Here is a 115,343-nt window from a genome sequence, read left to right as displayed (position 1 = left end):
AATAACCCGCAGGCTTGAAATTTTAAGGTAGCATTGTATAGAGAATTTTCTCAAATAGAGATTTTTGAATCAAGAATTTGGAGTATTAACGCTTACTTAATTTTGCTGTAAGATTTGAAACATAGTAATGCTCTAACATTGTATAGCACCGATAGCGATCAAACCCGATAATCTAGGCAACCATGACAACAAAATTGGCCACTTGTTTGGAAGGGGAACTGGTTTCTTTATTAAGAGCTGGTCATGAACCTGCGCTGGCGGAATTGTTCCGGCGGTTCGAAGCCAGGCTGTATGCCTATGCGCTTAAATTTACCCGCCAGCAGGAGCTTGCCGAAGAGATTCTGCAGGACGTGTTTGTGAGCCTGTGGGAGTATCGTGCCGAAATTGACACTTCTTTGCCACTCGGCGCTCTATTATATAGAATGACGCGCAATAAGATTCTGAACGTCCTGCGCCAGGAAACGCGGCTGGCCCGACAGCGCAAGACCTATAGCTTTTCCATGGAAGTTAGCCGTGACCTGACAGAAGAGCGCGTGGTGCTGAACGATTACCATCGCATCATGGACAAAGCTATTGAAAACTTGCCGACGCAACGCCGTTCGATCTTTAAAATGAATCACCTGGACGGCATGAGCTATGACGAGATTGCCGAAACGCTGGGTATTTCTCGCAACACAGTACGCAACCAAATGATTAAATCGATGAAGTATGTGCGCGATTTCCTAAGCGCCAACGTCGATCTGAATATCAATATGATTGTTGTGCTTCATTTGTTAACATACTTAGCATAAACATAATGTAGCGGCCAATAGTCCTCAGGTACCTTGCGTGGTGTAATATGAATGTACATGCAAGAACCTGTGAAATTACCGACAGCCATTCAAGATCTACTGGAAAAGTATCTGGCCGGCGCCTGTTCGCCGGAAGAGGTACGGCAGGCTCGTAAACACATGGCGGACCCGGCACTCGAGCAAGCCCTTGATACATTCATGCAGGCGAAGTGGGCGGAGCTTCCGGAGGGCATTTCCGACGATCTCAGCGTGCTCTCGAAAGAGCGTTACAGCCGGATACAACGGCGCATTGGCGTGCGAAAGGCAATACCGTTCTCCTGGTATTACGCCGCTGCCAGTGTAGTCTTGATGTTGCTCGCCGGTGCGGCGTATGTGTTCCGCCACGATGTGCTGGACATCATCGATCCCATTGAAACCATTACGTATACCACGGCCCCCGGCCAACAGCTCTCGGTGCGCTTGCCAGACGGCAGCCGGGTATGGATGAATACGGCTTCACGCCTGAGCTTTCCTGAAAAATTCCGCGGCGATACGCGTAATATATATTTGAGCGGCGAGGCCTTCTTTGAAGTGACGCACGACGAGCGTAAGCCCTTCTTTGTGCACGTCGACAATTTTTATACGCGGGTGCTGGGTACTTCTTTTAATGTCAAGGCGTATCCGCATGCGGATGAGCCGATCTATGTCACGGTCGCGACAGGTAAGGTGGCCGTGGGCATATCGGATTCGCTGGAGCATGACCGCGAGCTGACGCGATTAACGCCTAATCACCGGGTGTGGTACGACCGTGTGGACCATACCGTGTGCGGCGACTCCATTGCCGTGGGGCAGGTGTCGGCGTGGCGTGAGGGGCGCCTGGTCTTCCGGCAAGCGACTTTGATAGAAATGGTTTTAACATTAGAACGCTGGTATGGGGTCTCGATCACGGTGCAGCCACCGACAACGAGTGCCACATGTTCTTTTACCGCAGATTACTACGCCGGGATCTCGTTGCGCGATGTGCTGGAGGCCTTACAGATTACCGGTAAGATCACCTATACCCTGGACGGTAGTAAAGTAGTAATTCACACACAGAGCAGCTGCCGCTAGCGGTCGGCCGACGCTGCTCCAGGATTTTAGTCGTTCGAAAAATAGTGACGCTACCCGGCATTTCGGTGTGGCCTGAGATTCGTTTGCCTTCACCGGCGCGGCACTGTCGTCTTTAACTGTGTATAAAAAGCCTGTCGAATAATTATATATGATGCTATTTTCTACAAAGACCTCTTTAACCCAACTTCCTAACCTACTATTGTTCCTGGGACTGTGCTTGTTGCCCTTGTGGCTCCAAGCCAGTCCTACTCCTGATCCGCAAGAAGATATCTTTATCTCCATTCATTTCACCAGTATACCGTTGCCCCGTGCGCTGGACGAGATCAGCAAAAAGAGCGGCCTCAGCATTACCTATAACGACGCCGACCTCAATAAAAACACCCGCATTACCTTCGAGCGGGATCATGTAAGCGTGGTCGACGCGTTGCGCCAGGTATTGAAAGGTACAGGGCTGGGGTATCGCGATTTCAAAGGTATCATTGTCATCTATAAACTATCGCCACCACCCCGCGCAGAGGCTAAGGGTACGGTGCAGGGTATCCTGTCGGATGCCCAGTCGGGAGAGCCTCTGATCGGCGCCAGCGTGCGTGTACTCGGCACATCGTTGGGCGGCAGCACCGACGTGAATGGTCACTATGAAATCAAAGACGTGACACCGGGTATATACCAGTTGGCGGTGTCGTATATCGGATATGAAACATCGGTGCTACGCGATGTGCACGTGCAGGCCGGGCAGGTTACACAGATCGACCATAAGCTCAGCACGTCCAAGACCGAGCTACAGTCCATTGAGATTATCGGAAACGGCGTGTTGTCGGGCAATGTCGTAGAGACAAACGAAGGTGCAATGGTTAGCTCCATCCGGCAGTCGCCGATCATCATCACGGGAATCTCGGCACAGCAGATCAACCGGTCGATCGATCAGGACGCCGGTGAGGTGGCCCGTCGGCTTCCTGGTGTATCGGTGCTCAACAACTTTGTGAATATCCGCGGCATGCACGAGCGGTATAATCTCACCATCCTGAATGACATGGTTGCACCGAGCTCGGAAACCGACCGGCGTGCTTTTTCTTATGATCTATTGCCCAGCAACATGATCGACAAAATGACGGTATACCGCAGTCCGGCGCCCGACCTGCTGGCCGACTGGGCCGGTGGCGTGATTAAAGTAGAAACGAAGAATACCGCCATTGCCCGTCAGTTCGAAATCAACCTGTCGGGTTGGGTACGCGACCAGAGCACCGGCAAGGACTATTATACCTATGATGGTGGTGGGAGCGATTGGTTGGGCAAAGACGATGGCACGCGTGCGCTGCCCGACGGTTTCCCGGCAATATTCCAAATTCCCGGCACATCGCCGGAGCAGGTGAACGCCGATGGCCGCACCCGTAAGCTGATGTTGATTTCGTCGGAAGAGCTGGCTGCCAACGCACAGTGGGGTAAGAAGCTGTACAGCCGCTGGAACCTGCAGCGCGATAAGGCGCCCCTCGACTATCGGGCCGGCGTTAATTACTACGACTCGTGGATGCTGGGCAAAATGCGACTGAATAATCTGACGTCGATCAATACCACGCAAACCACACAGATCATCAACCAGAATTTTTATCCGTCTCGGTATTATGATGAAAAAGGGAAGCTGAACGATGCCCGGTCTTACGAAGACACGATCAGTCGTAAAAGTGCGCGTTGGGGGCTGTTGCAGAACCTGCGGCTGCGCATCAATCCCAACCACTCGCTGGAGCTGAAGGGGATCTTTAACCAGCTAGGCTCTGACGAGACCTACGTGCGCGACGGTTTCAACTACATCAACGACCTCGACCTGGGCTATTCTACCAAGGTGTTTTATACCTACCGCAGCCGCTCTATACTCACCGCGCAGCTGGCAGGCAACCATACGTTCGGAAAAAAGCATGATCACCAGCTGAATTGGAGCGGTGGTTACAGTGTCTCGAAAGACGAGCTGCCGGGGCAGCGGATGTTATACCTGCAAGGCAGCAATGGCGAGAAGGATGAGAAACGTTCTCTGCTGGTGGGAAATCAGCTAGGCGCGTTTTCCATTGCCAACTCGTTGTATTACTCTGATTCGCACGAAGAGAACTTTACTGGCTTCCTGGATTATGAAAAGAAATTCGGGAAAGATATCTCGGTGAAGGTGGGCGCATTCGATGAGAAGAAGACGCGTGACATCGACGGCCGGCTAATTAACATCAGCACGGACCCCGACCAGCTGCCGCGTTACCTGACAACGGCCGAGGGGGAGCGCGTTGACCAGTTTGATGCCGAGAAAGTGTTCAATCCGGATAATTTTCGAGAAGGTGGCAACGGGTTGTTTATTTTCGACAATAACTATTTATCGGGACAATATAGGTTTACGGGTAACATCGTTGCGGGATACGTCGCAGTAAACCTTCCTATAATTCCTAAGCGGTTGAGCGCTTACGGCGGTGTTCGGTACGAGCGTCAGGACCTGGAAATTATGACGCCTTATATCCTCCGGCTCCGGGCAGACTCGACGGTGGTAGACCGCACGGCGTCGTACTGGTTGCCGTCGATCAACCTGAAGTATAACATCCGGGAAGATGTCGTGGTACGTGCGGCTTTCGGCCAGACGATTAACCGCCCGAACTACCGGGAGATGGTTCCGATTGCGGTGAACGATCCGCGGCTCGAGCTTCTGCAAAGCGGTAACAGCCAGCTGGTGGATGCCCGGATCGATAATTATGATCTGCGGGTGGAGTGGTACTCCAGTGAATCGGAGTTCATTTCGGTGGGTGTATTCCACAAGCGCATCGAAGACGCCATCGAGCCCTATATTTCTACCGACGGCAAAAACGAGCAGATGTTTTTTTCTAACACGCCCCACGCCAGGGTACAGGGCGTCGAGCTGGAGATTCGTCAGGGGTTAAATTTTCTGCCGGTGCGGTGGGCGCGATACTTTTCGACGATCGCCAACCTGGCCTTGCTGGATAGCGAGGTAGAGTTTGCCGACAGCCTGTTCGCCACCCAACCGGGCAACTTTCGCGACTCGCGTCCCAAAGAGCGCCAGTTGGAGGGTACGGCCAAATATGTTATCAATGCAGGCCTGTATTTCGAACATCCCGAGTGGGGTACGAAAATCTCGTTGTTATACAATGTGCTGGGGCAACGGCTGGTCTATGCAGGAACCTATAATTTTCCCGCCACCTACGAAATGCCCCGGCACGTGCTCGACCTGACGTACCGCCAGAAGCTGACGAAGCAGCTGGAATTTCGCGCCGGCGTTCAGGATATTCTGAATCAACCCCGCAAGCTATACCGCGATTACGACCGCGACGAGAAATACAATCCGGATCGGTGGACAAAGCTGCCCTACAAGGACTATACATTTCAGCGATACAAACCCGGCAGCTACTGGATGCTGGGAATCAACCTGACCTTCTGAGGCAAGGCAGGTATAACATGCGGCGGAGCGGTGTGTAATGAACCATGATGAAAAGACCATGAGTGAAAAAATATAACCAACAACCTAAAAAAGATTGCGCCCCGCGGCGAAACGGGGCGCAATGACACAATGAAATACGGAACTCAGTCCAGTTCCATAATTAAACTTAATACAAACTTAATTAAGACACAATGAAAAACAAATTCCTTTTAAGCGCTGTATGCGCGACTGCCCTGGCGACGGGTATGTTTTCATGTCAGGATGCAGCAGAAGATGTAAAGCCTGGCGCTGTTGCTTCTGAAGAAATCAACCTGCCTATCAAGTATGTTGGCGCTGCCAACCTGGCTGCCTGCAAGGCTAAGGCTGACATTATGTATAACCTGAAAGACGGCGAGCTGAACTGGGTGAAGGATACACTGTATTGCCTTTGCGGCGACGTTCGTGTTCCTGCCACCAAGCAGCTGAATATCGCTGCCGGTACAACCATTCGTGGCCAGAAGGCATCGCGTGCTTCCCTGACGGCCGTAGTGGGCGCTAAGATTAATGCCACCGGTACGGCGGCCAGCCCGATCATCTTTACCAGCACTGCCGATGCCGGCACGCGTGCACGCGGCGACTGGGGTGGTATTTACCTCCTGGGCCGGGCTCGTGTAAACCAAACAGCTCCTATCAAAGCAGAGGGTTTCCCCAATGACATCACGCACCCCACCAGCCCTGCGCCTACGTATGGTAGCAACGTCGATAGCTTCAACGGCGAATCTTCGGGTACTTTCAGCTATGTGCGTATCGAATTCGGCGGTATCGCACTGCCGGGTGTTGCCAACAGCGAGAAAAACGGTCTGACGATGGCCGGTGTAGGCAGCGGTACAGTAATCGATCACGTGCAAGTATCGTCTGGTGCTGATGACGGCTTCGAGTGGTTCGGCGGTACTGTAAACGCTAAATACCTGATCTCGCACAAGAACCTGGACGATGACTTCGATACTGACTTCGGTTATTCCGGTAAAGTACAGTTTGGCGTTGTATCACGCGACCCTGCCGCTGCCGATGTATCTGCTTCGAACGGTTTCGAGTCTGACAACGACGGAACTGGTAGCACGGCTACTCCGCGCACGTCTGCGATCTTCAGCAACTTCACGGTTATCGGTCCTATTCAATGCTCGAACACGTACAACTCACTGTATAACGACGGTCTGCATCTTCGCAGAAGAACTGGTATCGATGTTTACAACACGATTGTTGTAGGCTGGAAAAGAAACCAGGTTTACGCGGATCCTGCTTCGATTCTTTCGACTCCTGCGGTTGCAGCCCCTGGCGACGTGATCTTCAGAAACAACCTGGCCGTACGTCCTCAGTCTATCGCGACTCCGATCGTGGTTGAGCCTGTTGCTCCGAACAATGTTTGGTCTGTGAGCGCTACGAACGTAGCTACTTCCGCTACGGTTTGCGCGGCTACGAATGCGACCAACGGTGGTATCTATCGCGCCAGCGGCCTGTCGTCTACAGCCTGGTTGCTGACCGCTGTGAACTTCACACCCCTCGCTACCTCTGGCACCTATACATCGCCGGTGTTGACGCAAGGTACAAACGCCAACGCAATCAATGCTTTCTTTACTGCGAACACAACTTCGACTACTGCGACCACTACCTACTACATTGGTGCTCGTCGCGTTGCCGACGACAATGGCTGGAACACATCTTCGGGCTGGATCAACTGGCAGCCTGAAACAGCGTCATATCCGAACGACGGTGACGTTAACATCCTGTAAGAACAAACAACAACAACAACTCCGGTGACCAACACCATTTGCCTTTGACTTGAACCTGGACTGAGAAATCCTGAAGCAGTGCTGCCCCGTAAGGCAGTCTGCTTCTTTTTCTACACTAAAAAAGAGCATGACCGATCATCATCGTAAGGACATTAACCACTTGAAATCTTTGCATAAATATATACATACTATGTTTTCATTCTTGTCCGGCCCCCTTCGGAGCGTGGCGCGTTTGCTTGCCATACCGGGGATCGTTATGCTTTTACTGGTTTATTATTCCTGCCAGGAAGAAGAAAATCTTCCTCCGCTGAAAATCTTCAGCATTACGCCGTCGGAGGTGCAGCTCGGCGATACGATTGAAATATCCGGGCAAGGTTTCAGCCCGGGATTTGACTACAACGAAATTACGTTTACCGGGGGTGCAGTGACCTACTCGCTGCCCGGATCCACGACGGAGAAGATTCTTGTGGAAGTACCCGACGGTGCACAGTCGGGTGAAATGATCGTCGATATTCTGGATGTCGAGATGGCCACGGCGCCGTCGGTCGAAGTACATCCGCCCGTGATTGACGAAGTGACGCCAGTGGACGCCTGGGTGGGTGACAGCCTGGTAATTCGTGGCGAGAACTTTCAGCGCAACGCGGTACGAAATCATGTGAAGCTGGGTCGGGTGGAAGCCCCGACACTCCGGTCTTCTAAAACAGAATTGACAGTGCTTGTGCCGCAAGGTGCCGAAAACGGTCCCGTGTCCGTAATGGGCGTAAACGGGCCGCAGTTTACGGTGAAGCCGTCAGTGATTTACAGGGTAGTTCCCACGCACGGCGTGGTGGGCGATACAATTGAAATACAAGGCCGGGGCATGAATGCACAGAATATCCACTTTGCCCCGGGTATTCCGGCAACGATCACCCTGGGCGGAAGCGGCGCGCGCACAGTACGCGTCGTGGTTCCTGTGGGCGCGACCGATGGCCCGATTACGATTCGGAACTATATCAACAATACTGAACTTATACTGACCACACCGCAGGATTTCCTGATTTATCCTAACATCGCCGAGATGACTCCCCTGAGTGGCTATGCAGGCATCGCGGTGACGCTGTCAGGTCATAACTTCAGCCCGGTAGCAGAAGATAACATTGTCCGCTTCAACGGGCAGCAGGCTGTCGTCACGAAGGCTACCACGAATGAGCTATTGGTTACGGTACCCGCGGGCGTCACGACCGGTCCGGTTTCGATCACGGTAAACGGTCGTGAAACGCCGGGGCCGGTGTTTACGGCGACTTCCGAGGGAACGCCGATCGTGCTGGCAATGTCGCCGCGCAGCGGCAGCGCAGGCAGCCGCGTGCAACTGGACGGTATAAATTTCGGCGAGACGGCTTCGGGCAATACCGTGCGTTTCGCCGGCAACGCCACGGCTACAATCATCAGCGCCTCGCCTACGCAACTCGTTGTGGAAGTACCGCCGCAGGCCATTACGGGCCCGGTGACGGTCACGAAAGATGGTAAGACCGGTGTTGCGCCGACCTATACGATCAATTCCGTGGCGCTTCCGTTTCTGACGGCGGTCTCACCGGCCAGCGCGCGACCTGGTACCTCCATTACGGTAAAGGGTGGCAACTTCAATGCCGCAGCCGGCCTGGTGCTGGGCGCCGAAAACAATGTACGGTTTACCGTAAGCTCCGTTACAGCGACCGAGTTCGTGGCAACGGTTCCGGAGAATCTGATACCAGGCGATTACTCGTTATTTGTCATACAAGGTGGCCGCGCCAGCAACACGATACCGTTCGAGGTGGCGGGTAACCCTGTGCTGCAGTCGATCGATGTAACGGAGGGTACACCCGGCACGATTGTGACGATCACCGGTACGGAATTACACAGTAAAGAAGTTAAGAACATCGTGCGGTTCGGTACGGAAACGGCTGTGTTGGTAAATCCGGGCGACGTCAATCCCAACACGGTGGCAGTCTACGTGCCCAACGTTGCGGCAGGAGTGTATAACATTACCCTAACGGCATTTGGGGTGACGTCCAACAGTCTTTCTTTTACGGTGAAGCCGGGTGGCGCGCCGGTCAGAAATATACTCTATACGGAGAACGCGGCTCCCCAATTCGCAGTCAGGCGGCGGACGAACGACCCACCCTCTGAGTCGACGCTCTTCGAGCGGAGCTCGGCCGTGCAGCCGATATATACCCTGACACTGGATCTTGCCGGACAGAAAGCTTATTTCGCCGACGACGTGACGGGAGGACCATCCGCGGTCGCGCGGGCCAACTACGATCAGTCGGGCTACCAGGTGCTTTATTCCGGTGAGCACGGGATCGGTCAGGTCCTCGACCTCTCGCTCGACATCGCGCACCAGAAGGTCTATATAACGGACTATGTAAACGTGCTCTACCGGGGTGATATGGATGGTTCCGGTGCGCTGGAGATGCTCTATGATTTCGGGTCTCACGGAATTTTGCCGACCGGCGTTTCGTACGAGCCGGAAGCCGATGCATTGTACATTGTCAGCGGTTACCCTGACATTGCTCCTTTCAAAGTATTGCGGGGTGCAGTAGACGGCAGCGGGCTTACGGATCTGTTCGATGAAGGCGATGGACTGACCTATCCTATCGATGTAAAGGTAGACGTCGGCAGCGGGCAGTTGTTTGTGCTGGACGGCTACAACACCATCAAGGCCGGTAATCTCGATGGTTCGGGAGGGATGACGACGCTGGCGACGCGCAACCGCGAGATTTTAGGCATCTCGCTGGATACGGGCGATGATTTTGTCTACTGGATGGAATTTTCGAACGACGCTAAAACACAGGCCTCGGTGTTCCGTCAGAAATATGACGGATCGGCTGAAGTGGAAGAAGTATATACCAATATAACACAATCGGAGTTATTTGTTGATCCTTTGAATGGCGGCATGCGCGCCGGGTTGGTGGTAGAGGATGCCGGCGGGGCGTCTGCCCGTGGCGGGAAGTTCTCTTCGATGAAGGTAAACAGGATTTCACGACAGCCGGTGAAACGACTAGGACCCATAGCCCGGCCGGGCAAATAATATCAACCCTTATAAACACAATGAAAACGAAAAGAATTTTACTCAGTTCCCGTCTGGTGGCCGTCGCAGTATTGACGATCGCCGGCTTTTTGGCTGCCCCTGCCGCACGTGCGCAGGTTTGCGTGGGCGACTCGCTTGCGCTGGTGGAAATCTACCGCGCTACGAATGGCGCCAGCTGGACATCGTCCACGAATTGGTTGACAGGGCCTGTCAGCACCTGGCAAGGTGTAGCGGTAACCGGCGAACGTGTTACAGCGCTGACGCTGACCTTTAACAACCTGACGGGCTCGCTGCCGTTGCACCTGGGTTTTCTGCAGGAGCTGACCGGCCTGAGCCTGCAAGGCAACGCGTTGACCGGTCCCGTGCCGGTAGCCCTGGTATTTTTGCAAAAGTTGAAAACCGTAAACCTGTCGGACAATGAGCTAACGGGCAGCATACCGGCCACATTGGGTCTGACGCTGTCGCTGTCGAGCCTCAACCTGTCGGGTAACAAGCTGACCGGTTCCATCCCCGTAACCTTTGCGCTGCTGTCGAAGCTGCGCGCGCTCAATCTTTCCAACAACCAACTGACGGGCAGCATTCCCGCAGCGCTGGGCTTGCTCAGCGGCCTGCAGACGCTGGAGCTGAACGATAACCAACTGACAGGCCAGATCCCCAACACCATCGGCAGCCTGAACAGCCTGCGTGAGTTCTTCCTGTTCAACAACAAGCTGACGGGTGCTATTCCGAACGCCATCGGCAGCATGGACAGTGTAGTATTTATTAACCTGTCGAACAACCGCCTGACGGGGGCGGTGCCTGCCTCGATCGTGAACGACAAACTGTTGTACTTCCTCAACGTGGAGTCAAACCAAGTCAAAGACGTGCCGAACCTGTCGGCCTCAACATCGCTGTTGCAACTGTATGTAGCGAACAACAAACTGACGTATGCCGACATCGAGCCGAACATTGTTAAAGCGCAGAACGGCAGCTATGCTCCGCAAGACAGCGTAGGTACTAACGCGGTGGTGACTGTTTGCGCCGGTAGTTCTGTGACGTTGCCTGGTAACTATATCGAGGCGTCGCCGAACAACAGTTATACCTGGTTCAAGAAAGATCTGTCGTACATTGCCGAACCTTCTACCGACGCGTCGTTTACGATCACCAATGCTACGCCTGCCGATGCAGGTCTCTACACGGTGGAGATCAGCAACAGCGTGGCCGTTGACCTGTTCCTGTACCGTCGTACTGTTCGCGTAAAAGTGGGTACGTGTGCCGGTAAGACAGCCAGCACCAGCGATATCAGTGTATTTCCGGTTCCGTTTGACGGAGCCACTACCGTAGCGGTTGGCGGCGAAGCAGCCCAGGTAGTGGTACTGGATGGCAGCGGCACCGTGCGTGAGAAGTATGATGTGGCGGCGCAAGGGTCTGTACAGATCGGTCAGCGCCTCGAGCGCGGCACGTATCTGATCCAGACAATTCAAGGCGACAAGAAAGAATCGGTAAGAGTCATTAAGAAATAATCTAACGTCCGGCCGGGCGGTGAAAGGATGCACACGCATCCTTTCATTTTTTTATAACCTGATACACCCATGCATTATGAAACGCGTAATTAATTTTTTATCCATCATCGTTTTTATTGCCGGCTGTAAGGAGCCGGCCCGGGTAGATAAACGTGTACCTGTTAGTGGCACACCCGTGAGCGTTCAGCTGCCCGCAGGGTTTTATGCCGATCCTACGATCGCGGGGTTTCGGCATAATATATACAACGCCACCATTTTGGTGATGAGTATTCCGATCGAGTACCATCAGGCGTTGGTCGATATGGCCAAAGATAAGCTTGCCGCCGTGGGCCAGCAGCTTGTATCGCGCGAGGATGTCAAGGTAAACGGCGCCGAGGGTGTCTTGTGTAAGCTATACTACGAAGAGCGCGGCATGAATTTCTACCAGTGGCGACTGATCGTGCCGGAGCGTGGCAATACGCTGACGGTGAACGGCACATTCACGGCCGATCAGGATAAGGAGATTTCCGGCGCGGTGCGCGATGCGCTGCTGACGACGCAGGTGGACCTTGCGTGGAAGCCCGATACCGCGGCCCTCAGTTTCAGCGTACGGCCGCCCGCCGACCTGAAATTGGCAAAGTTATTCGAGGGGCCGAGCGTGATGTATACACATGACGGGTCGTGGACGAACGACGCCATCTTTTCGTATTCTATGCTGACGGGAAGTAATGCACATGCCGTGGATAAGAAATCGATCTATGCCCTGGAAAGTTTTCGGCAGTTGTGTTCCACATGCACTATTGAGCGTCAGGACAGCACGCTGGTAGTAGACGGTCTGCCGGGTATAGAGGTCTGGGGTACGCGCACCGATTCGCTGGTGACGCGCCTGAAATACCACGCTATTTTGTTCGACAGCACCATGAGCTACTACGTGGTGGGCACGGCCGATAAGGCGCACGCCGACAAGCTGGAGGATTTCCGGGTGTCAGTGCGGACGTGGCGGAAAAGATAGCAGACCGCATCGCTCATGGAATGACGCGCTCGTGGCGCAACGTGTCGAACAGCTGGTAGAACATCTGCTCGGTGTCGATGTATTCGTGGAAGCCGAGGCGTCGGGCTTTGGAGCCGTCGGCGAAGAAGTCGTAGTCCCACGAGAAGACAAAGTCCGCGAATGGCCAGGAGGAGAGTTGTGCATAGTCATGTTTTGCCAGACCATGCTGTTCTTGCAGCGCCTTCCACAGGGGCCCTTTGTCGGTCATGATGGTTTGCAATGGCATGGTTAGTGGCGGTGCTGCTTCCAGACCAAAGTAGGTGGCCAGTTTGGGCCAGAGGTCGTTCCAGCGAAACAAGTCTCCATTGGTTATGTTAAAAGCCTGGTTCGCGCAGGCGGGTGTTGTGGCGGCCCAGACCGTGGCTTTCGCTAACAGTCCGGCGTCGGTCATTTCCATCAATGTATCGTAGGCGCCGGGTTTGCCTGGGAAGCGTAGTGGCAGGTTCAGCGCACGCGAGATCGATGCGTAGACCGCGATGGCCAGGGCCAGGTTCATGGGGTTGCCAAGGGCGGCACCGCCTACTACGGAGGGCCTGATGGCGGACCAGGTCCAGGCTTTGTCTCGTTGCCGGTGCTCCAGGAATTGTTGTTGGTCGACGTTGAACTCGGGGGGCATGTGTCCGGCGTCGCTTTCTTTGGCCGGTGTCTTGAAGGGGCCGAGGTGGGCGCCGTATACTTTATAGCCTTGCATGAGGCTGATGTGCTGCAAGTTTTTGGCTACCGGTTCGATGGCGTCAACTACGTTGACGAGCATGGCGAGGTTGGGTTGGACAAGCTCGGCCCACGTGGGGCGATCCTGGTAGGCAGCATAAAAGATGTGCGTGACGTCGGTGAGTGCTGCGAGCTGTTCGCGGGATTGGGTAGCATCCAGCAGGTCGACGGGGATGTGGCGAATGCGCGCAGTGTCCTGACCGCCTTTGCGGGAGAGTCCGACGATGTTCCACGAGTCGAGCGTGGCAAGGTATTGAATCAGGTTCGTGCCGATCACGCCGTTGGCGCCGACAACGAGTGCTGTGTTGGTTGCTGTTTTCATGAAGCAAAGCTAGGGAGGCACATGCGGAGGCATAGGTAGAATTCTGTGAGGATTTGGTATATTTCCGCTATGAAGCGCTACCGTCAATTGGCCCCGGTGATGATCTCGGATTTTACGGTGGAGAAGTGGCATCATCCCGTGCACAACCACAATCACTATGAGCTGATCTATATCCGGTCGGGGAAGGGCTGGCATACTATCGACGGCGGCCGTGTGGCGTATAAGGCAGGCGATGTGTTTCTGCTTGGGCCGGAGGAGGCTCATGCGTTTGAGATACATACCCGCACGCGTTTTATTTATGTCAAGTTTACGGATCAATTTATACATCAACAGGGGGCAACGGCCACGCCGGGGGTACAGTCGTTGGAGTATCTGATCAAGCGGCGCGATGCGCACCTGACGGGGTTTACGTTGCCGACGGCGGACCGCCGTACGGTGGAAGCCATCTTTGCGGTGGTGTCGTCGTTGCAGCAGGACGTGGCACGTGCAGAGTCGATTGTATGGACACAGGTGCTGGCGTTGGCAATAATCCTACAACGCAACCTGCCGGAGCTTCAGGCGGCGACGCGCCCGGAGCGGGATATGCAGGCGATGTTTTGTTATATTCACAAGTATATTTATACACCGGACAAACTTCGGTCCGGGGTGATGGCCGCACACTTTCATACAACGCCGGATTACATCGGGCCGTATTTTAAAAGGCACGCAGGTGTGACGTTGCGGGAGTACGTCCGGGAGTATCGCGGTGGGTTGATCCGGAAACGGATGGAGAGCGGAAAGTATAGTTTGAAGAGTATTGCGGCGGAGTTTGGGTTGACGGATGAGAGCCATGTAAGGAAGCTGGCGCAGTGATGCGCGCGCGTCGAAATACGCTTATACTAATTTTTTATTATCTATTAAAACTAATTAGTATTCCTCAACATCTGTAAAGTATCTGATAATGAAACAAGCTATGCCCTGTCTGCTCGCCCTTCTTCTTCTATTGATGGCTGTTTTTGGCCATGCCCAGGATGCTTCGGGTCTTTTGGAAAAGAGTCGTAAGCATGTAAAGGCGCAGCATTCCATTGCTTATACGTATACGGCGTATTGGCCGAATCCAGTAGGGGAGGTGGACACGCTGCGGGGAGAGTGCCGGTTTGTTGTGGGGAATCAGAACGCGTTTCGATATGATTTTGTAGCGAAGGCCCAGGGGCGGGATATGACGTATATAGGTGGTGCTTACCGGGAGGTAGTGCATGATGAAAAGAAGGTGGAATTGCACCCGGACGAGGAGAAGGCCGTACGAATGTTTACGAAGAGTGTTATACCGCTGAAATATTCACCTATCATGTTGTTGGATCGCTCCTGGCAATATGTGCGCGATACGACGATCACGCATTCGTTAGCCGGGTACCGCACGGTAGACTTGGACACGGTGGTGAATGGAAACCGGGTGTATGTGGAGCTTTGGTTGTATATCGGGAAGGATTCCAGGGTACCAGAGTGGTATGTGCAGCAATCTTTTTTTAAAGGCAAACGGGGGCAGCGGATCGAGTTCGCGTTTGCCGACTATGCGCTGTCGCGCACGGTAGAGCCGTTGGTGTATACGCTGCCGGTGGGGTATAGGTCGGAGGTGTTTGGCACCACTCCCGGGCCGCAGGTATTGCAGGCCGGTACGGAGGCTCCGGTGTTTCAAGTGGTGGATTTACAGGGTAAGCCGGTGGATTTGAAGGCGCTGCGGGGGAAGAAGGTGTTATTGAATTTTTCCATCATTAACTGTGGCTATTGCAAAGTGGCGATTGACCATATGAACCGTAAGGACTTTGTGTTACCTGACAATGTAGTGGGTGTTTATATCAACCCCATCGATAAGCCTGATCGTGTTGCGAGCTATGTACAGAAGAGTCACATTTCCTTTCCTGTGGTGGCGGATGCGAAAACTATCGGGACATTGTACGGTGTGTCGGGGTATCCTACATTTTTTCTTATTGACGAGAAAGGGGTTATTCAGGAGACGGTGGTGGGGTATCGGGAAGCGTTTCTAGACGGGCTTTTCAAAAGTAAATAGTTACTCACAGGTTTAATCCCAACAGTTTATAAAATCCCTGCTGTCCTTTAGCGGTGAGCGTGGTGGCGCGGGTGTTTTTTTGGCGCGTGATCCAGCCGGAGTCGATCCAGGTGTTGAGGAGTGCGGCGCCGAGGGAGCCGGCCAGGTGGGGCTTGCGTTCGCTCCAGTCGAGGCAGCGACGTGCGAATTGGCGGCGTTCGTGTTGCAGGCTTTCGGTGTCTATGCCGAGGGTGTCGAACCATTGCAAGCCCTTGCGCGTCACGTTGTAGTGATCATCCTCCAGCTGTACTATTTTTTGGTGCACCAATCTGTTTGTTATTTCTACCGCTACTTTACCGGCCAGGTGATCATAGCACGTGCGGCAGTAGCGGATGCCGGTGTGCGTGTCAATGGAGCGCGGCAGTGTCTTGGTGTCATGGGGTGTGACAAGGGTGGCCAGGGCTTCAATGACGTAGGCGGTTTCCGGTTTGCGAAAACGGTAATAGCGGTGGCGTCCCTGCGACTCTACGGCAAGCAGTTCTGCTTGCACAAGCTTGTTGAGGTGCATGCTGGCGCTTTGCGCCGATACATCAGCACGGATGGCCAGCTCAGTGGCGGTGAGGGCCTTGCCATCGAGCAAGCTCCACAACATCGTGGCGCGTGCAGGCTCGCCGATCAGGGCGGCGACGGAGCGGAAGCGTTCTTCATCATCCATGGTTCAATATGAAATGAATTATGTAGCAGGAAAGGTACCGTACTTTTGGGAACAATCGCACGTAAACCTTTTGGAAAATGATTGCTGTTCTTTTTGAAGTTGTTCCCGATGAAACACGCCGGCAGGAGTATCTCGATATCGCTGCCGCCCTGCGCCCGGTATTAGAGACAATCGACGGCTTTATCTCTATTGAACGGTTTGAAAGTCTAACGACGCCGGGCAAGTTGCTGTCACTATCGTTCTGGCGCGACGAAGCTGCCGTGGAGACCTGGCGCAGCCTGGAAGTGCATCGCCAGGCGCAAACGCGTGGGCGGCAGGGAATCTTTCGCGATTATCGCCTGCGGGTGGCTACTGTGGTCCGCGACTATGGCCTGGACGATCGCGCCGGGGCACCTGCAGACAGCCGTGCGCGGCATACAGATTCTATATCCTAACGTTATATGAGTCCGGTATCATTTCTCCAATCCGAACAAGCAGACCCCTATGCTTTGTATCGCGTGATGCGAATGCAGGCGCCGGTGTATTACGATTGCGCGCAGAGCTTGTGGGGTGTTTATACCTATGCACACTGCGAGGCTGTATTAAAGCATCACGCCGCCGTCATTCCACGAGGAACGCAGTTCTTCGTAGGACTGAGCTATGAGGCCGATCAGATAGGAAGGCACCTGGCGCGGGTGAGCAACGGGGCTGCCCATGACTCCAGCCGGCAAGCGGCCTATGCGTTGCTGGCTCGTTGGCAGCCACCGGATGTGGGGCGCCTGCTGCTATCCTTGCTGGACCACTCTTCCGGCGGCATCGAGATCGATTGGGTGGAGCGCGTTAGTATGGTGTTGCCTTCGCTGGCGTTGCTGGAGGGATTGGGATTTTCGCGGGATGTAGCGATGATGATCACACAGGTATTGCCAGACCTGGTGCGTATCATGTTGCCGGTAAAAACACCGGCTGATGCACAGGCTATTAATCAGGCGGTCGCACAGGTGCTTCCATCGGTGAGCGCTTATATCCGGCGGCATGGCATTGGTAAAGGTAGCGAGGCGGAAATACTATACCTATCTAACCTATTGGGGGTGTTCATTCAAAGCCATGAAGCCGGCCGTGGTCTTTTATGCCACGCGCTGTTGCAAACCTTTCGGCAGCCTATCTTCTCGCGATCATACGCCGCATGTCTACCGTTTGTTCGCGAGACGCTACGGTTTGATTCACCCATACACCACACGCGGCGTGAGCTTGCCGCGGATATGATGTTGGGGAATATAACAATTCCGGTCGGCGCGACCGTGCTGGTGATGTTGGCGTCCGCCAATCGCGATGAGCAATACTTCTCGGCGCCGGATGTGTTTGATCCTGCGCGCGAACGCACGACTTCTTATCTAAGCTTTGGCGCCGGCGCCCACCTGTGCCTGGCGGAGCATTTTTCAATTGACTTGGCTGCTACTGCATTACACACGCTATATTCCCATTATACACATGTGCACCTGTTGGAACAGGAGATACGGTATGCGCCTAAGGCGAATGCCCGGTTGCCGGTGCGTATGCGGTTAGCGTTAGATTGAACAGTGGATATCGGCGAAAACAAAACAAGCATGTTCGCTTTCGCGCTCACACGCGCTCTGTTTTCATGGCCGGTCCATAGTAACTGCCCTGATAGCGGAAGTTATTGCGCACGCAGTCGGGTAGGTGGTCGGGTGAGCCGCTGTAGTGTACACTGAGCTCGGCTTTCCGTTGATCGCTGTAGGCATCTTGTATGAAAGCCAGCACATGTTCAGACTCGAAGATGTGGTAACCGCCAATGACGACGGTGTGTGGGAATTCTGCGGTGAACACCTCGATCAAGGCTGCCTTGTCGGCGATGGTGGCGTTGTAGCCACCGGTACCATCGAACATCATGTGATAGTCGAGCAAATATGTGATCAGGAACTCCGTTAATGTCGGGCTTACACGCTTATCCCATTGCACACGGCCCTGGAAGTTGATGCTGTAACCATCGACGGGCGGGTCAGGCTGCGTAAGGTTTTCGCGTTTGAGGGCCCAGTAGTAATCTTCTTCGCCCTGGATCATGAGTGTGACAGCATCGATGTCGGAGCGATACTTGATGTCATGGAAATCACGCAACAGCCATTGGCCGGATTTAATCATGGTCTCGTTGAGGTAGATCCATTGCCGGAGCGAGGGGGGCAGGGGCGAGCCTGATTTTTCTTCGAGGTCGGCTACTATAAGCCGATGGTCGGCTTCGTCCCAGTCGAGCGTCGACTGGTGCCATTTCTCGAGAAGCTGTTTAATAATAGCCCAACCTTCCTGGTACGTTGCGGGTGTACGGTCAAATATGATCATAAGAATCAATTAGATCTGCACCACACAGGTAAGCAAGGGCAAAGCTACGGTATGGCGCCATGGTGTGCAAGAATAGGCCCGACGCTCGCCGGGTTAATATGTTGTACCATCGAAGTTTAGACCCATTGGTCCTTGCGCACGTGTTTCGTGCGAACTGCGATAGGTAAAAAATTACTGATGTGTTAAAAATTACCGCTCGTTTAAAGTTGATCGCTATAAAATAGCTCCGAAATCGAAACAAATACAGGTTTATTTTGTTACTGCGTCGCTGATGGAAAAAGGTGTGATTTTGTAGAAGGATATAGGTATATTCCTATATCCTTAACCTGAAATCTTATGAGCACTACACGCAGAGCGTTTTTTCAGAAATCTATAGGCGCGGCCGGCGCGCTCTCGCTCACCGCGATGTCTGCAAAAGCGTTAGCCGAAGATGTATCGGATGCGCTGCGGACGTTACAGCAACAATCGCCTTTGCAAGCCGCCCAGGATGAAGAGCTTTGGGCGCGCATCGCGCAAGCCTATACGGTGTCGCCTGCGATCTTAAATCTCAATAACGGTGGTGTCAGCCCTCAGCCAATCGTTGTTCAGGAAGCATTAGAGCGTTATACCAAATATAGTAATGAGGCGCCGTCGCATTACATGTGGCATATACTCGATAAGGGGCGTGAGCCGATCCGGCGTAAGCTGGCGGACCTGGCGGGCACGGAGGCCGGTGAGCTCGCCATCAACCGTAACACTACCGAAGCGCTGGGCACGGTAACCTTCGGTTTGCCGCTGAGCAAAGGTGATGAGATCGTCATGACACGCCAGGATTATCCGAACATGATCCATGCCTGGAAACAACGCGCGCTGCGCGAGGGCATTAAGATCAACTGGATCAGTTTCACGTTGCCGGTCGAGAACGATGATACCATCCTCAAGGCCTTTATCAACGCGACCACACCGCGGACGCGGATTTGGCATATCACGCATATGATTAATTGGACGGGGCAGGTTTTACCGGTAAAGAAGCTCTGCGAGGAAGCGCGTCGGCGTGGGTTGATTTCGATTGTGGATGCATCGCATACTTTTGCGCATCTTGACTATAAAGTTCGAGACTTTAATCCTGATTACCTGGGTACCAGTTTACACAAGTGGTTGTGTGCGCCGTTTGGTACGGGGCTGCTGTATGTACAGCAGAAGAATATCGAGGGGTTGTGGCCCTTGTTCCCGAACGATAAACCGCAGAGTGCTGACATCCGAAAGTTCGAGACGTTGGGAACGCGCTCATTTCCAACGGAGCAGGCTATTGGTCAGGCGCTTGATTTTCACTTGGCGATTGGAAGTAAGCGTAAGGAAGAGCGGCTGCGCTATTTGAAGAATTATTGGTGTGAGAAGGTAGCGAAGTTGCCGCGGGTCACGTTAAATGTGTCGCTTAAACCGGAGTATGCTTGTGCTTTAGGAAATTTCTCGATTGCCGGGATTGAGCCGGAGGTGTTGTCCGGGAAACTGATGGGGGAATATCAGATTCACGCAGTGGCTATTAAGTGGGAGAATATTAGCGGGGTTCGGATTACGCCGCATGTGTATACGTTGACGCGGGATCTGGATAGATTGGTGGATGCTATTACGGCATTGTCGAAGACTTGAACAGAGCACGATATCACCCTTGCGCTCACACCCTCACATTGGTTTAGGTGTCCGGTGGCGGGCGTGGTGCTGCGGAATCGAACGGTGTTTTAAATGAAAAGACATGTTTTGCTGCCATCAACGGCCTGGCATGCGATTGGCATCGGGCATTGTGGCCAACTATTGGGCTTCCGTTATGATTCTATACAATTACATTCTCATTTCGTTTCGAAATCTACTTAGGAACCGTGTTTTCATCGGCATCAATCTGGCAGGGCTGGCCATTGCCGTGGCGGGCTGTATCATGACCTACCTGGTGTGGAGGCACAACTGGGCATTCGACCGGCACTATGAAGCGGCGCGGCGTGTGTTATACCGGGTCAATATGACGCAACGTGAGCAGGATGAGGTAAAAGAATATGCTTACGTACCGGTACCCCTGGGTGAGATGTTGCGTGGGAGCGACCGCTATACGGGTACGGTCATCCGTTTTTCATCCATCCGGTCGGCGCTCTGGCGGAACGACGAGGAGTTTACTGAATGGACAGGCTATGTTGACCCGGATTTTTTTACCCTCTTTCCGTTCGAATTTTTGTCGGGCAGTGCACGGGCATTACAACAGCCGTCCGCGCTGTTGATCTCGGCATCGCTCAGCGAAAAGCTTTTCAATACCACCGATGCGGTGGGTAAGACGGTGGAGCTGTCCATCTCTGGAGCGCTGAAATCGTTCGAGGTTGGGGGTGTTTTCCGTAATCAGCCGGCACAATCCAGTTTTGCTCGTGACATGTTTGTTTCGTATACACACATGCCATATATACCGGATGGTAGCTGGAACCTTCGGTACAACAACCTGTTCATTACCGTGGACGATGGAGGCCAACGCCGGCCGATCGAGCAGGAGCTGCAGTCTTTTATACCGCGCTTCGCCGAATTGGATGCGCCGCCGCTGTCGTTTACGCTGGTTCCCTTTGATGGGATGGCCCAGCGCGATTCTGCCCAGGTATTGTTCGGGGTTTTCACCAACGCGGCAATGCCACAGGTCATCGTGATTGCCCTGGCTGTTATGTCGCTGCTGATCCTGGCGGTCGCCTGTTTTAACCTGGCAAACACGCTGGTCGTGCTGGCCATGCGCCGGCTTCGGGAGATCGGGTTGCGTAAAGTGATCGGTGCCGCGCGGCGGCAGCTGCTGGCGCAGTTTGTGGGTGAGTCGGTCATGCTCTGCCTCCTGGCGGTGTTGCTGGCGTTGCCTGTGTGCGAGCTGATGATCGCAGGCTGGAACCTGCTGTGGCCGACGCTCAAGATCCAGCTGACGTTGACCGACGATCCGTCCGTCCTGGTATTTATGACCGCGGTTGCCCTGATCACGGGGACGCTTTCGGCTTTATACCCGGCGTATCACATTACACGTTTTCAGCCTGCCGAGGCGTTGAAGGGAAAGGTCGAGACCGGCAGTACCGGTATCTTTACGCAGACGCTGCTGGGGCTCCAGTTTACGGCTTCGGTGCTGGCTATTTTCTTTTCGGTAGTCTTTTATCAAAATCTACGCTTTCAGCAACGCTTTCAACTGGGGTATCTTGATCATGGGGTCTTTGTGATCAACCAACAGGATTCGGTCCAGTTTACGCGACTGCGGCAGGCCCTGGAACAGCATCCTGGCATCGAGCGGATCGCGGGGACCCAAGACCACTTACTATATTCCAACAACTTTATTACGCTGCGCAGCGGCGACCGCCATGCGCAGGCGGATCTAATGCGCGTCGGGGCCGAGTATATCTCGGTAATGGAGATGCGTCTGCTGGACGGCCGCGACTTTCTGCCCAGCGATGGCCCCGGGTCGGTGATTATTACCGAAGACCTGGCCCAGGAACTAAGCTTGTCGAAGCCGCTGGACCAACTGCTGATGCTTAGCGACACGGTGCCGGTATACGTCGTGGGCGTGATGGCTCCCGTATACGCTTCTGGTACGGGCAAAAAACGCCGGCCGATGATTCTGCAGGCGACTGCGGCGCCGGCGTATAACATGATGCTGGTGCGTGCGGCCGCGTCGCACGCAGACGAGGTAGACGCACACCTCCGGAAGACCTGGCATACGTTGTTTCCGCATGCGCCGTACAGCGGGCAATCGACCGATCTTTACCGGTACGCGAGCGATATGATTACCCGCAATATCACCTATGTGTTCGCTTTTCTGGCGGTAACAGCCATCGTACTGTCGGTGGCGGGGTTATATTCGGTGGTGTCGTTGAATATAGTACGGCGTACCAAAGAGGTCGGCGTGCGCAAGGTATTGGGTGCATCGGTTGGGCAGGTGATGTGGTCTACACAGCGCCGGTTCGTACTGGTATTGCTGGTTGCGATCCCTGCCGGGATGCTGCTGGCAGGAAGCACAGTGGGATTCTTGCTACGGCTACTATGGTATTATTTCGAGCCAGCGGGTGTCCTTACTGTTATTGCTACGGCGGGCATCGTGCTTGTGCTCACGGCGGCACTGATAGGCGCACAGGTATATCGTGCGGCGCAGATGAACCCCGTACTACTGTTGAAGACAGAGTGAGTGTGGACCCGATAGCCATCGGGTGTGAGAGCGATACGGGAATTTTTTTTCTATGTTTTTCTTCGCTCTCACCCTCACACTCACGCTGTTTTTTAGTGGAGGTAGAACTTTATCCCGGCGTTGAGGCCGAGGCCACCGATGTTGACGTACGAGCGCAGGTCGTCTGATGGTCGGCTGCGGTTGAAGTCCTCCCAGCCTGCTACGTTCATGCCGGGTGTCAGCTTGCTGTGATAGGTTACATCTTTCTGGCTGGCGCTGGCATTCTCCATCGTAATGGGAGTTTGTGGTATGCCGGGCACAGGCTGCAACGTTGCGTCGCTTACCACGGTGCCGGTACCGGAGTATTTCCTCAGCTCTTTATCCTTGCCACCCACCGAGATGTTCCGGTATTCGACTTCCACAAAAATACCACAGTGGTCACTGATCATGAAGTCGGTACCGACGGCCGCCTGGAACCCCACGGTAGGGCGGGGGTTGATACGCTCTTCGCGTTCCAGCGCCAGGGCGATGTGTGTGTCGGGTATGGGCGAGGTGAAGCCGGCTTCTTGCGCAAATTGACCGGTCTTGTCGTCCAGCGTCGTGTTGATCTGCAGGTAGCCGCCGACGGGCACGATGATCCCCACTTTGGTATAGGGCCTGATCATGCCTTCTACCGGGAAGTGTGCGACGAGGGCCGGGGCGACGTCATAGGCGCGGATCTTACCGACGGTGTTCAGGTTTAATACCGTGTTGCCACTGATGGTACCATTTTGTCGCATCATATCTTGTTCCGTGCTTTGATACATGTTTACGCCGAGCTCGACGCCGAGAATGCGGTTAAACCGGTACCCAAATGTGAGGCCGGCGCGCCAGCCTTCGCCAAAGGATCCCGTCAATGCTTTCTCGGATGTCGTAGTGGTTTCACCTGTCTGCGGGTTGATAGTAAAGCTTCGGTCGCGGGCGGGCATGCCGCTGATCGCGGGAAATTCAACCGGTGTTACTTTGATGAAATAACTGCCAGTGGGCTTAACATAAAATCCATGTGGATAATCGTCCTGTGCCTTGAGTGCCAGCGTTCCGACTGCCAGCAGCAACGCAGTGAATGCAATTGTCTTTTTCATATTGGCCTCCTTTCGTTTTTACAGCATAAACGGTGTTTTTTATTGCTGTATAGCCTAAACTACCGTGCCCGGTAAGGCTTGTGGAAAAGGAGTTGCACAACGGCACGTGTCGTTATTTTAACAGTGCTTCGAATAGCCGGTCGATATCGTCTACATCATTATACACGTGCGGTGCAATGCGCATTTTTTCGCCGCGGAAGCCTACGTATACCTGATGGTCTACCAGTTTCTGACCCAAGGCAGGGATCTGGTCGAAGGTAAAATTTAGTCCGACGATATGGCCGACATGGGGAGCATCGGCCGAGGACACCGTGAAGCCATGTTGTTGTGCACGCATGCGAATTTGCGTGGTAAGCTGTGACAGCGTTTCGTGTATATTGGCGACACCCCAGTCCAGGATTTGTGTCAACGCCGCGATGGCCATGGGCACGTGTATAAAGCTGGGCGATTCGCCGGCATCAAAACGCCGGGCGCCCGGTTTATACGCATCCTGATAGTCGGCAAGGCGCGTGAAATCTTCCGCACCGCTTTTGCTCAGCCACGAGTATTCCAGGGGCACACCGCGCAGGCCATATTCCGGCGCAGCATATAAATAGCCCAGCCCATACGGCCCCATCAGCCATTTATACCCTACGCTCACCAGGAAGTCGGTACGGATGGCGTTTACGTCCAGTGGATAGGCTCCGACAGATTGACTGACGTCGATCACGAGCCGTGCCTTCACGTCTTTGACGCGACGGCTTACGGACTCCAGGTCGATGAGGCTTCCGTCGGTCCAATGGCAATTGGGGATGGCCACTACGCCGGTGCGCTCGTCGATGTGGGCGACGATGGCGTCCGTCCACGATTGGCCTGGCTGTCGTTTTACGGTGACGATGGTGGCGCCTGTTTCATACGAACGCTCGCGCCAGGCGTAGACGTTGGAGGGGTATTGTTGATCGAGGACGACGATGGTCTGATTCTTCGCAAGCGGTATATTCTTTGCGGCAATGGCAATGCCGTAGCTTACTGCGGGAATCAGGGCAATATTGTCGCGGTCGGCGTGAATGATGCGGGCGAAGAGCTCCCGTAATGTTTCGACCGGCTCGAACCACGAGGACGCCGAGATCTCCCATGGATGGCGTCGTTCGTAGAGGCCCCACGTGCCGGCTTCTTCCACCGACCTGAGAAGGGGTGACATGGACGCACAATTGAAGTACGATACTTCGTCGGGGAGTGTGTAAAGCGCTTTTTGATTGGGTATGATCATGCTGCTACCGGTTAATGGCGTGTTTCTGCCGTAGCAATATAATACGCCCCGCGCCGAACCAAAAGCATTTTGCGGGTAAACAAACAACCGGTACCTTTCTTATCATACAACCCTTACACCATGACTATGTTGACACGCCTGCGTACGTATATATTCCTGTTGATGATCTGCCTGCTGTGTGTGCCGCTGTGCACACAAGCCCAGACTGATAAACCCGCCTTTCGCGTCATTGGTTTCTTCACGGCCAGGAACGATCAGGCACACATCAGCTTTGTACACGAAGCCAATACGTGGCTGGCGGCTGCCGCACAAGAGCATCACTTTGTATACGACTCTACCCAGGACTGGAACAACCTGAACGCTACCTTCCTGGCCCGGTACCAGGTAGTACTTTTTCTGGATACGCGTCCTGAAGAGATCGCCCAGCGGGCGGCGTTCGAGGCATATATGAAAAACGGCGGTGCATGGGTGGGTTTTCACTTTGCAGGGTTTGCGTTGACGCCGTCGGCGTATCCGCAGAATTGGGATTGGTATCACCAGGAGTTCCTGGGCGCAGGGGAGTATAAAAGTAATACGTGGCGGCCGACGGAGGCCGTGCTGCGCGTTGAGGACCGGCAGCACCCCGCTACGAGGGGGCTGGGCGCTACGTTCGAGGCTGCGCCGAATGAATGGTATTGCTGGAAGAATGATTTGCGGAAGAATAGCGATATAAAGGTGCTGTTGTCGGTGGATCCTTCAAGCTTTCCGTTGGGAACGGGACCGAAGCCGCACGAAATCTGGCATCGTGGGGATTATCCGGTGGCGTGGACGAATACGAAGTATCGGATGATGTATATTAATATGGGGCATAATGATATTGATTATGAAGGGAAGACAAACAGGACGTTGTCATCGTCGTTTGGAAGTGAGGGGCAGAATGACTTCCTCATCAACACGTTGATGTGGTTGGGGAAAGGGAAATAGTAAGGGACTGGCAACAAATACATCCTACGCTTTTATACCGAGGCTATTTAGCCTTTCAGGTGTGTCGACTCACGAATTACCAGCCTGCTTTTAATCAGTTTCTTCTGGGGTTCGCGGTTGCCTTTGATTTGGTCGAGGAGGAGGGCGGCGGCTTCGGAGCCCATGTCGTAGGCGGACATATCAATGCTGGTGAGGGCGGGTTCGACGAAGCGGCAGATGGTTTCGTTGTTGAAGCCCAGGATGGCGATGTCCTGGGGGATGCGCAGGCCGTTCTTTTTGATGACGTGCATCATTTCGATGGCGGCGAAGTCGTTGATGGCGAAGATGGCGTCGGGGCGTTGGGGTAAGTTGATCAGGTCACGCGTGTAATCTTCTACGCTGCCGGCACGGAAGTGCGACTGGACTATATAATTTTCTTTTACGGGAAGGTTGTGTTTCCTCAGGGCGTCCATATAGCCTTTGAGGCGGTTGCGGCTATTGTATAGGTTTTGAGGGCCGGCGACGATGGCGATGCGTTGGCAGCCCTGGCTGATGAGGTGCTCGGTGCCTTCGAAGGCAATCTCGTAGTTGTCGGTATATACGCGGGACGTGTTGAGCTCTTCGCTGATGCGGTCGAAGAATACGATCGGTATATTTTTATCTAATAATACCTGGAAGTGGTCGGTGCGGTCGGTTTCGGCGGAGACGGATACTAATACACCGTCGACGTGGGCGGTGAGAAGGGAGCGCAGGTTGCTGCGTTCGGTGACGAACGATTCGTCGGACTGGCAGATCATCACATTATATCCCGCCAGGTTGGCCACCCGTTGGATGCCGCCGATGGCCTTGGCGAAGAAACGGTTTACAGTTTCGGGTATGAGTACGCCGATGGTGTTGGTACGTTGTTGTTTGAGGTTGAGGGCGAGGGCGTTGGGAGTATAATTGAGCTTGCGTGCGAGCTCGAGGACTTTGTGTCGTGTCTCTGCGTTGACGTCGGAGTGCTCGGATAATGCGCGTGAGACAGTGGACTTGGAGATGCCCAACATTTTGGCAATGTCGTTGATGGTGATGGAACCGGAGCTCATAGATCTTTTTACTGCCATGCAAGATAAATATTAAAGTTCTGGGACCGTTCCCGGGAACGGTCTCTATGAAATATCATTTAAAAAGCAACTATTTGCTCATATTTTTTACTACAATCGTATTAAAATTTAGGACAATCGATTGCACAGATGGCACTTATACCCCACTTCAACCCCGTTCAAGCCATCCGGTATAATACCGGGATTGCCACTCTTCGCCCTCCGGGAGAAGGTCTGGACATCCTGTTTGACCGGGTAGTACGCGAGGACGATTACAAGTCGTTCGAGACGATCTTTAAGCGTATGTACCGACAGCTGTGCCGCGTGTCTGCGCGCATGGTGCAGAGCCACGTGCTGGCCGAAGAGATCGTGGACGATGTTTTCTGCAACCTCTGGGGTAATCGCAAACGCATTCAGATCAATACGTCTTTTCAGGCATATCTGTTGACCTCGGTACGCAACAAATCATTGGATTGCCTGCGCAAGGCCAAACACGATCGGAATATCGAGCTGGAATGCGCGGCGAATGTGGCGAGCGTACACGAGGGGGCGCAGGAGAGCCTGGTATATGAAGAGCTACGCGGGCAGATCGAGTCGGCTATTGAGTCGCTGCCCAAGCAGTGCCGGACGATCTTCCGGATGAGCCGCGAACAGGACATGAAATACAAGGATATTGCTGACGTGCTGAAGATCAGTATCAAGACCGTCGATACCCAGATGGGGCGGGCATTAAAGCACCTGCGGCAGGCCGTACGGCCGGTATCCGTATAAAAAAATCGCCGGTCGAAAGAACAGGCTGTAGGGAGTGTTGCTGTTTTCGGCGTCCTTGTTACATGGCCAGACCTCCCGCGCTTACCGGAATTTATGCCTTGATGGCTCGCTGCCTGGCCGGCGAAGCGACTCCGGAAGACATCCGTCAGCTGAAAACGTTATGCGATGAAGATCCGGCCTGGTGTGCCGAGTTTGAGCTGGTGCGGGGCCTTTGGGCAGAAGCCTGCCTGCCTGCCGGTATGGCCAATGGTGCCGCCGATGGCAAAACGATTGAAGAAGACCTGGATCGTGTGAGCCGCAAGCTGAAGGCACGGGGCTTGCGGGAATAACAATACATACTATAGAAGGAAGCGACGAGACGATGTTGATGGAACAGACATGGCGCTGGTTCGGGCCCAATGACCCGGTCAGCCTGCAAGATATACGACAGGCAGGTGCCACGGGCGTAGTCTCTGCGTTACACCATTTACCCAACGGTGTGGTGTGGACGGTAGAGGAGATCTTGAAACGTAAAGAATTGATTGAAGCGGCGGGCCTGACGTGGTCTGTTGTGGAAAGCATACCGGTACACGAAGATATTAAAAAGCAAAAGCCGGGCTATGAGCAGTATATCGCCCTCTATAGCGAAAGTCTGCGCAACCTGGGCCGCTGCGGCATCCGCACCGTGTGCTATAATTTTATGCCGGTACTGGACTGGACGCGCACCGATCTGGCCTACGTGCTACCCGATGGTTCAAAGGCATTGCGGTTTGATGCCGTGGCCTTTGCGGCATTTGACCTGTTTGTGTTGAAACGCCGTGGTGCACTGCGGGAATATACGCGGGCGCGCATTGAAGCCGCTGAGCGGTATTACGACGAGGCGAGCGACGAGACGCTGGATGCGTTGCGCAAAAATATACTGGCCGGTCTTCCCGGTGCGGAGGAAGGATATACGCTGGATCAGTTTCGCAACGTATTGGAAGAATACGACGGCGTAGACGAGCAACGCCTGCGGCAACATTTATATACGTTTATCCGTGCGATAACACCGGTGGCCGAAGAAGCCGGTGTGCGCCTGGCGATTCATCCCGACGACCCGCCGTACCCGATGTTTGGGCTGCCGCGAGTAGTGAGTACCGAGTCTGATGCGGTGGGCCTGTTGGCGGCGTACGACTCTGTCTATAATGGCCTGTGTTTTTGTACGGGCTCGTATGGCGTGCGTGCCGACAACGACCTGGCGGGCATGGTCGCGCGCCTGGGCGCTCGTATCAACTTTGTTCATTTGCGCAGCACCCGCCGTGACAACCATGGTAATTTTTTTGAAGCCGATCACCTGGACGGCGATGTCGATATGCCGCAAGTCATGAAGGCACTTATTATCGAACAACGAAAGCGCACAACACGCATTCCTTTCCGGCCCGATCATGGCCACCAGATGTTGGACGACCTGCAGAAGAAAACAAATCCCGGGTATTCGGCCATTGGCCGTTTGCGAGGCCTGGCGGAACTGCGCGGTCTCGAATTGGGCATTGCTTCGGTGTTGCCTGTGCAGGGGCACACAAATAATTAAAACGTTTGCATGTAGGGGTGAGCATTTTTTACGACGTCATATAAACAAATCGCTGTGCGTTTACGCGTGCGGCGATTGGGGGAAATCTGTTGGCGGCACACCGCAGATTTTCGCGACCAATTATAAACCCAAACCTATTGTTCTATGACAACAGCTCTACTTTACAGGCGCCGGGCGTGGCTATTCATGTTCCTGGTTATGGCGCTGCTGGCTCCGCTGGCAGGGCAGGCACAAACCCACAGTGTATCGGGCGTCGTTACGTCCGATGATGGCTCACCCCTTCCCGGGGTATATGTACTGGTGAAAGGCACTGCCAACGGTACAGCCACTGATTCAAACGGGAAGTATACGCTCAATGCTCCGGCCGACGGCACGTTGATCTTTACCTTTATCGGCATGCGTCCGATGGAACGCCCGGTGAGTGGCCTGACGACGCTGGATGTTGCGATGGAGGCGGATATCTCCGAACTCGACGAGATCGTGGTCGTGGGGTATGGTACACAGAAGAAAAGCGACCTGACGGGTTCCGTCTCGTCGATATCGTCGAAGGAAATTCGTTCGGTGCCGGTGGCATCACTTTCGCAGGCATTGCAAGGCCGTGCAGCCGGCGTACAGGTGATGCAGTCGTCGAACTCGCCCGGTGGCGGTGTGACGGTGCGCATCCGCGGCGGCAACTCGATCCAGGGTGGTAACGAACCGCTCTATGTTGTAGACGGTTATCCGCTCTATAATGAATCGGGGCCGACCGTTAGCCCGAACGACATCGAGTCAATGGAAATTCTCAAAGACGCATCGGCTACGGCCATCTATGGTTCGCGTGGCGCGAACGGAGTGGTGATCATTACCACGAAGCGTGGTAAGCCCGGTAAAGCGAACGTTCAATTTGAAACATACCTGGGTTTTCAGGAAGTGCGGAAGAAGCTCGATATGCTCAACGCTACGCAATTGGCGGAGCTGATTAATGAGGGGATTGCCAACACCAACGGCGACAATCCTACGAAGCCTGCGGTAGCACCTGCCTTTACGCAGGAGCAGATCGATGCGCTGGGTAAAGGTACAGACTGGCAGGATGAGATATTTCGTACGGCGCCGATTCAAAACTACTACCTGGCCATGAGCGGTGGTGATGAAAAGATGCAGTATGCCATTACCGGCAACTACTTCGATCAGGATGGTATTGTGATCAACTCCAATTATAATCGTGCGTCATTCCGGATAAACCTGGACCGTAAGATGAGCGAGCGGCTGAAGTTCAGCAACAGCCTGACGTTTACGCGCAGCAAGCGCAACCAGATCACGTCGGACACCGACGGTGGTGGTGGCGCTGGCGTGGTATATGGTGCACTGAACTTTTCGCCGACAGTGCCGGTACGCAACCCCGATGGTACATATACCATTGACAACCGTACGGGCGCGATCAAGATCAGTAACCCGGTGGCGATGGCCAACGATATCGAAAACGAAAATACCACCAGCCGTGTGCTGGGTACGGTATCGGCTGAATATACCGTTGCAAAGGGGCTTACTGCAAAAGTATTGTTTGGTACAAACCTCGTGTATGAAAAGGTGGGATTTTACCTGCCGCGGTCGACGTTTGCCGGTCTGCAAGTATCGGGCAGCGCCTATCTGAACAACCGTCAGAGCGCAGAGTGGCTGAATGAAAACACGCTGACCTATAACAGGACGATCAACGACCGCCACACGTTCAATATCCTCGCGGGCTATACGCTGCAATCCGGTACGTCGGAGGAGTTTCGCGCCAATGCGCAGAACTTTGCCAACGACATTCTCAACAACAACAGCCTGGCGTCTGCGCAGCAGGCGAACCCCGGTTCATCGGAGGTGTTTGACTGGGGTTTGCGCTCGTACCTGGCACGTGTTAACTATGACCTCGACGGTAAATACCTGGTAACGCTGACAGGTCGTGTGGACGGCGCGTCCAAATTCGGAAAGGGGAATAAGAATGCGTTCTTTCCCTCGGGTTCGGTAGCGTGGAAGATCTCCAAAGAGAGCTTTATGTCGGATGTACAGGCCGTGAGTGATCTGAAGATCCGCGCCAGCTATGGTATTACCGGTAACCAGGAAATCGGTAACTATCAATCGATCGGCGCGCTGGGTACGCAGAACTTTAACTTTGATAACAAACTCTTTATTGGGTATTCACCCAGTCGTATGGCCAATCCGGACCTGAAGTGGGAGACAACGGAGCAGGTGAACGTCGGTATCGATGCGGGCTTCTTTAACGATCGCCTGCTTGTGACGGCGGACTGGTATAAAAAGAAAACGAAGGATCTGTTGTTCAATGTACCGTTGCCGGTGACGTCTGGGTATACTACCTCGCTGCAGAACATTGGTAAGGTACAGAACGAGGGTGTCGAGTTGGGCATCGCCACGATCAATGTAGAGGGTGCTTTTACGTGGACGACCAATTTCAACATAGCGGCTAACCGCAACAAAGTGCTCGACCTGGGCAATGCCAAGGATGTTCCAACGGGTAGCGCCAGTGGTCACCTGCAGCTAGCCAATTCGGGTATATTACGTGTAGGTGAGCCAGTAGGTATATTTTACGGTTTGATCTTTGATGGTATTTTTCAAAACGCCGAAGAGATTGCCAGCTCGGCTCAGAAGAATGCCAAGCCGGGCGACCGCCGCTATGTAGATGTCAAGGAGGACGGCGCGATCAACTCTTCGGACCGGGTCATCCTGGGACAGGCGGCTCCGAAGTTTATTTTTGGCTTCAGTAACAGCTTTTCGTATAAGGGTTTTGATCTGAATGTATTCTTTCAGGGTGTACAAGGCAATAGCCTCTATAACATCAACCGGTATGAGATGGAATCCATGACAGGTATCAGTAACCAATCGGCAGAGGTGTTGAATCGCTGGACACCGACCAATCCGAGCAATACTATTCCGCGCGCGATCAGCACGACGACGTCATACCAGGTTACGAGCCGGCAGATCGAGGATGGTTCGTATATCCGCCTGCGCAACGTCCAGCTGGCGTACAACCTTCCGTCGACTGTGCTGGATCGTATCCAGCTGACTTCGGCCAAGATTTATATCAGCGGACAGAATCTGCTGACGATTACCGACTACTCGGGTTACGACCCGGAGGTAAGCCGCTATGGACAGGAAACCCTCAGTCAGGGTACCGACTATGGAAGCTATCCCTCGGCCAAGATGTATTTGATTGGTGTTAACATTGGTTTCTGATCATCTTAAACGACTTACGACTATGTATAAAAAATATATTCTCGGACTTTTGACGGTATGCCTGTCGTCTTGCAGTGTATTGGAAGAAGAACCACATTCGTTCATTCCGGCCGAGCAATTTTACAAGACCCAGGCTGACGCAATGGCGGCGGTGACGGCGGCGTATACGGCCAGCAAGGCCAACGGCGATACGAACCGTAACTTCAACATCCTGGGCGACATCACGACGGACGATCTCACACCCCTGGCCAACAACAACGACCGGGTACAGTTAAACAACTATACACATACTCCCCAGAACGTAATTGTGCGGGAGTCATGGCAGAACTTTTTCCTGGGCATTACGCGCTGTAACATTGTCGTGGAGCGTGTGCCGTCGATCCCTATGGACGAGGCACTGCGAAGCCGGCTGGTGGCGGAGGCGAAATTCTTGCGTGGCTTTTACTATTTCCACCTGGTGCGCCTTTTTGGCAAAGTGCCGCTGGTGCTGCAGGAGACGAAGCTGCCGACGGAAGTGACATTTCCCAAGCGTGAGGAGCCGGAAGTAATCTATCAGCAGATCATCCAGGACTTTCAGGATGCCGAAACCGGACTGCCAGATAAGTATACCAAAAACGAGGACCGCGGCCGTGTCACCAGTGGCATGGCGAAGGGCTACCTGGCGTTGGTATACCTTACCCGTCAGGAGTGGAGCCTGGCGGCGGCAAAGGCAAAAGAAACCATGAATGGCCCCTACGGCTATGGTCTTTGGGATACATACAAGGAAGTATTTGACGTTAAGAATGAGTTTGGCAAGGAGGCGATGTTTGATGCGCAGTTTGTGAGCGGACCCGGTGGGCAGGGTAGTAACCTGATCGCTTTCTGGGCTCAGGAGAACAACTCGATTGCGGGTCGCGGTTTCGGATCGTTCAAACCTACGGATGGTATTTACAACAGCTTTGCGTCGTATGATAAACGCAAAAAGGAATTCTTTATCAAAGGAACGGATAACAAATGGTATTGCAACAAATGGGTGGACAGCGATGCCACAACGGCTAACCAGTCGGACAACAACTTCCCGCATATGCGTTTTGCGGAGGTGCTGTTGAACTTTGCCGAAGCGTCGAATGAAGACGTCGGCCCGAACGATGATGCGTATGGTGCTGTCAATGCGATTCGTACACGTTCCGGTCTGCCGGTACTGGAAAATCTGACGAAGGAACAATTCCGCGACTCAGTGTTGCTGGAGCGTCGCCGCGAGCTGTGCTTTGAAGGCCACCGCTGGTATGACCTGGTGCGTACCGGCCGGCTGGTGTCGACTATACGCGGTAACGGTAACACCAACATTCAGGATTATCACCAGGTATTCCCGGTGCCGCAACTGGAGTTGGATTTGAATACAAACCTGTTGCCTCAAAACGATCTGTATAATTAATCTTTTGTCATGAAGCGAATGAAATTCTGGGGGCTGCTGATGACTGTTGGTATTGGTGCTCTTATAGCCTGTACGATTAAACCCGGCCTCGATACCCGTGCGGCGTTGGATAAAGCCAAGGTGCAATTGGAAACAAGCCTGACGGCGTATACGGACCTGACGCAGTTTCCGCGTGGTGCTAAAGCCGACGGCAGTTATCGCAGCACGAAGTCGTCGGAGTGGACGAGCGGTTTTTACCCGGCCACGCTGTGGTATATGTACGAGTATACGCAGGACAAGAAGTGGGCCGACGCGGCGCGACGCTGGACGGCGGGTATGGAGAAAGAACAGTTCAATACTCATACGCATGACTTAGGGTTCATGCTCTATTGCCCCTTTGGCAACGGTTACCGACTGACAAACGATCCGACGTATAAAGCTGTGATGTTGCAGGGCGCGCGGTCATTGTCGACGCGCTTTAATCCGAAGACGGGTTGTATAAAATCGTGGGACCATGGCAAGTGGCAGTTCCCGGTAATCATCGACAACATGATGAACCTGGAGCTGTTGTTCTGGGCCACGCGCGTGTCGGGCGACTCGAGTTTTTACAAGGTTGCCGTGACGCATGCCAACACGACGTTGAAGAATCACTTCCGCGCCGATAATAGCAGCTACCACGTGGTGGATTATGATACGCTGACGGGAAAGGTTATTCAACGTGTGACGCACCAGGGTTTTGCCGACGAGTCGGCATGGGCGCGTGGGCAGGCGTGGGGTTTGTATGGCTATACCGTTGCCTACCGCGAGACGAAGGACAAACGTTACCTGGACCAGGCAGTGAAGATCGCGAGCTTCTACCTGAAGCATCCGAACCTTCCGGCGGACAAGGTGCCGTATTGGGACTTTAATGCGTCGGGCATTCCGAACGAAGAGCGGGATGCTTCGGCGGCGGCGATCACGGCTTCGGGCTTGCTGGAACTGAGCACGTATGTGAAGGATGGCAAGCCTTACGTTACGGCGGCGGAGCAAATGCTGACGAGCCTGGGCTCGCCGGCGTATCTGGCCAAGCCGGGCGAGAACAATCATTTTATTTTATTACACTCGGTGGGCCACAAGCCGGCGAAGTCGGAGATCGACGTGCCCCTGGTGTATGCGGACTACTATTACATTGAAGGGCTGCTGCGTTACCAGCGCCTGAAAGATAAAACTCAAAAAAAATGAGCATTGGGTTAATTGGTTGAGTCGATGCGGCTGGCCTTTGGGTCAGTCGCATTTTTTTTAACTTGTTATGATGAAACACAGTATTCTTCTATTTTCCATAGTTGCACTGGCGGGCTGCAGCAAGCCGCGGCATAAGTTTCTCACCGTACAGAATCCGTTGGACACGGAGCGCACGGAGATTGTGTCGATCCCGGTGGCGACACTCGATAGTTTGTTTCCTTCCTTTACGCCGGGTAACCTGATTGTGCAGGCCTCGGAAGATGACACCGAACACTGCCTGGCGCAGTGGATAGATGCGGATGGCGACGGCAAGCCGGAGGCGTTTCTGTTTGAGGCGTCGCTGAAGGGAAAGGAGCACAAGACCTATATCTTAAAAGAAAGTGAACATCCTGTACGCGACACAACGCTCGAGGGTACGTATGGCCGGTTTGTGCCGGAGCGTATTGACGACTTCGCCTGGGAGAACAACCGGGTGGCTTTTCGTACGTACGGCCCCGAAGCGCAACGGTTGGTAGATGCGGGAGAGAAGGGTGGTACATTGTCGAGCGGGATTGACTGCTGGCTGAAACGCGTGGAGCATGGTGTTATCGACGCCTGGTATACCAAGAATGCGAAGGGTGGAAGCTATCACAAGGACGATGGCGAGGGATATGACCCTTACCACGTGGGGGCCAGTCGCGGATGTGGCGGTCTGGGCGTTCGTGTCGGTGATTCGCTGTATGTGTCGAAGAATTTTGTGAGGCACCGGATATTGGCCAATGGTCCGTTGCGCACTACGTTTGAGCTGACGTATGCGCCGTGGACGGCAGCGGGGGCGATGGTGCGTGAGCGGAAGATTATCTCCATCGACCGCAACAGTCAGTTGAGCCGGGTGGAGGCTTTTGTGACTTCCGATAGTACGTTGGTGAACGTGACGCTGGGCATCGCGCTGCACGATAAGAAGGGTGAGGTAAAGGCTGACAGTGCACAGGGCTGGTTCCGTTATTGGGAGCCGATGGATGACTCGGAACTCGGTACGGCGATTGTAATCGACCCGGCGCGCGTGCTGCGATTTGAGGATTATCGCACGACGAAAAAGGATTTGAGTCATCTCTTTGTGATGGCAGCTGCGCCGCGTCAGGAAGCTGTGGTGTATTATACCGGTTTTGGCTGGAAGAAGGCTGGGAAGGTCGCTTCTGCGGAAACGTGGGATCTTTACTTGCAGGATTTTGCGCAGCGATTGGCTTCGCCGGTGACAGTGCGTTTTGAAAAATAGAAGGTTGATGTTAGTACGTTATCAATATTGTTTTTGGTGTAGGAGCGTCGGCCTGGCAGCCGTTCTTCTGTGGTTAGCGTTGTCGGATGTTTATGGGCAGGGAAACCTGCAGCGGGAGGCGACGGATATTCTGCGTTCGCAGCTATTGCAAGAGGCCGGCTGGGCGTTGGCGCAGGCACCCGTGACGGTCACAGCCGAGCGCTCGCCACGGTCTGCCGGAGGGATACATGACTTTTATTCTGAGGGCGATTATTGGTGGCCGGATTCTACGGATGCGCGGGCGCCTTATGTTCAACGTGACGGCATGACTAATCCCGATAACTTTACGGCGCACCGGCGGGCGATGATTCGCTTTAGTACGATTGTGGGGGCGTTGGCATCGGCTTATAAAATTACGGGAGATGTGCGGTATGTGCAGCAGGCGATGTTGCACGTGCGGGCTTGGTTTATCGACCCGGCTACACGCATGGCACCGCATTTGTCGTATGCGCAGGCGATACAGGGGCGTGCTACCGGGCGGGGCATTGGTATCATTGATACCATTCATTTGATGGAAGTGGCGCAGGGGGTGATGGTGATGATGGAAACAAAGTCGTTTGATGCCGATACGCGACGAGGGGTTATTGCCTGGTTTAAAGAGTATCTTGTCTGGCTTACGACGCATGCGTATGGGAAGGAGGAGATGAATGCGAAGAATAATCACGGAACATGTTGGGTGATGCAGGTGGCTGCATTTGCCAGGCTTACAAGAGATGAACGCTTGCTGACCTTTTGCCGCGATCGATATAAGACGGTACTGTTGCCAGCGCAGATGGCGGCGGATGGAAGCTTTCCGTTAGAGTTGAAACGGACGAAGCCGTATGGGTATTCTATTTTTAATTTGGATGCTATGGTGATGGTCTGTCAGATTCTTTCGACGAAGAAGGATGATCTGTGGCATTATCAGACTGCGGATGGGAGGTCTATTGGGAAGGGGATTGCGTTTTTATATCCTTATCTGCGTGACAAGGGGGCATGGCCGTATGCAAAGGATGTGATGTATTTTGATCAGTGGCCGGTGGCGGGGCCGGCGTTGTTGTTTGGGGCGCGCGTGTTTGGAGAGGGGAGTTGGTTTGATACGTGGAAGAAGCTGGAGCACGCTCCGAAAGAGAATGAGGTTGTGCGTAATTTGCCCGTGCGGCATCCGTTGCTTTGGTTTTAGTATACCTCGTGGCGGATTAAAACCGGAACCTTCTTACTTTCTGGTGACGCGGGTCTTGCGGCCGGTGGTGAGCTTGGCGAGGGTTTCGCGTACGGCGATCTTTGGAAGCGAATCTTTGTTTTCTTCTATATATTCTTCGACGAGGGTGCGGTGATGTTTCTCCATGCTGCGGAGTAGCCAGGAGATGGCTTTGGTGATCAGTATATCTTTTTCTCCTTTTAATTTATCGATGTTTTGAAACGCCACAGTGGCAAGTGGATCGTGTTTGCCTGCACGCAGGGGCGCACAGAACAATACCAGGGAGGCGCGACGTTTTTGGATTTCGTCGCTTTTGGCGAACCGAGTCACCAGCGGCTTCCACTCTTTCCATTGCGAGGGTAAGCCTTTAATGGTATATTTTCCAGTACAGAGGGTGTCGACTTCGGCCCAGCCTTCGAGGTGGTCGAGCCAGGTATCAAAGATGGCAGGGTCGAACTCGCGTTGGCCGGTAGTGGTGTAGTCGAGCAGGATGCCGGCCATGCATTTTTCGGTATAGGATTTTCCGGTGATTAAGCTTGAAAGCAAGGCGACTACGTCGTCGGCGGAAAGGTCGCGGTGGGCTTTCATCCAGGTGCCGGCGATCTGGCGCAGCGCGGGTACGCTGATGGCGATGCGGGGGTGGGAGCTGCCGAGGTAGGAATCCAGGAAGGTATGCTGTGTGGGCGTGCCCGCCTGGTCCTGGATGAGCTTGAGGAGATCCTTGTGGTGACGGTTCATGGTGGCGGCTTTTGCTTTAGGTAAAGATGGAAAATTTCATGAAATTACCCCGCCATGGCTTATCGTCTGTCTTTTGTTTTTCTGGCTTTCTTCGCCACTTCGGTATATGCGCAGAAACCTCGCAATCACCACGAGGAAGCGCTTTTACTGACAAAGATTCTGCGTGAGCAGCACGTAGCGCCCAAGGTGCTGGACGACGCGTTTTCGCGCCAGGTGTTTGCGCAGTTCACCCGCCAGCTTGATCCCGACAAGTTATATTTCTCCGCTGCCGACCTGCAGACATTGACTGCCCATGAAAGTCATCTCGACGATGAGCTCGGGGGCACCGGGTGGGCGTTTCTGCCGCAGGTAACGATATTGTACCGGCAGGCGCTCGAACGGGCCGAACGCATGATTACGCAAACCGGCGCTACCGCCTTTACCGGCACGGTTAAAGAATATGTTTCCATCGACACCGTCCACTGGCCGGCCGATCCGTCCGCGTTGCAGGCTAAATGGCGGTTGTGGCTCAAACACCAAACCCTGCAACGCCTGGTGGATGTGCGGGTGGAATACAACGGACCCGAAAAAGAGTTTTTTGCGCGGCATGAGCCCAACGCACGGCGGCGCGTGACAGCATACGAGCTTCGCACCGTGCGCCGTATTCTGCAACACCCGGGTGCGTTTGAAAATTATGTGGCCGCGCAATACTTCCAAAGTATTGCCGCGGTGTTCGATCCACATACCACGTATATGCCGGTAACGGAAATGGAAAACTTTTTGTCCACGCTCAGCACAGAGGGATATTATTTCGGCATTACGCTCGATGAGAATGAACGCGGCGACGTGCTGATCACGGCGCTGGCACCGGGTGGACCGGCGTGGAAGTCGGGTGATATCCATGCATCGGATGTGCTGACCGGTTTGCGTTGGGATGGCGGGGACGAAACGAATATTGAAGGCTTTACGTTGGACGAGGCCAACGCCATCCTCGCGGATGCCAACCACCGCTATATGGAGTTTACGGTGCGTCGCCAGGGGGGTGTGGAGAAGAAGGTAAAGCTCCAGAAGGAGAAGATCTCTCTGGAAGAGAATTACGTGCGGAGTTACATGCTGGATGGTAAGCACCGGATTGGCTATATCGCGCTGCCTGATTTTTATACCCGCTGGGATGACGAGAGTGAAGGCTCGCGGTGTGCCGGCGACGTGGCCAACGAGGTGATGAAACTGCGGCAAGAGAACATTCAAGGGTTGATCCTCGACATACGGTACAATGGCGGCGGCTCATTGATGGAAGCCGTGGCGATGGCGGGCATTTTCCTGGACGAAGGTCCGCTGGGTATGTTGCGAAACCGGCAACAAGATATTATTACGCTCAAGGATTTAGACCGTGGTACGGTATATGACGGGCCGCTGGTATTGTTGGTGAATGGACAGAGTGCTTCGGCCTCGGAATTCCTGGCGGCGGTGTTGCAGGATTATCGCCGGGCGGTGATTGCGGGTACGCGCACGTTTGGAAAGGCTACGGCGCAGAATTTTTTTCCGCTGGATCCCACGCAGGACCAGGGACCTTCTTTAGCGACGCTCAAGGATGGTCCCGGCTTCGCAAGCATTACGACCGACAAGATATACCGTGTGACGGGCGGCACTGCGCAGGGTGGGGGTGTAAAGCCTGACATTCCGTTGCCGGAGGTATTTGATATACCGGGTGTGCGCGAGTCGGCGATGCCTTTTGCACTGCCGGCCGATTCGATCCTGAAGCGCACATACTTCCGGGCCTTGCCGCCGTTGCCACTGGATTCGCTGCGCGCGCGAAGTGGTGTGCGCGTACGGGCGTCGACAACGTTTCAATATATTCTCAAGGGCCGGCGCTGGCTGGCGGACGAGTTCCATGCCAAAAATGAGCCGGTGCCGCTGTTATGGGAGACGTTGTACGCCCGCGAAGTGGCTATGCAGCAGCAATACCGGGCGCTGGAAAAATCGTTGGAGCAAACCAGCCGCGTGTTTACGGTGACCAACGGTAGCGTGGACCGGCAGCGCCTGGCGGCCGATGGCTATGCAAAAGATTTTAATCAATCGTGGATTACCAACCTGCAAAAAGATGTGTATGTGGAAGAAGCCGTGAATATACTGACAGATATGATCGAGCTTACTCCCCAGGCTGTGAAATAACCTACCCGATGTGAAAGATGTGCCCGTGCAGGCCTGACTTTCCGGCGAGCAAAAAGTTTATGGAATCGCACGTACCCCATGGCAACTGACGGCTGGTTTGCCGTATCTTGACACCCCAAAACGAGCAGATCTGCTGACATGAACAAAAAACAAGTACACGTACTCGTGGGCTGCGCCGACGCGCGCGACCAGAGTCAATTGCAGCTGGATGTTATCGAGCGCATTACGGACGATTTTGCCAGCCAGGGTATCGCGGTAGAGCTGCATACCGTGCGCGCGGCAGGTTCATTCGTTTCGCCCGATATCGTCATGGATATCAAGCGAATCTTCGAGCAGGCGCAGCGCCAGGCCGACCTGCGGATGCCCATCCGCTACTATGTGCACATTCAGACTCACGGCCACTTGACGGAGGATTCCAACGATCACTATATCAGTCACGTGCACGAATTGAAGATCGTAGACGGATCGCCGCTCAACTGCGGTATGCTGGGCGCTTCATCGGTCGGGGTGGAGATCGAACAGATGCTGGTCGAAGAGCGACCCTCGGTCGAAATCCGTGGCGAAGCGATGGTAATCGACAACGACACCAAGATCAAACGCCTGTTAAAGGAGTTTTATGCCTACGACGGCTACCTGGCGGGTGACTGGATCAGTAGCATTGATCTGTTGCGAACGCACCCACGGCATCAGCGTACGATATTGGAGAAGGCCATCAGTACCGATCCCGAGCTGAAGATGCTGAACATCGAAATCACCTGCGGTATTCTGGACTATGCCATCCACTCGCTGATCCGCGTCGATGGTGGTGAGCCGGCCGTGCCCTTCTGGGACACTGTGCAGACGGAGATACGCAAGCACGCGCAGAACGATCGTGCGGCCAAGGAGATTCTCATTAATCAGAATCGAAAGCAAAAGCCCCTGGCGGGCCTGCTGTGTATGAGCGATCCGCGCATGGCTTCCCGGACGGAGGCCGCCAACTATTATATGCGATTGCGAAACATCGAACACACCGGCGAGTATATTCCCAACACAGTCTTTAACATGACGGGCACCTCGTTCGACATTCCGCATACACCCTTCGGTCCATACGTGATCGCCGGATTCTTTTTTGCGGTCAAACACCTGGGGTTGAAAGACCAGATGGTGATGGGCGCGACGGAAACACAAACTGAGCGGATCTTGCAGAAGATACAGAACGACCCCATTATGAGCTTGATCGTGCGCAAGTTCGAGGTGAATTTGATTCCGATCAACCTGGATGTGTTGGTAAACGAAAAGTCGTGATGTAACATCGCAATACCTAAAAAAGAAAGGCGTAGTGCTTTTCGATATGCCCGGCGATCTCTTTGGCATTGACTCTTTTTTTGAAAAGGTCGTCGAAGGGGTCGCCGGTTTCTTTTAGTCGTTTGAGAACGGTTTTATAGCTGAGCTTCTCGATCGACAATCCTTTCGTTACTTCTTCCCAGTAGAGGGGTGTGGCGACCGTGGCGGTGTCTGCAGCCAGCGCGTAAGGCGCTATTATCGCTTGCTGATCTTCGTTGAGATGATAATCCAGGATGATCTTTCCCAGGCTGTATTCACCAGGCTCGCGCAGGATGGCGCGTTCCGGGAATTTTAGCAGGATCAGCTGGCAGATGTTTTGGGCAAGCGTGAGGCTGTCGTCAAAATTGCTTTTGCCATCGAGCGGTATGTATACCTGAAAGCCGGAGACTCCATCAGTCTTGATGAAGGAAGGGACGTTCAGTGCCGTAAGCATGTGATTGGCCATGCGGGCGACGTCGATGACCTTATCGGGAGTATTTCCTCCGGCTTCGATGCCGATCACACAGTAGTCGGGATAGGATGCCGATTTAATGCGGACCATTTGTGGGTAAAAATCAACGGCGCCTCTTTCGATATAATACAGCAAGTGATCGTTGGTGTTGCAAATCAGTACGTTTTGTTTTGTCTTCCCGTGAGCGATTGTTGTTTGGATGCCTGTCGGGAGATCGTCTGCACCGGTTGTCAGCTCTTCGGCAGACCGGTATTCGTTGAGGCCGCCGCGCTCGGAGCGCAAGCGGATGAGTTGTGGTCGGTCTTTGAGGTACGGCAGTATATAATCGGCAATGTTGTTATAATAATCGAGTATGTCGCGCTTGGTAAGCCCCGAGCGTTTGAATACTACTTTGTTCAGGTCCGTGAACTCGATCTTTTGTTTAAGCTTATAGGCCGGTTGTTTGGGTGCGGATTTGCGTGCAGCTTCTTTCTTTTTGGCTTTACCTTTTTGTTTGGCAGGCGCGGGAGGTTTGATGGGCGTGCCTTTCTTCCGTGTGATGGGTAGCTCCTCTACGTCTGCGAATTCCTTTATTACACGGTCGTCGAACTCGAAGGGGTTCTGGTCCCATACCTTGTTGGACGTTGTATGAAAGAAGTACAGGCCGGGAATGTCGTCGCTGCTGTGTAGCTGATGGTCGGAGGATTTTAGATTTTCTATTACCGCAGCGAATGTAAGATTATAGAACACGTCTGTTTCTTCTTCGATCGCTTCAATGCTGATGCGATCGTCGACAGTGTGTCCGGCCTTGGTAATGTAGAGCCGGATCAGTTTGTTGCGGTCGGCACGTTCGTCACAGGCTGTGATGATTTCTACGATCGATTTAAAGGCTTTGGTGTTCTTCCGGATGATCATTGGGCCGGGTGTATGGTTAGCTTAAATGTATTTGTTTCAATCTCATTTAAAAAGTCATTTAATGGCCACTGAAAGCATTATTATGGTACGCTTAAAAAATAATCCGTATTTGAAGAATCGATGAATTACAACGTTTGCGATATCAGGATTGCTCCCCAATTTGAGTTATTTAATACACATAAATATTTCTTATGATCGAAGGGATACTCATTTTGAGTAAAATATTCCCTTTATTTGCGCCCGTTTTCACGAAGGGCTTGATTCCATGCGACGTTTAATCATTTCACTTGTTTTTGTTTTGTCATTCACCCAGTCTCTGTACGCACAGCTCGAAGGAGCGTCTTCGGCGGCGGTGAAAAAGGGCCTACACGGTACATTCTTTTTCAACTGGGGATATCACCGGGATGTATACACCAACAGTACGATCCGTTTCCTGGACCGGCAGACTGGGAATTACGACTTCACCTTCTATCACGCGAAGGCCAAAGATCAGCCGGACTGGGATAATTTTTTTAAGACTGCTCCCACCGTACCGCAGTACGTTGTCAGCGCTGGTTATTTTTTCAACGACAGGCACGACCTGGGCATTGAAGTAAGCTGGAACCACTTGAAGTATGTAATGCGCGACAACCAGACATTGCATATGAAGGGATGGATCGACGATCAGTATTACGACCGTGATACGGTGGTTACGCGGGACTTCGTTCATCTCGAGCACACCAACGGTAACAATTACCTAATGATCAGCTTACTGAAGCGGTATACGCTGAAAACGTCTAAGAACCAGAGGCACAAGCTCAGCGCGGTAGCGCGCCTGGGTGGTGGTGCGTTGGTGCCGAAGACGGAGTCCAACATCATGGGCAAACATAACGACGGGCCTTTCCGTTTTTCAGGCTGGGTGATTGGTACCGGTGCTGCTATACACTACGACTTTTTTGAATATTTCTTTGTGGAGCCATCCATTCGGGAATCCTTTGCCAACTATACCGATGTCAAGCTGTACGAACGGGGACGTGCTCAGCACCATTTCTTTTCGACACAGTTCATTCTGTCGGCTGGCTTCAATATTCCTATGAGACGACAGTCGTAAGAAACATTCTAGCGAATGAAGCTCGTATAGAGCACTACGCACAATACCGTGCTTATCGCAATCCGATAGGCACGGTATTTTTTTGTCAGTTGTCATGATATGGGCGCTCTCCATAACGGCAATAATTGTATTGGCAGTCGCTGTAGTAGTTGTATCACTGCCAATTGTTCTTCGCAGGAAGTTTAACCGAATATTGCGCGGCCTGGACGACTTTACAGGGCAGGTAGATCGTGTCAGTATCAATCTTTTCACCAGTACGGTCAATGTGTACGATCTTCGAATGGACAGCCGTCGTGCGCCTGGGCAAGAGCCTGTTGTTTTCATTCCCCACATTGTCATCGCTTATCGATTGTCGGCACTTTTCCGGCACATGCGGGATTTGACCATTCAGGTGAACGAGCCACGCGTTGTGATGGTCGAAGATAAGAATCCTGAAACGGTGGTAGCTCCTGGTAAAGAACCCGCCAATCTGAAAACGCTGTTGGGGAAGCTTCCCGCGTTTCATGCGGACATCGAAGTGCGGGACGGATACTTTCAGTATATCGGCACCGTTGCGGATGTGCAAGCCGATGTTCCGATCACATCCTTATACCTCAGCCTTCACAGTCTGACAAATCGCTCGATACCAAAACACATTTCACCCATAGAAGCAACGGCAACAGTATACGAAGGCCATGCTGTTCTTCATGCTAACCTTCTGCCGCTGGCCGACACGTTGACGTTCGCCGTCACGTTGGAGCTTCAGGGCTTGGACCTGGTATTGCTTAATAACTTTCTGCGACGTTATGCCCGCGTGGATGTCAGCCACGGCAGGCTGGATGTTTATGCAGAGATGGGCCTGGCGGGCGGCGCTTTCAAGGGCTACATAAAGCCGATCTTCAAGGACCTGGACTTTACCGGTGCATCGGACCGGCGCGATGGCTTTTTACAAAAAATGTGGGAGCGTGGCGTGTCCCTGGCGCTCAAGCTGCTCGAAAATCAACGGAAAGGGGAGGTTGCTACGAAAATCCCTTTCCAGGGAACACTGGAGAATCCGAATGTAAGCGTGGGCGCGGCATTACTCGGCATAGTAAAAAATGCGTTTATACGATCCGTTAAGCCATCGTTGGATAACGTTATCAGTGGTCGTACGCTCTGGAAGAGCGCGCGTGCGGTCACCGGCGATCTTTTGCAAGGTTATCTGGACAAACGGAAGAACTGACAACACTTCTGCTATGAATAAATTGTCGAAAGGAATTTCGTCATTCTGGGGGCTCCTCAAACAAACCTTCTTGCGTTGGAATGATCGGGAGCCTTTTAATAACAGTGTTATCATTGCATACTATACTATCTTTTCACTTCCCGGGCTTTTGGTTATCATTATCAATCTGGCCGGCGCTATTTTTGGGGCTGATGCCGTGACCCACCAGGTCAGCGGTCAGATTAGTGGCCTGGTAGGGCAAGACAGTGCGAAGGATATTGAAGCGATGATCCTGGAGGGGAGCAAAAGTAAAGGCACCTTACTGTCAACTGTATTAAGTATAGCAACCTTGCTGTTTGGCGCGACTGGTGTATTTTACCAGATGCAGCAGGTGCTTAACAGAATGTGGGATGTAAAGCCGAAGCCAAAAGATAAAATCCTGAAGTTGGTGAAGGACCGGGTTTTTTCGTTTGGATTGATTCTGGTCGTTGGATTCTTGTTGTTGGTTTCGTTGTTCCTTTCGGCAGCACTCACCGCGGCGAGCGATTGGGTGAATAGTATGCTATCGGAAGCGTTCGCGGTTGTATTTTATGTTCTCGATATCGCTGTTTCAGTGGGGGTCATCACGCTTTTGTTTGCTTCGATTTTCAAATTTCTTCCGGATGCCAGGATTCGCTGGCGCGACGTCTGGGTCGGCGCATTTTTGACGGCTATTCTTTTCGTATTGGCAAAGTTTGCCTTAGGTCTTTATTTCGGCAATACAAATCCAGGCTCTGCCTATGGCGCGGCGGGAACAGTCATACTCATCATGCTATGGGTTTCCTATGCCGGGCTGATCGTATTGTTTGGTGCAGAGTTTACGCAGGTGTATGCGGAGGCGCATGGACGGCATGTAGAACCGGACAGTGATGCTATGTCGACGGCGCCGGCCACCTGATTCCCCGACCGCCATGAAGATGGAGGTATTCCAGCCCTTAGGGGGTATTTCGGTACTATATAGTACAACGACCAGATTATGACCCTTCTTAGAAAACGCTTCTATCGCCCCGTGGCGCTCATCGCTGGAACCCTTCTGTTGGTTTTTGTATGCTCCTATGGCGATGTCTTTGACACACAGCCCGACGATCGGCTGGCAGCTGAATCGGTTCATTTGATCGGGCATGCCAGCGTGCAGGCCAATTGGGCGTATCCCGCGAGTGTGGTGGCAAAGGTTTGCGAGGTTAAGGGCCTTTATAATGCTGTCTGCCAGCGATGGAAGGACGCGTCTTTTTTTCGTTCAACACAACCGTCCCGGCCGCTCCAACCGGACGGCGTGGAAACCTTCGACACCGCTCAGTCCTGTTTTTAGTACTGTTATACAAGCGGGCTAAAAAGTCAGATTCTTTTGCATTGCATTGTCCAACCTCTATATTTGCCCAGTAAGTTAGTAGATTTCAATCCCACCAATTGATCGTTTGGCCCGATAGTCGTCGGGTCATGGCTTCGTCTTTATTTAACAGCAGGAAAAAATGAGAATTGTATCCACCATCGTGCTGGCGCTGGGAATTTGCGTGCCGGCTGGTGCGCAGTCGGTCACAACTAAAACTCCAACACCGGGTAGACCTAACGTAATATTGATCCTGGCCGACGACCTGGGCTACGGGGACTTGTCGTCGTTCGGTAATCCCCCGTGGCAGACGCCGAATATTGATCGCCTCGCGACGGAAGGGGCAAAGCTCACCCATTTTTATACACCGACGCCCTATTGTGCGCCTACGCGGGCTTCCCTGCTCACCGGTCGTTATCCTGCACGTCATGGACTGATCCTGAATCCTAATCCCGAGAAAGTGAACAGCAGCTTTCAAACATTTCGCGGCGGCGATAACCTGGGCATCTCTGACGAGCAGGTGTTGCTAAGTGAGCTTTTTAAAGCTTCCGGATATGCCACTGGCATTATCGGTAAGTGGCACCTGGGCCACAAGCCTCCGTTTTACCCGACACGTCATGGCTTCGACGTTTACTATGGCATTCCGTATTCGAACGACATGCGGCCCGTGCTGCTGATGGAAAACGATTCGGTCGTGGAGCACCCCGTTGTACAGACTACGCTCACGAAGCGATATACCCGGTATGCGACGGATTATATCGGGCAGCATAAGGGAAAACCGTTCTTTCTATACCTGGCACACGCCATGCCGCACAAACCGCTTACGGCGTCGGAGGAGTTTTATACCCCAGCCACAAAAGAAGATCTTTATGCGGACGCTATGCGGGAACTGGACTGGTCAATCGGCGAGGTGATGAAGAAACTGGCTGACACGGGTCTGGACGATAGTACCCTGGTGATCTTCGTGTCGGACAATGGTCCCTGGTTTGGCGGTAGTACCGGGGGACTGCGGGGCATGAAGTCGCAGAACTGGGAAGGAGGCATCCGCGTACCGTTTATCGCCCGCTGGCGTGGGAAGATTCCGGCGGGCCACGTTAACGCACAGCCTACGGGAGTGATTGACCTATTGCCCACGCTGGCTGCTGTGGCACGACTACCCTTGCCCAAGGACCTGGTACTGGATGGAAAAGATATCTTTCCACTTTTCACATCTGCCGCAGCAACGCCGCACGAGGCTCTCTTTTCTTTTTATAATGACAAGGTCCAAACTGTGCGCAGTGGAAAATGGAAGCTTCACATCCGCTCTCCCGAGTCGGCCACGCTGCCAAGCGACGCTACCTGGGTGGACCCACGCCTGCCTGACGGCGTTACTATATTGGCGCCGTTCGAGCAACCCAAGGCCACTGAATTTCCAGGCGTGAAGACCGGTGTGAAAGCAACTGCCGGTTTATTGTTTGATCTTGAAACGGATCCTTCCGAGCAGCATGATGTGGCAGGTCAACACCCGGATGTGGTGAAGAGGCTTACGGCAATGGCGGCGAATTATCGGTTTAAGTAGGTCTTTGGTTTGATAGACGCACGACAATTTCTAAAGCAGCCCACGCGTCCGCAGGAATATTTCGAAGGGAAAGAATAGTGCCAGGTATGTAAATGCCATGGAAGCGATCAGGGCAACCAGCATCAATATCCAGTTGGGTTGCGTATTGTGTTGCTCCGGGTCGAATGGTATCAATTTTGTTCCTGCAATAAAGTCGCCGATCCTTCGCTCGTTGTTCACGAGCGCTACGATTCCCTCGATAGGCCACGCGATGATCGTGAGGTTTCGGATAAAACACTTGAGTGCACTGGTAAGACGAAACTCATCGTCATATGGTCGAGGAACATGGTGCCAAGGCGGGTTCCTGCATCCAGCCGTTTGAGGTTGTAATGTTGCATGTATGTAATGCTACTTCTGCTTGAATGTTGCCGCTATTTTCTGAAACAGTGCGACGTTGGTGTCGTAGTCTTTGTTTGCCTTGCCGAGTAGGAGGAAATAGCTGTTGTCCGTGAATAGCATGGCTTGGTAAACCACTACGGCGTCGTTTGTTGTGCTGGTCTTGTCGTTGGCTTCCACGACGATCGCGTAGCCGGTCAAACCGTCTATCTCAATCTCTTTTATTTGACTGTCGTTGAACTTGATGTTCTCCAGTGGCAGCTGTTTGAGCCGTGTGATAGCTGCCTGTTTTTTATCGACAGCATGGTAGTTTCCCAGCGCGCGGCCAGCTGTAAACATCGTTTGGTCGGCAGAGAGGGACGGCACCTTGCCATCTGGCGTAAACAGTAATGCACCGGCCGTACTCGTGGCGAACTTCAGCTTGGTACCCTGTACGTCAATGGCGAAGGGAGCAGAAGCCAGTGGGTCCACGACAAGCGCTCCATCGTGAAATACCGACAACAGGGCCTCCTTCACCGGTGCTTCCAGGGTGGGGAGCTGCTTCGGGAATGTGCCGTTTATCATGATAGAGCCTTCGTCATCCCCGAACAGCAGGACATATTTTGTATAGGTAATACCGTGTGCCTGCTGTTCGGTTTTTAGCAGGATGCCTTTTTTTTCGTTGATGGTAACGTCCTCGCGGGTTATCTGGACCATCTGTTTGGTCTTGAGTCCCTCGGGCGTAAAGGCCTGGGAAACTTCCCGGAAAGGGCCCGGCGCTTCGATGACCATGATCGACGAAGCCTTGTCTGTTTGCTGAAAGCCAGGGAACGTCGTTGAGGGAGTGAAGTCTGCCGGCGGGATCAACGCCACCTTGGTGCCGGCAACCTGTTGATGTTTGTCTGTGCGGGTATTGGTAATGTTTTTTTGTCCGAAGGCAACGTGGATTGTGAGCATTCCGGATAACGTCAGGAGGAGGATTCGCATACTTTTTTAGGTTACAGTAAAAATAACAAATTCGATCTAAATATGATATTGGAGATTTGTATAGACCTATCACGAGGCAGTGACAAGATGAATGATCTCGTCTGGATAATCGGGTATGGGGCCTTGCCTACTGGCGACAAAGGCACCTATGCGATTGGCGATCCGGGCGGCCTCCGCAACATCCTTTCCGTTCACATAGCTATAGACAAAGGCGGCACTGAAAGCATCGCCTGCTCCGACGCCGTCGCGTAGATCGATCTGAATGCCTGCCACCTCGTGAAGTATACCCTGGTGAAATACAAAGCACCCTTTGTCGGCGGCAGTGATGATAACAACAGAGATCTCATATTTTACAGAGATTCGCTTAGCAAAACTCTTGATATCTTGCGTTTGATCAAAGAGCATTTCTGATACCACGGGTACCTCGTCTATGTTCAGCTTCAGGATGGTACATTTGGCAAGCGATTCGTGAATGATGGTTTTTGAGTATCCGCCTTTCCGTAAGTTGACATCATAAAAAACGTGTTGGAAGCGATAGTTGCTCAAAATGCTTTTCAGTGTTAGCGCAGACGCGCTGTTTCGCTGGATCAGCGAGCCAAAGTAAAATACATTGAAACTGACGGTGTCCGGCTTCTCCGCGAACTCCTGATACTGAATGTTATCGTAGGCAACGTTCTCAAAAATGGTATAATCGGGCTGGCCGTTCCGCAGTATTACCTCCACAGTTCCCGTCGGCAATGTTGCGTCTTGCTGGATGTAGCGTGTGTCGACACCATATTGAAGAGCCATGGTAGTGGCCTTTTTACCCAAGTCATCATTGCCCACGCGTGAAATGATATACGATGTGGCGCCGAATCGCGCCAGGTGGCTTGCGAAATTAAACGGCGCCCCTCCCAGGAAGGGTTCGCCTTCGATGATATCCCACAGGATCTCACCGTATGCTAAAGAACGAATACTCATGGCGGTTTACTTTGTGGTCCAGATCGAATTTAGCTCATGAACCTCCAGCTTTTTGACGAAGAACTTACGGGTAGGATCACGGTCGGTCGCCAGTGCTTCTACTTTGTCGTTCTTTCTGCCATTGAATGCTGTTACGTAGTACAGCTCGCCGTCGTTGATAAAAAATTCCAGTATGTTTTTGTCGACGATCGCTTCTATTTTGAAGGTAGCAGATTGGGGGGCGTATACTACGGGAGGCTCGTTTCTGGCGGTGGTGGCTGAGAAGGTCCACTCGTTATCGAATCGTATCTCGTTTCCGAATATATTCAATGTCATCGGTACATTTCCGCGCTCAAATTCTGCCACAATGTGCACAGGGGCATCCGCGGTTACAGTTACGCTGGCATTATTGCCGGCATTTACTACCTTGTCGTTCACACGTTGGCTGTTTTTGTGCAAGGTGCTGATCTCTTTGATCGGAGTAGGGCACAGGCGATAACCCGAATCCGTCATGCGAAGGGTAAGCTCCGTCGGGAACAGCATGGCCTGGTTGAACGGCATATTGGGATGCGTGATGTCCCGACCCCAGCCGATCTGGATTCTCCGGTTGTTGGGGGCGTGATTGAACGTTTGCGCGGCGTAGAAATATCCTCCGCCGTGCTCATACTTTGTGAAGTGCTGTTCTACGGTGAACACCTTGCCATTGAAGTCACCGACAACGTAGCGGCCATTGGCATCATACATGACCCATTTTTTTACGCCTTGCTTTCCTCCCACGGGCAGCTCGAAGAGATCGGGGCACTCAAAGAATCCTTCTACGCCCGACTGGTACGTCCACTTTTTCAGATCGGATGAGGTATAGATCGAATGCTCGCGCACCATGACTTCCTGTCCCACGCTCATCTTTTTGGGAACGCTCGCATCCCACACTACCATCACCCAATGTTTGCCGGGGGTATACCAAAATACCTTTGGGTCACGGCCTTCGCCGCGATGCTTCAAGACAGGATTGCCGGCATAATCTTCAAACGTCCTGCCGTTGTCATAACTAAGTTGAATGCACTCGCCACGCCCGGTGCTGGTGTACGTTGCGATGATCGGGTCTATGCCGTTCTTGCGGAAGCCCGCGGTGTTGTTAGGATCAAGAGTAGCTGTGCCGGAGAACGCAGCATCGTCCACAACGCCTTCTTTCACTACAGGAAGGATAGCTTCTTTCAGCTGCTTCCAGTGGAGGAGGTCGGTGCTTACGGCGTGTCCCCAGTGCATATTTCCCCAAGGCCATCCGTACGGGTTGTGCTGGAAGAACAGGTGATATTCTCCATCGTGAAACAACAGGCCGTTGGGGTCATTGATCCATCCACGTTGCGCGGAGAAATGAACCTGTGGGCGAGCCTTTTCTTTGTAAACGCTGTCCTGCCCGGGATACGTAGCACCGGTTGCGACGTTATTCAACCGGCCGCTCGCTGTGGTCTTACCATCACGCTCTTTCAGCATTATCTGCAATGTCTTTCCCTGGTATGCCGAGACGTCGACGTATGTCCAGAACTGCGGGGCGCCTTTGGCGAGGTTGATCGTGAACCGGTCGAGTAGTTTCCCGTCCACCGTAACGGTGGCCTCTACTGACGGATCGGCAGCGTTGACGGGAAGGTTCAGGTATAGATCGCCTTTCCTGATCTTTATTTTTTTAATTTCGGAAGGTGTTTGAGCAAGTGCTTCCCATACGAAGGCCATGCAGCACACAGTAAAAAGTATACGTCTCATGTGTTTAGATTTGCTTCTGTTTTTATTTACCTGTTCCTAAGTCTTTCTGCAAGTTTTGGTACGCCGTCATGAGCAGCGCGAGCACCAACAGCGGCGCCAGCGTCCGGGAAAGTGTGATCATGAGCATGGGGTGATCGTTACGCTCTAAAGCTACGAAAAATGCGAATGCGTGCTAAAACGTTTGCGGAAACGGAACTTTATTTTAAATTGCGTAGAAGTACCCTTAAACGGTGTAGTATGTCCAAAGGCAATACGCAGCTCGACGATAACATCTGGCGTTCATTTAAGGAGGGAGACAAAAACGCATTTGCCGCCTTATACCGCTTTTATGCTGGCGAGTTGCTGAACTATGGCAGCAAAATATCGAGGGACCGTACACTCGTGGAGGATAGCATTCAAGATCTGTTTTTTGAATTGTGGAATACCCGGGAACGCATTACCGAGCCTAACTCTATTAAGTTTTACCTATTTAAGGCGCTTCGCTACAAAATTCAGCGGAACGCAAAGTCGAACGATTTTATCAATACGCTGGATGTTGGGATGTTCGAAAACCTGGCGTCACCTTCGCATGAAAGCAAATTAATACGTTTTGAGGTACAGTCCGAGCAAATGGAAAACCTCAGAACGCTTATCAGGCAGCTACCGCAAAGACAGCAGGAAGCGATCAACCTTCGCTACTATCATGACTTTTCGAACGAGGAAATTGCTAAGATAATGGGCGTAAACTATCAGTCAGCCTGCAATTTCATATTCATAGCCATCCGCAAGCTCAAGCTTAACCTAAAGGTGTCGGTCACCAGTTTTCTCTTTTTTTTAATTTTTTTTTGAGTTAGGAGAGTAAAACCTGGCCGTTTCGTGCACTATATGTTTGAAAGCGCTTAGCAAGTAGAACTATAACACACCGAATGGACCACAAAAATCTTACCGTTGAAGATCTTGCTTCAAATGAAAGCTTTATAGATTGGGTCAAACAATCCGATCCAGAAGCTGTCAAGTATTGGGATTTATATATCTCCACCCACCCCGACATAAAGGCAAAAGTTGAGAAGGCCCGGGCGTTGGTTCTTAATTTAAAAGCGGCAGAAGGAATTGACTATGACCGTGCGCAGGTCGATTCCATCTGGGCTAAAATACAGGATCGGGTAGAGGCAAAAACAACACGCTCCCCCCAAGGCACTGGCTCAAAAATGACCTGGGCAGTAGCCATTGTTTCTATTTTTCTCCTCTCTACGTCTATTGTTTTTTGGTTCCTGTCACGGCCGGCCGGTCATGATCAAACTCTGTCTGCGTACAATCAGCAGGGCGATGATTTCATCGAGCGAATAAATGAGACAGATCAGCCGCTTGAAGTTCAATTGGAAGACGGTAGCACAATCGTGCTGGAGAGTAAAAGCAGGCTGAAGTATAAGAAAGGTTTTTTGCACGACTCTTCTCGCCAGGTATACATGCTGGGCAAAGCTTTTTTTAATGTGACAAAGAATCCCTATAAGCCATTCATTGTGCACTCTAATGAAATCGTAGTCAAGGTGCTGGGGACGAGCTTCCGAATAGAGTCTCCTGAGCACGGCGAAAATATTCTCGTATCGGTGAAGACGGGGAAGGTATCGGTCTTTGCACCGACCGACGTGATCAAGAATAATAAGCGGGATGGGGTCATTTTGTTGCCGAACCAGCAAGTTACCTATGCAAGAAAGAACCATCAGTTTGAAAAGACATTGATCGAGTCACCGGAGTTTCTGGGGGAGGGGATCACATCCAAAGATTTTGTATTTGATAATGTGCCGATCGCCAGAGCGTTTCAGACCATCGAATCTGCTTATGGCGTTGAAATAATATTCAATGAGGAGGTTATGAGAAACTGCTATATAACCGCGCCGCTGGGATCGGAATCCTTGCGTGAAAAACTCAAGATAATATGCGAAACGATTGGAGCAAGCTATGAAATTATTGATGCAAATGTTGTCATCAATAGCGCTGGCTGCCAATAAAATGAACCACTTAAAAAATGATCTGCCTATGATGTAATAAATACACGGAAATACTCGGTGATGTTGGGACAACACCGACTTGCATTAAGACCTTGGGGATTGACTATGAATTGCCGCTCGTATCCAATCCTCCCGGGGTAGTTAAGTCTATTTTTTATGACCTAAAACCTAAATTTATGAAGACGCGTCAGACACAGCGTGGTTTGATTTTTATAATTATGAGACTCACAGTATTACAGGTATTGCTCATAGTTTTGGTATCGGGAGTGGTGACGGCGAGGCCCACCACAGCGTACGGACAGAGCGTGTTGGATGAGATCATATCCGTTAATACTCAGGGAAAAAAGATTAAGCAGATTTTGTTGGAGATTGAAAAATCGGTGGGTATAAAATTTACCTATAACCCGCAAACGATTTCAGTCAACGAGGAGGTTTCGGTGGAGTACAACGACGAGAAATTGTCGGATGTACTGAAGGGTATATTTATTCCCAGGGATGTACAATTCCGGCTGTTGGGAGACTATATCATTTTAACGAAGCAGAATGTGAAACGTGCAGCAGATGAAGCTGAACAAACCTCCATTATTAACCTCGTGGAAACCTTCACGGGCACAGTCACAGACGAGGACGGAATGGGCCTCCCCGGTGTGAGCGTTACGATCAAGGGAACGTTGATAGGCACTGTGACGGATGCTGACGGCAGGTACTCTATGGCCGGCGTAGGCAAGGGAAGCATTCTCGTCTTTTCTTTTATTGGTTACCGCACAGAAGAGATCTTAGTGGGTGAACAGGCTACTGTGGACCTGAAGATGGTGACAGATGTGGCGGCGCTCAACGAGGTGGTAATCGTCGGTTACGGTACGCAGAAAGAATATACCAGTGCGGGTGCTATTTCATCCGTTAATGTCCAAAAGCAACTTCAGTATGGTACATCCCGCTCGATGAGCAATAATCTGGCCGGGCAGGTTGCCGGTATCATTGGTGTACAACGCTCGGGCGAACCCGGTTATGATGATTCGAATTTCTGGATCCGGGGCATTTCCACTTTTGCAGGTTCGCGTACGCCACTGGTGCTTATAGATGGTGTAGAACGTTCCTTAAATACGATTGACCCGGCAGAAATAGAATCTGTGTCCGTGTTAAAAGATGCGTCCGCCAGTGCGGTATACGGAGTCCGTGGCGCAAACGGCGTTGTACTTATAAATACCAAACGGGGTGAAGTAGGTAAACCCACCATTGTCCTGCGATATGAGCAAGGTGTTACCAGCCCGGTAAAGCTTCCGAAATTTATCGGCGCGGCGGATTATATGGAGCTGATGAATGGCATTTCGGCGGACACGCGCCAATTGCCAACCTATACCGAGGACCGCATTAACAATACGCGCGACAGAGTTGATCCCGATCTCTATCCAGACGTGAATTGGCTGGACGCGATTACGAACAAGCAGGCGTCTAATACCCGCGTGAATTTAACAGCATCCGGCGGTACCAATTTTCTACGGTATGCCATTACAGGATCGCACTATGGTGAAACGGGTATAATATCACGGGATCCGAACCAGGAGTGGGATTCTTCGATGAAATTAAAGCGGTATAATATCCGCTCGAATGTCGATCTCAATATTACGCCCACCACATTGCTGCGGGTAAACATCGGCGGTTATTTGCAAGAGACGACGCGCCCGCCGCAATCCATGGACTTTTTGTTTGATCAGGCCTTTCAAACCGCGCCGCATGTACACCCTATACAATATTCAAGCGGCGAGATTCCGCGGGTGAACGCCGATCGGACAAATCCCTGGTCAGTCGCTACGCAGACAGGATATGCGCGCGGAAGTGCCAGTAAGATCGAATCTCTTTTTTCCGTTCAACAAGACCTGGATGCGATCGTACCCGGTCTGACAAGCCGTTTGGTATTTTCGTTCGATCGTTATTCAGCGAACAGTGTGGAGCGTAAAAAGGATCCGGACTATTACAAGCCTGCCATTGGCAGAGATGAAAATGGAGACCTGATTCTGGATATCGACCGATTCGGGCAAGTTTTCCTGGACCATAGCAATAAACTCGAATTTGGCGATAAGAGTGTCTATGTCGAGGGGAGCCTCAACTATAGTCACAACATCGGTAACCACTATATAGATGGTTTGTTGTTGTACAACCAGCGAAACTATGACAATGGTGACAAACTACCTTTTCGCTTTCAAGGTATGGCCGCGCGGGTTTCCTATTCGTTCAAGCGTAAATACATCGCAGAGGCAAATTTTGGATATAACGGTTCGGAGAATTTAGCAGCAAACAACCGGTTTGGTTTTTTTCCTTCCATGGCCCTGGGCTGGGTTTTGACAGAAGAAGAATTTATGTCTGAACTCAGAGATGTTATCTCACGCGTAAAATTCAGAGCATCATTAGGCCAGGTAGGCAACGATAGGTTTAGACGATTTGCGTACATCTCCACCATTGGCGAGACGGATGATTACCGGTGGGGTGTTAATAATGACTACTTCCGGGCCGGTCGGCAGGAGGGAGACTATGGTGTATCAAATTTAACGTGGGAAACGGTGACCAAGGGGAACCTGGGCATTGAATTGGGATTTTGGAATAGCGTGTTGCTACAGGTCGATTTCTTTAAAGAGGAGCGCAAAGATATTTTCATGCAACGTCAGACGCTTCCCAGCTCAGCCGGCTTCGTCGAGAAACCGTATGCAAACTACGGCAAGGTAAAGAATCATGGTGTAGATCTTTCGCTGAGTGCCAACAAACAAATAAGCTCGGAATGGCTTATATCCGGGCAAGGGACATTTACCTATGCTAAAAATGAAATAGTCGAACAAGATGAGGCACCAGCGGTAATCGGTACTTATCGCTCGAGAACTGGTAAATCGGTGGATCAAAACTTTGGGTATGTAGCGGAACGCTTATATACGAATGCCGATTTTTCCGATATCGAAAACGGTGTGTTAGTGAGTACACTACCGACCGCTCAACTAGGGGCGGTCCGTCCTGGTGATATTAAATATGCCGACCTGAATGGCGACGGTCTGATCACGAACGTGGACCAGACTACCCTGACGGGGACGGTTGATCCGCAGATTGTATATGGATTTGGTCTCAATGCACGATACAAAACCATCGACTTCGGATTTTTCTTTCAGGGAAACGCGCGGACGTATCGGGTGTTAGGTGGCGACTTTTTTATGCCGGGCTCCGGCGGCGGTGCTGCGGGCAATGTGTATGAATCTGTATTGAGCGATCGCTGGACGGTGGATAACCCCAATCCGGATGCATTCTGGCCGCGGTTGTCATTTTCCAGTACAGGCAATAACAATCTACCGTCTACCTGGTGGCTCAAGGATATGAGCATGCTGCGCCTGAAGCATATTGAAATCGGTATCACCCTGCCGCGGAAATTTGTAGAGAAAGCGCATGCGAAGAATGCCCGGATTTTTATTTCTGGCAATAACCTGCTGACGCTTTCAAAATTCGACCTCTGGGATCCGGAGATAAACACGGGTAACGGTTTCCGATATCCTATCATGAAATCCTTCTCTGCCGGAGTAAACCTGGAATTCTAAGACACACCTTTAACAGAACGAGTATGAATTACCCGAAGTATATATTACTGGCTATGCTGCTTATTGCGGCTACGTCGTGTTCGGACTACCTCGACAAGATGCCCGATGACCAACTTACATTGGAGATGGTTTTTAAAGATAAGGTTCGGACGGAGGACTGGCTGGCCGGTGTTTATTCCAGTATTCCAGATCCGTACTGGGGCTTTACCCGGCACATTGGCTACGATCCTTTGTCGGATGACTTAAATCCTTCGTACCGATGGGCGCAATTTGGCTGGTGGGTAGTAGACCGGCAACAGGGCAACTGGACACCTACCAACACCGAGCCCAATTATTGGGATGTACTTCCAAAGCGGATCCGATCGGCGTATATCTTCATCGAGAATGTCAAACCCAATGAGGCCCAGAAAGTCACACAAGAAGAAGTGGACCTCATGAAGTATGAAGCACGTTTTCTCATTGCTTACTACTACTGGCTCATGACGGAGATGTATGGCGTCATTCCCTTCCATGCCGGTCTTACTCCGGCGGACGCGTCGCCCGAAGAATTGTTTCTCGGTCAGACTCCTTTTGATGAAGTGATCAACTGGATCGATGCTGAACTTTTAGACCTTTCCAACAATTTGCCGGCTGCCTATACGAACAATAGCAAATTCGGCAGAGCTACCTCGATCATGTGCCTGGCGGTGCGGGCGCGGATGTTGTTATTTGCCGCCAGCCCTCTGGTGAACGGCAATCCCGACTACGAAAGCTTCGTGAACAACAAGGGTGTGCCGCTATTCAATTCCAGCTACGACGCGACCAAATGGACGCGTGCCACCGAGGCATCCAGAATGCTGATTGAGAAAGCACATGATGCCGGCCATAAGCTCTATTATGAATATAATGACGATGCCAGCATTGATCCCTTTCTTTCCTACCAGAATATGTTGTTCAAGAAATGGTCAGACGGTAACAAAGAGATTCTATTCGCCCGGACAGATGTTAATTCATCGGAGTATGATAAACACGCTCAACCCCGGGGTACTGGTGGTAACGGCGGGTTGGGGATTACTCAGTCGTTGGTGGATGCTTTCTATATGAAGAATGGCTTGCCGATTGACGATCCTGCCTCCGGGTATGTGGAGGACGGCTTTTCTGCAGCAGACGACGTTCGCAATACAAAGTGGGATGAAGTTCAGAGCGTGGGCAAGGTAACGTTAACAGGTACGTACAATATGTATTGCAACCGGGAGCCGCGCTTTTATATCTCGGTCATGTTTAATGAGCAATGGCATCGTCGTGAAAACCGAAAAGCGAACTTTTTATTAAACCAGGCGGATGGTGGGCCTACGTGGGATGCGCCCCAAAATGGTTACCTGGTCCGCAAGAAGGTTCACCCGGATTACGATCCACGGAATGGAACAAATCCCTACCGACCGGGAATTCTCTACCGGCTAGGGGAAGCCTATCTCAATTATGCCGAAGCGCTGAACGAGACGGAGCCAGGACATCCGGATATCCTGACGTATCTGAATCTGGTTCGTGAGCGTGCCGGAATACCTGTTCTGGCGGCAGACCCAGGCCAGGATGCCATGCGAGAGATCATTCGTCGGGAACGACGCGTAGAGCTTAACTGTGAGGGTATACGCTATAGCGACATACGAAGATGGAAGATCGGCGAGGAAGTTTTGAACGGAGATTTCGCGGGAATGAATTTCTTCGGTACGGAAAATTCCGATGACCCGAATAATCCGAACGCATTCTATAAGCGCACGGTGTATCAGAAAAGGGTTTTCACAAAGAAGAACTACTGGTTCCCCGTTCCCCAATCTGAGATTGATAAGAATCCCAACCTGGTTCAAAATCCCTTTTGGTAAAAAACTGGCTGTCGCTGGACTTTAAAAGAATTATTTATGAAAAACAATAGCTTCATAGCACACCTTTATTTTTTGGTATCACTGCTGTTGCTCGTCACCATGTTTGCCTGCAGCGATGATGAAACACGGCAAGTACCTGTAGACGTTGGCATTTTGTCGGCTTCGAAGGGTGAGGTGATCTTGGATTATGATACACCGACAGAGGAGGTGATCACTTTCTCGTGGCATGCTGAGAAGTCTTCGCTTATTCAGTACCAGCTGGTCTTTTCAGCGAATGGAAAGATTGACACAGTAAACGTCTTATCCGAAGTTAATAAAAAGTTTATTCATGCAGAGCTGAACAGAATATTAGTAGACGATCTTGGCTTGGAAATTGGGAAGCAGGCGAACGTCGATGTTTTTGTTTATGCCAAGGGTACTTCGCGAACGAACACCGGATCATCGAATGTCGTTACGGTTGCTGTCACACCATCGCCTAAGGTTCCAGAGCCTCCGCTGGACCAGGTAACGCTGTCCGTTCCGAGGACGGATGTAGTCGTCGATCTGGCGAACCCTTCCGGCGAGGCGGTGACGCTTTCCTGGGGCTCGGAAAAGAATGTATTTATATACTACACAATCACGCTTATGGCCGGTTCAAGAACTGCCGCGGTTGATGTATTAGCCGATGTCAGTAAAGAGTTTACCCATGTGGAGCTGAATAACATCCTGATCGACAAACTGAAGATGGAAGTCGGTAAGGCTGCCGAAGTTACAGCGCAGATTGCAGCGAGTGTAATTATAAGTGACAAAGTGGTAAAATCCAATCAGGTTGTGTTTACGGCGACGCCAAAGGCTAAGGATGTCACACCTCCGGCCTACACGAAATTGTGGATCGTGGGGAATGCGACACCGAACGGATGGGATATTGGCAATCCAAATGAAATGGCAGCAGATCCTGCTAATATCTATCAGTTTAAGTTCAATGAGGTTTTAGCTGCAGGTCAATTCAAAATTCCTACTACTACCGGGAACTGGGGCGCGGATACGTACATGCCTCCTGTAGATGGTGCTGGCATATCCAGTACAGAGGTTAAGCTTATGCCCAAGGCTACCCCGGATAACAAATGGAATATTGTAAATGCCGGTGCATATAAAGTTCTGCTCAATATCAGTGCGAGTCCCTTTATCCAGATAACACCGTTCGTGCCCTATGACCAGCTTTATATTCTGGGCGACGCAACTGCCGCGGGATGGGACGCCAGTAACGCAATCGCCATGGAGGTGGACCCGAACGACCATAATGTATTTACCTGGACAGGCGAGCTCAGCTCGACAGGACGCGGCCAGTTCACGTTTCCGGTATCAACAGATGCATCGAATACTACTTTTTTTGCTGCACCGACTTCCGGCGCTGGTCTAATGGCAACGCAACTTTCCTTCACGTCTACCGGCACGTCGATTAATAACTTCAAGGTGAAAGAAGGGGAAGATGGTATTTATACCATCACCATCAACCAGCTGAAAGAGACGATTTCCATCGTAAAGCAATGATTTAGATCCACGAAACATGATGTCTGGGATTCTAATAAAGCGAATTGGAGTTATGAAATGGATATCCAATCAGGTTCTGTTCATGGCAATACTATCTATCACCCCGGAGGTTGCTGTGTCGGATTCCGACGCGGCAACAAACCACGGCGAAAATAGCGGCCAACGGCGGCGGCTGGAAAAACTCTGATTTGTACAAGTGGGCGCCGAAAAGTGCGCCCACTTTTTCTAAGTTTAGTATATTGGGGCGTTCTGCACCTGTAGTATTTACATTTTTCTATTAGGAAGAGAGTAAAATACGGCCGGTTTTTGCACTCTATAAATAGGTTGACGCCGTTCCTTTTGCCGGGTCAACAGGATCTATCAATTAACGCTAAGTTCCTATGAAATAGCAACATACAAAAAAAATCGGTGACGTTGGGACATCACCGACTTGCATTAAGATTCTCAGGGTTTGACTATGAATTGCCGCTCGTATCCAAACCGCAGAGGATAGTTGTGTCCATTTTTCATGAACCAAAACCAATCAAATTTATAAAAAACATCGGAGACATCAAGGGGTGATTTCCCTATGAGCTTCATATCATTCTTATCAATGGCAAAAATTAGTAAAGTGAAAGGCGTAGTACTGGCGACGTTGCTGTTTGCGGTATTGGCCGGCTGTGAATCAGGAAATAGAATCGAACGACCGCGCGATCCCTGGGTATTTCGATCTGTATTGGACAACAAGCCGAGAATGGTCACCGTGGCGTTACATGACAATCTTTATGTGAGCTACGATGCGCAAGCATGCCAGCTGTATAAGGCGTGGAAAGGTGGTGTCGTGTTCGATGGCGCCGTTTATACCACTCATCACGGCCCCCAACCTTCCTCAAAAGGATATGCCTACTTCACACAACCCGACAACAACTCATTCTGGTATCTGGTTATAAACGGGAAGGATGTTCCGGTCGTTCCACAGTTTCGTGGCTATAGTATAAAGGACGATCAGGTCACGTTTCATTTTCAACTGGAGAATGAAAATGGCGATGCTATTTTTGTCGATGAAACACCTGAATATGAAGCGAAATCGAATCAGCCGGGACTGGTTCGTATATTCCGGGTCGTCAATGCCCCCGCGAATACACGCGTCAAAATCAGAACGATGCTCTCAAACATGCAGCAAGCGGATGATTACACGTGCAATGGTGAAGTAAACGTTATCAGTTCCGGAGAAAACAAGAGTCAGGATGGGACGACATATGGCGCCGAGGTGGAGGTGCTATTGAATGAAAAGGGCAACACCGACCTCACGGTATTTTTCCACCCCGGATTTGAGGAGCAGCCCGATAAAAAAGACGATGCTCAGCCAGGCGATCTACTGGCGCAAGGCGCGGCGCTCATCGAAACTTCCGATTGCAAAACCTGCCATAACGAAAAAGTCAAAACCGTTGGGCCGTCCTATGTAGACATCGCTAAAAAGTACACATTCACCGAAGCAAACGTGACGATGTTGGCTGAAAAAGTAATCGCTGGTGGTGCGGGCAATTGGGGCGCTGTGCCGATGTCTCCACACCCCGATCTGATGGAACAGGACGCCGCGAAGATGGTCTCGTATGTGCTATCCCTGGATGGTGAAACCATGGGGAATGAAACGACACCGGATAATGGTATCGGTGTGGCCACGCCCTTCACGCAGGTTCAACTGGATGAAAAGAACGAATTTGAGAAAGACGATAAGAATAAAGACTACCCCGGCCTGGCGGTATCGCTTTACACCATCGAATCGGCAAATACGAATCTGTACGATCTGCCCCAACACGCCGATCCCATCTATACAGCGGTAGCGCCGTCAATACACTTTAATGAAGAGAGCTTCCAGAATGCTCCGAAGTCGCGTGAAAATATGCTGCTGCATATCAAAGGGTTTATCACTATAGAGAAGGACGATAACTTCGTATTCCGCCTGGCGAGTGATGATGGGTCGCGTATGTGGTTGGACAACAAACTATTCATTGACAATGATGGCTTTCATGCCGCAGAAGCGAAGGAAGCGGAGATCGTCTTGAAAAAAGGAAAGCATGCGGTAGAGATTATTTTCTACCAGGGTGGCGGCGGCCTGGCATTGTCCCTGCAGTGGGCCACGCATGATGCGGGCAAGTTTGCTGTGATCGATGACAAAAACCTGGTACACACTACAGCACAATTCAAGCGGTCCGTACCGTATGTGCCGGCCAGTGAGTTGGTGCGAAGCATTCCCGGTGATCAACGGGATGAGGCCGGCATACATCCATCCTTTAAGGTGGAGCAGGCTCGTCCTTCTTCTTTTGAGCCGAAGGTCGGCGGAATGGATTTCTTGTCGGACAGCAGTTTGATCCTCTGTACCTGGGATTCAACCGGGCCGGTATATAAACTGGAAGGCGTTACGCAACATACGCCGGAGAAAATAAAAGTAACCCGCATCGCGTCAGGCCTCGCCGAACCGCTTGGCATCAAGGTGATAAACGATACGATCTATGTGTTGCAAAAGCACGAGCTCACCCGGCTGCTCGATACAGATCAGGATGGAATAATCGATCGATATGAATCAGTATGCAACGGGTGGAAGGTCTCCGCTAACTTTCACGAGTTCGCGTTTGGACTAGCCTATAAAGACGGATATTTCTACGCGGCGCTGGCCACGGCCATCAATCCCGGTGGCGCCAGCACACAGCCTCAGATTCCCGACCGCGGAAAAGTAATTAAGATATCCAAGAAAGATGGGCATTATGAATTTATTGCCAGTGGCCTTCGCACGCCGAATGGAATCAATTTCAATGCAGAAGGAGAGCTATTTGTTGCCGACAACCAGGGTGACTGGCTGCCGTCCAGTAAGTTGGTGCATATTACCAACGGCTCCTGGTACGGTTCGCGTTCCGTTGATCCGGTAGGGACGGCTTTATTAACCGAAAAGCTGCCGGTCGTGTGGCTTCCGCAAGACGAGATTGGCAATTCGCCCAGCCAGCCAGTACCGATTAACGTTGGCCCCTATAAAGGGCAGATGTTGCACGGGGAAGTAACGCACGGTGGATTTAAGCGTGTGTTTATGGAGAAAGTGGATGGCAATTTGCAAGGCGTTGTGTTCCGGTTCACCCAGGGACTTGAAGGCGGCGTAAACCGTGCCGTGTGGGGACCTGACGGAGCGTTATATGCCGGCATGATAGGCAACCCTGGCAACTGGGCGCACGCCGGCGGTAAATGGTTTGGGCTTCAGAAATTGATCTGGACGGGTAATCCCGCTTTTGAAATGCTGGCCGTCAGAGCCCGGTCGAATGGCATGGAGATTGAAATGACCGAACCGCTCGCGGATACCGATGGCACCTCGGCAACGGATTATGAAATCAAGCAATGGTATTATAAGCCTACTGCAGATTACGGTGGGCCAAAGCTCGATGAGAAAATCCTGACAGTCAAATCCGTCAATATTTCCGCCGACCGGAAGAAGGTATTCCTCGAAATCGAAGGCATGCAACCTGGACACGTGGTATATATACGTTTGAGGGGAGTGTTTAGAAGCAACACCGGTAGAAACCTATGGTCGACGGAAGGATGGTATACCCTCAACAGCATACCGGCAGGCACGCCAGGTTTTAAAAATCAGGCGAAGGCGCTTTCAGTCAATACCCTGACCGAGCAAGAACAAAAAGAAGGATGGAAATTGCTTTTCAACGGTACAACGACGTCCGGCTGGCAATCATTCAATGGAGCAAAGACAGGACCCGCATGGCAGGCACGCAACGGTGTTCTGACATTGAACAAATCATATGGCAAGCCGAATAACGTTGCGGGCGGCGACATAATTACTGCCGATGAATATGAAAACTTCGAGTTAGCCCTGGATTGGAAAATTGAAAAATGTGGTAACAGCGGAATCATGTTTAACGTCGCAACCGAAGGGTATAACTACCCCTGGGAGACGGGCCCCGAAATGCAGCTGCTGGACAATCTCTGTCATCCGGATGCGAGAATTAAGAAACATCGTGCCGGCGACCTGTATGATTTGATAGAAAGCAAGCTGGTGGCAACGAATCTGGCGGGAGAGTGGAATAACGCGCGCTTGATCGTAAACAAAGGCAAATGCCAGTTTTGGCTCAACGGCTATCAAATCGCTGACTTCGAAATGCATACAACGCAGTGGGATGAGATGGTGTTCAAAAGCAAGTTTAAGGATATGCCCGGATTCGGTAAAGCACGGAAGGGGCATATCGCCTTACAAGATCACGACAGTGGGGTGTCGTTTAAGAATATCAAGATCCGAGAGCTGGAATAAAATGGTGAAATTGCTTCCCCATATGCCATGCGTTAGCACCTTGTACAGGCAAATACATCCATTCCTCCTGCTCTCGATTGCATGGAAGACATCTTCATGCTAAATTCGATGTTACGATTTTTTTCGTACGTAAGAATTTACAAGACCTTGCCGAGTATGCTCAATCGATTTTTATCACTGACGGTTTGCTTTTTTGTCTCAGGTTATGCCTGTTTTAGCCAGGCCGATAACCGATACATTTCCTATGTGAATCCTCTTATCGGGACGGCACCTCTTACCGATTCAACCATCCTGGGCTACAAGCTGCCGGAAGGATGGCGGTCGTGGGCGGGATTGGTGTTTCCGGGAACCTCGCTGCCCAATGCCATGGTGCAGCTAAGCCCCATGACAGAGTATGGATCCGGTGCAGGGTATGAGTACGAAGACAATGTTATTTATGGGTTCACGCATACGAACAAGGGACATTGGAACTTATGTAATATTCCCGTGCTGCCGGTCTCGGCAGACCGTGCCACATCTTACAAATCAGGATCGCACTTTAGCCATCAGCGGGAAAAGGCTTCGCCTGCGTACTATGAAGTCAACCTCGATGACTACAACGTCAACGTCGGGCTTACGTCCACGCTGCGGTGCGGCTATCACCGCTATACATACAAAAACAATATAGACCGGAAAATTATCTTCGATCTCGCACGTGCCAATAACAAGGTAGTCGAATGGACAATCGAACAGGACGGCACCCGGGCCGTTAGCGGCTATCAGGCAACGCGGGGCGAGAAGATCTTCTTTTATGCCATTTTCAATACAGACGTTGAAAAACTGGATGTGCAGAATAAGTCGAGTCAGGACGGCTACTCCATCCTGCATCTGAAAAACGGTAGTAACGCGCCCGTTGAAATGAAGATTGCGCTATCTTTTGTGAGCACAGAGAACGCAAAAAAGAATCTCGAAAAAGAAATCGGCGTTAAGTCGTTTGACCAAATACGGAAAGACGGAGAACAAACCTGGGAGAATATTCTTTCGACTATCAAGGTGAAGGGCGGCACGGAAAAACAAAAGACGATGTTCTATTCCTGCTTTTACAGATCACTTCTCTGGCCTGCGCTCCGAAGCGACGTCAACGGTGAATACACCGATGCTAAGCGCAACGTGGTGCGTGCGGATTTTAATTACTACACAGAGCCTTCCCTCTGGGATACCTACAGAAACAAGGATGTTCTCCTGGAAATAGTCGCGCCACGTACGGCGCTTGACGTGATCAAGTCACTCAAGGATGTAGGCGACAAAACGGGATTTATTCCGACATTCTTTCACGGTGATCACGGGGCATCCTCTATTGCAGGGGCATACTTGCGCGGCATCACAGACTTTGACGTAAAGGGCACGTATCAATTGCTGTTGCGAAATGCCAATCTGGAAGGCGGTGCACGGCCCTATATCAAAGAATATATTCAGAAGGGCTACATAGCAGACCCTGACATCGCGAACCCGCACGTTGAAACGAAGGCCAAAGCGGGTGTATCGAAGACCCTCGAATATGCCTATGACGATTACTCAGTCGCAAAGCTGGCAGAAGCACTTGGAGACACCGAAAATTACAAGGTGTTCATGCAGCGGTCAAAAAATTACAGAAACGTATTTGACCCCTCAACGCGTTTCATGCGGGGACGGCTGGAGAGCGGGGAGTGGATCAAAAATTTTAATCCCCAATATCCATACTACGAGTATATGTACCGCGAGGCAAACGCTTGGCAGGTCTCATTTTACGTGCCGCACGACATGCCTGGTCTCATCTCACTTTATGGGGGAAATGCCGCCTTCGAGTCGAAGCTCGACTCTCTTTTCACATTGCCGTGGAACCCAAAACACATCGCCAGGAACGTGGAATCGATGATAGGGCAATACTGTCACGGCAACCAACCCGATCACGAAGCTCCCTTTGCATACCATTTCATTGGTAAACCCGAGAAATCGCAGAAGATCATCGATCAAATCATGAACAGCCTCTACGGCATCGGCGACGAAGGTCTTGCACTATGCGGAATGGACGACGCGGGGGAGATGTCTGCATGGTATGTGTTCTGCGCGCTTGGCCTGTATCCATTTTCTGCGACTGATCCCGCATACATTGTAACGGTACCGATGTTCGATAAGGTAGAATGGAGACAGCCAAACGGTAAAACGGTGATCGTCGAGCACAAAGGCAATGGCCGGCGTATGAGTGAAATCGTTCTGAACGGAAAGAGCATTAAGGGATACTTTGTGCCGCACGATGTGTTCAGAAACGGCGGGCATATCAGGGTAGATACAAAATAGCAGTAAACGGGCATTTAATCTTTTCCGATAATTTCCTTTCGGTGTTTCATTCCCCAATCTGTCAGATTGGTAATGATGGTCTTTAGTGTTTTGCCGTGTTCCGTTAGCTCATACTGAACTGTTATAGGCTGTGTGTCTAAAACTGTTCGCTTAATTAATTTATTAACCTCCAGTTCTTTTAGTTCCTTGCTCAACATTTTGTTTGAGATACCGACCACATCTTCCAAAATGTCGGAGAACCTTCTTTTGTTGTAATGGCAGATCGAGGAGATGATATAGATCTTCCATTTTCCGTTCAGCACGTCCATAGCGTCGTGAACAGCCCTCATTTCCTTTTTTCGGTCTTCCTGAAATTCCGGTTTGCACTCCATATGTTACTTTGTTACCTGAAGGTTACTGTTACTTTTTGTAACAAAGTTACTAACGGATATGTTCCTGATCTAGCTTCGCATAATTTCCGCTTCCGGGGCGGTATTTATGGACTCTAATGAAATAATATCAAAAATGAAACAGAACAACTATGAGGGAGCGTTACAGAAACCAATTGGTTCTGGGTTTAACGCCACGTCTACGGCGAGTGATGTAATCAATGGGATTGATCTTACAGGCAAGACAGCTATCGTTACCGGCGGTAACACAGGCATAGGGTTAGAAACGGTAAAAACCCTTTCCAACGCAGGGGCAACCGTTATCGTACCCGCAAGAGATATTGAAAAAGCAAAGAAAAATCTGCAAGGAATTGCCCGTGTTGAAATAGAAGAAATGAACCTGACCGATCCGGCTTCCATAGACACCTTTGCCCGTAAGTTTTTGGCGTCGGGCAGACCGCTGCATCTACTTATCAATAACGCAGGAATCATGTTTGTGCCGTTACGGCGTGATGCAAGAGGCATAGAATCGCAGCTTGCGACCAATTACCTGTCCGTGTTTCAGCTTACGGCCAGACTGTGGAGTGCGCTAAAAAAAGCACATGGCGCAAGAGTCGTCAACCTATCGTCTCTCGGACACCAGTTTGCGCCGTTCAATTTTGACGACCCTAATTTTGAACATCGTGCATATGACACGTTGCAGGGGTATGGACATTCAAAGACTGCTGTGAACCTGTTTTCATTGGAATTGGACGAACGCGCCAGATCATTCGGAGTAAGAGTATATTCAATCCATCCCGGCAATATCTTCGGGACAGAATTAACCCGGGAAGCGCCAATAGAAATATTACGGCAATTTGGCTTTGTCAATGAAAAAGGAGAGTTTTTGCCGGAAGTGATTGCATCGCTAAAAACTATACCGCAGGGTGCGGCTACAACCGTTTGGGCTGCAACGAGTCCATCACTAAACAAAATAGGCGGTGTATATCTCGAAGATGTTGATATTGCTCCATTAGCAGTCGATTCATCCGTACCGAATGGCGTAAAGCCTTATTCGTTAGACGAAGCCAGCGCCAAACAATTGTGGAAGCTGACCGAAGAATTAACAGGTGTTACTTTTAACGTAGATTAGTTTTTGTCTCACATCACCCGGGTGGTAATAATAGCCGGTAGGAAGAAATACTTACCGGCTATTATCATATCTATTTCTTCCAGATCCGCTTGACAGTTTTGGACTGCCCGGAGATTACCTGGATGATGTATTGCCCTTGTGGTAACGACGAGAGCGGTAACGTAGTTTCTTTTTCAGTGACCGTCTGCGAGATGAACGACCTGCCGTAAGCGTTTACCACGGTAACGACGGCCAGCGGGTGCCCGCCTTCCGGCAGTTGTATCGTTACGTGATCTTCCGCCAGGGTGGGGTAAACGCTAATACTGGTTTCGGTAAGGGGAGCGATCGATGCGCCTTGGGCAGCTGCCGTGCCGTATACTTCCAACTCAAAGATCGAGTATCCCCATGCGGTGCCACGGGCTGTGCCGTAAATGCGTATATACCGGCCGGTGCCGCTCAAGCCTGAATGATTGTTTACCAGTGCGGTGTTGCCCGAAATGTTTTTTAGCGTGTTCCAGGCCGAGCCGTCGGCAGAAATCTCTATCGCGTATGTGCTGGCGTATGCTGCTTCCCAGGTAACTCTGACGGAACTGATGGCATAGTTGGCCCCCAGATCGACAGACAACCATTGCGGGTCTACTGCCTCGATGCTGGCCCAACGTGTGGTTGTGGCGTTGCCGTCGACGGCTTTGGAAGCCTCAAGACCCGCGCCTTCGATGGAGGAAGCCGTGGCCGTTTTGCCCAGGGCCAGATTTGCCGATGTCGGGGCAGGCGTGCCATATACCTCCAACTCGTAAATGGAATAGCCATATACGGTGCCGCGGGCAGTGCCGTGTATGCGCAGGTATCGGCCGGTTCCACTGAGGCCGGCGTGGTCGTTCACCAGGGCTGTGTTGCCGGTAATGCTTTTAAGATCGTTCCAGGTTGACCCATCGGGCGAGATTTGAATCTGGTACGCCGTGGCGTAGGCGGCTTCCCAGGTTACTTTAACACCTGTCACCGAGTAGCTCGCGCCAAGATCCACCGAGATCCATTGCGGATCGACAGCCTGTGTGCTGGACCACCGGGTGGTAGCATTGCCATCCACAGCTTTCGGACCTTCGAGTCCCGCTATTTCCACTGATGAAACCGTCACCGTTTTATTCAGGGCAATGTTTGTAGCCGTTGTGCCGGTCGTTACTGTGAGGACTGCGCTGGCCGCAGACACGTTTCCGGCGGCATCTTTTGCCTTTACGGTAAAGCTATAGCTCGTGTTGGCGGCAAGGCCGGTTGCGGTAAAGGCTGTAGACGTGGTAGTGCCCACCGATACACCACCCCGGAACACTTCGTAGCTGGTCACAGCTACATTGTCTGTCGAGGCGCTCCACGCCAGGGCTACACTGGTAGCGCTGGTGGTCGTGCTGCGCAGACTGGCAGGTGCGGTGGGAGCCTGCGTATCTGTGCCGCTGCCCTTGATAACCTGGTCGATGGCCAGCAGCAGCGACTTCGCACCGGTGGCATCGGCAGCCAGGTGCCAGATCATAACACCGGCGCCGCGTTGCAGGGCCAGCGTAGTCTTGGATTTAATAGTAGGTATGCCGTTGTAGTAAATGGTGTTACCCACCTGATCCTGGTTTTCAGCGCCTGCGTAAGTATTGACGATTTCAGAATACGAATAATCGCCGTCGCGAAAGGCAGCGCCAAAGCCCCATCCGTAGAAGGGCACGCCCAATACAGTCTTGGCTACCGGCAGGCCACGTCCCTGCCAGTATGTAATAGCGTTTTGCGCATAGGCATACGATGAATGTTGGCCTGGCGCGTTAGGATTCCACGGGCCGGTGGCATCATACGCCATGATGTTGATGAAATCGAAATACTGAAGCGTAGCCGTGGGGACGTTCGTGCCCCCGTATCCTTCCGATAGCGCAGCGGTAATGATCTTACCCATAGGGTGCAACGCGTTGGCAAGGTCGCGAATGAAATCACCATAATCGCCGTTGATAGCAGGCCCTTCCAGGTCGATGTCAAGGCCATCCAGGTTATGAGCCGTTACATAGGCCGTAAGCTTTTGAATAAAGACCGCACGCTGTGATGCGCTGATCAGATTAAAATAAATGTTACGCTGGTTGGCATCTTCAGAAGCACTGCCGCCACCGATGGAAACCAGCACCTTCACGTTGTTAGCATGAGCCCGGGTAATGAGGTTGTTCTCGGCGGAATTGAACGACAGGTTACCGCTGGCGTTGGCATTCTCGAATGCGATGTTGAGGTGCGTAACCTTCGAATAATCTAAGGTATTGGCATAGCTGTTAATGTCGATCCAGTTGGGCACATACCCAACCACCTTGGTCTGGGCCAGAGCCGCACCGGCAATGGATAGCCACAGGGCGAGTGTCAATACTGCGGACTGTAAAATTTTTAGTTTCATAATTCTTGAATTCAGTGTTTACGATTGGGGACGTTGGCATAAAGTAAGTTAATGAACCAACGTTCTTCGTTACCACTCAATAATTGCTGCCAGCCGCTCAATAACCGGCCTGGGAGTTATTGGTCTTTTGTTTACCGGAGGAAATTTGGATTGATCGGCACGGGAGGTGCGGTCTGAGAACTAGCCTGGAAGGACAATTCCTACGAAGTGGATCGTTATATTAGCAGTCAGGGTGAAAATGCTGGATATTGGGCATTAAAATGTGTAACCATTTGCCACTTTTTCGGTATCCCCTGGCAAAAGGCCCCTTGCCTATTCGATAAGCCATCCTCAAAACGTAGCCTACATGTTTAAAAACTTCATGATCATAGCCTTCCGTAATCTTCTGAAAAGGAAAGTATACTCGTTCATTAACATCTTTGGTTTGGCTATTGGCGTTGCGGTGTGCCTTGTTATATTAAAATATGTCGACTTCGAATTAAGCTATGATAGCTTTCATAAAAACGCGACACAGATCTATCGCACCACAACCTCTTCCTATCAAAATGGTGAATTTCGGGGCACGCGGCCGCTTTCAGGATATGCCCAGGGGCCGGCACTGCTGGGAGATATCCCGGAAGTAAAAGCGTATGTGCGCACCCACCCGATGTATGGAGGTGCCGTGTTGAGCTATATGCGTGACGCCGGAGATCCGTCAACATTTCATGAAGATAATATCCAGTTTGTGGATTCTACATTTCTGGATGTGTTTACTTACCGGGCCCTTCAGGGTGATTTACGAACGGCCCTGGATAATCCTAAATCGATAGTGATCACTAAAGCGACTGCCAATAAATATTTCAACAGGAACGAAGATCCGCTCGGAAAGGTCATAAAGGTATCGGGTGGTTGGGCTGATGGCGACTACGAGGTAACGGCGGTAATTGATGACGTCCCGCAAAACTCACATTTTAATTTTGATGCTCTTTTGCCGACCCATAATCTGCTTCAAAATGGTCAGTATAAGCAGGATGACGGCTGGGGTTGGAATAACTTCGTTACATACGTTGAATTACATCCGCAGACGGATGTAAAAAGAATCGAGGAAAAAATGCCGGCGTTTATTGATAAGTATGTAGGGAAGGGCCTGGCGGAATCGAACAGTAAAAATGTACTGCAGTTCCAGCCCATCCTGGATATCCATTTGAAGCCCGGGCTTGAGAATGAATCCAGCGCCACAGTCGGTATGAACACCATTTATTTCTTCCTCATAATCTCTATTTTTATTTTGGCTATTGCCTGGATTAACTACATTAATCTTTCCACGGCGCGGGCATTGGAACGTGCGCGTGAAGTAGGTATCAAAAAGGCAATCGGGGCGCGCAGACGTCAGTTGATGCTGCAGTTTATTTTTGAATCTGTACTGATTAACTTTTTGGGAGTACTCATTGCCGTAGGCCTGGCCATGTTGTTGTTGCCCGTTTGGGGTGAAATTGTAAATAAGGATCTTTCGTTTGACTTTACAGACATCCGCTTTTGGATTATACTTATCGTCTTATTCGCCGTCGGATCGTTGATGTCGGGCGCTTACCCGGCTTTTGTATTATCCTCGTTTAGTACAATCGATGTGATGAAGGGGAAATCTAAAACCACGGGTGGGTTTTCTCTCCGTAAGGCATTGGTTGTATTTCAATTTGCTTCTTCTCTCATACTCATTGCAGGAACATTTGCCGTCTTTCGCCAAATTATGTTTATGCGTGATCAGGATAAGGGCTTAACCATGGATCAGATGCTTATTGTTAACGGGCCAAGAATAATAGAAGGTTCTAACCGTAGAGAGCGGCTTGTCACCCTGAAGAACGAATTGAAGAAAATCCCCGGAGTAGATCACGTAGCAACATCGGCGGCAATACCGGGAGGAGGATATAATTGGGGAACCAGCATGCGGAAAGACGGAGCGGCACGGGAGGAAGATAAAGGAGGAAGTATTGTCTGGATCGATCCCGACTTTATAGAAACCTACGGCATCCAGGTTTTAACCGGCAAGGTCTTTGATCCGGCAATATCATCTGATATGAGATCTGTGTTGGTAAACGAGGCGGCGTTAACAGCGTTTGGGTTGGGCAATGCAGAGCAGGCTCTCCAGGAGCGCATGATTTTAGGCGACGATACGGTGGCTATTCTTGGCGTATTAAAAAATTATCATTGGAACTCGCTAAAGGTAGACCATACGCCCTGGCTATTTAAAGCTGATACGATATCGCAACGCAATTTCTCTGTTCATCTCAGCGGAGCGAATATGAGCGAGACCATTAAAAAAATTGAGAAACAGTATAAAGAAGCATTTCCCGGAAATCCTTTTGACTATTATTTCCTGGATGATTTCTTTAACAATCAATACAAGGATGATCAGCAATTTGCGAGCATATTCAGCCTTGCTGCCATGCTTGCCATTATGATTGCTTGTCTGGGATTGTGGGGACTGGCTTCCTTCACAACAACACAAAAATTAAAAGAGATCGGCATCCGAAAAGTACTGGGCGCATCTGTGGGAAGTATTATGTCACTTTTATCCTGGCAGTTCTTTAAGCTTGTGCTGATCGCCAGCGCCATTGGGCTGCCGCTTACGTGGTACGGCGTGGATTCATGGCTTGATAATTTTGCCTTTCGCGTGGGGTTGAACTGGGATATGTTTGTTGTTCCCGTTGTGATCCTTTCCGTTCTTGCACTCGGAACGGTAAGCCTGCAGATCTTCCGCGGTGCGAACAGTAATCCTGCCAGGATTCTTCGGTCAGAATAAAATTAAGCTTCTTATTACAAGACAACCCCATCGGCAGCTAATGAGGACTAGCTCGACGGCTTGTACGGCAAGGTTGTGGAGAACTTGAAAGATGATTTATAGCTGTCGCTGACCATAGGAAGCGGACAGCAAGCACGTTAGGCATAACAATCACTTAATAATAATTTAATCGGGGGATAGCTGTCCAAATACGTGTTCGATAGGAACTTGCCTGCCAAATTCAGCGTGGGCATGCCCATCAAATATTCTTAATCCCATTACCTAATTCAAGTAGTCTTATGCAAAAAATGTTTACGTACGCGCTGCTGGCAGCGACATTATTTATGGCGGCCTGTAGCGATGACGATAGCCCGAGCACGGAGGAACCCGAGACTCCCGCGGAAAACCCGTCTGCCTTTAAATCCATTAGCGAGATTACGCTGGTGGGCGGCGAGACCGCGGCTGAAATATCCGCGTATGACCCTGCTACGAAAAAACTGTTTGTCGTCAATGCAGTGAGCTCCGCCATCGACATCATCGATATGACCGATCCTTCGGCGCCGAAAAAGCAAGGAACTCCGTTGGACATTACCGCTTTTGGCGCCGGCGTGAATAGCGTGGCGGTAAAAAATGGTTTACTGGCCGCTGCTATCGAAGCAGCCCCGAAAACCAGCCCCGGCAAAGTCGTGGTGTGGAGCACAGCCGACATGACGGTGAAGGCCAGCCCGACGGTCGGTGCCCTGCCTGACATGGTTGCTTTCAGCGCCGACGGCAATTATATTCTTTCGGCCAACGAAGGCGAGCCGGACGAAGCATACGAGATCGATCCTGTCGGTTCTATCTCTATTATTGATGTCAAGAACAGCTACGCAGCAACGACCCTGGACTTTAGCGGCTTTGAAGGTCAGGCCGACGCGCTTCGCGAGAAAGGCTTCCGCCTGCCGGGTCAGAGCCGTGAATCCAATACACTGGCGAAGGACACGGAGCCCGAGTATATCACCATTTCGGCCGATTCAAAGACCGCCTGGGTGACACTTCAGGAGAACAACGCCATAGCGCGTATTAACATTACCGGCAAAACGATTGAGAAAATCTTTCCGCTGGGCTTCAAGGATCACAGCAAGGCTGGGAATGAGCTCGACGCCAGCGATGAAGATGGTGCCGTAACATTTACCACACGCCCGGTGCTGGGAGCTTATCTGCCCGACGGCATTGCTTCTTTTACGATCGGCACTACAACCTATTTGATCACCGCCAACGAGGGTGATAGCCGTATCCGTCCGACGAGCGACGACGTGCTGGACGGATATGAAGAAGGTGATCTTTATAATGAAGAAAGCCGCATTAAAAACGTCGATCTTGATCCGTCTGTTTTCACGGACGAAAGCCTGCAAGACGACGAAGTTATCGGGCGATTAAAAATCACTAACACGATGGGCGACATCAACGGCGACGGCTTATACGAAAAACTCTATACGTTTGGTACACGCTCCTTCTCTATCTGGAACGGCACTACCGGAGAATTGGTATTCGATAGCGGCAGCCAACTGGAGAAATTTGTCCTGGAAAAATTACCCGCTCAGTACGATGATGCCCGCAGCGACGACAAAGGTGTAGAGCCAGAAAATGTAACCGTCGGTAAAATCGGTGATAAGACACTGGCCTTTGTTGGCCTGGAGCGCGCCGACGTATTGGTGGTGGTGGATGTCACCAACCCGGCTGCGCCGCTGTTACTACAAGCTTTACACACCGGCGATGCGCCGGAAGGTGTATTGTTTATCTCAGCGGAAGACAGCCCGACCGCACACAGCCTCCTCGTTTCAAGTTGCGAGGGCGATGGTAAAGTGAATGTGTTCCAACCGGAAGAACTATAAAACCAGGCATCTGCCAAGAAAGGCTCCTGTGAAAACAGGAGCCTTTCTTTTTTTACTTCTGGCCTTGCCAAACAAGGTTGACATTTGTTCCCGCGAGAGCCATACTATTTCTCCTTCCAGACGTATGTTGAATGATTTTAATTGCAGGTGTAACCCTCACACCTTTTCAATGGGCATGTTCCGAAAGTACATCAATACGAAGCAACCGTCTATTCGGGCAAACCAAGATTTCTTTTTAAGTTCTGATAAAAAAAACTATCTTAGTTAGAGCCCACTTTTGTGACCTTATCAAAGGCCCCAAATTGGGCTTTTGTTCTAAAAGGTGCATAAGCTATAAACATAGTGCAGGCATGAGGCGTTAACAAAATTCCATGGAACAAAAACAAATTAAACATACAGAACTTACCTTTCAGCTTATTGTCGAATCTTCTCCTAACGCAATAGTCCTGGTAAACAAAGAAGGTAAAATTGCGTACGTAAATAATCAGACAGAAAAATTATTTGGATACACCAAAGTTGAACTCGTCGGTCAATTGGTGGAAATGCTGATACCGACGCGTTACAGTGAAAATCATCCCGGATTTCGTAATACGTTTTTTACTTCACCCAAGGTACGCTCCATGGGGGTTGGGAGAGAGCTCTTTGCATTGAGAAAAGATAACACTGAATTTCCGATAGAGATTGGCTTAAACCCTATAGTGACGGTGGATGGAACGATGGTGTTAGCATCGATTATAGATATTACCGAAAGAAAGAAAGCAGAGGAACGCTTCAGGCTCGTGGTAGAGTCGGCCCCAAACGCCATGGTGCTTGTCAATCATGAAGGTATAATCACTTTAATCAACAGGCAAACTGAAACCCTTTTTGGTTATGAACGGATTGAGCTGGTAGGAAAAAAGATTGAGATCCTTCTTCCCGAGAGATTTAGCAAACACCACCCGGAACATAGAACCTCCTTTTTTCGAACGCCACAAACACGTTCTATGGGAGCAGGGCGGAATTTATTCGCCAGGAAAAAGGATGGAAGCGAAATACAAGTGGAAATAGGGTTAAATCCTATTGACGCGGTAGAGGGCCAGTTGGTTTTGGTTTCAATAATTGATATCACCGATCGGAAAAAGGCAGAAGAAAGATTTAGGCTGGTAGTTGAGTCAGCCCCTAATGCAATGATATTGGTTAATCATGAAGGCGTTATCAATTTAATTAATAAACAAACTGAAATCCTTTTTGGATATGAACGAAGTGAATTGATCGGAAAAAAACTTGAGATTCTTCTTCCGGAACGATTTTCCAATCAACATTCAACACACAGAAATGATTTTTTTAAAAAACCGCAGACTCGTTCTATGGGTAAAGGCAGGGATCTGTTCGCCAAAAGAAAAGATGGTACAGAGGTTCAGGTTGAAATTGGTTTAAATCCCATTGAAACCGCGGAAGGCCAACTGGTTCTAGCCTCGATCATTGACATCACGGAGCGAAAAATACAGGAGATGATTCTTAAAAAACAGGTGGAATTAGAAACTAAAAATAAGGAACTCGAACAATTTGCCTATGTGGCTTCACATGACCTTCAGGAGCCGCTCCGCACGGTTTCTAATTATATGCAAATCTTCGAGGAGGATTACCTCGCACATTTAGATGATGATGCACGAAAGTATATCCATTCTGTGAATAACGCTACAAAAAGGATGAGTACGCTGGTGAAGGCCCTTTTGGATTTTTCGCGCTTAGGTCGCAATAGTAAACTAGCCCATGTAGATTGCAATGAATTAATTGATAATGTTGTGTCTGACCTTCAGACGCTAATCAAAAGGACCAATTCTATCATCCACGTAGCTGAAATGCCAAGCCTTAATTTGTATGAGGTAGAGATTGGTCAACTCTTCCAAAATCTCATTTCAAATGCCATCAAGTTTCAAGAAAAGAATAGTACACCTGAAGTGCACATCTACTCAAAAAACGTAAATGGAAAATGGCAATTCTCAGTGAGAGATAATGGAATTGGTATTACACCCGCTCATTTTGAACGGATATTTGACATCTTTCAACGATTACACGCCACCGCGGAATACGAAGGGAGTGGTATTGGACTTGCCAATTGCAAAAGGATTGTCGAATTGCACCAGGGAGAGATTTGGGTTGAATCTACGTTGGGTAAAGGAGCCACATTTAATTTCACTATCCCTCCACTAACGATATGAAAAAATTAAGATGTATAATGCTGATAGATGATAATCCGGATGATAATTTCTTCCATCAACGGGTGATAAAAAAAGCAGATGCAGCGGAAGTAGTCATTGCAGAAAACTCGGGTATGGGTGCACTGGAATATTTAAAATTAAAAAAAGATCATCCCCAGGAGCATCCAGACCTGATCTTTTTGGATATTAACATGCCCGGCATGAATGGATGGGAGTTTCTTGAGGAATATGAAAAGTTGGATAAAGATTTACAAAGCCGTGTCATCATTGTGATGCTTACGACCTCAGAAAACCCGGATGATCGAATGAAAGCCATGAATATTGTTCCTGAGTTTAGAACAAAACCGTTGACAAAAGAGATGCTTGAAGAAATTATCAATAAATATTTTTAGGCTTAATTTAGCGACCTGCCAGGAATCAAACCGCAAATGCCCGGGAAATCAAAGAGAATATAGAGAAACTACGATTGCAGGAATTCCGTGCTGGCGCGCGTAATGTTGACTTTGGTTTTGTTTTACATAACGGCTTTCTTACCTTTCTATATAAATTATTAGTTTGTTACGGGTTATGTTTTTGTTATACTTTTTTCTCGTTAGCGTGGAAATCATCCTTAAACCTGTAAAGAGACTTGGAAATGCGCGCGACTGCGATATACAATGAACGGAATATTCTGACCCTGCTGGAGGGTGGGAGCGAGTTCGCCTTTGTGCAGATTTTTGATCGTTATCGTCCGCGTATTTACAAAACCGCCCGGCAGTTTCTGAAGTCTCCCGAGCTCGCCGAAGAAATTGTACAAGAGGTGTTTATGAAGCTTTGGATGCGTCGCGCGACTGCCTGCGAGATTGAGAAGCTTGATGCGTATTTATTCACCATGGCTCGCAACCTCACACTTGATATGCTACGCAAGCAGGCCTACGAGGCCGGAGAGGCCAGGCGCATGGCAGTAGGCATGGATATGATCGGGAGCGCCTCCGATGAGCCGCTGCTGGAATCGCAATATACGGAGTTATTACAGGAGGCGGTTTCATTACTGCCCCCTCAGCAACAGCAGGTGTTTCGGCTGGCCAAAGTCGAGGGCCTTAGCCACGAGGCTATTGCCGCGCAACTCAATATTTCGCGGCTCACGGTAAAAACCCACATGGCCAAGGCCCTGCAATCGATTCGCAACCACCTGCGGCCACATTTGGGCATGGTGGTAGCATTGCCATTCCTCTTTTAAAAAATCTTCAGTTTTAGGGTCTGAGAATATTTTTCAGACACCGCTACTCCCTTCTTGCTTCCCATTCGTCTTAGGTATAATAATCCAGGGAATGGATTTTTCCCGGATTAAAATTTTAACAACGTCGCTTAATAAAGTATTATATAATGTCACGTTCTGCACTACCTCCTTCCGGCCAGCGATTTGATACACTGCTGGCGCGTTATCTCGGCGACCACGCTACTCCCGCAGAGCTGCAGGAGCTTATGGACATGCTGCACAGCGGGGCGTATGATGATATTATCGGGGAACAGATCATGGCGATGCTCCAGGAAGAGACGGGTGAAGACATGGCGACAACACGTGCGCAGGCGATCCGCGAAGCGATTATCGCGACGGGGCGTGAAGAGGCCGCTGTCGTGCCGCTGTCACCCCCAGGCAAACGTTGGCGTTGGCTTTCCGCGGCGGCGGCTGTAGTAACCGTTCTGGCGGTTTTGGGTATTGGCTTATTGATCCGGAAGGAAGAACAGCCGTCCACGCCGATGGCGGCGAAGCAGGAGGAAGGACCGACTATTCATACCGGCAAACAGTTTATACACCTGCCCGATGGCAGTACGGTATTACTGAACGAAGGCAGTGAGCTTCGATATACGAATGCATTCGGCACCGCGATGCGTGAAGTAGAGCTTATCGGCGAAGGCTACTTCGATATTCAACACGATCCGTCGCGCCCGTTCCGGGTGCATACGGGCAAGATTATTACCACAGTACTCGGTACGGCTTTTAACGTGTCGGCGTGGCCCAATCAGAAAGATATTAAAGTCACCGTGGCTCGGGGTAAGGTGCAGGTAGGCGATGAACAACAGGCATACGCCACGCTTACGCCCGACCAACAGGTGGCTGTGAACCGTACCACGCACGCATTTTCGCAAATCAATATAAACGTTTCCAAAGCCACTGAATGGAAAAGCGACTACCTCATTTTTGATGACGTAAGCCTGGCGGAGGCCATTGAGGTGATCGAGGAACACTATGCCGTGGCAATAACCCTGAGCAATGAAAAACTGAAAGATTGCCACGTCAGTGCCACGTTTCTGAACGGTGAAGACCTGGATCAGGTAATGACAGTGATCACGGGAGTTTTGCAAGGCACCTATAGACAGGAAGGAAGACTACTCACCATTCACGGGGCTGGCTGCGAATAAATACACCACCGAAGAAACTACCTAATACATAACCTATGAACCACATTACAACAACACAGGAAGACGGTTAACCCTGCTGAGGTATATGCACAAAAAAACCACCCGGTTACGACCCGGATGGTTGGGTGCTTTTAATAATTATCGGGTAACCATTAAAAACAATTCAATTTATGAATTTAAACTTTACTGAACAACCATGTTCAGCAGGGGGGCGTGCGTGCTTTCTTCAGCAATATCCCAGATTAAAATTCCTCATGCGGGTAAGTCTCTTCTATCTTTTTCTGACGGTGCTTAGTCTCCAGTTACTGCTGGCAAATGCCAGCAGGGGCCAGGGTCTGGAAGACATTCAGGTTACACTTGAGCTCAAAGACGAGCGGCTGAAAGATGTGTTTAAAAAGATCGAGAAGCAGACCGGGCTATTGTTTGCGTACCAGCCTCAGCAGGTAAACGCATACACCGGAATCAGTCTGCAAAAGTCTACTCGGTCGGTGAAGGAATTCCTGGACTTGATTCTGGAGAATACACCGCTTGCTTACCGCAAGGTAAACGAAAGCGTGATCGTGTTTAAGAAACCGCTAGAGCGTGAGGAGTCAATAAGCGATGAGCAAGGTCCGGTGGCGCAAATCGTTTCCGGTACGGTGCTGGACAAAGAAACGAATCAGCCATTGCCGGGGGTAAGTGTCATGATCAAAGGGACCACGCGCGGTACCGTAACGAATGGCGATGGAAAATATACCTTGGAAGTGGAAGAAAATGACGTGTTAGTCTTTTCATTTATTGGCTTTGTGACCATAGAAGCGGCGACCGCCGGAAAGACGCAGATCGATATAGCATTAGAGCTGAACGTGAAGTCGTTGGACGAGGTCGTAGTCATCGGCTACGGTACCACCACGCGCCGTTTGGCCACCGGTTCGGTAGCCCAGATCGGTTCGTCGGAGATTGCCAGTCAGCCTGTCACCAACGTGCTACAGGCGTTGCAGGGGCGATTGGCGGGGGTATCGGTCACCCAGGCTAACGGTTTACCGGGTGCCGGCTTTAGCGTACAGATACGAGGGGAAAACTCGCTGGCCGGCAGGAATCAACCCCTCTACATAGTAGATGGCGTCCCCTATATGTCGACGCCCATCAATCAGCAGAGCCAGACGCTCACGCCAACCAATCCCTCGGGGTATGTGTTACCGTCAGCCGAAGGGCAGACCAACCCGCTTAACAGCATCAACCCGTCCGATATTGAAAGTATCGATGTATTGAAAGACGCCGATGCCACGGCCATTTATGGCTCGCGGGCGGCGAACGGTGTCGTGCTGATCACCACAAAAAAGGGCCGTGCCGGCAAGACTCAGTTTACGGTTAATGCCAGCACCGGTACTTCGCGGGTGCCACACTTCGTTGAAACCCTGGGCACACCCGAATACCTGCGCCTGCGCGCGTTGGGTCTGGCAAACGCCGGCACCGTACCAACAGCAGCCAATGCGCCTGAGCTCACCGTGTGGGACCAGAATGCATATACCGATTTTCAGAAGCTCCTCCTCGGTAACGCCGCGAAGACACACGATGTAACGGCGAGCCTGTCAGGCGGCGATCGTCGCACGACCTTCTTCATCAGCGGTACATTCCACAAAGAAAACAACGTCTTTACCCAGGATCAGGGCTATCACCGCGGTTCCGTGAACTTCAGCGCGGCTCACACCACCGACAATGAGAAGTTGCAGGTTGGCTTGTCAGTTATCTATAGCGGCGACAAAAACGATATCAGTGTGCTTGACCTCACATCGATTGCCTATACGCTGGCACCTAACTTCCCGCTGTACAATGATGACGGCAGCCTGTATTGGACTGGCGCTGTGCTGGGAACAGCCAACCCATTGGCGAACTTCAAGCGTGTCAACGAAAACAAAACAACGAACCTGATCAGCAACATGAACATCCGCTACACCGTGTTGCCGGGTCTCGACTTAAAAACCACCCTCGGCTTCAGCCGTACGGACATGGACCAGATGGCACTCACGCCGATGGCGGCCCAGGATCCTGCGGTGACATCCAATCAGGCGCGATCGGCGTTTTCATATAACATCACGCACAATTACATTGTCGAGCCGCAGCTTACCTATACCAGAGAGATTTGGGAAGGAAAACTCGATGTGCTCGTGGGAGGTACCTGGCAGTTTCAGAACTCCAAGCAACCGTTCTATGTGCTGGCAAGCAACTTTATTTCAGACGAGTTCATCACGAATCTGTCTGCTGCCCAGACAAAAAGTATTAACAGCACTTCACAGCAGTACAAGTATGCGTCGGTGTTTGCGCGCGTAGGTTACAACATTCGCAACAAGTATCTGGCGAACATCAGCTTCCGGCGCGACGGTTCTTCACGCTTCGGGCCCAAGAATAAGTTCGGAAATTTTGGCTCAGTGGGTGCCGCCTGGATTTTCTCTGAGGAGGGCTTCCTGAAAAACCTTGGTTTGTCCTGGCTCACTTTTGGCAAGCTGCGGGGCAGCTATGGTATAGTCGGCAGCGACAACATCAGCAACTACGAATACCTTGAAACCTATCAATCCGGTTCATACATCTACAACGGTGTGGCTGGTCTTTCCCCGAACCGCATCGCCAACGACGAGTTTAAATGGGAGGAAACCCGTAAGCTCGAAGGCGCGCTGGAAATTGGCTTGTTGAACGACCGGGTAATTCTGACCACGGCCCTGTACCGCAACCGTACCGAAAATCAGCTGCGGACGTATCCCATCAGTGCACAGTCTGGTTTTACATCCTATCAGTCCAACCTGCCGGCCACCGTGCAGAACGCGGGGTTGGAGATCGGCGTCACCAGCACGATCGTGAAGCAGGGAGATTTTACCTGGTCTACCTCCGTAAACTACTCCCGTAACCACAACAAGCTGGTGTCGTACCCAGGTCTGGCGACCTCGCCATACGCAAGTACATACAAGGAAGGTGAGTCCATCAATAATTTCCGGCTGTACCGTTACACCGGTATCAGCGCCGATACGGGCATGCCGACGGTAGAAGATCGCGATGGCAACGGAACGTATGACGCCCGCGACTACTACTTTATGGGCCCCCGGGCTCCGAAATTCTTCGGCGGCGTAACCAACACGCTTTCGTGGAAGGGACTGTCGTTGGACTTTACTTTCCAGTTCGTGAAACAAAACGGGCTTAGCCTACTGAGCTCGTCGTACCAGCCGTCGTACCTGGCCTACAACGGCTCCGTGGATATCACCCGCGATTACCTGGCACTCGGCGATGAGGACATCTTGGTAACAACGGCACGTCCGGCAGCAGTGATCTACGGCCGGTACGCAGCTTCCGACCAGGCGTTGGTAGACGCTTCGTTCATCCGCCTGAAAAACGCCAGCATCTCGTATACCCTGCCGTCGGCCTGGCTGTCGCGCGCCCGGATACGGAATGCCCGTGTATATGTGCAGGGCCAGAACCTGTGGACCATCACACCCTACGAAGGGTTTGATCCCGAATCACAGGGTGTCGCCACACCGCCCCTGCGGACCATCACGGCCGGACTCCAGTTCACTCTCTAACCATTGCATTTATGTTCAAAAAAATATTCATACTGTACTTCGTGATAGGCTTCACCGCGCTGGTGGGGTGTGAGGATATGATCGAGATTGAGGCACCGTTGGACCAGGTGGTGGCCGAGGATGTATTCAAGTCCGACGCTACCGCCAAGTCGGCGTTGTCGGGATTGTACGGCACCTTTTCGCAATCACAGACACAATTGCAGAACTTAACGGTCAACCTGGCCCTGGCGGCGGATGAGTTGGAGTACTATCAGACGGTGGCGACGTACATCGAATTCGCCACCAACACGTATTTGCCGTCCAACGGAAACGTGTCGGGTATGTTTTCAGATTATTACGCCGCCATCTATAAGGCGAATAGTCTGATTGAGGGAGTGGCACAGGGAAGCGTTACGCCGGCACTGGCAACGCGCATCACGGCGGAGGCGAAATTTCTTCGGGCCTATTGTTACTTCCACCTGGTCAATTTATTTGGCCGCATTCCGCTGGTACTCGAAACCGATGTGAACGTAACGTCTATCTTGCCACGCTCCAACCCGGACGTAATCTATGAACAGATCATTCGCGACCTGACAGAAGCGCGGGCAGACCTGGCGGCGGATTACGCTGTCTCCACAGGCAGTCGCGTTGTACCGAACAAGGCTGCCGCTGATGCAATGCTGGCCCGTGTATACCTATATACCGGGGCGGATGATCTCGCAGAGGCCGCCGCGTCCAGTGTCATTGACCAGACCGCCCTGTATACGCTCGTGCCGCAGGGCAACCTTGCCACCGACGTATTCAGCCGCGACAACAAGGAAGCCATTATGCAGTTTATGGGTTGGGGAGTCAGCACCAATCTGTACACCTACGAAGCTAGTGTGTTGATTCCCTCGTCCTTCGCGACCACTGCAACGTTCGGCCTCTCTAACGACCTTATCGATGCATTCGGTCCGGACGACGCACGTCGCAACGCATGGATAACGCAGGTGATCAAAGAGGGGGTTACCTATAACATTCCATATAAGTATAAAAACCTGACGTCGACCACTGTAGTCGCAGCCGGCGAATACCCCACCATTCTTCGGTTGGCTGAACAGTACCTCATTCGGGCGGAGGCACGTGCTCGCATCGGAACGAACATCGCCAGCGCCCTGGCCGACCTCAACGCCATCCGCACACGCGCGGGGCTAACGGAGAGCAGCACCACAGATGCAACGGCATTGCTGGACGAAATTGCAGAGGAGCGTCGCAAGGAGTTGTTCCTGGAGCTGGGCCATCGCTGGTTCGACCTCAAGCGCACAGGCAAGATCGACGACGCGCTGAATCCCATCAAACCCGACTGGGAATCAACGGCCGCGTTACTGCCTATTCCGCAAGCGGCTGTTGACGCTAACCCAGCGTTGTTACCGAACAATCCCGGGTACTAATCGCAACGGATAGTCTTATACAGTCCCCGCGCCGACGTAGCCGGTGTGGGGACTCGTTCGCGACTGTCTCTGCTTTTCTTTTCAAATCAACCTTTACATGAATTACAAATTTCCCGATGCGGTATGCCTGCCGCTGCTTTTACTGATATTGGCATTCGGTGCCGCGGCCCAGACGGAACCCCAAACCATCCCGCTTCATCCCGCCGTCAAAACAGGCACGCTTGCCAACGGCTTTACGTATTACATCCAGCGCAACGTCGAACCTGAAAAACGGGTGCAGTTATACTTGGTGGTAAAAGCAGGATCTGTGCTGGAAGCGGAGAACCAACGCGGCCTTGCGCACTTTCTGGAGCACATGGCGTTTAACGGCACAAAACATTTTCCCAAGCACGCACTGATTGATTACCTTCAGAAAAACGGCGTGCGGTTCGGTGCTGATCTGAATGCCTATACCAGTTTCACCGAAACGGTGTATAAACTTCCGTTGCCAACCGATGATCCACAAATACTGGACAACGGTTTTCAGATTCTGCGCGACTGGGCGCACGATGCGCTGCTAGACCAGGAGGACCTCGACCAGGAGCGGGGCGTGGTAATCGAAGAGATGCGGCTGGGTAAAGGTGTAAAAGAACGCATCCGCGAACAAACCCTGCCGGTGTTGCTCAATCACGCCCGCTATGCCAGCCGGCAGCCCATCGGCGTCGAAAGTGTGGTGAATAACTTTACGCGTGAGCAGATCGTGTCATTTTACAACGACTGGTATCGTCCCGGTCTGCAGGCGCTTATCGTGGTGGGCGACATAGATGTTGTCGCCACCGAGCAACGCATACAAAAACTATTTGGTGACCTCAAGAACCCCAAGCGCGCGAAAAAGCATCCCAAATACAATATCCCGTTGACCGGCAAAAAACAGTTTCTGACTGTGACAGATAAAGAGCAACCGTACACCCTGCTGCAGCTGTACTACAAACATCCGGGAACAGCCATGCGCACAATGTCGGACCTTCGCGAGCGTATCGCACTATCGCTGTTTAACAGCATCGTGGCCGAGCGTCTGGGGGAGCTGACCAAGCAGGAGAATCCGCCATTCTTACAGGCCACAAGCAACATCGCGCCATTGTTTCAAAATGTCAACACCCTCACGGCTGCGGTAGCAGCCCGTCCGGGGCAGCTGGAGTTGGGTTTCAAGGCGATGTATACCGAGCTGGTGCGCATCCAGCGGTTCGGGTTTACCACGGGCGAACTGACACGGGCGAAAGCCCGGTATAACGCTGCCGTGGAGGACGCATACCGCGAGCGTGACAAAATACCATCTGACGCCTTTGTCGATGGTTATGTAAAACATTTTCTGGAAGGCACCGCCAGTCCCGGCATAGCCTATCAACGCACGTTTGCGCAGCAACAGCTTCCCGGCATCACAACGGCAGACCTAAACGCTATTGTTCGGCGATACCTCGCCGGTACCGATCGTGACATCGTCATTACCGCCCCTGAAAAAGAGAAGGCGACGCTGCCCGCCGAAGAAACCGTGAACCGCTGGATCACGCAGGTTGCCGACGCCTCATTGGAATCAACGAAAGACGAAAGCGATGTGTTGACGTTGATGACCGCGCCGCCCGACGGTGGCACCGTCCTCAGCACTACCCGGGACGAAGCCGTCGGCATCACCGAGCTGAAGCTCAGCAACGGTGTACGGTTGATACTGAAGCCTACTACCTTTCGCAACGACGAGATTCTGATCCAGGGTTTCAGCCCCGGGGGTACGTCGCTGTACAACGACACCACCTTTCCTTCCGCCTCCGTCGCGGCCATGCTGGTAGGCGCGAGTGGTGCAGGCCCCTTGAGTGCGTCGCAGTTGCCGAAGTTTCTCAGCGGAAAAAATGCCCGCGTCATGCCCTTCATCGACGAGCGTCAGGAGGGAATTCAGGCCACTACCACGAAGGGAGACCTGGAGACGACGCTCCAACTGATATATCAATATATAACCGCGCCCCGCAGGGACAGCGTGTTGTTCCAGTCGTTTATGAAACGGCAGGAGTCTGCGCTGGCGAACCAAACACATTTGCCGGAGTCCATATTGAACGATACTATCGCGTCTGTGCTGGGCAACCACCACTACCGCCGTACGCCGTTCTCGTTGGAAAAACTCCACGCCATCAAGCTCGACGACGTATTTGCAGTTTATAAGGAACGTTTTGCGGACGCTTCAGACTTCACCTTCGTAGCCGTAGGCTCCGTTCAGAATGACTCCGTGCAGCAACTCCTGGTGCGTTACCTGGGAAGCCTGCCTGCCTCACAGCGGACGGAGGCTGCCGTGGATCTGGGCATTCGTGTTCCGGGTGGCAAGATCAGCAAGAAAATCTACGCCGGGCAGGAAGACAAGGCGTCGGTGCGGTTGGTCTTCAGCGGCGACCATACTTACAGCCAGGAGAGTAATCTCCAGCTGGACGGGCTGAAAGAAATCCTTTTGCTGAGATTGACCGAACGCCTGCGCGAGACCGAAGGGGGAGTGTATAGCCCTGCCGTGGATATTAACTATTCTAAATATCCGACACAGGCATATACCGTTAGCGTAGCGTTCGGATGCGCGCCGGCAAATGTCAACAAACTGATCAATGCCACCCGCCACGAGATACTGAAACTCCAGCAAATGGACGCTAATGCCGACGATGTGCAGAAATACCAGGCGGCCCGGAAGCGCACCTGGCAGACCATGCAATACAGCAACGAGTTCTGGTACAATTTCCTCACCAATGTATACCAGGAAGGAGAGAGCACGCATAAAGTGCTGACCTACGAAGATGCCCTGTCCAACGTGACTGCCGGGAGCATTCGCAAAACCGCCGCCCGGTACCTCAACCCGGATAACATGATTGAATTTGTATTGCTGCCGGAAGGCACGAATTGACACACCCAAATCGAACCGTATAATATGTCAGAACCAATAGTAAGCGTAAAAAATTTATCACATCGATATGGCACCGATTGGGCAATCCGGGACATCAACTTCGAGATCAACAAGAAGGGTGTGCTCGGGTTACTGGGCTCCAACGGGGCGGGTAAGTCTACCACGATGAACATTCTATGTGGCGTGCTGAACCAGACAGAAGGCACGGTCACCATTGACGGTATCGATCTGCGCGAGCAGCCTGAGGAAGCGAAAAAGAGGATCGGCTTCCTGCCGCAAAATGCACCGCTTTACCTCGACCTCACTGTCGACGAGTATCTCACGCATTGCGCGCACCTGCGGCTCATCGACAAGGCATCCGTCAAAACGGCCGTTCAGCAAGCCAAGGAGCGCTGCGGCGTCGCACACTTTAGCAAACGCCTTATCGCGAACCTCTCTGGCGGCTACCGCCAACGGGTGGGCATTGCCCAGGCCATTCTGCACAAGCCGCGGCTGGTAGTGTTAGACGAGCCGACGAACGGTCTGGATCCCAACCAGATCCTGGAGGTGCGGAGCTTGATCAGAGAAATCGCCACCGAACGGTCCGTGATCTTCTCTTCACACATCCTGTCGGAGGTTCAGGCCACCTGTCAGGACATCAAGATGATCGAGCAGGGGAGGGTAGTATTTGCCGACACGATGGATGCATTCAACAACTACATCACACCCTCGACGATGGTGGTGACGATGGGCAACGCCCCGGATATGCACACATTGACAGCCATTGAAGGCATTGTCCGTGCCGAAGAGGCGGACGGCAAACGACTGCGGTTGCACTTCGAGGGGCCGCCGCACGATGCCACCGCCAGGGTAATCGAACTGAGCGTCGACCGCGGCTGGCGCCTGACAGAGATCACGCTGGAGCGTAGCTCACTCGATGCCATCTTCGCCCGGCTCTCAAAAAAAGAAAAACAGATATAATCATAGAATCATATACATGAAGACGATATTCAGAATCGCGCGGTTGGAGCTTAACCTTCTTTTTTTTTCACCCATCGCCTGGCTGGTCCTGGTAATCTTTATCATCCAGTCGGGGGTAACGTTCCTGGAGCGTCTCGAGGGGTTCTCCAATTTTCAGAGCCTGGGCAACCAACTACATTCGCTGACCGAGTCCATCTTTGCATCCGAGTATAGAGGTTTTTTTAAAAATGTACAATCGAACCTATACCTGTATATGCCGCTGCTCACCATGGGATTGATGAGCCGCGAGCTGAGCAGTGGTACCATCAAGCTTTTATTCAGCTCGCCGGTACGGGTCGCCGAAATTGTGCTGGGAAAATACCTGGCAATCATAACCTATGGCTTTTTGCTGGTGCTGATTCTCGCCATGTTCGGTGGGGTGGGCTATAGCGTGATCGAGTCCATGGACATTACGTTGGTACTGTCGGGAATACTCGGCCTTTACCTGCTGATCTGCGCGTATGCTGCCATCGGGTTGTTTATGTCCTGCCTCACCTCGTACCAGGTCGTGGCTGCCATTGCTACACTCGTCGTGTTTGCTGCCCTGAACTACATCGGCACGATTGGCCAGCACATCGACTTCGTACGTGACATTACCTATTTTCTCTCCATTGCCGGCCGCACCGACGAGTTTATCGGCGGATTGGTCACGAGTAAGGATGTGCTGTATTTCGTGGTCGTGATTGCGCTGTTCCTGACCTTTAGTATTCTGAGCCTACAGGCCGGCCGTGAGTCTAAGCCTGTGTTTGTGAAAATAGCGCGCTATACCGTGGTGGTTGTCGTGGCGCTGGCCATTGGATATGTCAGTGCCCGCCCGCGCTTCATTGCTTACTACGATGCGACCGCCACCGACAGCCGCACCCTCACTGCCGGAAGCCGAGCCGTGGTTGGCCAAATGAACAAGCCGCTAAAGATCACCGCCTTCGTCAATCTGATTGATCAGAACGCACCGTCGATGATGCCGTTGGCACGCATGCGTGACCTGGCGATGTTCGAAAAGTATACCCGCTTCCTTCCCGACATGGAAATGGAATACGTTTACTACTACGACTCCCTGCAAGGTGGAGAACTGTACGATAACAACCAGGGCCTGACAAATAAGGCCCTGGCGGAAAAAGTTGCCACGGTATACAAGTTTGCACATGAGCGCATTATGTCGCCGGAAGCCATGCGCGAACGCATCGACCTTTCATCGGAAGGCAATCGCGTGGTGCGCCAGCTGGAGTATGACGGCAAGAAGACATTTCTTCGCATCTTCAACGATTTGATGCGCCAGCCCGGCGAGCAGGAGATCACCGCTGCGCTAAAGCGGCTGGCCACAAAGCCGGTAAAGGTCGCAGTGCTTACCGGTGAACACGAGCGAAGCACCGCCAAGATGGGCGACCGTGAATACCGGGTGATGATGCAGGAGCAGACCTTTCGCAACGCCCTCATCAACCAGGGCTTTGATGTTGATACCGTGTCCGTCAGCGGAGGCAGGCCTTTGCCGGAAGACATCGCGGTGCTGATCGTAGCCGACCCCCTTACGCCATTCAGCGCCCCTGCGCTGGCCGGGTTGCGTCGCTATATCGATGCAGGGGGAAACCTGCTCATACTGGGAGAGCCCGGCAAACGGGCAATTCTGGAACCGCTTACGTCGCTCGTTGGCGTACATTACCGTGACGGTATGGTGATACAGGACAGCGAAGATTTTGCCCCGGACTTTGTAATTGGCGAGCTCGTCCAGTCGGACACCACAGAGTTCCCGTCCCTGCAGGCCTTCTACAAACGGCACGCCGAAATATCCATGCCTGGAGCGTCGTCGTTTGTTGTCGACAGCGGTGCGTTCAAAGTATTTCACCTGCTGAGCACCCAAGGGCCAAAGACCTGGCATACATTGGAGAAGCCCAACCAGGATGGCGCGCCCATGCGATATATAGCGGAGCGGGGCGACCTGAAAGGCCCGCTGCCGTTGGTCACGGCGCTGACGCGAAATGTCAACGGTAAACAGCAGCGTATCATAGTCGCAGCCGACGCGGATATGCTTAGCAACGGCGAGATCTTCCGCCGCACGCCGCCGGTACAGAACTTCTACTTTGCTGCCCAATTGTTTCATTGGTTCTGCGACGGCGCGTATCCCGTCGATACCACACGGCCGGAGACGGCCGATAACAAATTGGAGATAGACAAAGGAACCGTCACGAAATTCCGCGCGGCCTTCGTCTTCATTCTGCCGGCGTTATTGATCGCGGCAGGAAGTGTTTTTTTAATTGTCAGAAGAAAACGTTAAACCAAAATGGGGTTTGGTGCAGGGGACGGATGAATTTTCCGAATAGGGATTTGTCTTCACTATGTTAGGTTAATGGATGACAGACAGGAATCCGTACCCCTGCTTACCCCCAATGGTTGGTCCCATTCAATATCGGTTATGGCCAACGTTAACGACAGATACGACCACCGTCCTGTCGAGGCAAAGGGAAACGGCCGGGTTTGAAAGCAACTAAAAAGTCATTAGATTAACATAATGATGTGACGAAGCATTGTCATAATGTAAGACCCATTGGTTATGCGAACCTATACGGATAAAAGACCTACACAACAAAGTCAATCTAAGGGATCGACCACAAAATATACACATAGCCAGGCCGCCAATTCCCCCGATGCCGATAACCGTACGGGTGCTCTTCAATTGAGAAGCTTGCAGGATCTTGCCAACAAACATTCAAAAACTACGGCGTTCCAATTAGCAGACAACCGGCCTGAGGCAGCGCAAATGAAAAGGTTGCAGGGCCTGAGCAACAGTGTGCGGCAAAGGCCGAAGGTCGCGCCTGCTCCCCATGCTGATGGCCGCGTTGTCCAACGATTGGCTTTCGTTGATAACCGGTTGATAAAGTCCGATAAAAATGTTGATCTGGAGAAAGACCTGGGATTCACACCCAATATGTTGAGCCTGGTGGAAGATGGTTTTGTCCGGGATTTTAAAACCACGGAAGAGCTCCGCCAATATGCACAAGGAAAAACCGATTATATTGGCAATATTTTGGCACCCCAGCGATATGGCGTGTGGGTGCGGTTTCCGAAAGGTCCGGGAACCGCATTGCTTGGCGAGTCTCACGACAAGACTATTCTGGCACACATTACAAAAGCGATCGGCACCGACTCATTTGCGCATGAGCGATTTACCGATGCCCAGGAGTACGGCGAGAGGGTTGCGCGTCAGGACAGGAATGAAAACCAACAGCGCCTGACGGAGCATGGCGTAGGAAGAGAAGAGAGCCGTTTTCTGAAACACTCCCTTGAGTCGTTAAAAGCAAAAACTGCGTTCGTGATGAATATCGTTGTCAGGGAAGGGTTTACCCAGAAAAACCTGGAGAAGTGGACGACCGAAAAATTTAATTCAGAGAATAGCAAAACACACTCAGACGCCTATATAGGTAAACCGATACAAACCTATTTAAAGTATGCCTGGGCAATCATGACCAATTTGAAAAAAGCCAAAGGGCTTCCAATGTTAACGCCGTTTGATGGATTTGACTGGAATGCGGCATCCGCTACGTTTGCTCTTATACAGGATGCCCCCGCTGAGGGACTTATAGGCGACGTTCAAGGTATGGACTCGAATATCGTGCAGGACTTTGCAGTCCGGTTTTTGAAGATGTCAGATATAATTATGGGCAACTCCGATGTACTGAAGAATTATAAAAGCCGTATAAAAAACGATGATGACCGAACAGATTATATGTTGTGGCGCGACGCCTTCATTATGGACAATATCAAAAAGCTACCACCGGACGTACGATACCTTGGCATGGGCGAGACGCATCGCAAAAACCTAAACTCAGAGATAAGTCAGGAACGAAATGTTATCCTTTCAGAGTATCTGGAAACTCTGATGAACGCGTTTGAACAGCGGACCAATGAATTAGGACAAAAGATCTGAACCCCTGCCGGATAGAAGGCATCTGTTTCGGAAATAAGCATCTGCTTGTTTAATTTTAGGACATGCTTCAGAATCGTGTTGACCCGTTAGGAAGAATCATTAAAACCAGCGCGCGCGGGTCCTTGATGGGCAATCGTGGTGTTATACATAATAAACACAAAGAGATTATCCGCAATTTTAAACATATAGCATGGATCACGTGTGTGCTGGAGTTTAAAGGACGGAAAAGAACGGTAATGACTGCTGATCGCTGGACAGAACTTTTTTTCCTGGATGAGACCACCGCCTTTGCTGCTGGTCATCGACCTTGTTTTGAATGCAGGAGGGAAGATGCAAAAAGATTTAAGTCCTGTTGGATACAGGGAAATCCCCTGTATAATTTTAACATGTCGACGTCCATAAAAGAAATTGACGCGATCATACACCGGGAAAGGATCACGCATGAGGAGAAAAAAGTAATGCATCAACGCCTGTCTTCAACCATCCCCGAAGGAACATTTACATTAATGAATGATGATCCTTATCTTTTCAGCAAAGGGAAACTGCATCGGTGGACCCCCTTTGGTTACGAAAATAGCATCGCCTTGCCTGAAGCTTCCATGTTGACAATACTGACACCGGATTCAATCGTAAATGCTTTTCGCGCAGGCTATTCGCCACAAATAAAAGGAGCTGAGTTTGGAGATTCCCGTTGAGCTATTAATCCACTATTCGGGCATATAGCGTTTTGCAACGGGCTTATAAAGCAATGACATTTTGTTAATTATAGTAAAATCATCGAGAATTAAGCACCCGGATCTCCTCCATTTGTGGGTGTATTTTTTTGGTGGCAACAAAGTTACCGCGAGGTGATATTTTCAAGCAATTTGGGTAAAAAAAATAGGCGACAAGAGCTCTAGCTTTGTCGCCTTCAGTAGACCGGAGAGTTTCACAGGCGTTCCTGCTGACTTCTGAAAGTAGAGATCGGTCATTTTAATAGGATCGCTTTCACTCCCTAGTTAACTCTACTCCAAAGATCCTTCCGAAACGCTTCCACCTGGGCGATTCTTCCGTCTCGCTTAATAAACTTCAACGGAAACGCCTTCTCCTTATTGTAAAACTCCAACTCCGAGATCGGATAAAAACTAATCTGCTGTCCATCCCAAAGTTGTTTTAACATAAGTCCCTTTTCGGTTGAAGTAATCTCCAGGTACATCACATCCCCTTGATACGGCATCGAATACTTTCCGTCAAAAGCTTTCAGATTTGACGTACTCAAGTTAAACGCCACCTTTTCTTCAGGCTTCTGTCCCTTGTCCCAGATCTTTCCTTTGGTCGCCTGAAGCTGGGTGATCTGACCATTCGTTCCTTTCGTAAACATAATGGTTAGCATTGCCCCTTTGGAGAAAATTTCGACGTCTGAGATCGGCATGAAAATTTGCTCCGCATTATCCCAAAGCTGTTTGACCCGTATGTCATTTCCGCTGTGACTGACTTGCATCACGAGATCCTTATTCTCACGCATATGATAGTAGCCCACCATACTATCCAATTGTTGTTGGGTTAGCTTAGCTTCCTTCTTCTCAATCTCTTTAGGCTCCTTTACTTTTTTAAGCACCTCGGAGTTTGAGACCAAGACCTCAGTAACCACACCTGCTTTATTTTTTGTGAACTTAGCCGTAATGCCTTCTCTGGAAATAAATTCCGACTCAGACAAAGCAGTGAAAACAAATTCCTTTTTCGTCCACAGTTGAATTCCAACTAAGTTATTCCCCCTCACTACGCACTGAACGTACCCTTCCTTTGGTTGCTGGTATTGATAGTATCCGGTGAAGGCGTCGAGCTGTTGTTTGCTTAATGCAGTTTCTTTTTGAGGCTGGCCCCCTTCTTTAGTCCAGAGATCTTTGTTGAACGCAAGCATTTGCGTGATATCTCCCTTAGGTCCTTTGATAAAGTTGATGGGAAAATTTTGAGCGCTGTTAAAGAAATTCAGTTCAGATTCTTGTTTAAAAGTTATTTCCTGGTCGTCCCATAGCTGCTTCAATACCAGTTCATTTCCTTTCGCGGTGATCTGAAGGTACACGACATCATTTTGGAACGACATCTTATATTTTCCTTCGAACGCTTTGAGTTGGACTTGTTGCTGTTCAGTTAACGGCAACGCTTTAGCATACGGGTGGATGACAAAATACACGGCAACGACTAACGGTAGCACCAGCACATATTTGTACAACCGGGCAAGGGGAGTTCTTCTTGAGTTCATCATTTTGATCCGAAGTTTAATTTTAGACGAAGTGAATAGATTAGTAAGCGGATAAGTTTCAGTTTGCACACACGCTTGAAGAATACTGTATTGGTAACTTTTCTTATCAACACCGGCCTCCAGCACATCATTATCGGCGAGGTATTCCAGGTTGATCTTCACATATTGTTTAAAGAAGATCATGACGGGATTGATCCAAAGAACGATGTGTACGATCTCCGTGACAAGCAGATCCAGCGTATGAGCTTGTCGGATGTGCACCCTTTCATGCAGTACGATCTGGTTGTACCGCTCGGCGTTGTATTGCGACTTATTAATGATTAAATAATTGAAGAACGAAAACGGTGATAGTTCTTCGTTGTGTTCACAGTAATTAATTCCATCCACATGTTGTCTGTTGGTTTTCCGGATCAAGAGAACAAGATTAATCAACTGGGTAACAAATCGAACCAACAGAACAATCCCAACCCCCACATACAGCGTAAACATTACTTCCAGGGCGCCGACATCGGATAACAAGCCTTGTTGAGCCGGCGCGGCTGCTTGCCTGTTATTTTCTTCAATCTCCCGTCCGACATTCACGTTGTTCGCAAACCCGATATTATCATATAGATTATAGAGCGGATTCAACGCAGTCACCTCTCGCTGCACCTTGCTCACCCCTGGATTATTAATAATCGGCACCATCGGCAGCACGAACGCCAACACCAGCGATCCCATTAGGAATAGGCGGTTCAGTTTAAAGAACTTTTCGTTCTTCAATAGCAGCCAATACGCCAGGAACAAGATCGGCACGACCGCATTGATTTTTAGCCAGTAAACTGTTAGAGTTTCCATAAGAATTTGGTTTCAAATGTATTTTGTTTCTCACCTTACCGAATCATTAATCGCTCCGGGCAGGCATTCCTCACCCCTTCATCCCCCATTCCTCCGCACAAAAAATCTCCGCAGCACTCCTCAGCTCCCCTTACTTCCCTTATCTTCGATCAAACGGATAATCTCCTTCAACTCCTCCACACTAATTTCCTCCTCCTCAGCAAAGAAGCTGATCGCATTCTTAATCGAGTTACCAAATAACCCCGTCAACAAAGGCTTGACGAATCGATTTGTATACTCCTTCTTACTGATCGCTGCCGAATACCGATACGTCGCTCCAAAATCTTCAAACTTGAGAAAGCCCTTATCGGCTAATCTCCTCATGGTGGTAGCTACTGTATTAATGTGTGGTTTGGGATTAGGAAGTTCTTCCCTCACATCTTTTGCAAAGGCTTTTTTCATCTTCCAGATGATTTTCATGAGAGCCTCTTCTTTCTCGCTGAGTCGTTTCATAGGACAATAATACAACGATAATTGTAATTAACAAACTACAAGTGTAGTTTATTTAGGGGCGCTGAGGAGAGTAGATAACGACCTGAGCGGCCTGTACTGTTGTGCCGCACTACTATCTGGAGTGGAGCATTGGGAAAATGAACCAATAGATTGGGAACAGGATTCAAAACGCATGATGAAAGGTTCGATAGTTTTACGGCCATCACGCACGATGATTTTCGTGCTCTTTAATAATTTTCTATCATGCGATTGTTTTTATTTTTCGCGGCCATGCTGTCCGTGATGACGGTTTCAGCCGATGTACGAATGCCTGGAATTTTTACCGATCATGCCGTGCTGCAGCGAAACGCCCCGATCAAAATATGGGGTTGGGCCGACAGAGGCGAGCGGGTAACAGTCTATCTCAACAATGTTAAGAGATCGGTAATCGCAGATCAAACCGGTCGGTGGCTTATTGTAATGGAGGAAATAGCAGCGGGCGGTCCGCATGAGCTCGTCGTGAAAGGCAAAAATACGATTCGCTTCACCGATATTCTCATCGGCGAGGTGTGGTTATGCGCAGGACAATCGAATATGCAATTCGTGGTGAAGAATACAGCTTCTGTCAGCGAAGCGACGCCGAAGGCCAACTTCCCTGCTATACGGCATTTCAAAGTGAAGGAGAAAATCGCCGCCGCACCTTCCGATGATATTGCCGGCGGTGCATGGACGGTTTGCTCGCCCGAAACGGTCCAGTCTTTTACTGCCGTGGGCTATTTTTTTGCAAAGCAACTGAACCAGGACCTGAACGTGCCGGTGGGGATCATCAATGCCTCCTGGGGAGGCACCTACATCGAAGCATGGATCAGTCATGCGGCACTCACGAGAAACCGCGATTACCGAGATGTACCTGTCATAACAGAGCATCAACTCTCGTCATGGTATACCAATGTGGAGCGACTCTATGCTGCTTATGGAAAAAAGCTGGGCATTCAATCCTTCTCGAATTACAAAACGAACGACTCGTTGTGGCATCGAAGCGATTACGCTGACGGTAAATGGATTCCCATTCCGTTTCCGGGTGACTTTGACAAAACAGCGCTACCGCGATTTGATGGTACCGTATGGTTCAGAAGCAAATTCAAGCTGGATGATTATGCTTCGCGAAAAGAATGGAGGTTGTGCCTGGGAAAAGTCGAGGACTATAGCGACATATTTATCAATGGAAAGAAAATAGGCAACGCTTCCAACAATACCAATACGTCGGCGTATGTAATTGATCCATCGGTGTTGACCGCAGGCGAAAATACCATCGCAATCAGGGTCAGCGATTATTGGGAGACCGGAGGTTTTGCCTCAACCCCGCAGACTTATTATTTCGAGGGTAATCAGCATGCATCATCACGTATCTCACTGGCCGATTTACAATGGAAAATGAATTTTGCGTCGGCAAAAGTCTGGATTCGTACTCCCAATGTCCAGCCAAATGTCCTTTTTAACGGTATGATCAATCCGGTTATTTCGTACTCCGTAAAGGGCGTGTTGTGGTACCAGGGGGAGAACAACGCAGAATTTGCATTTCAATACCGTGACCTCCTGCCCACATTGATCGCCGATTGGCGCGCACGATTTGGACAACCGGCTATGCCTTTTTATTTTGTTCAACTTCCCAACTATCAGAAGTATCAACAAAATTCAAGAAATGGCGGAGCGCAATGGGCGGAAATCCGCGAGTCAATGCAAAAGACATTGGCCGTGCCCCATACCGGAATGGCCGTAACCATCGACCTGGGTGACTCGACAGATGTCCACCCACGAAACAAAGAAGATGTAGGCAAACGTTTATCGCTCATCGCGCTCTATAACCTCTATGGTAAGCAGTATGCCTGCACCGGGCCAGAGGTACAACGTATTGTATTCGAAAAAGGGAAAACACTGATTACTTTTCAGAAAGGTTCACGACTAATCGCCAGGGACCGCTACGGATATCTAAGAGGTTTCGAGGTGGCGGGGAAGGACAAAAACTTTTTTAATGCCACGGCATTCATCAAAGACAGCGTCGTCGTAGTAGAGAGTTCTGCTGTTGTCTCGCCGGAGGCTGTGCGGTATTCGTGGTCCAATAATCCCGATGGGAATTTATATAACGAAGCGGGTCTTCCGGCGTCGCCCTTTCGTAGTGATGATTGGACGCTGACTACACAAGAGCGAAAGTTTGATCGATGGATTAATAAAATGTATCCATTGGAATATAAAATCCCGGAAGAATAAGGACCGTCCTCTCATAAGCCCTTTTTCGTTCCCGGCTCCAGTCTCAACTTCTCTTTTTCTTTCTTGCGTTCTACGGGTGATTGGCCGTAGAGCGCATGAAAGCATTTGCTGAAGTATGCGTGGTCCTTGAATCCGAGCTCGTACGCGATTTCGAAAATCATCAGATCAGGGTTTGATCCAAGCATTTCCTCCGCACACCGCAGGCGATAGTTACGAATGTACTCATGCACGGTGTTACCTGTTATGGCATGGAGTTTTCTGTAAAGCTGCGTTTTACTCATGCCGACTTCTTTGGCAAGCACCTCATGATTGAGATTCGGATTCTTTACGTTTTCGCGAATAGCGTTGTTTGTCTTTTCAATAAAAATGCGATCATGTTTATTCTCAAAAAGTTGCGTCACTTCTATCTTTTCGCGCGACGAGAAAATAGCGTGAAGCATTTTTCTGGAGGCAATCAGATTCTGAATCCGTGCGCGAAGAATCCGAATATTAAAAGGCTTTGGAATATAATCGTCGGCGCCGATGTCCAAACCCCGTATGTGCGAGTCCTCTCCGGTCTTGGCGGTTAATAATATAATGGGGATATGACTTGTGCGCTCATCCGATTTGAGGATAGTGCATAATTTAATTCCGTCCATGACTGGCATCATGATGTCACTGATAATAAGATCTGGAATATTTTGAAACGCGACGTCTACGCCATCGGCGCCGTTTTTCGCCTCTACAATGACGTATTCGTTTTCTAGTTCCATTTTGAGAAAATCCTTCACATCGCGATGATCTTCGACAATCAGCAAAATGGGCAGTTCGTCCCGCTTTTTGCCGGTAGATTCTTCTTCTACCGGGCTGGGTGCTGCCGGTGTATCTCCTTCTTCCGGCGTAATGCGGATGAGCTGCGACTCTTTGAAATGCGCATGACCTAACGGAAAAAGAATCGTGAATGCAGTGCCGCTGTTGATTTTACTTTCCACAGAAATCTTGCCCGAATGGAAGCTTACCAGATCTTTTACAAAAGACAATCCAATGCCTGTACCTTCTTGGTTGTAATTTATCGGTTCGGCACCCTGGTAAAATCTCTCGAAAATATAGGGTAATTCGTTTTCGGGTATGCCAATGCCGGTATCCTTTATCGCGATTTTTACACAACGCCCTTCCGGCGTATCTTCATAGTTGATAAACGTGTCGATTCTTCCGCCGGCCCGTGTGTATTTACAGGCATTGGAATAAAGATTCAATAGAATTTTCTCCATCATATTTTTGTCAAGCCACAACATAACCCTGGCGGCGTCGCTGAGAAGGTTGAACCGGATGTCGTATTCCCGGGCGGTTTCTTCGAACCGTAATATGATGTCCGAGGTAAACTTGACAAGGTCGAGCTGATCTGCAACTACTGTTGTGGATCCGCCGGATTCAATGTTTCTGATCTCCAGCAATTCGTTGATCAATCGCAATAGCTGGTTTGCATTGTTGTTCATCATTTCTAGTTGACGGTATACGTTTGGTAACTCCTGGACTTTTTTCTCCCCCAGCATTTTCGCCAGCGGGCTTACAATAAGTGTGAGCGGTGTTCGGAATTCGTGTGAAATATTGAGAAAAAACCTTGTCTTCATTCTGTCCAGCTCTGTCAGCCGCTGCGATTGTTCTGTCAGCATTTCTGACTGGTGTTCAATTTTCTTATATACCCGCGCATTATCGAACGCTATGGCGATGTAGGCAGTAAGATTCTTCAGTGTGTTAAGGTGTATCTGTGTATAACAGCGTGGCTGATGACTCTTAACCACCAGAATTTCGGTAGGCTTACGTTTTTTGGAATCAATAGGAAGATAGATGGCCGACCGGTAGGGGGTATCGTCCGCATAGCGATCCTGCATTTCGGGAGCCACGTCGCGTACATATTGCTGGATGTCATCCAGCAGCAACGTCTCGTTGTTTCGCAGGCACCAGGCAGATAACCTCGATTCATCGATGCTGATATGATTTGCGTCGATGGTGGCGCCGTGGCCTTTCAGGGTCGAGAACTCAATAACATTTTTTTCGTGGCTGAAATACCCGATGGAAAAAAGAGATGCATCCATCAGTTTGTTGATCGTGGTGTACATCTGCTTAATCAGTTCGTCCTGTTTGATGGAGGCGGTGATCGTTTGGCCGATCTCGCTGAGTGACTGGATGGTATTGTATTGTTGCTCCAGGTTGTCACGCTGTATTTTAATTTCCTCCCGCTGATGAATAACTTCTTTTTGTCTTAGCGATAGCTGTGCATTTGATTCTTGTAATTCCGTAGTACGTTGTGTTACGGTGTGTTCAAGGATCTTTTTTCGTTGATACAAGGTGTGCGTACGCCATTTAAAGAGTGCCCAGATCAGGGTCAGTAACATGGCGATAACAGCCAGCCTAAACCAAATCGTATTCCACCACGATGGATTTACAAGGAGGATGAGTCGTGCGGGCGTCGGACTCCAGACACCATCGTTGTTGGCTGCTTTCACCCTGAATTCGTAGCGCCCCGGTGGTAGATACGAGTAGTTCGCCGAACGGTCGCCCTTCACATAATTCCATTGCTTGTCGACTCCTTTAAGCATGTAAGCATATTGATTTTTTTCCGGGATGCTGAAGTTCAGCGAGGTGAACTCAAAGCCAATGAAGGATTGATTGTGGTTGAGCACGATTTCGTTTGTGATGGAAATGTGTTGCTTCAGGGGAGTATTTTCACCCGGGGAGATCGGTTTGTTAAATAACTTGAAAACGGTAATGATGGGGGCGGGCGAGTACGGGTTTTCGGTGATAGAATCGGGATGGAAAAGGTTGAATCCGTTCGTACCGCCAAAAAGCATCTCACCCGTACTTAGCTTGTAGTAAGCATTTTCCTTGAACTCGTTGCTTTGAATACCATCCTCCTTATTATAATGCGTAAATTTTCCAGAGGGCAGATTCAACTTGATAAGCCCATTGGTGGTACTAATCCAGAAATTTCCAGGGCTGGCTTCCAATATACCGATGATGGAATTGCTCGGGAAACCATTGCCTTTATTCAACATAACCAGCGTGTCTTTTTGCGGCATGTAGTGAAGAAGTCCATTTTCAATTGTCCCGATTAAATAGTCTCCGGCTTTTGTTTGCGTGATGCATTGAATGTAGTCGTTGGTGAAAATTCTTTTTCCCGTTGGGTTGTTCTCTGCGTTGAAAAACGAGTTAGACTTTGGATCAAAGAGGTTGATGCCATTTCGGGTGCCAACCCAAATCTGTTTCTGGCTATCTTCCAATATCGTGTTTGCATAATTGTCTGATAGCTCGCCGCGTCGGTTTCCCGTTCTTTTAAAGTGGTCGACATCGATCTTGCGGGGAGACGGATTGTGAATACTCCTTGCGTCGATGCGGTCAAGTCCCGCAGGACTCCCTACCCAAAGGTTTCCGTTCGAGTCTTCTTTCAGGAAAAAAATAATATCCGAGCTTAGGCCGGAAGAACCGGCGGCGATGGGATATTGAATGAATTCTTGCTTGCGTTCGTCAAAGTAGTTTAATCCGCCTTGCCACGTGCCGATCCACAATTGATTTCGGGAGGTATATAGAAGATGTTTGATGATGTCGGTTGGAATCCAATGGTATTTTCGGTCATCCTTCCGGTAATGCCTGAAGCGTCCGGTTTTTCTGTCGAAGTAATTCAGGCCACCGCGATCGGTGCCGATCCAAAGATTGCCTTTGTTGTCTTCCGCGAATGAAGTAACGATGTTGTTGCTAAGTTTGGTGCTTGTGTGGGCGTTGCCTGTAATTAGCTTGAATTTTCCGACGCCCGGATCGACATAATTTACGCCACCGGCAAACGTGCCAAGCCATACGATTCCCTGTTTATCCCGAAAAATGTCCATCACGGAATTGTGATTTATTGTTGTCGCGTCGTCCGGGTGATGATCCGCGTAGCTAAATGTGGAGTTTACCGTGTCGTAAAGATTGAGCCCGCCTTTGTCCGTGCCGATCCAGCACTTTCCATTCCGGTCAAAATATAGTTTTCGAATGGAGTGGTCATTCAGACCTTCAATTTTTCTGAATTGACTTCTTTTTACATCAAACCTCACAAGACCCTGGCTATACGTACCCAGCCAGATGGAATTATTTTTTCCAACGGCAAGGGAGGTGACCGCATAATCGTGGTTTCGGTCATTTATTTTTGTCCATTCATGTGTTTTGCGATGCCATGTCCATAAACCGTTTCGCGTAGAGCCGATCCATAAATTTCCGTCAGCATCTTCCGCTATTTGGCCAAACAGGTCCCATGTTTTTTCATTGTCCTCATCGTCGATGAATTTTATTTGTTTGAATCTGGTTTCGCTAGGTCCTTTTCGGTAGATATGCATTCCTGCGTGATGCGCCAGGGTCCATACGGCACCTTCACTGTCGAAGTAGATGGCATAAAACGTGTATTGCCCGCCTTGCCAGTCGTAGTCAAATTTGTTATCCATTCGCACGAAGCGCCCGGTGCGGTGGTTCCACACACAAAGGCCATGGTTGGTCCCAATCCATACATCTCCATTTTTTGCGGCACGTAACGTACTAATGAAATTGCTGGACAGCGAAAGCGAGTCGGTTTTGTCGAATTCATAAATCTCCATCGCATGGCCATTATACCGGTTAAGGCCGTTTTGAGTACCAAACCACAAGTACCCCAATGAATCCTGGCAGATGGATCTCACCGTGTTCTGGGACAAGCCGTTTTCCACCGTTATGTGTTTGAAATTGAGCGTCTGCGCGCTACAGTATAGCGCCGACAAACATGCGGCTAATGTAAAAAGATGATTGCGTCTGAGCATACGATGCCTTCGCCCACGAGGACAAAAGGTAATTTAAGAATTTTTCATCGAATCGTCTACCGCATGTTCAATGCGACGTGGCCTGGTTCCCGTTTGGGCGGTAATCCGGCGGCACTGGTAATATAGTTATAGAACTTGGGAATATTCGACGGCGTGCCCAGCGCAATGCCACTGATTCGGGGCTCGTTTCTTTTACGGTTTCTTTGGTTTGCGCCTAATTGCACGCGAAAAAAGCGAGCGGTAACATAGTGCTACAACTTGGGAAGATGTCACAAACGAGTGCTGGCAATTACCTATAATTTTATTAAACCATCTAACGCGTAATGGCCCCCTCCATTTCTACGTCGCGGCAGATCGTAAAACTTAAACCAAACCCTATATCTATGCAGTCTAAATTTACAGCGGGATTTTACCTGTTCCTGATGCTGGCTCTGTGCATTGTAACCATGAGTAGCCTGCAGGCCGGCATTGATTTTCAGCGTCAGTCCGGCCCTATTACCGGGCAGGTTACTTCTGCCGACGACGCCAGTCCCATACCGGGCGTGAGCATTATCATCAAAGGTACTTCCGTGGGTACGACTACTGACGCACAAGGAAATTATTCGATTTCCGCGTCCGCAGGCGATGTGCTTCGATTCAGTTTCATTGGTTACCTCCTGCAGGAGGTGCCGGTAGAGAATCAGACGACGCTCAGCATTGTATTGCATCCCGACGTACGAGAGCTAAGCGAAATAGTTGTGGTGGGTTACGGTGTTGTCGATAAACAAAATTTGATAGGATCTGTGGGACTGGCCACAAAGAAAGATTTTGGCGAGGTGCCGGCCACCGCGGCGCAGCAATTGCTTCAGGGGAAAATTTCGGGTGTACAGGTGGTCAACAGTACGGGCATGCCGGGCGGAAGCGTGCGCATCGCCGTGCGAGGTGCCGGCAGCTTTACCAGCATAGATCCCCTGTATGTTATCGACGGTATTCAGGGAAATGCGTCGTTGTTTAATGCCATTAGTCAATACGACATCGAGAGCATAACGGTCTTAAAGGATGCTGCGTCCACAGCCATTTATGGTGCCAATGCCGCGAATGGAGTCGTGATCGTAACGACAAAGAAGGCGAAATCCGGCGACGTGCGTGTAACCTACAATGGCTACTATGGAGTAGCCAAACCGTGGAAGAAGCTGGATATGATGAATGCAGCGCAATACCTGGATCTGGTAAAAGACATTACCAAAAATGCGCTAACGCCCAAGCTTCAGAGCGATTATGTAACGGTAGACCGTACCGACTGGCAGGATGAGATTTTCAGGACCGCTTCCCTGACGGAACACAATATTGGACTTTCGGGGGGGACAGAAAAGGTTCTATACCAGGCATCCACCACATATACCAACCAGGACGGGATTATAGAGGCATTTAATTACAAACGGATAATTATACGACTGGGGCTGGAAGAAAAAATTGGCAAATGGTTACGGTTAGGACAAACCATAAACTATCAATACAACATCAGTTCCGGCAATACCGCGAGCTTTACGGAGGCATTGCGTATGCCGACCTATTCACCGGTCGAAGATCCTTTAAATCTCGGTGGCTTTGCTAAAGTTACCTCTGCCGATGATCTCAACGATACATTCAATCCTCTGACCAGCGTAAGGCTAAGCGAGAGAAGGAGCCGGAATTCGCTCACCTTCGGTCAGTTTTTTGGCGAAGCCACGATTCTGCCCGGGCTTAAGTTTCGCTCGCAAGTCTCCATTGACATCAGCAATTCAGCGAGCTACAATTATAAAAAGGCCAATGCCAACGGAAACCTCATCAATCCCAACGGCATCGATGAATCGTATGGATACTACATCAACCCGCTGATCGAGAATTATTTTACGTACGCCAAAACCCTCGGCGCGCATACGTTCGACGTGCTGGTCGGAAACACGTACCGAAATGGATCGCAAGCCCGCAGTGTGAATGTACGAGGAACTAATTTCCCGAACGACGACCTCAAGACGGTCCTCGCTGCACCGGGAAGCAGTATCACAGGCGGGTCAATCGCCGAATATTCTTCCATTTCCTATTTCGCTCGTGCCAACTATTCGTTCAGGAATAAATATTTGTTAACCGCCTCTTTCCGGAGAGACGGTAGTTATGTGTTCAGTAAAAATAACCGATTTGGAAATTTTCCCTCTGCTGGGCTGGCATGGAAGATTCATGAAGAATCGTTCATGAGCGGTGTTCGCCTTATTTCACAATTAAAGCTTCGCGGTAGCTATGGAATTACAGGCAACTCCAGTGCACCACTTCAGTTCTCTTCTATATGGAAAGGACAATCGAATAATATTGTTTACTCCTTCGGTGACGCGAAAAATTATGTGCAGGGTGCAACGGTCAACGCATCGTTCGATCCGAACATTCAATGGGAAACGACCAGGCAACTTGACGTCGGTATAGACGTGGGACTGATGGAAGACCGGTTATTGCTCAGCGTCGGGTATTATAACCGCAGAAATGAAGACTTGCTTACCTACGTACCGGTTCCATTGTCCTCGGGCATTGGTGGGCCGTTCGATAATCCGGGAAGCATTCTGAAAAATACAGCAACAGCATCGAACAAAGGTGTGGAAGTAGATGCCAGCTTCCAGGGTAACACCCGTGCCTTTCGATATTCTGTCAGTGCCAACGTGGCCTACAACACTAACAAAGTCATTTCGCTCGGAGAAGGCGCTGAATTTCAGCGGGGCGGAGTTACAGGCGGAAATCTTGTAACAAAAACAGCCAAAGGCGAGCCCATCGGATCGTTCTTTGGATTCGTGACCGACCACGTGGCCGTCGATCAGGCAGATATTGATGCCTACAATCAGGCGGCTCGGAGCGCCACGGGAAATCCTGCGGCAGTATACGAAAATGGCCTCTTACCAGGAGACATCATCTTTAAGGACATCAATGGCGACGGTGTTTTGACCGACAAGGACAAGACCTTTCTGGGAAGCCCTATTCCCAAATGGAACTTCGGTTCTAACGTCAACCTGGCGTACAAAAATGTTGATCTCATGCTGAGTGTTTACGGTATTTCGAACGTGCATGTGTGGAATGATTTGAAATACTGGACGGAAGGAACAACACGGCCATTCAATTCCAGCACCGACATTGTTAGCCGTTGGAAAACCGAAGGGGATATTTCAGAATATCCAAGGGCAGGGCAAAATGCAACCGCGAGCAGAAATCTTCGTGCCTCAGATCGTTTTCTGGAAGATGGTGCGTACGTCAGATTACGTAGCGTAACACTTGGCTATAACGTACCGCTGCAAGGTCTCAATAAAACCATTTCGTCACTCCGTCTCTACGTAACAGGGCAGAATTTGTTCACGTCCACCCGTTACAAAGGCTACGACCCTGAGATCGTCGGCCAGGATTTTCTATTCGATCGCGGAATAGACAGAGGGCAATATCCTCAACCAAAAACCTATATGTTCGGAGTTCAGGTCGGCTTTTAAAACAACACGTCTATGAAAACAATTATTACCTATAGCATGATTGCGGTCCTTGTTCTGGTGAGCGGCTGTAATGAGGATATTCTCGATATTAAAAGTCAGAGTCAATATAGCGAAGCGACTTACTTTAAAACGGCACCGCAGTTTAACGAAGGCGTGGTGGCGACCTATGCCACGTTGCTGATGAATGGCCTGTATGCAAGAGATGCATACTACTTATTTGATTTGCTTGCGAACGATGCGGAAAATAATGTTTTTCTGTTGGGCGATGTGGCGCAGTTTCACGACTATAGTTATGGCCCCACACAGCCTCAGATGTCTGACTTATGGAAAAGCCTATACCGCATGATTTTCCGTGCCAACCTGATTTTAGCGAAAGCTGAAGAATGGCAACCTGTGCTGCAGGCCGACATCGATAAAAAGAAGCAATACGTCGGCGAGGTTTCTTTCCTGCGCGGGTATGCTTATTTCATGCTCGTAAATCTGTGGGGACGTGTTCCGTTAAAGCTTGAATTTTCCAAAGCAACAGAATTGACACCGAGAGCTGCTACGGTGAATGACGTGTGGGCGGTAGTTGAATCGGATTTTGCGAACGCCGTCGACGCGCTCCCTGTTGTGTATAGTGCTGCCGACCGAGGCCGCGCCACAAAGGGCGCTGCAATCGCCATGCTTGGTAAGGCCTATTTGTATCAGAAGAAATATGAGGAAGCGGAGAATGAATTCATGAAAATTACCGTTGCCCCGTTTACCTATACGTTAAATCCAGACTTCGATAACCAGTTTTCGACTTCCAATAATACCAGCGTGGAATCCATTTTTGACATCCAGCATAAATGGACAGACTGGGCTTCGGGCGATCAAAACTATATGTTTGGCGGTCAGGAAGCCTGGGGTGGCAAAACAACTCATACTGGCAGGGCGATGGAGTATGGATGGAATGACTGGAATAATACGGTTGTTGCTCCGGCCCTTGTACATGCATTTAAGTATCAGGATGAAGAAGGCGCGGACTACACCGATCCGCGCGCGCATCATACCTTCTATGGAGACTCCGACAGCGGTGGAGATACCGACTTTTGTCATGCCTGTACGAAGGCAAGCAAAGGTGGCAGCATCATGGCCGTCTATGCGCCAGACGCAAATCAGCCTGGCCCATACGCCTATCCGTTCGGGGCAAATAACGCTATAGGCTACAACTGGAGGAAGTATGAATCCTATGAAACAAGGGAATTTTATGGTGGCCCTGACAGTAACATCAATACCCAGGTGGTTCGATACGCAGATGTGTTGCTGATGATTGCAGAGAGCCTGATCGAGCAAAATAGAGTAAGCGAAGCGTTGTCCTACATCAACGCCGTGCGTGCACGGGTCGGCGCGTTTGAGTACACTTCCCTGGGTACGCTTGAAAATGCACAAACGATCCTTCGCCGGGAACGACAATTGGAGCTGGCAGGAGAGCAGGTGCGCTGGTTTGACCTTGTGCGCTGGGGCATAGCAAAACAAATATTGAATGGCGAAAAACAAACGCAGCTTGGTAAACAACCCTTTGAGGATCGCCATGTTTTACTTCCTATTCCTCAAATAGAAAGGACGACCAATACTGCGTTGACCGGCGATATATTCGGCGACTGGAATTAATAGGCAGGTTTTGTTTGGGTTAGAAATTACAACCCGAGAGGGTTGTAATTTTTTTTAAGCATTACGATCGTGAAGGAAAAATCACCGTGAACAGAAAAATTCTCCGCCGGCCGCCTTTTTGTCAAGTTGGTTTAAGCTACACTCCAGAGGCATTTACCCCAAACTTATTTTTGAAAGCGGTTGAAAAGTGCGATAGATTTTCAAAACCCACTTCCAAATATACTTCCGAAGGCCTTTTCTTCCTCTGGGTAATAAGAAAAAACGCCATTTCCAATCTCCGGTTTTGAAGCCACTTTTCCGGTGTCGTGTTGAAAACTTTCGTGAAGTCCCTTTTGAACGAGGAAATACTACGCCCTGTGAGCTTAGCAAATTGTGTCATGGGAACATTGTATGAAAAATACCGGTTCATAAAAGCCTCCAAATCTATTTTGTGCGGCTCACTGAAATCAAATAGAAAGTTTTTCAATGTGGGATTGCGAAGCAATAACTCAATAGCTTCAATAGTTTTCACTTTGGCCAGGGTTTCTGTTAGCCGTTCGGGTTGGTCAAAATACGGCATTAGCGAGTCAAAATAGCCCTTCATAAAAGGATCAAACTGCAACATTACGTTTGGTTCGCCTACATAGATTCCGCTCCCTCGTATGTTGTGTTCCAGGCTATAATTTTTAAGCAGGTTTGTGTCTAGAAAAATATAGATGCCCATGAAAGGCTTTTCGGCATCAGGTTTCTTTACAGCTTTTATTAGCTGATTCTTCCGCACCAAACTCAACGTGCCTTTTGCTAAATTTTCTACGCCATTCTCTGTGAAAACGTCTATACTTCCCTGTATTATCAGCCCTAATACGTGTTCAGGAACAAATGGCTCTTCACCTCGCTTTTGTTCGCCTACACAGGAATACAGAATATTATGCTGTAATGCTTCTTGCATAAAACTAAATTCTTATTTCATTTGACTCAAAATAACGTTGTCCATCAACCTGTCAGAAAGAATTTTTCGAATCATCAAGAATGGTTTTGCTGCATAACCACCAACATAGCGGGTTTTTGGGCTTTTTGCCTCGATACTTTTTTGAATCAATTTCGCAATCACGATTGGTCCTGGTAATTTTAAATCAGCCGTTGCTCTTTCCGCACGCACGACCATTTCTTTATATACTGTTTTTCCGGAAATACGCCTCATATTTTCATTTGCGATTTCGGCCCATTCCGATTCTATTCCACCTGGTTCAATCACAATTACGTCAATGCCGAATGGTTTTACTTCCATCCGCAGACTGTCACTCAAAGCTTCCAACGCAAATTTACTTGCGTGATACCAGCCATTCAGTGGGAAGGCAACTTTTCCACCAATAGATGAAATATTTACGATTTTACCATACCTGTTATCTCTCATTTTGGGCAATACCAATTGCGTCAATCGCAGTGCGCCAAACACATTCACTTCCAACTGATAGCGTGCGTCTTCCATGGGGAGGTCTTCAATCGCACCAGCCGAGCCAAAGCCAGCACTGTTCACCAGAATATCGATGCTTCCGGTTTCTTTTAAAATTTGTTCCACACATCCCACCATGCTATCGTCTTTTGTAACATCTAAGGCAATCGGTTTGATACCGTAGTTTTTGAGGTCATGCATTTTGTCCGTCCTGCGTGCCGCACCATAAACACTGTAGCCATTTTGTGCCAAATAAATGGCGGTTGCTTTTCCAATTCCTGCCGAAGCTCCTGTAACTAATACTGTTTTTGTCATGACTTTTTAATTTTATGACACAAAACTAGCTCAGACCTGTTCGCGTAGGGTTTTCTGAGAAGTCCAAATTTGTTTGGTGGAAAGCCCAATGTTCGCTATGTCATGGGCCGGTCTGAGGCCATCGAAAGCTCATAGCCTTGCGTACCCAACAAGAGAAGCCGGAGGGCACGTAATGTTGATTGCATCGAAATAAGCTATTATTTGCCGGCTAATCGAAATTACGCCGACAGAATTCGAAATGTCATCTTTCTATAAATCAGCCACTCCGCCAACAACAAATTAGGCACCCATCCCAGCCACGCCACAATCATATACGCATCCATCGGGTGTGGCTGAAAAAACATCACCAGCAGATACTTCCACGCCCGTAGCGTTAACGCCGACAATGTAAGGGCATAACTCCGAATCATAAAATTACCATGCATAATAAAGTCGCGCCGTAAAATAGCGACATAAGCTTTTATGGTAAAGAATATCCAAAGCATGCTCAGCATCGTAAAAGCGGTTTGCGAGGGCAGCCCGCCATTGGCATACAGTGCCATGATAAGGCCGGCGGGCCCGGACAGAAAGACAAGAATAACCAGATACAGCATTCCCATATACCGGTGTAGTTTGCTCAACTTTTGCCTCAAAGGATTATAAAATTGCGTGAAGCCCGCTATCAATAAAAAGCAACTGCTCAATACATGAATAAAAAAGGCTATGCGCCACACATCTTTATGAATAACCCATTGTTTGATCCGCAAAAAACCAATATCCGTGTTAAGCGACAAATAGGGAACTGTAATGCGCAACATCAGAAATGTAAAACAGGCAAGCACGATGCTGAGAAAAATAGGCCTGGCATGACGAAACATGCGTAATGTTAGAAAATAGTTTTAACTTTTCACCCATTGAATCCCTATGAAAAAGTCATCTATTCTCCTCATTTCCTGCCTGGCAATAGCCTGTGGGCCGAAGAAAGAATTACCGGTTAAGCCGGAAGCCGCCGAAACTCCCGTGGCACTCGCGGTTAAAAAAGATGCACGAATGATTGGCCCTGAAAAGCCTGCCGAGCAAACACTCATCGAAGAAGCTATTGAAAAACTCCAGGCCAACGCCGACATGCCCTGCATCGGCTATTGGGTGGGCATGTTTGGAAAAAATAAGATTAACATTGCTATCGCCGAAATCAAGGATGGGAAAGCCGTCGGCTACACTGTCTGTGCCGGCAACTTCCGACCCGTGGCAGGAACGGTCACTGTTGACCAGGACATATACCGGATAGTACTGGACGAACCAGGTACCGATAAATACGACGGCCACTTTATTTTTGCCATTTATCCGAAAAACAATTCATTGGAAGGCACCTGGACACCCTTCAAAAAGGGAATCGTAGCCGACAAAACATTTACCCTTACCAAGAGAGCTTATGCCTACAATGTGGAAAATGGCATGTTCCCCGAATCATCTTCGCGACTTCTCACGGAGAGCGACGTATCAAACCTGAACGAAGAAGAGCTGGGCTTTATGCGAAATGAAATCTATGCCCGCCATGGTTATTCATTCAAAGATCTTCAGGACCGCAGGCAGTTCGACACCGTAGCCTGGTATGTACCCATGGGCATCGACATTCGCGAAAAGCTCACAGACATTGAAGTCCAAAATATAGATCTCATATACCGTTACGAAGAATATTATCATGAAAACTACGACAGTTACGGGCGATAGACCGACAACAGGGAAATATGGGGTCAGGAGCTTTTCTTCTCCTGGTCTTGTTTTTTTGGCCGTTAATATTTCAATATATGTTTGTTATTTGTGGAGAGAATACGTGGATTATAAAATATCACTACGGTTCTGTCACCCAATGTGAGAGTGTGGTTATTGGGAAGAATGCAGTCCCAACGTGTTGCCTTCTGGATCAACAAATAGTGCAAAGAACCCCATTTCAGGACTGATTTGAGTTTTAGGAACACTGATTTGGCCGCCATGTTGTTTGACCCTATCAAGCATCGGCTGTAAGTCCTCGCCTGCTTGTAGATAAAGTATAGCCCCATGTGCCGTAGGTTTGTAATCATTACCTTTGGCAAGGACAACATTCACCGTACCTTCTTCGCTGGGAAGTACCCCCATCGTTACTTCGCCCATTTCCATTTGCTGAATTGAAACTCCCACTACAGCCTCGTAAAATTTGACAGCACGGGAAAAGTCTGACACGGGAATCTCGACAATTGAAATTAAGTTTTTCATAGTGACTGCTTTCGGTTGTATAGATGGTTCACTGACCGGTTCCGCTACCCCGGCATTTTGTTGCGTGTTACAGGCGAATAGCCCCATACTGAGGATAAATCCGGTTGCCCATACGGTATTTCTCATAATATTGATTTATGCTGGATTATAACGCAAAGAAACTATCTGGCCCGAAACAGAAATTGTACAAATGCGACATCAGTCGCTCGTATAGAAAACAGAAGAAAGCAACATCTCTTCATCCTTCAAAAAGTCGCTGGGATTAATGCCGGTAAAATCCTTAAAGTCGCGAATAAAATGCGCCTGATCGTAATAATCACTTTGGTAAGCAATCTCGGTTAGGTTTTCATGTCGGCGATTCAGCAAGAGTTTCAGCGCAGCCTGCAGGCGTATCACCTTACCAAGTTGCTTGGGGCTTAAGCCTACTTGTCTGAGAAATTTCCGTTCAAGCTGACGCCTGCCGGCTTGTTCATTATCAACAATTGTTTTGATGGGCGTACTGCCGTTGGTAGACAATAGCACATCAATCGTTCCTTTGATAATATGGTCGATGGTGGATTGTTCGTTAAGCTTATCCAGGAAGAACTCCTGAACAGCTTCGATTCGCTCCGCATTCGTGTTAGCCAAGACAATTCTTTGCTCCAACGCGCGAGAAGCAACGGGGTCGAAAAGTTCAGCAATCGGAGTCTCCTTGTTTTCCAGTTCCTTCAGCGGCGTGGTCATGAAATTGGCAAGTCCGTAGGGATAGAATCGGGTAGCGAAACAATGGACATATCCCGTAGGTTCAATTACAAATGGCCTGGAGAGCTGACCTACAATGACTGCACGCGGCTGAATAATAAAATCATTGTCTGAAGTATAGCGTCTGATGTTATCCCCCAGGATAAAGATCATTTCCATACAGCCGTCCGGAACGATCCGTTGCTTCTGTGGATGCATTCCCGCCGGTACTTCAAGCGACCAATGGCACTTGATAAACGATTCTAGCTTAACAGATGGCGGATATGTCTGATAGTTCATGAAATGTGTGAACCTTTTGAAAGAAAGACCTACGGCATATCGGCGCCGGGTTGAACAATATATTTCTTATTTCCAGAAGTTTCAACTGTTGAACCACACGTGGCGAGGTGTAGTCGATATCTATGCCAGATACTGAACAGGAATCATCAAACACAAAAAGCCTGAAATCAATTCAGATTCGAGGCTTTCGGTCGTAAAATTGAAATAGCAACGGGTTTGATTCCTTTAAGGGTGAGATAAGAAAACTCAATGTAAAGCGAAAATGAGAGGTTATAAAAATGAGGGAATGAAGAAATCGAACTAACAAAGGGCCTTTGCTATAGTACCAGACAGTGCCCAGTAAAGTGTGTAAGCGTCTAACGAACTGCGTAAAGGGACTATATTTTGCATCTTTCTCCGAAGATGTTAATAAATTGATTTACAACTAAGTTCCAGTTCCGTATCGGCATCGTCC

Annotated in this window: 77 protein-coding genes (1 of these 77 running past the window's edge); 55 read left to right on the top strand and 22 right to left on the bottom strand. The window is 50.5% G+C overall.

Features of this window, described 5'->3' with window-relative positions:
• The 8 genes from K7P01_RS31920 to K7P01_RS31885 all read left to right on the top strand — a co-directional run.
• Positions 1-31 carry the 3' end of a zinc-dependent metalloprotease gene (locus K7P01_RS31920; protein WP_267298664.1) on the top strand. 1,352 nt of this gene lie to the left of the window's left edge, so 31 of the gene's 1,383 nt are visible here — the last part of the coding sequence; its start codon lies off the left edge, out of view; it ends in the stop codon at positions 29-31.
• Between the two features lie 151 nt (positions 32-182).
• Positions 183-791 carry an RNA polymerase sigma factor gene (locus tag K7P01_RS31915; protein ID WP_267298663.1) on the top strand — a complete coding sequence of 203 codons (609 nt, stop codon included), beginning with the start codon at positions 183-185 and terminating at the stop codon, positions 789-791.
• A gap of 57 nt (positions 792-848) precedes the next feature.
• Complete coding sequence (locus K7P01_RS31910) at positions 849-1,880, top strand: FecR family protein (RefSeq protein ID WP_267298662.1); 1,032 nt, start codon at positions 849-851, stop codon at positions 1,878-1,880.
• Positions 1,881-2,028: 148 nt separating this feature from the next.
• The gene (locus tag K7P01_RS31905; protein WP_267298661.1) at positions 2,029-5,301 is read left to right on the top strand and encodes a TonB-dependent receptor; all 3,273 of its coding nucleotides are present in this window, start codon (positions 2,029-2,031) and stop codon (positions 5,299-5,301) included.
• A 191-nt stretch (positions 5,302-5,492) separates the two neighbouring features.
• On the top strand, positions 5,493-7,070 hold the full coding sequence (locus tag K7P01_RS31900; RefSeq protein WP_267298660.1) for a hypothetical protein: 1,578 nt from the start codon (positions 5,493-5,495) through the stop codon (positions 7,068-7,070).
• Positions 7,071-7,326: 256 nt separating this feature from the next.
• Positions 7,327-10,116, top strand: a complete 2,790-nt coding sequence (locus K7P01_RS31895) for an IPT/TIG domain-containing protein (protein ID WP_267298659.1) — start codon at positions 7,327-7,329, stop codon at positions 10,114-10,116.
• A 20-nt stretch (positions 10,117-10,136) separates the two neighbouring features.
• A complete protein-coding gene (locus tag K7P01_RS31890) occupies positions 10,137-11,618 on the top strand; it encodes an immunoglobulin domain-containing protein (protein ID WP_267298658.1) in 1,482 nt (493 codons plus the stop codon).
• 76 nt (positions 11,619-11,694) lie between these two features.
• On the top strand, positions 11,695-12,609 hold the full coding sequence (locus K7P01_RS31885; RefSeq protein ID WP_267298657.1) for a hypothetical protein: 915 nt from the start codon (positions 11,695-11,697) through the stop codon (positions 12,607-12,609).
• A 13-nt stretch (positions 12,610-12,622) separates the two neighbouring features.
• Here K7P01_RS31885 and K7P01_RS31880 read toward each other — a convergent pair whose 3' ends face one another.
• The gene (locus K7P01_RS31880) at positions 12,623-13,681 is read right to left on the bottom strand and encodes an SDR family oxidoreductase (RefSeq protein WP_267298656.1); all 1,059 of its coding nucleotides are present in this window, start codon (positions 13,679-13,681) and stop codon (positions 12,623-12,625) included.
• A 69-nt stretch (positions 13,682-13,750) separates the two neighbouring features.
• Between K7P01_RS31880 and K7P01_RS31875 the strand changes: the two genes are divergently transcribed.
• Both K7P01_RS31875 and K7P01_RS31870 read left to right on the top strand, forming a co-directional pair.
• Positions 13,751-14,533 carry an AraC family ligand binding domain-containing protein gene (locus tag K7P01_RS31875; RefSeq protein WP_267298655.1) on the top strand — a complete coding sequence of 261 codons (783 nt, stop codon included), beginning with the start codon at positions 13,751-13,753 and terminating at the stop codon, positions 14,531-14,533.
• 88 nt (positions 14,534-14,621) lie between these two features.
• Positions 14,622-15,728 carry a TlpA family protein disulfide reductase gene (locus K7P01_RS31870; protein WP_267298654.1) on the top strand — a complete coding sequence of 369 codons (1,107 nt, stop codon included), beginning with the start codon at positions 14,622-14,624 and terminating at the stop codon, positions 15,726-15,728.
• A 4-nt stretch (positions 15,729-15,732) separates the two neighbouring features.
• On the opposite strand, the gene K7P01_RS31865 is transcribed toward K7P01_RS31870, so the two are convergent.
• Positions 15,733-16,422, bottom strand: a complete 690-nt coding sequence (locus tag K7P01_RS31865; RefSeq protein ID WP_267298653.1) for an ArsR/SmtB family transcription factor — start codon at positions 16,420-16,422, stop codon at positions 15,733-15,735.
• A gap of 77 nt (positions 16,423-16,499) precedes the next feature.
• On the opposite strand from K7P01_RS31865, the gene K7P01_RS31860 reads away from it, so the two are divergent.
• A complete protein-coding gene (locus tag K7P01_RS31860; protein ID WP_267298652.1) occupies positions 16,500-16,856 on the top strand; it encodes an antibiotic biosynthesis monooxygenase family protein in 357 nt (118 codons plus the stop codon).
• A 6-nt stretch (positions 16,857-16,862) separates the two neighbouring features.
• Positions 16,863-17,975, top strand: a complete 1,113-nt coding sequence (locus K7P01_RS31855; protein ID WP_267298651.1) for a cytochrome P450 — start codon at positions 16,863-16,865, stop codon at positions 17,973-17,975.
• Between the two features lie 46 nt (positions 17,976-18,021).
• On the opposite strand, the gene K7P01_RS31850 is transcribed toward K7P01_RS31855, so the two are convergent.
• The gene (locus K7P01_RS31850; protein WP_267298650.1) at positions 18,022-18,753 is read right to left on the bottom strand and encodes a hypothetical protein; all 732 of its coding nucleotides are present in this window, start codon (positions 18,751-18,753) and stop codon (positions 18,022-18,024) included.
• A gap of 336 nt (positions 18,754-19,089) precedes the next feature.
• Between K7P01_RS31850 and K7P01_RS31845 the strand changes: the two genes are divergently transcribed.
• Entirely contained in the window at positions 19,090-20,382 is a 1,293-nt protein-coding gene (locus tag K7P01_RS31845; RefSeq protein WP_267298649.1) for an aminotransferase class V-fold PLP-dependent enzyme, read from the top strand.
• A gap of 130 nt (positions 20,383-20,512) precedes the next feature.
• Positions 20,513-22,915 carry an ABC transporter permease gene (locus tag K7P01_RS31840; RefSeq protein WP_267298648.1) on the top strand — a complete coding sequence of 801 codons (2,403 nt, stop codon included), beginning with the start codon at positions 20,513-20,515 and terminating at the stop codon, positions 22,913-22,915.
• A gap of 92 nt (positions 22,916-23,007) precedes the next feature.
• Here the strand turns inward: K7P01_RS31840 and K7P01_RS31835 are convergent, their stop codons facing one another.
• Together K7P01_RS31835 and K7P01_RS31830 are read right to left on the bottom strand one after the other, a co-directional pair.
• Complete coding sequence (locus K7P01_RS31835; RefSeq protein WP_267298647.1) at positions 23,008-24,015, bottom strand: porin family protein; 1,008 nt, start codon at positions 24,013-24,015, stop codon at positions 23,008-23,010.
• Between the two features lie 112 nt (positions 24,016-24,127).
• The gene (locus tag K7P01_RS31830; RefSeq protein ID WP_267298646.1) at positions 24,128-25,264 is read right to left on the bottom strand and encodes an aminotransferase class V-fold PLP-dependent enzyme; all 1,137 of its coding nucleotides are present in this window, start codon (positions 25,262-25,264) and stop codon (positions 24,128-24,130) included.
• A gap of 120 nt (positions 25,265-25,384) precedes the next feature.
• Between K7P01_RS31830 and K7P01_RS31825 the strand changes: the two genes are divergently transcribed.
• The gene (locus K7P01_RS31825; RefSeq protein ID WP_267298645.1) at positions 25,385-26,227 is read left to right on the top strand and encodes a ThuA domain-containing protein; all 843 of its coding nucleotides are present in this window, start codon (positions 25,385-25,387) and stop codon (positions 26,225-26,227) included.
• Between the two features lie 47 nt (positions 26,228-26,274).
• On the opposite strand, the gene K7P01_RS31820 is transcribed toward K7P01_RS31825, so the two are convergent.
• Positions 26,275-27,309, bottom strand: coding sequence for a LacI family DNA-binding transcriptional regulator (locus K7P01_RS31820; protein WP_267298644.1), 1,035 nt, complete (start codon positions 27,307-27,309; stop codon positions 26,275-26,277).
• A gap of 129 nt (positions 27,310-27,438) precedes the next feature.
• Here K7P01_RS31820 and K7P01_RS31815 point away from each other — a divergent pair, with 129 nt between their 5' ends.
• The 8 genes from K7P01_RS31815 (at position 27,439) to K7P01_RS31780 (ending at position 37,891) form a co-directional block, all read left to right on the top strand.
• A complete protein-coding gene (locus K7P01_RS31815) occupies positions 27,439-28,059 on the top strand; it encodes an RNA polymerase sigma-70 factor (RefSeq protein ID WP_267298643.1) in 621 nt (206 codons plus the stop codon).
• Positions 28,060-28,121: 62 nt separating this feature from the next.
• The gene (locus K7P01_RS31810; protein ID WP_267298642.1) at positions 28,122-28,388 is read left to right on the top strand and encodes a hypothetical protein; all 267 of its coding nucleotides are present in this window, start codon (positions 28,122-28,124) and stop codon (positions 28,386-28,388) included.
• A 32-nt stretch (positions 28,389-28,420) separates the two neighbouring features.
• The gene (uxuA, locus tag K7P01_RS31805; protein WP_267298641.1) at positions 28,421-29,608 is read left to right on the top strand and encodes a mannonate dehydratase; all 1,188 of its coding nucleotides are present in this window, start codon (positions 28,421-28,423) and stop codon (positions 29,606-29,608) included.
• Positions 29,609-29,752: 144 nt separating this feature from the next.
• Positions 29,753-32,821: a SusC/RagA family TonB-linked outer membrane protein gene (locus K7P01_RS31800; RefSeq protein WP_267298640.1), complete on the top strand. Its 3,069-nt coding sequence runs from the start codon at positions 29,753-29,755 to the stop codon at positions 32,819-32,821.
• Positions 32,822-32,843: 22 nt separating this feature from the next.
• Positions 32,844-34,235, top strand: a complete 1,392-nt coding sequence (locus K7P01_RS31795; protein ID WP_267298639.1) for a RagB/SusD family nutrient uptake outer membrane protein — start codon at positions 32,844-32,846, stop codon at positions 34,233-34,235.
• A gap of 9 nt (positions 34,236-34,244) precedes the next feature.
• A complete protein-coding gene (locus tag K7P01_RS31790; RefSeq protein WP_267298638.1) occupies positions 34,245-35,435 on the top strand; it encodes a glycoside hydrolase family 88 protein in 1,191 nt (396 codons plus the stop codon).
• A gap of 67 nt (positions 35,436-35,502) precedes the next feature.
• Positions 35,503-36,690 carry a DUF4861 domain-containing protein gene (locus K7P01_RS31785; protein WP_267298637.1) on the top strand — a complete coding sequence of 396 codons (1,188 nt, stop codon included), beginning with the start codon at positions 35,503-35,505 and terminating at the stop codon, positions 36,688-36,690.
• A gap of 7 nt (positions 36,691-36,697) precedes the next feature.
• Entirely contained in the window at positions 36,698-37,891 is a 1,194-nt protein-coding gene (locus K7P01_RS31780) for an alginate lyase family protein (RefSeq protein ID WP_267298636.1), read from the top strand.
• A gap of 33 nt (positions 37,892-37,924) precedes the next feature.
• Here the strand turns inward: K7P01_RS31780 and K7P01_RS31775 are convergent, their stop codons facing one another.
• The gene (locus K7P01_RS31775; protein WP_267298635.1) at positions 37,925-38,647 is read right to left on the bottom strand and encodes a DNA alkylation repair protein; all 723 of its coding nucleotides are present in this window, start codon (positions 38,645-38,647) and stop codon (positions 37,925-37,927) included.
• Positions 38,648-38,701: 54 nt separating this feature from the next.
• Here K7P01_RS31775 and K7P01_RS31770 point away from each other — a divergent pair, with 54 nt between their 5' ends.
• Positions 38,702-40,798 (top strand): carboxy terminal-processing peptidase, encoded by a 2,097-nt coding sequence (locus K7P01_RS31770; RefSeq protein ID WP_267298634.1) that lies wholly within the window; start codon positions 38,702-38,704, stop codon positions 40,796-40,798.
• 138 nt (positions 40,799-40,936) lie between these two features.
• Positions 40,937-42,082 carry a hypothetical protein gene (locus K7P01_RS31765; RefSeq protein WP_267298633.1) on the top strand — a complete coding sequence of 382 codons (1,146 nt, stop codon included), beginning with the start codon at positions 40,937-40,939 and terminating at the stop codon, positions 42,080-42,082.
• Positions 42,083-42,098: 16 nt separating this feature from the next.
• On the opposite strand, the gene ligD is transcribed toward K7P01_RS31765, so the two are convergent.
• Positions 42,099-43,466 (bottom strand): non-homologous end-joining DNA ligase LigD, encoded by a 1,368-nt coding sequence (gene ligD / locus K7P01_RS31760; RefSeq protein WP_267298632.1) that lies wholly within the window; start codon positions 43,464-43,466, stop codon positions 42,099-42,101.
• A gap of 265 nt (positions 43,467-43,731) precedes the next feature.
• Between ligD and K7P01_RS31755 the strand changes: the two genes are divergently transcribed.
• The 5 genes from K7P01_RS31755 to K7P01_RS31735 all read left to right on the top strand — a co-directional run bounded on the left by K7P01_RS31755 (position 43,732) and on the right by K7P01_RS31735 (position 48,660).
• Complete coding sequence (locus K7P01_RS31755) at positions 43,732-44,556, top strand: hypothetical protein (protein ID WP_267298631.1); 825 nt, start codon at positions 43,732-43,734, stop codon at positions 44,554-44,556.
• Positions 44,557-44,650: 94 nt separating this feature from the next.
• A complete protein-coding gene (locus tag K7P01_RS31750) occupies positions 44,651-45,757 on the top strand; it encodes a DUF748 domain-containing protein (protein WP_450091446.1) in 1,107 nt (368 codons plus the stop codon).
• Between the two features lie 13 nt (positions 45,758-45,770).
• Positions 45,771-46,673, top strand: a complete 903-nt coding sequence (locus K7P01_RS31745; protein ID WP_267298629.1) for a YihY/virulence factor BrkB family protein — start codon at positions 45,771-45,773, stop codon at positions 46,671-46,673.
• Between the two features lie 78 nt (positions 46,674-46,751).
• Positions 46,752-47,084: a hypothetical protein gene (locus K7P01_RS31740; RefSeq protein ID WP_267298628.1), complete on the top strand. Its 333-nt coding sequence runs from the start codon at positions 46,752-46,754 to the stop codon at positions 47,082-47,084.
• A 160-nt stretch (positions 47,085-47,244) separates the two neighbouring features.
• Positions 47,245-48,660: a sulfatase family protein gene (locus K7P01_RS31735; protein ID WP_267298627.1), complete on the top strand. Its 1,416-nt coding sequence runs from the start codon at positions 47,245-47,247 to the stop codon at positions 48,658-48,660.
• A gap of 30 nt (positions 48,661-48,690) precedes the next feature.
• Here K7P01_RS31735 and K7P01_RS31730 read toward each other — a convergent pair whose 3' ends face one another.
• The 4 genes from K7P01_RS31730 to K7P01_RS31715 form a co-directional block, all read right to left on the bottom strand.
• Positions 48,691-48,879, bottom strand: a complete 189-nt coding sequence (locus K7P01_RS31730) for a hypothetical protein (protein WP_267298626.1) — start codon at positions 48,877-48,879, stop codon at positions 48,691-48,693.
• Between the two features lie 168 nt (positions 48,880-49,047).
• Positions 49,048-50,001 carry a hypothetical protein gene (locus K7P01_RS31725; RefSeq protein ID WP_267298625.1) on the bottom strand — a complete coding sequence of 318 codons (954 nt, stop codon included), beginning with the start codon at positions 49,999-50,001 and terminating at the stop codon, positions 49,048-49,050.
• 69 nt (positions 50,002-50,070) lie between these two features.
• The gene (locus K7P01_RS31720) at positions 50,071-50,961 is read right to left on the bottom strand and encodes a carbohydrate kinase family protein (RefSeq protein ID WP_267298624.1); all 891 of its coding nucleotides are present in this window, start codon (positions 50,959-50,961) and stop codon (positions 50,071-50,073) included.
• Between the two features lie 6 nt (positions 50,962-50,967).
• Positions 50,968-52,701, bottom strand: coding sequence for a glycoside hydrolase family 32 protein (locus tag K7P01_RS31715; RefSeq protein ID WP_267298623.1), 1,734 nt, complete (start codon positions 52,699-52,701; stop codon positions 50,968-50,970).
• Between the two features lie 237 nt (positions 52,702-52,938).
• Between K7P01_RS31715 and K7P01_RS31710 the strand changes: the two genes are divergently transcribed.
• The 7 genes from K7P01_RS31710 to K7P01_RS31680 all read left to right on the top strand — a co-directional run bounded on the left by K7P01_RS31710 (position 52,939) and on the right by K7P01_RS31680 (position 68,251).
• Complete coding sequence (locus K7P01_RS31710; RefSeq protein WP_267298622.1) at positions 52,939-53,529, top strand: RNA polymerase sigma factor; 591 nt, start codon at positions 52,939-52,941, stop codon at positions 53,527-53,529.
• Positions 53,530-53,606: 77 nt separating this feature from the next.
• A complete protein-coding gene (locus tag K7P01_RS31705; protein WP_267298621.1) occupies positions 53,607-54,689 on the top strand; it encodes a FecR family protein in 1,083 nt (360 codons plus the stop codon).
• 218 nt (positions 54,690-54,907) lie between these two features.
• Complete coding sequence (locus K7P01_RS31700; protein WP_267298620.1) at positions 54,908-58,261, top strand: SusC/RagA family TonB-linked outer membrane protein; 3,354 nt, start codon at positions 54,908-54,910, stop codon at positions 58,259-58,261.
• A gap of 23 nt (positions 58,262-58,284) precedes the next feature.
• On the top strand, positions 58,285-60,120 hold the full coding sequence (locus K7P01_RS31695) for a RagB/SusD family nutrient uptake outer membrane protein (protein ID WP_267298619.1): 1,836 nt from the start codon (positions 58,285-58,287) through the stop codon (positions 60,118-60,120).
• A gap of 36 nt (positions 60,121-60,156) precedes the next feature.
• Positions 60,157-61,650, top strand: coding sequence for a SusF/SusE family outer membrane protein (locus tag K7P01_RS31690; protein ID WP_267298618.1), 1,494 nt, complete (start codon positions 60,157-60,159; stop codon positions 61,648-61,650).
• 592 nt (positions 61,651-62,242) lie between these two features.
• A complete protein-coding gene (locus K7P01_RS31685) occupies positions 62,243-65,935 on the top strand; it encodes a family 16 glycoside hydrolase (protein WP_267298617.1) in 3,693 nt (1,230 codons plus the stop codon).
• A 108-nt stretch (positions 65,936-66,043) separates the two neighbouring features.
• Positions 66,044-68,251: a GH92 family glycosyl hydrolase gene (locus K7P01_RS31680; protein WP_397311160.1), complete on the top strand. Its 2,208-nt coding sequence runs from the start codon at positions 66,044-66,046 to the stop codon at positions 68,249-68,251.
• Positions 68,252-68,265: 14 nt separating this feature from the next.
• On the opposite strand, the gene K7P01_RS31675 is transcribed toward K7P01_RS31680, so the two are convergent.
• Positions 68,266-68,622, bottom strand: coding sequence for a winged helix-turn-helix transcriptional regulator (locus K7P01_RS31675; protein ID WP_267298615.1), 357 nt, complete (start codon positions 68,620-68,622; stop codon positions 68,266-68,268).
• A 133-nt stretch (positions 68,623-68,755) separates the two neighbouring features.
• On the opposite strand from K7P01_RS31675, the gene K7P01_RS31670 reads away from it, so the two are divergent.
• Complete coding sequence (locus tag K7P01_RS31670) at positions 68,756-69,751, top strand: SDR family NAD(P)-dependent oxidoreductase (protein ID WP_267298614.1); 996 nt, start codon at positions 68,756-68,758, stop codon at positions 69,749-69,751.
• Between the two features lie 70 nt (positions 69,752-69,821).
• On the opposite strand, the gene K7P01_RS31665 is transcribed toward K7P01_RS31670, so the two are convergent.
• A complete protein-coding gene (locus tag K7P01_RS31665; RefSeq protein WP_267298613.1) occupies positions 69,822-72,137 on the bottom strand; it encodes a discoidin domain-containing protein in 2,316 nt (771 codons plus the stop codon).
• 346 nt (positions 72,138-72,483) lie between these two features.
• Here K7P01_RS31665 and K7P01_RS31660 point away from each other — a divergent pair, with 346 nt between their 5' ends.
• From K7P01_RS31660 to K7P01_RS31600, 13 genes are all read left to right on the top strand, one after another.
• On the top strand, positions 72,484-74,916 hold the full coding sequence (locus K7P01_RS31660; protein ID WP_317987643.1) for an ABC transporter permease: 2,433 nt from the start codon (positions 72,484-72,486) through the stop codon (positions 74,914-74,916).
• 278 nt (positions 74,917-75,194) lie between these two features.
• Complete coding sequence (locus tag K7P01_RS31655) at positions 75,195-76,769, top strand: choice-of-anchor I family protein (protein ID WP_267298612.1); 1,575 nt, start codon at positions 75,195-75,197, stop codon at positions 76,767-76,769.
• Positions 76,770-77,140: 371 nt separating this feature from the next.
• Entirely contained in the window at positions 77,141-78,970 is a 1,830-nt protein-coding gene (locus K7P01_RS31650; protein ID WP_267298611.1) for a PAS domain-containing sensor histidine kinase, read from the top strand.
• Complete coding sequence (locus K7P01_RS31645; protein WP_267298610.1) at positions 78,967-79,362, top strand: response regulator; 396 nt, start codon at positions 78,967-78,969, stop codon at positions 79,360-79,362. Before K7P01_RS31650 ends, K7P01_RS31645 begins: the two co-directional genes overlap by 4 nt.
• Positions 79,363-79,604: 242 nt before the next feature.
• Positions 79,605-80,189, top strand: a complete 585-nt coding sequence (locus K7P01_RS31640) for an RNA polymerase sigma factor (protein ID WP_267298609.1) — start codon at positions 79,605-79,607, stop codon at positions 80,187-80,189.
• A 146-nt stretch (positions 80,190-80,335) separates the two neighbouring features.
• Positions 80,336-81,373 (top strand): FecR family protein, encoded by a 1,038-nt coding sequence (locus K7P01_RS31635; protein ID WP_267298608.1) that lies wholly within the window; start codon positions 80,336-80,338, stop codon positions 81,371-81,373.
• A gap of 254 nt (positions 81,374-81,627) precedes the next feature.
• Positions 81,628-84,921 (top strand): TonB-dependent receptor, encoded by a 3,294-nt coding sequence (locus tag K7P01_RS31630; protein WP_267298607.1) that lies wholly within the window; start codon positions 81,628-81,630, stop codon positions 84,919-84,921.
• 11 nt (positions 84,922-84,932) lie between these two features.
• The gene (locus K7P01_RS31625) at positions 84,933-86,330 is read left to right on the top strand and encodes a RagB/SusD family nutrient uptake outer membrane protein (RefSeq protein WP_267298606.1); all 1,398 of its coding nucleotides are present in this window, start codon (positions 84,933-84,935) and stop codon (positions 86,328-86,330) included.
• A 97-nt stretch (positions 86,331-86,427) separates the two neighbouring features.
• Positions 86,428-89,238 (top strand): M16 family metallopeptidase, encoded by a 2,811-nt coding sequence (locus K7P01_RS31620; protein ID WP_267298605.1) that lies wholly within the window; start codon positions 86,428-86,430, stop codon positions 89,236-89,238.
• Between the two features lie 24 nt (positions 89,239-89,262).
• Positions 89,263-90,198, top strand: a complete 936-nt coding sequence (locus K7P01_RS31615) for an ABC transporter ATP-binding protein (protein WP_267298604.1) — start codon at positions 89,263-89,265, stop codon at positions 90,196-90,198.
• Between the two features lie 16 nt (positions 90,199-90,214).
• Positions 90,215-92,506 (top strand): Gldg family protein, encoded by a 2,292-nt coding sequence (locus K7P01_RS31610; protein WP_267298603.1) that lies wholly within the window; start codon positions 90,215-90,217, stop codon positions 92,504-92,506.
• Positions 92,507-92,782: 276 nt separating this feature from the next.
• Positions 92,783-94,156, top strand: a complete 1,374-nt coding sequence (locus K7P01_RS31605) for a hypothetical protein (protein ID WP_267298602.1) — start codon at positions 92,783-92,785, stop codon at positions 94,154-94,156.
• 62 nt (positions 94,157-94,218) lie between these two features.
• A complete protein-coding gene (locus tag K7P01_RS31600; protein WP_267298601.1) occupies positions 94,219-94,851 on the top strand; it encodes a hypothetical protein in 633 nt (210 codons plus the stop codon).
• A gap of 299 nt (positions 94,852-95,150) precedes the next feature.
• Here K7P01_RS31600 and K7P01_RS31595 read toward each other — a convergent pair whose 3' ends face one another.
• Positions 95,151-97,235 (bottom strand): M56 family metallopeptidase, encoded by a 2,085-nt coding sequence (locus K7P01_RS31595; RefSeq protein WP_267298600.1) that lies wholly within the window; start codon positions 97,233-97,235, stop codon positions 95,151-95,153.
• Between the two features lie 120 nt (positions 97,236-97,355).
• Positions 97,356-97,727 carry a BlaI/MecI/CopY family transcriptional regulator gene (locus K7P01_RS31590; protein ID WP_267298599.1) on the bottom strand — a complete coding sequence of 124 codons (372 nt, stop codon included), beginning with the start codon at positions 97,725-97,727 and terminating at the stop codon, positions 97,356-97,358.
• Positions 97,728-97,970: 243 nt separating this feature from the next.
• On the opposite strand from K7P01_RS31590, the gene K7P01_RS31585 reads away from it, so the two are divergent.
• A complete protein-coding gene (locus K7P01_RS31585) occupies positions 97,971-99,974 on the top strand; it encodes a sialate O-acetylesterase (protein ID WP_267298598.1) in 2,004 nt (667 codons plus the stop codon).
• Between the two features lie 11 nt (positions 99,975-99,985).
• Here K7P01_RS31585 and K7P01_RS31580 read toward each other — a convergent pair whose 3' ends face one another.
• Positions 99,986-104,776 (bottom strand): two-component regulator propeller domain-containing protein, encoded by a 4,791-nt coding sequence (locus K7P01_RS31580; protein WP_267298597.1) that lies wholly within the window; start codon positions 104,774-104,776, stop codon positions 99,986-99,988.
• A 383-nt stretch (positions 104,777-105,159) separates the two neighbouring features.
• Between K7P01_RS31580 and K7P01_RS31575 the strand changes: the two genes are divergently transcribed.
• Both K7P01_RS31575 and K7P01_RS31570 read left to right on the top strand, forming a co-directional pair.
• Positions 105,160-108,255 (top strand): SusC/RagA family TonB-linked outer membrane protein, encoded by a 3,096-nt coding sequence (locus tag K7P01_RS31575; RefSeq protein ID WP_267298596.1) that lies wholly within the window; start codon positions 105,160-105,162, stop codon positions 108,253-108,255.
• A gap of 12 nt (positions 108,256-108,267) precedes the next feature.
• On the top strand, positions 108,268-109,890 hold the full coding sequence (locus tag K7P01_RS31570) for a RagB/SusD family nutrient uptake outer membrane protein (protein WP_267298595.1): 1,623 nt from the start codon (positions 108,268-108,270) through the stop codon (positions 109,888-109,890).
• A 136-nt stretch (positions 109,891-110,026) separates the two neighbouring features.
• Here the strand turns inward: K7P01_RS31570 and K7P01_RS31565 are convergent, their stop codons facing one another.
• The 3 genes from K7P01_RS31565 to K7P01_RS31555 all read right to left on the bottom strand — a co-directional run bounded on the left by K7P01_RS31565 (position 110,027) and on the right by K7P01_RS31555 (position 112,434).
• On the bottom strand, positions 110,027-110,818 hold the full coding sequence (locus K7P01_RS31565; protein WP_267298594.1) for a helix-turn-helix domain-containing protein: 792 nt from the start codon (positions 110,816-110,818) through the stop codon (positions 110,027-110,029).
• 12 nt (positions 110,819-110,830) lie between these two features.
• On the bottom strand, positions 110,831-111,637 hold the full coding sequence (locus tag K7P01_RS31560; protein ID WP_267298593.1) for an oxidoreductase: 807 nt from the start codon (positions 111,635-111,637) through the stop codon (positions 110,831-110,833).
• 218 nt (positions 111,638-111,855) lie between these two features.
• Positions 111,856-112,434, bottom strand: coding sequence for a DUF2306 domain-containing protein (locus tag K7P01_RS31555; RefSeq protein WP_267298666.1), 579 nt, complete (start codon positions 112,432-112,434; stop codon positions 111,856-111,858).
• 106 nt (positions 112,435-112,540) lie between these two features.
• Here K7P01_RS31555 and K7P01_RS31550 point away from each other — a divergent pair, with 106 nt between their 5' ends.
• Positions 112,541-113,347: a YARHG domain-containing protein gene (locus K7P01_RS31550; RefSeq protein WP_267298592.1), complete on the top strand. Its 807-nt coding sequence runs from the start codon at positions 112,541-112,543 to the stop codon at positions 113,345-113,347.
• A gap of 153 nt (positions 113,348-113,500) precedes the next feature.
• Here the strand turns inward: K7P01_RS31550 and K7P01_RS31545 are convergent, their stop codons facing one another.
• Together K7P01_RS31545 and K7P01_RS31540 are read right to left on the bottom strand one after the other, a co-directional pair.
• Entirely contained in the window at positions 113,501-113,995 is a 495-nt protein-coding gene (locus tag K7P01_RS31545) for a VOC family protein (RefSeq protein ID WP_267298591.1), read from the bottom strand.
• A gap of 72 nt (positions 113,996-114,067) precedes the next feature.
• Complete coding sequence (locus tag K7P01_RS31540; protein WP_267298590.1) at positions 114,068-114,889, bottom strand: helix-turn-helix domain-containing protein; 822 nt, start codon at positions 114,887-114,889, stop codon at positions 114,068-114,070.
• Positions 114,890-115,343 lie beyond the last annotated feature (454 nt).

The sequence above is a fragment of the Parachryseolinea silvisoli genome (genome assembly GCF_021190955.1).
Taxonomy (GTDB): domain Bacteria; phylum Bacteroidota; class Bacteroidia; order Cytophagales; family Cyclobacteriaceae; genus Ohtaekwangia; species Ohtaekwangia silvisoli.
The sequence above is the reverse complement of the archived record's forward strand: the minus strand, read 5'-3'. Positions and strand labels throughout refer to the sequence as shown.

Excerpts from the sequence above, each read along its gene's own strand:
- K7P01_RS31915 (WP_267298663.1), top strand. The coding sequence starts at position 183 with ATGACAACAAAATTGGCCACTTGTTTGGAAGGGGAACTGGTTTCTTTA.
- K7P01_RS31910 (WP_267298662.1), top strand. The coding sequence starts at position 849 with ATGCAAGAACCTGTGAAATTACCGACAGCCATTCAAGATCTACTGGAA.
- K7P01_RS31905 (WP_267298661.1), top strand. The coding sequence starts at position 2,029 with ATGATGCTATTTTCTACAAAGACCTCTTTAACCCAACTTCCTAACCTA.
- K7P01_RS31900 (WP_267298660.1), top strand. The coding sequence starts at position 5,493 with ATGAAAAACAAATTCCTTTTAAGCGCTGTATGCGCGACTGCCCTGGCG.
- K7P01_RS31895 (WP_267298659.1), top strand. The coding sequence starts at position 7,327 with ATGCTTTTACTGGTTTATTATTCCTGCCAGGAAGAAGAAAATCTTCCT.
- K7P01_RS31890 (WP_267298658.1), top strand. The coding sequence starts at position 10,137 with ATGAAAACGAAAAGAATTTTACTCAGTTCCCGTCTGGTGGCCGTCGCA.
- K7P01_RS31885 (WP_267298657.1), top strand. The coding sequence starts at position 11,695 with ATGAAACGCGTAATTAATTTTTTATCCATCATCGTTTTTATTGCCGGC.
- K7P01_RS31880 (WP_267298656.1), bottom strand. The coding sequence starts at position 13,681 with ATGAAAACAGCAACCAACACAGCACTCGTTGTCGGCGCCAACGGCGTG.
- K7P01_RS31875 (WP_267298655.1), top strand. The coding sequence starts at position 13,751 with ATGAAGCGCTACCGTCAATTGGCCCCGGTGATGATCTCGGATTTTACG.
- K7P01_RS31870 (WP_267298654.1), top strand. The coding sequence starts at position 14,622 with ATGAAACAAGCTATGCCCTGTCTGCTCGCCCTTCTTCTTCTATTGATG.
- K7P01_RS31865 (WP_267298653.1), bottom strand. The coding sequence starts at position 16,422 with ATGGATGATGAAGAACGCTTCCGCTCCGTCGCCGCCCTGATCGGCGAG.
- K7P01_RS31860 (WP_267298652.1), top strand. The coding sequence starts at position 16,500 with ATGATTGCTGTTCTTTTTGAAGTTGTTCCCGATGAAACACGCCGGCAG.
- K7P01_RS31855 (WP_267298651.1), top strand. The coding sequence starts at position 16,863 with ATGAGTCCGGTATCATTTCTCCAATCCGAACAAGCAGACCCCTATGCT.
- K7P01_RS31850 (WP_267298650.1), bottom strand. The coding sequence starts at position 18,753 with ATGATCATATTTGACCGTACACCCGCAACGTACCAGGAAGGTTGGGCT.
- K7P01_RS31845 (WP_267298649.1), top strand. The coding sequence starts at position 19,090 with ATGAGCACTACACGCAGAGCGTTTTTTCAGAAATCTATAGGCGCGGCC.
- K7P01_RS31840 (WP_267298648.1), top strand. The coding sequence starts at position 20,513 with ATGCGATTGGCATCGGGCATTGTGGCCAACTATTGGGCTTCCGTTATG.
- K7P01_RS31835 (WP_267298647.1), bottom strand. The coding sequence starts at position 24,015 with ATGAAAAAGACAATTGCATTCACTGCGTTGCTGCTGGCAGTCGGAACG.
- K7P01_RS31830 (WP_267298646.1), bottom strand. The coding sequence starts at position 25,264 with ATGATCATACCCAATCAAAAAGCGCTTTACACACTCCCCGACGAAGTA.
- K7P01_RS31825 (WP_267298645.1), top strand. The coding sequence starts at position 25,385 with ATGACTATGTTGACACGCCTGCGTACGTATATATTCCTGTTGATGATC.
- K7P01_RS31820 (WP_267298644.1), bottom strand. The coding sequence starts at position 27,309 with ATGGCAGTAAAAAGATCTATGAGCTCCGGTTCCATCACCATCAACGAC.
- K7P01_RS31815 (WP_267298643.1), top strand. The coding sequence starts at position 27,439 with ATGGCACTTATACCCCACTTCAACCCCGTTCAAGCCATCCGGTATAAT.
- K7P01_RS31810 (WP_267298642.1), top strand. The coding sequence starts at position 28,122 with ATGGCCAGACCTCCCGCGCTTACCGGAATTTATGCCTTGATGGCTCGC.
- uxuA (WP_267298641.1), top strand. The coding sequence starts at position 28,421 with ATGTTGATGGAACAGACATGGCGCTGGTTCGGGCCCAATGACCCGGTC.
- K7P01_RS31800 (WP_267298640.1), top strand. The coding sequence starts at position 29,753 with ATGACAACAGCTCTACTTTACAGGCGCCGGGCGTGGCTATTCATGTTC.
- K7P01_RS31795 (WP_267298639.1), top strand. The coding sequence starts at position 32,844 with ATGTATAAAAAATATATTCTCGGACTTTTGACGGTATGCCTGTCGTCT.
- K7P01_RS31790 (WP_267298638.1), top strand. The coding sequence starts at position 34,245 with ATGAAGCGAATGAAATTCTGGGGGCTGCTGATGACTGTTGGTATTGGT.
- K7P01_RS31785 (WP_267298637.1), top strand. The coding sequence starts at position 35,503 with ATGATGAAACACAGTATTCTTCTATTTTCCATAGTTGCACTGGCGGGC.
- K7P01_RS31780 (WP_267298636.1), top strand. The coding sequence starts at position 36,698 with ATGTTAGTACGTTATCAATATTGTTTTTGGTGTAGGAGCGTCGGCCTG.
- K7P01_RS31775 (WP_267298635.1), bottom strand. The coding sequence starts at position 38,647 with ATGAACCGTCACCACAAGGATCTCCTCAAGCTCATCCAGGACCAGGCG.
- K7P01_RS31770 (WP_267298634.1), top strand. The coding sequence starts at position 38,702 with ATGGCTTATCGTCTGTCTTTTGTTTTTCTGGCTTTCTTCGCCACTTCG.
- K7P01_RS31765 (WP_267298633.1), top strand. The coding sequence starts at position 40,937 with ATGAACAAAAAACAAGTACACGTACTCGTGGGCTGCGCCGACGCGCGC.
- ligD (WP_267298632.1), bottom strand. The coding sequence starts at position 43,466 with ATGATCATCCGGAAGAACACCAAAGCCTTTAAATCGATCGTAGAAATC.
- K7P01_RS31755 (WP_267298631.1), top strand. The coding sequence starts at position 43,732 with ATGCGACGTTTAATCATTTCACTTGTTTTTGTTTTGTCATTCACCCAG.
- K7P01_RS31750 (WP_450091446.1), top strand. The coding sequence starts at position 44,651 with ATGATATGGGCGCTCTCCATAACGGCAATAATTGTATTGGCAGTCGCT.
- K7P01_RS31745 (WP_267298629.1), top strand. The coding sequence starts at position 45,771 with ATGAATAAATTGTCGAAAGGAATTTCGTCATTCTGGGGGCTCCTCAAA.
- K7P01_RS31740 (WP_267298628.1), top strand. The coding sequence starts at position 46,752 with ATGACCCTTCTTAGAAAACGCTTCTATCGCCCCGTGGCGCTCATCGCT.
- K7P01_RS31735 (WP_267298627.1), top strand. The coding sequence starts at position 47,245 with ATGAGAATTGTATCCACCATCGTGCTGGCGCTGGGAATTTGCGTGCCG.
- K7P01_RS31725 (WP_267298625.1), bottom strand. The coding sequence starts at position 50,001 with ATGCGAATCCTCCTCCTGACGTTATCCGGAATGCTCACAATCCACGTT.
- K7P01_RS31720 (WP_267298624.1), bottom strand. The coding sequence starts at position 50,961 with ATGAGTATTCGTTCTTTAGCATACGGTGAGATCCTGTGGGATATCATC.
- K7P01_RS31715 (WP_267298623.1), bottom strand. The coding sequence starts at position 52,701 with ATGAGACGTATACTTTTTACTGTGTGCTGCATGGCCTTCGTATGGGAA.
- K7P01_RS31710 (WP_267298622.1), top strand. The coding sequence starts at position 52,939 with ATGTCCAAAGGCAATACGCAGCTCGACGATAACATCTGGCGTTCATTT.
- K7P01_RS31705 (WP_267298621.1), top strand. The coding sequence starts at position 53,607 with ATGGACCACAAAAATCTTACCGTTGAAGATCTTGCTTCAAATGAAAGC.
- K7P01_RS31700 (WP_267298620.1), top strand. The coding sequence starts at position 54,908 with ATGAGACTCACAGTATTACAGGTATTGCTCATAGTTTTGGTATCGGGA.
- K7P01_RS31695 (WP_267298619.1), top strand. The coding sequence starts at position 58,285 with ATGAATTACCCGAAGTATATATTACTGGCTATGCTGCTTATTGCGGCT.
- K7P01_RS31690 (WP_267298618.1), top strand. The coding sequence starts at position 60,157 with ATGAAAAACAATAGCTTCATAGCACACCTTTATTTTTTGGTATCACTG.
- K7P01_RS31685 (WP_267298617.1), top strand. The coding sequence starts at position 62,243 with ATGGCAAAAATTAGTAAAGTGAAAGGCGTAGTACTGGCGACGTTGCTG.
- K7P01_RS31680 (WP_397311160.1), top strand. The coding sequence starts at position 66,044 with ATGTTACGATTTTTTTCGTACGTAAGAATTTACAAGACCTTGCCGAGT.
- K7P01_RS31675 (WP_267298615.1), bottom strand. The coding sequence starts at position 68,622 with ATGGAGTGCAAACCGGAATTTCAGGAAGACCGAAAAAAGGAAATGAGG.
- K7P01_RS31670 (WP_267298614.1), top strand. The coding sequence starts at position 68,756 with ATGAAACAGAACAACTATGAGGGAGCGTTACAGAAACCAATTGGTTCT.
- K7P01_RS31665 (WP_267298613.1), bottom strand. The coding sequence starts at position 72,137 with ATGAAACTAAAAATTTTACAGTCCGCAGTATTGACACTCGCCCTGTGG.
- K7P01_RS31660 (WP_317987643.1), top strand. The coding sequence starts at position 72,484 with ATGTTTAAAAACTTCATGATCATAGCCTTCCGTAATCTTCTGAAAAGG.
- K7P01_RS31655 (WP_267298612.1), top strand. The coding sequence starts at position 75,195 with ATGCAAAAAATGTTTACGTACGCGCTGCTGGCAGCGACATTATTTATG.
- K7P01_RS31650 (WP_267298611.1), top strand. The coding sequence starts at position 77,141 with ATGGAACAAAAACAAATTAAACATACAGAACTTACCTTTCAGCTTATT.
- K7P01_RS31645 (WP_267298610.1), top strand. The coding sequence starts at position 78,967 with ATGAAAAAATTAAGATGTATAATGCTGATAGATGATAATCCGGATGAT.
- K7P01_RS31640 (WP_267298609.1), top strand. The coding sequence starts at position 79,605 with ATGCGCGCGACTGCGATATACAATGAACGGAATATTCTGACCCTGCTG.
- K7P01_RS31635 (WP_267298608.1), top strand. The coding sequence starts at position 80,336 with ATGTCACGTTCTGCACTACCTCCTTCCGGCCAGCGATTTGATACACTG.
- K7P01_RS31630 (WP_267298607.1), top strand. The coding sequence starts at position 81,628 with ATGCGGGTAAGTCTCTTCTATCTTTTTCTGACGGTGCTTAGTCTCCAG.
- K7P01_RS31625 (WP_267298606.1), top strand. The coding sequence starts at position 84,933 with ATGTTCAAAAAAATATTCATACTGTACTTCGTGATAGGCTTCACCGCG.
- K7P01_RS31620 (WP_267298605.1), top strand. The coding sequence starts at position 86,428 with ATGAATTACAAATTTCCCGATGCGGTATGCCTGCCGCTGCTTTTACTG.
- K7P01_RS31615 (WP_267298604.1), top strand. The coding sequence starts at position 89,263 with ATGTCAGAACCAATAGTAAGCGTAAAAAATTTATCACATCGATATGGC.
- K7P01_RS31610 (WP_267298603.1), top strand. The coding sequence starts at position 90,215 with ATGAAGACGATATTCAGAATCGCGCGGTTGGAGCTTAACCTTCTTTTT.
- K7P01_RS31605 (WP_267298602.1), top strand. The coding sequence starts at position 92,783 with ATGCGAACCTATACGGATAAAAGACCTACACAACAAAGTCAATCTAAG.
- K7P01_RS31600 (WP_267298601.1), top strand. The coding sequence starts at position 94,219 with ATGCTTCAGAATCGTGTTGACCCGTTAGGAAGAATCATTAAAACCAGC.
- K7P01_RS31595 (WP_267298600.1), bottom strand. The coding sequence starts at position 97,235 with ATGGAAACTCTAACAGTTTACTGGCTAAAAATCAATGCGGTCGTGCCG.
- K7P01_RS31590 (WP_267298599.1), bottom strand. The coding sequence starts at position 97,727 with ATGAAACGACTCAGCGAGAAAGAAGAGGCTCTCATGAAAATCATCTGG.
- K7P01_RS31585 (WP_267298598.1), top strand. The coding sequence starts at position 97,971 with ATGCGATTGTTTTTATTTTTCGCGGCCATGCTGTCCGTGATGACGGTT.
- K7P01_RS31580 (WP_267298597.1), bottom strand. The coding sequence starts at position 104,776 with ATGCTCAGACGCAATCATCTTTTTACATTAGCCGCATGTTTGTCGGCG.
- K7P01_RS31575 (WP_267298596.1), top strand. The coding sequence starts at position 105,160 with ATGCAGTCTAAATTTACAGCGGGATTTTACCTGTTCCTGATGCTGGCT.
- K7P01_RS31570 (WP_267298595.1), top strand. The coding sequence starts at position 108,268 with ATGAAAACAATTATTACCTATAGCATGATTGCGGTCCTTGTTCTGGTG.
- K7P01_RS31565 (WP_267298594.1), bottom strand. The coding sequence starts at position 110,818 with ATGCAAGAAGCATTACAGCATAATATTCTGTATTCCTGTGTAGGCGAA.
- K7P01_RS31560 (WP_267298593.1), bottom strand. The coding sequence starts at position 111,637 with ATGACAAAAACAGTATTAGTTACAGGAGCTTCGGCAGGAATTGGAAAA.
- K7P01_RS31555 (WP_267298666.1), bottom strand. The coding sequence starts at position 112,434 with ATGTTGCGCATTACAGTTCCCTATTTGTCGCTTAACACGGATATTGGT.
- K7P01_RS31550 (WP_267298592.1), top strand. The coding sequence starts at position 112,541 with ATGAAAAAGTCATCTATTCTCCTCATTTCCTGCCTGGCAATAGCCTGT.
- K7P01_RS31545 (WP_267298591.1), bottom strand. The coding sequence starts at position 113,995 with ATGAGAAATACCGTATGGGCAACCGGATTTATCCTCAGTATGGGGCTA.
- K7P01_RS31540 (WP_267298590.1), bottom strand. The coding sequence starts at position 114,889 with ATGAACTATCAGACATATCCGCCATCTGTTAAGCTAGAATCGTTTATC.